Origin of the sequence: Paenibacillus pedocola, from assembly GCF_031599675.1 — a bacterium.
Lineage (GTDB): Bacteria > Bacillota > Bacilli > Paenibacillales > Paenibacillaceae > Paenibacillus_AQ > Paenibacillus_AQ pedocola.
Map to the genome: position 1 here is coordinate 1,959,892 of NZ_CP134223.1, position 115,343 is coordinate 2,075,234.

The window sequence follows — 115,343 nt, forward strand, 5'->3', positions numbered from 1 at the left end:
GCGGACGTTCTTTGGACGCAATGCGCTGATGATGGTCATTACGTTCACGATGATCTTCAGCGGCGGTCTCATTCCGACGTACATGGTGGTCAAGGAGATGCATCTGATCGACACCCGCTGGGCTTTGCTCATCCCGAATGCTATCTGGGTGTGGCAGGTGATCATCGCACGCTCGTTTTTTCAATCCTCGATTCCCGAGGAACTGCTGGAGGCCAGCGAGATTGACGGCTGCAGCGATATGCGGTTTATCCGCAGTGTGGTGCTGCCGCTTTCTAAGCCGATCATTGCGGTGCTTGTCCTAATGTACGCGGTAGGGCAGTGGAATTCCTATTTTGATGCTCTGATCTATTTGAAATCGGCCAATTTGTTCCCGCTACAGCTCGTGCTGCGCAGCATCATTATCATGAACAACAGCTCCGGCAACATGGACGCGATGGCGATGGTTGAAAGACAGCAGCTGTCCGAGCTTCTGAAGTATTCGCTGATCGTCGTGGCGACGCTTCCGGTGCTGATCATTTATCCGTTCGTGCAGCGGTATTTCGTGCAGGGGATGCTGGTCGGTTCCGTAAAAGGCTAAGTCCCTGCCCTTAAGCCTATGCGCTTAACCAAGTTAAGGGGGTGATCCGCCGGACTTTACGGCTGGACATTGTAGGCAACACTTGTCTAAACTAAAAAAGGGAGTGATGACATTTGAAAAAGAAACTGCTAAGTCTGCTATCGCTGGTTATGGTCTTCACCATTATCATCAGCGGCTGTTCGGGCAATAACAAAAATAATGTGAACAATGCCGCAAACGCCGAAAACGGTACGGAAGCTACGCAGGGAGTGGACGCCAAACCGGTTGAAGTCAGTGTCTTTGCCGTCCAGGAATCGGGCATCGATATCCCAACCAACAAGTTCACCCAATTCGCGGCTGACAAGTTCAACATTAAGTTCGACTGGGAGATCAACCCTTCAGACGGTGCCAAGGAAAAACGCCAAATCTCGCTGGCAAGCGGCGACTATCCGGATGCTTATCTGATCACCGCCTACATCGATGAATTCTCACAAGCCGACGTGTTGAAATACGGCAAGCAGGGCGTATTGATTCCGCTGAACGATCTGATTGACCAATATGCGCCGAACATTAAAAAGGCGATGGAAGAGTCACCTGAAATGAAAACGCTTTATACTGCTCCGGACGGTAATATCTACGGCCTGGGCGCATACACCGAATGCTTTCACTGCTCGTATCCGAATAAAATGTGGATCAACACCGAATGGCTGAAAAAGCTCAACATGGAAATGCCGAAGACGACCGAAGAATTCAAAGCCATGCTGACAGCGTTCAAAACCAAAGACCCGAACGGCAACGGCAAAGCCGACGAAGTGCCGCTCAGCGGTTCCACCGAAGATTTCGGCGTGCGCATCGTTCCGTATCTGATGAACTCATTCGTGTATGACGATGACCGTAACTACCTGAATCTGCAGGATGGTAAGGTTGTGTCCGCAGCCGTTACACCGGAATGGAAGGAAGGCCTGACTTATATCCGTTCGCTGTACACCGAAGGGCTGATCGATCCGGGCGCATTTACGCAAAATGCGGAAGCTTTCAAAAAAATCGGCGAAAACGCCGATGCGGAAATCCTCGGCGCCGGCGCCGGTATGCACCCTGCCATTTTCATCAATATCGATCCGGGCAACACCCGGTCGGCGCATTACAATCCGTTAGCGCCGCTCACCGGACCGTCGGGTATCTCCTATGCTACGCATGATGCTGGCGGAGTATCGCCAGGCGCCAAATTTGCCATCACCAACAAAGCCAGCAAAGAAGCGCAAATTGCCCTGATCCAATTGGTAGATTACATGTATACGCCGGAAGGCCAGACCAACGCGGCCAGCGGAATGAAAGGCATCGACTGGGAAGATCCGGCACCGGGAGACGTGGCGCTGGGTGAAGGCGTAACGCCTGTAGTCAAAACTATTCCGATGAAGGAAGGCGAAGCGCCGCGCAACGCCGGATGGAGCGGTATGGGCCACTTCTATATGCCGAAAGAATACCGCGACACCTGGGTACAAGGCACCGACATTTATGCATCGGACGGCTATGAGCGCAGATTGTATGATGCTTCTTTATTGTATCAAGGCCATGAACCGAAGGAACTGTTCCCTCTCTGGTCGATCTGGATCGATCCTAGCGAAATCGATGAAGCCAGCATGCTGCAAACGAACCTCAGAAACTACATTGAGCAGAATGAGCTGCAGTTCATCACCGGCAACAAGGATCTCAACAAAGACTGGGACGCTTACGTCAAAGGCCTGCAAGACCTCAAGCTGGACCGTTACCTGGAAATTCTGCAAAAGGCGTATGATTCGTCAGTCAAATAAAAACATGGACAGAAGGCCCCGGGCGCAGCGGGTAACCCGGCGCTGAAGGCTAGACTCGATGCCGGCTCGTATTTCAGGCCGGCATCGCTGTTTCCTGGCGGCAGCTTCGGACGCGGGCAGCTCAAATGACGAAAGGAATACAGAGGAGAAGATCATGCCTGAACCCAATAACAACAACGGTTTTTATATTGCAGAACGCGGAGGACTCCCCCGTTTCCGCGCCAAGCTGCGGCATAAAGGTAGCCTCAGGGTTGCATTTCTTGGCGGCTCGATCACCGAAGGCGCCGGTGCTTCGGAAGCGGAATCCGCCAGCTGGCGGGCGCTGACTGTACAGTATTTACAGCGGGCCTATCCGGGGCAAACTTTTGAATTCATTAATGCAGGCGTCGGCGGTACAAACTCTTCGCTCGGGGCGCACCGGTTTGAGGAGCATGTGCTGTACAGCGGCCCCGTTGACCTGCTGTTCGTCGAGTTCAGCGTGAACGATGGTGAGGAGCGGAGCGAATCGGTCCGCGGAATGGAGGGGATCGTCCGCAAATGCCGCCGGCTCTCGCCTGAAGCGGATATTTGCTTCGTCTATACAGCGGCACCTAAGAATCTGACTGGCCCGCTGCCTTTTAATATTGCCGTTCATGAAGAGGTGGCTGAGTATTACGGCATTCCGGCCGTTAATTTCGCCTTCCGCATCTATGAAGGGATGCAGGCGGGAGGGATCGACTGGAGTATCCTGGCACCGGACGGTTACCATCCGCATGATGCCGGATACGCGCTCTATGCCGGATATATGCAGGAATATCTGGTTTCTGCACTTAGCGGACCGGCGGGCGGGGCGCCAGAACCGAAGGCGTGGCCGGCGGTGCCGCTTGAAGCCGGCAATTATGAATACGGAATTATGCTGCCTTATAGCGCTGCTGCATATTCCGCAGAGTTCAGGACAGCCGTGCTGCTTCCGGATGACCCGCTGATGAACTGGCGGTTCTCCACGGAGCACAAGGCGGCGGAGCAGCCGGGGGCTGAATTATCCTTCACCGTCACAGGGCAAAGTGCGGGTGTCTTGCTTTTATACGGCCCGGACTCTGGAATCTTTGAATATTCTGTCAACGGCGAGCCCTTTACGCCGGTCAATTTGTTCGATGACTGGTGCCTGAACGCGTACCGTCCCATTCCTGTGCTGTTCCCGGTCCGGACAACGCGCGGACCGCTGTCTGTTGTGATTCGCAATACAGGGCAAAAGGATGTTAACAGCAAGGGAACCGGCCTGCGGGTCCTGAAGCTGCTTGGCAACTGACGGGAGAGAGTGCCATTTCTTTGGCGCATCAGGAGCAGCTTCCGCTGCCGGAAGAAGCTTTCCGGCTGACGGCGTATTGCGATACGGAGATCAAAGGAAACTGCTGGACCGTCTAGGGTTGGCCGGCAGTCATGAACAGCGTTAAGCGTCAGATAAGACTTACGTCATCGGAGGACAGAAACCTATGAAGCTTGTGTACGATAAACCGGCCGCGGTCTGGACGGAGGCGCTGCCGGTCGGCAACGGCCGTCTAGGCGGAATGATCTATGGCGGAGTGGAGCGCGAGGTCATCGGCCTGAACGAGGATACTTTATGGTCCGGTTATCCGCAGGACGGCAGCAACCCCGGCGCGAAGGAGGTTCTGCCGGAGATCCGTGAGGTGATATGGCAAGGGCGCTATATCGAGGCCGATGCACTGGGGCGGCGCATGCTGGGGCCGTATACCCAGTCCTATCTTCCCTTCGGGGAGCTGCTGCTCTGCTTCGAGCATGGAGATGTCAGCAGCGAATATCGGCGCACGCTCGATCTTGAAGATGCTGTGCACCGCGTATCGTATGCGGTCGGCAGCGTAACCTATACGCGCGAAATGTTCGCTTCCCACCCGGATCAGGTGCTGGTCCTGCGGCTGGCTTCTGGTGCTGCAGGCAGGCTGAATTTCCATGCCCGGCTGGACAGCCCGCTGCGCCATCATACGCTGGCGGATAGCGCATCCTTTGTCCTGCGGGGCCTTGCGCCGGAGCATGTGGATCCGGGTTATTTCAACACGGATGACCCCATCCGCTACGGCAATCCCGGGCAAAGCGAGGGCATGCGCTTTGAAGGCCGGATCGCCGTGAGGACGGAGGACGGCGAAGTGACCGTGGACGAAGGCGGCGTCCATGTCCATGGGGCAAGCGCCGCGGTGCTGATCTTCAGTGCGGCGACCAGCTTCAGCGGCTTTGACCGGCTGCCCGGCAGCCAGGGCCGCGAGGAGTCTGCGCTGGCGGCGGCGATGCTGGAGCAGGCGCTGGCCCGGCCATACGGCGAGCTGCTTGCACGGCATAGCGCCGACTATCGGCCTTTATACGGCCGGGTGGAGCTGAAGCTCGGCGCAATGCAGGCCGCCGAGGAGCTGACCACCGACCGGAGAATCGCAGAATGGGGGGCGCAAGACCCCGGAATGGCCGAGCTGCTGTTCCAGTATGGACGTTACCTTCTGATCGCAAGCTCCCGGCCGGGCACACAGGCGGCCAACCTGCAAGGCATCTGGAATGCTTCCACCCGGCCGCCGTGGAGCAGCAATTATACCCTGAACATCAATACCGAGATGAACTACTGGCCGGCGGAGGTCTGCAACCTGGCTGAATGCCATGAGCCGCTGCTGTCGCTGATTGGCCGGCTCGCGCAGAACGGCGCGCGGACAGCCGCCGTGAACTACGGCGCCCGCGGCTGGACGGCTCATCACAATGCCGACATCTGGGGGCATACGGCCCCGGCCGGCCATTTCGGGGACGGCGATCCGTCCTGGGCATTCTGGCCGATGGGCGGCATCTGGCTGACCCAGCATCTGTGGGAGCATTATGCCTTCGGCGGGGATGAAGACTATCTTCGCAGCTTCGCTTATCCAGTTATGAAGGAAGCGGCTTGCTTCGCCCTTGATTGGCTGCAAGACGACGGGCAGGGACGGTTGGTTACCTCGCCGTCCACCTCGCCGGAGCATAAATTCCGCACGCCGGAGGGGACGGCGGCGGTCAGCGCAGGAGCGACCATGGATATTTCGCTCATCTGGGAGCTGTTCACCAACTGCCTGGAAGCGGAGGCCGTCCTTGGCGGCGATCCCGGATTCCGGGCAGAAGTAGAGCAGGCCAGAGCGCGGCTCCTGCCGCTGCAGACCGGCCGCTACGGCCAGCTTCAGGAATGGGCGCATGACTGGGAGGACGAGGACCGCTGCCACCGGCATACCTCCCATCTGGTCGGCGTTTACCCGGGACGCCAGCTCTCGCAGGAGGAGACACCGGAGCTGTTCCGGGCAGCCCGGGTCTCGCTGGAACGGCGCGGCGACGAAAGCACCGGCTGGAGCCTCGGCTGGCGCGTCGCCCTGTGGAGCCGGTTCCGCGACGGCGAGCGCGCGCATGCGCTGCTCGCGAATATGCTGCGGCTCGTCCGGGACGACGGCCGCGAGGTGTACAGCCACGGCGGGGGCGTGTATGCCAATCTGCTCGGGGCACATCCCCCGTTTCAGATTGACAGCAACTTTGCCGCCTCGGCCGGGATTGCGGAGATGCTGCTGCAGTCGCATCTCCCGTGGCTTGAGCTGCTGCCGGCACTGCCGCAGCATTGGGCGGACGGCCATGCCGCGGGGCTATGCGCCCGCGGCGGCTTCGAGGTTAATCTCCGCTGGGCCGGCGGCAGGCTTGCCGAAGCGGAGATTACCTCGAAGCTGGGGGCGGAATGCCGTGTGCGGACCGGCGTTCCGCTGCTTGTGACCTGTGAAGGACAGCAGGTCTCCGCTGAGACAGGGCCGGATGGCGTGCTTCGTTTCGCTACCGAACGCGGCAAACGTTACACGCTTGTCCCGGTTCACGCTTAGTACCCATTAATGAGGATCAAAGTAAGGATTATTCATAAGACAGCGGAGGTGCAGGCGCATACCGGAATACCGGGCAAGGTCCGCTTAACGAACGGGTTGCTGGAGCCTTCCCATCTAGCGGGTACACTTGCTCCCGGCGAAACGATAAATTTACCGGTTGAACCGCAGACCGAAAGCTGAACCCCACTATCGTCAAACATCTGTACACGTATAGGAGGAAGCAGGATGAACGAATACAAATTGTGGTATGCCAAACCTGCAGAGGGCTGGTCTCAGGGCCTGCCGCTCGGAAACGGCAGAATCGGGGCGGTCGTGATATCCTCGCCGGGCCGCGAAGTATGGGAGATGAGCGAGGTAACCTTCTGGTCGGGCCAGGCGGAGGCTGTTCCTGGCAACGGCCGCGGCAAAGAGGCGCTGGAAGAGATGCGTGCAGCCTTTTTCGCCGGCGATTATGAAGGGGGGGGCCGGCTGGCCAAGCAGAGCCTGATGCCGGTCAAATCAAACTTCGGTACCCACTTAGGCCTATGCCGGATTACGCTTGATTTTGCCGATGCGAAGCCGAACCTTGCCGGTGAGAATTTCCGGCGGGAGCTGGATTTAAGCCAGGCGCTGGTGCGGAGCTTCAGCGATACGGAAGGCGGCTGGCTGAAACGTGAAGTATTCGCCTCTCATCCTGGCGATGTGCTCGCTGCCCGAATCTGGGGACAGTCGCCTGAACGCGTCTCGTTTACCTTGACACTACAAGGGATCACGGAGACGTTCGAGACGCGTGCTGCCGCGCCGGATACACTGGAATTCCGCGCACAGGCGACGGAGCGCGTTCACAGTAGCGGCAAATGCGGCGTCTGGAGCCAGGGACAGCTCAAAATTGTAACAGCCGGCGGCAGCGTAGAATGCGGCGCAGATACGCTGCGGGTTACCGGTGCGGATGAGGCATGGATCTATTTTACCGTTGCCACCGATTACCGTAAGGAGGATACAGGCTGGGCGGAGGCGGGCAGCCGGGCGCTTGCCGGCGCTGTCGCTGCAGGGTATGAACGGCTGCGCGGGGAGCATATTGCCGATTACCGCCGGGAATTTGGCACAGTGGAGCTCGAACTGGGCAATCTGCCGCAATCCGTGCTGCCGACGGATGAACGGATGCGGAGGCTGCGTCAGGGCGAAGGCGGGGACCCGCAGCTGTATGCTTTGTTCCTGCAATACGGCCGGTATCTGATGATCGCCGGTTCCCGCGCCGATTCTCCGCTGCCGCTGCACCTGCAGGGCATCTGGAATGACGGTGAAGCCTGCCGGATGGGCTGGAGCTGCGATTATCATCTCGATGTGAACACGCAGATGAATTATTACCCGGCTGAGGTCATCGGCCTCGGTGACAGCCATCTTCCGCTGATGGCTTACATTGAGGATCTGGCGCAGGCCGGCCGTGCGGCAGCGCGGTATTTTTACGGCGCAGCGGGCTGGGTGGCTCATGTGTTCTCCAATGCCTGGGGCTTTGCAGCCCCGGGCTGGGATACATCCTGGGGGCTCAACGTAACTGGCGGCCTGTGGCTGGCGGCGCATATGATGGAACATTTCCGCTACAGCCGCGACACAGCGTTCCTTAAGAATCAGGCCTACCCCGTGCTGAAAGAAGCAGCGGTCTTTTTCCTCGATTATATGACGATCCATCCGAAATACGGCTGGCTCGTCACCGGACCATCCAATTCGCCGGAAAATCATTTCTATCCGGATGGACCTGAATCGGGCGTCCAGCAGCTGTCGATGGGAACGACGGTAGACCAGGAGCTGGTACGGGAGCTGTTCGAGTTCTGCCGGGAGGCGGCCGGACTGCTCGGTGTGGATGAGGAATTTCGTGCGCAGCTGGCAGAAGCGATCCGCAAGCTCCCGCCGCTGCAAATCGGCAGCCGCGGTCAATTGCAGGAATGGCTGGAGGATTTTGATGAAGCCCAGCCGGAGCACCGTCATTTTTCGCATCTGTACGCGCTGTATCCCGGCAGCCAGATTACACCGGAAGACACACCGGAGCTTGCAGCCGCTATGCGGGTAACGCTGGAGAACCGGATGTTGCAGGATGAGCTGGAGGATGTGGAGTTTACGGCAGCGCTGTTTGCCCTCGGCTTTGCAAGGCTGCATGACGGTGACCAGGCGCTCCGGCATGTTTCTCATCTAATTGGCGAGCTATGCTTCGATAATCTGCTGTCGTATTCCAGATCGGGCATCGGCGGCGCAGAGACGAATATCTTCGTCATCGACGGCAATTTCGGCGGAACGGCAGCCATTGCAGAAATGCTGCTGCAAAGCCATGCGGGCTATATTCATCTGCTGCCGGCGCTTCCCGCAGCCTGGGGAACGGGCAAAGTAACGGGGCTCCGTGCCAAAGGCAATGCTGAGGTCGATATCACGTGGGAGAACGGGGAACTGACCAGAGCGGTGATCCGGACGCATCTTGCCGGGCGGGTGACTGTCCGCTGCGGCGGACGGAAGACAGAGCTGGAAGCGGCCGCGGGCGGCGTGTATAGGCTGGATGCCCAATTGCAGCGGGGAGCGTCATGAAGACACTATATTTACTGAGCAATGCTCATCTTGATCCGGTGTGGCAATGGGAGTGGGAGGAAGGCGCGGCGGCCGCCGTCTCCACCTTCCGTGCGGCTGCCGGGTTTTGCGAGGAATATGACGGGTACATTTTTAACCACAATGAAGCGATTTTGTATCAGTGGGTCGAGGAATACGAACCAGCATTGTTTACCCGCATCCAGCGGCTGGTACGGCAGGGAAGATGGCATATCATGGGCGGCTGGTATTTGCAGCCGGACTGCAACATGCCGTCGGGTGAATCGTTCGCACGCCAAATACTGGCGGGCCGGAGTTATTTCCGTGAAAAGTTCGGCGTACGGCCGACGACGGCAATCAATTTTGACTCCTTCGGCCACAGCCGGGGGCTGGTGCAGATTATGCAGCAGGCGGGCTACGACTCTTATATCTTTATGCGCCCTGATGAGCACGCCGGACTGCCGGGTCAGGATTTCATTTGGGAAGGTTTTGCCGGCAGCAGCGTGATGGCGCATAAAATCACAGACGCCTACCATTCGGCGCTCGGCAAAGCCGATCAGAAGATTGCTGACTGGCTCGCAACGCATGCGGATGAGCCGATCGGCCTGCTGCTATGGGGCGTCGGCAACCATGGCGGCGGCCCTTCCCGGCTCGATTTGGACGCCATGGCGGCGAGAATAGAGCAGTCCGGGGAGTTCCGGCTGGTTCATGCGACGCCGGAGCAGTATTTTGCCGCGCTGCCGGAGGTGAAGGAGCTGCCGCGGTACTCGGGGGATCTCAATCCCCGTTTTGTAGGCTGTTATACTTCCATGATCCGCATCAAGCAGAAACACCGGCAGCTCGAAAATGAACTGTATATGACGGAGAAAATGCTTGCCGCAGCAGGGCTGCACGGCTTGCTCCCATACCCGGCCCGTGATCTGGCGGAAGCTCAGCACGATCTGCTGACCGCCCAGTTCCATGACATTCTGCCTGGAACATCAATCCAGCCCGCCGAGGAAGCTTCGCTGCGGCAGCTGGATCACGGCCTGGAAATCACCGCGCGGCTAAAAGCGCGGGCATTCTTCGCATTGGCCGCCGGACAGCCGCAGGCGAAGCCCAAGGAATATCCGATCCTAATTTATAATCCGCATCCGTATCCGGTAAGCGGCATATTCGAATGCGAATTCATGCTGGAGGACCAGAACTGGCTGGAGCAGTTCTCGAATCCGGCCGTGTATCAAGGCAGCAAGCGGATTCCGTCACAGGCGGAGAAGGAGCACAGCAATCTGAATCTCGACTGGCGCAAACGTGTGGTGTTCCGGGCGGAGCTGGCGCCCGCCGCGATGAAACGTTTCGACTGCCGGATCGAGCCGCTGGAACGGAAACCGGCACCAGCGCTTGAAGTCCGGGATGGCGCCTTTTATTTCCGTACGGAGGAGCTGTATGTAACGGTCAATGCCGGTACTGGCCTGATCGACGAGTATTCGGCAGGCGGCGTGTCCTATCTGCTTCCGGGTGCTTTTGCCCCGCTGGTCGTCGCCGACAACGAAGACCCGTGGCGGATGGACACCGATGAATTCCGTGAAGTTATCGGCCAGTTTACGCTGATGGATGAGCGGGAGGGCAGCCTGTTTTGCGGCATCAAGGAAATGATTCCCCCGGTTCACGTCATCGAAGAAGGTAATGTGCGGACGGTCATTGAATCCGTGCTGCAGTACAACGACTCCCGCCTTGTCCTCACCTACAAGCTGCCGAAACAAGGTACGGAAATCGAAGTCCACGTCCGCGTCTATTGGAACGAAAAAGACCGCATGCTCAAGCTATCGGTTCCGACCGTTCTGGCGGATGCCTTGTATACCGGCCAGACAGCATTCGGCGTGCAGGAACTCGCTGCAGGTGGCCAGGAGGTTGCTGCGCAGAAATGGACCGCGCTGCAATCCGCGAAACGTGGGCAAATGCTGACTGTAATCAACGACGGCATTTACGGCTCCGATTGCTGCGCCGGCGAAATCCGCCTGTCCCTGCTGCGCGGCGCCGGCTACTGCGCCCACCCGATTGGCAACCGGCCGATCATGCCGCAGGACCGCTTTTTGCCGCGGATTGATCAGGGCGAACGCTGCTTTACCTTCTGGCTGAACGCCGGGGAACTGGAAGAGCGGGCCGGAAGGATCGACCGGGAAGCTCTGAGGCATGCCGAAAGGCCGTTTGCGCTGTCGTTTTTTCCTTCGGGTGAAGGATATTCTCACGGAACTGCAATCGCGTTGACGGATGAGACGGTTCAAATGAGCGCCTTCAAGAAGGAACAGGACGGAGAAGGGTATATCGTACGTCTGTTCGAGCCGACCGGGTATCCCCGTTGCACCGGATTGTCGGTTCCGGCGCTTGGCATCACGGAGAAGGTTGAGCTCAAAGGGTTTGAAATTGTCACTTTACGGATCGAACCGCAGAACGGGGCGTTTACCCGGGTCGGTATATGCGAAGAATCGCTAATAAGCGGAGGAATGCAATCCCATGGCTAACACCCAATCGAAAAAAACGTCCAATCGCCTTTTTGTCGTCGCAACCCTGGCGGTCAGTGTCATTGTGCTGGCGGTTTCTCTGGTCTTTCTGAGGAATTCGGAGGCTTCCCCGGACCTCGGCGGTCTGCCCAATTATACGGAAATCCGCGGCGATTACGATGCGGACGGGCTGAAATACGAGAAGCAACCCCATCTGGGCGATGCTTCGGCAAAGGTAAAGGTTATCGAATTCGCCGATTTCAAATGCCCGGCCTGCAAGAAGTGGAAGGAAACCTATTTTGAGCAATTCAGAAAGGATTATGTCGATACTGGCAAGGTAGAGCTCTTTTTCATCAATTTTGCGTTTATCGACCGAGATTCCATTCTGGCAGCAAGTGCCGGTGAAGCAATTGCCGCTCAGAATAACGACAAGTTCTGGGAGTTTATGAGCATGCTGTACGATCATCAAGGTGATGAGGCGAAGATTTGGGCTACACCGGAGTTCCTGCGGGTTTTTGTGAAAAAGAATATTGCCGGGATCGACTACGACCGCTTCGCCACAGATCTTAAGAACCACACGTACATGCTGGCGGTCAAAGAGGACTTCAAGACAGCGGGCAATTACGGGGTGAACGGCACACCGCAGTTTATGGTTGACGGCAAGCTTCTAAAGGGCGGCTACGGGGAGCTGACGGCGGCGATTGATGCGAAGCTTGCGGCCGGCGGGAATGAATAGTCTTTTTGCCATTCGCCTCAATAACTATTAAAAGGCGGCTCCGGACAGAACGATACGTTCTGCCGGAGCCGCCTTCTTGCACCTTTGTGCTGGCTGATGCTTAGGAATGAATATGAGATTAGAGCTGCAAATTACGGTCGACCAGCGCGATCCGCTGCTGAACGCAGGCATAGGAGCGGAGCGGATCTTCCGGCGTGTTCAGCACATAATCGAGCATCTGGTCGACGGTGGTAGTAGCTACATGAACACGGGTATCAGAGGATGCATAGTAGATATAGATGTCTCCGTTGTCACGGGCGATCACACCGTTACAGAATACGACGTTCGATACATCGCCGACGCGTTCCTCGCCGTCCGGTGCGATGAAATGTCCGCCGGGAGCGTGGGTAACCTTGTTCGGCTCATTCAGGTCCGACAGGAAGGCATAGAGCACGTAACGCAGGCCTGCAGCGGTATTGCGCACGCCGTGGGCGATATGCAGCCAGCCGCGCGGGGTTTTGATCGGAGCCGGTCCTTGGCCGTTCTTCACTTCTTTGATCGTATGGTAGTAGCGCTGATCCATGATTGACTCACTGGTAATCACAGCATTCTCGATAGTATCGGACAAGCCCCAGCCGATGCCGCCGCCGGAGCCGGCGTCGATGAAGCCATCCTGCGGACGGGTATAGAAGGCATATTTGCCGTCTACGAATTCAGGATGCAGCACGACATTGCGCTGCTGGGCGGAGCCGGTCTTAAGGTCAGCCAGGCGCTCCCACGTTTTCAGGTCTTTAGTGCGGGTGATGCCGCACTGTGCTACAGCACTGGACAGATCGCCGTGCGGGGCATCCGGGTCTTTGCGTTCGGTGCAGAACAGTCCGTAGATCCAGCCGTCGGCATGTTTGACCAGACGCATATCATAGACGTTGATGTCCGGGTCTTCTGTCTCAGGCAGCACAACCGGGTGATCCCAGAAGCGGAAGCCGTCCACACCGCTGTCGCTCTCGGCAACGGCGAAGAAGGATTTGCGGTCATTGCCCTCTACACGGGCCACAATATAGAATTTGCCATCCAGTTCGATTGCCCCCGGATTGAAGACTCCGTTCACGCCGATTCTTTCAGCGAAATAAGGGTTGGTCTCAGGATTGAAGTCATAACGCCAGATCAGCGGTGCATGCTCTGCGGTCAGCAGCGGATACTGGTAACGGTCATAAATACCGTTGCCGAAAGGCACCTTTTCATTTTTGCGTCCAATCAGTGCCTCATATCGTTCGGTTAACTGCGCTTTGCGTTCCTCAAATACTGAAGTCATTTAGATAGTCTCCTTTATAGATGATTTAAGCCGTGCGATCATTTCGAAGCAGGCTCTGCTGTTATGATAAGGGCATTTCCAGGCGCTGACCTTTGGCTCATGAGCCACCGGCTGCAGATTGTGGTCTACACCCCAATACCATTCGCCCAGCTTGTGGTCGACCATGTAGCTGTCAATAAAGTTCCATGACGCTGCGGCAGCTTCCTGGAAGCGGGCATCCTCTGTCAGCTGGTAGGCATTGTAGAAACCGACCATGGCTTCCGCCTGAGGCCACCAGTCTTTGTCCTTAGAGATTAAGCCATTACTGTCAGCTTCGTTCCATATTCCGCCGTCAGCGTCGATACCTTCGTTAAGTGTGGCTTCTGCCATTGAGATAGCAACCTTCTGAACGCGCTGCAGAAGCTCCTCGTCACCAAGTACCTCGGCGGCCTCCACCAGCAGCCAGCTGCCTTCGATATCATGACCGTAGGAGATGATATCGGATTTCACATTCCACTCTTCGTCCATGAACAGAAGGAAATGCTTGCCTTCATCATCCACGATATGTTTAAGCATGGTCTCAATCAGTTCGGCCAGCTTAACCCGCAGCTCCTCTGACTTCCACACCCGGTAGAGGCCGGTATAGCCCTCGAGAACATGCAGATGCGTGTTCATCGATTTTTTCTCGTTCATATCCTTGGCGCTGAGGGACAGGTCATTGGTCAGCTGCCAGTCGCGTGCGAGTGCTTCAATATAACCTTTATAAAGAGGATCATAACCGTGTTTCTCTAACAGACGGAACAGCTCTACAGCTTGCTCCAGGGCTTCTGCATGTCCAGTGGCATGATGATACTCGGCCAGGGCATAAATCGCGAAGGCTTGCCCGTACACCTGCTTCTTCAGCTGGGAAGGTGCACCCGCTGCATCCACCATCCAGTATAATCCGCCGTATTCCTTGTCTAGGAAATGCTCAAGCAGATAACCATAGGCGCGTTCGGCGATAGCCAGATACTCGGCTTTACGGTAAGTACGGTAAGCTGTCGCAAAGGTCCAGAGAATCCGCGCATTGAGTACAAGGCTCTTTCCGGCGCCTTCCACAATATTCAGCTGATTGTCAATCTCGCCGACAAAACCGCCGTGCTGCTCATCCAGGGTATGCTTCATCCAGAAGCCGAGGATATTGTCCTGAAGCTCCTGCTCCAGCGCGTTCAGCCATTGTTCAGGTGAATTCTTCATAGCAGATGATTCACTCCTAACCATTGATTTTGGAAGTATAGTAGTCTTTGATAACCGGTGCCGCTGCCTTGCCGTACATGCAGTAGTCATCATTAACTGGCGCTTCTTCGGGCGGATAGAGACGTGCCGGCCAATCCCACAGCATAAAGCCCTGTACCCAGTCCCGGCCTTCACAGCTGCTGAACATGGCATGGTAGAAACGGCTCTGCTCTTCTTCGCTCGGCTCACCTGCCAGCGTCCAGTCATTGGGGATGGCTGCGCTTCCCGTCCGGCTTGGACAGCCCGCTTCCATGAAGAAAAACGGTTTGTCCTGCTTCTTCACCACAGCTTCAATCCGGTCCAGCTGAGCTTCCCAGTCGTGTTCAGGATAGTAGCCGCTGGAGGAAATGACATCGAGCGCATCCCACCAGGTCACATTATCCTCCTGATACTTGTCGCAATTGTACGTAATAACGCCGCTATAGACCTTACGGACTTCGGCAATCAAAGCCCGCCACTCTGCTTCGCGTCTGTCCGCCTGAACCAGCTCACAGCCGATGCAGAACATTTCGCAGCCGCTTTCTTCAGCGATCGCAGCATAATGCAGAATAAAGGCAGTATAAGAGCGGAACCACTCCGACCATTTGGGCTCGCAGGGAACATCCTTGTCGAAAAAGTTGATATGAGCCCGCCAAGTGCCGTCTGCGCAATTGACGATCGGTTTCAGGCAGACCTTCATCTGTAGTAGCTTAGCCTTGCGGATAGCCCACAGCACCTCATCATCAGTCACTGTCGGCAGCTCCCAGTAAGGAATTTCCGTAGATTGCGGGGTAGCTTGGATAGCACTGAAGGCGATGGCTGTCCAATTCGCGCCGGTAACCGATTTCATAAGCTCCATTGAAGTTTCGGCTGATTCGAGCGCCCACGTTCCGCGCCTGCCCATAAAGCCCCAGGTAACGCCTCCGACGTATTCATTCAGCAGTGACATTTGGAAACCTCGCTTTTCTAAAATATATTGCTTTGACAGCATAACAAAAGTTGCGTTTTGTTATATTGTTATTATAAAAATGTTAGTTATTGATAACAACAATACAATTTAGTTATAACCCTTTTCAGGTATGATTTCAAGGGGGAAATGTGTAAAGTAAACAGAAGACTATAAAAGAGCAACACAGCACATTTTATATTGTAGGAAGGAAGCCTATAATGAAATGGTAGCGCAATCATTCCGCACGGATATTACAACTGGAGGCGATTTTCTAAGTGATCAGAGTCATGATAGCGGATGATGAGGAAGTTATTCGCCGTGGGCTTGAGAAGATTACTTCCAGAATGGATTTGGAAGTGAAGGTTATCGGCTCTCACGGCAACGGCCTGGAGGCGTGGAACCAGCTTTCTGGTTTATCGGAAGAGGACATCGACCTGCTGATTACGGATATCAAAATGCCGAGAATGGACGGCTTTAAGCTGATAGAAGAAGCCCGCGGCCATATGAAGAACCTGCCGATTGCAGTGCTGAGCGGCTTTAGTGAATTTGACTATGCCCGGCGGGCGATGCGATTCGGCGCACTGGATTATCTGCTCAAGCCCATTGAGAAATCACAATTATATGAGCTGCTGAAGAAGGTGGAGGAGAACAAGAAGCTTAAGGCTGCTGAACCGCAGCAGGAGGCGGTGCAGGCGTCCGAAGGCGGAGAGCATTATGTGGTCGAACAGACCAAGAGCATTCTGGAGAAGGAGTACAACCACAATTTTGAACTGGAGCGGCTGGCGGAGACCGTTGGAATGAATGCCAGCTATATCAGCCGCTTATTTAAATATAAGACCGGACAGACAATTACGGAGTATCTGATTGGAATACGGATTGCCAGGGCTAAGGAGCTGCTGACCGGGCGGCCTGATCTTAAAAATTATGAGATTGCGGAAATGGTCGGTTACAGTGACCCGGTGTATTTCAATAAGCTGTTTAAAAAGATATGCGGTATGACTCCGAAAGATTATAAAAGCGGTTGCAGAGTTCCGAAAAGCTAAACCCGGTTTACACATATTAATAGGAAAGGATTTATCCAAGGAGGGCTATCTGCCCTCCTTTTTGGCGTTGTTTTATATAAAACAATAAATTAATAAAACAAAAATAACAAATACAAGACCAGAAAAAACAATTGAAACCATCGTTTTGGGTGTGGGAACGATTTATAATAAGCTTGTAAGCGATACCAACACTCTTTTCAAGACGATTCAAGCGGAAGGTAAGTAATTAAAGAGTCTTGATCGTTTTTACCGGAAAAGTTTGTTAGTTTTTTGTTATTAATAACCGTGAATCGAAGAGAGGGGTCAAAAAAGCAATGAAGAAGACCAAAGCAGTTACAAGTTTGGCAGCACTCACGCTAATGGCGGGTTTATTCGCAGGCTGTTCATCGAACAACAACAACGCGGATAACGCAGCAGCAACAAATGCAGGAAATACAGGAACAGGCACGGAGGCTACTGCTGCCCCTGAAGGCGATGCAGCCAAGGATATCAAAGGTGATATCACAGTAATCACGCAGCGTACGGATATCGTTGATACCGTATTCAAGGATTATGCAGCTAAATTTAATGAGAAATATCCGGATGTCAAAGTAAACTTCGAAGCTCTGTCCAGCTACGAGGATCAGATCAAAATCCGTATGAGCACCAATGACTACGGTGACGTGCTGCTGCTTCCTACAAGCGTTGCCATTAAAGACCTGCCGGATTTCTTTGAGCCGCTGGGCAAAATGTCCGACCTGGAACAACAGTATACCGGTCTGGAAGAACGCAGTGTAGACGGCATTTCCTATGGTATTCCAATTACCGTTAACTTCTCCGGTGTGATTTACAACAAGCAGGTGTTCAAGGATGCGGGAATTACAGAAGTTCCAAGAACCTTTGAACAGTTCCAGACGGCTCTGCAGAACATCAAGGACAAAACCGATGCAGTTCCGCTGTACACCAACTATGCTGCAGGCTGGACGCTGACCCAATGGGAAGCTGATCTGGCTACCGTTGCCGGCGACCGTGATTATGTAAATATCGCTCAGGTTGCTTCTGACGACAACTTCGTGCAGGGACAACCGCACTACGACCTGTATAAAGTAATGTACGACGCAGCGAAGAATGGTCTGATTGAAGAAGACCCTACAACTACCGACTGGGAAACTTCCAAGGCTGACCTGGCTAACGGCAAAATCGGTACGATGATGCTCGGCTCCTGGGCAATCGGCCAAATCAAAGGACTGGCTACCAATCCTGATGATGTCGGCTTCATGCCTTTCCCTACCAATGCCAGCAAAATCCTGGTGCCTCTGTCCGATGACTACAACCTGGGTATCAGCCTCCACAGCAAAAACAAAGAAGCGGCAAGAGCATGGGTGGACTGGTTCATCAACGAATCCGGCTATCCGACCACTGAAGGCGGCGGTATGAGCCCGGTTAAAGGCGCTGAACTTCCGGAAATCCTTAAGCAATTTGAAGGCACGGACGTAACGTTCGACACTATTGCACCAGCTAAAGCAGGTGAAGAAGGCTGGGTGGATGCCATCGATAAAGAAGCAGAAATCGGCCTCTGGCAGCCTGACTTCAAGAAAGTCATTATCGAAGCTGCAATCGGCAACCGTAAGGATTCCTACGACGATATCATGAAAGACCTGAACGACAAATGGAAAGCGGCAAGAGCTAAGGTTACTGCTGCAAAGTAAATTTACAAAGCAATCAAATGCATCATCTTACATGGATTAACGCAGAGTGAAGACAGATTCAAGAGAACGGGGAGATGCCATAGCGCATTTTCCCCTTCACTTTTGCGGGACTTGGACAGGGTTTGGAGTTATTAGCATGTGTTCTTAGGAGGTGTGGAGAGATTGTCCAACTTGAGCTATAAAAATCAGCGGATTTTGATCATTTTTTTATTCTCGTTAGTACCGGTAGTGCTGCTGTTGACGTTCTCATATTTACCCGTATTCAAAATGTTCCAGTACAGCTTCACAAGCTGGGACGGCTTCAGCAAAAACATGGAGTATGTCGGGTTCGACAACTACAAGACGATCTTCACCAAACCGGAGTATTTTGCCGTATTTAAGGTCAGTCTGTATTATTTCTTTGCAACGTTTGTGCAAATGGGGCTGGCCCTGTATTTTGCGACGATCCTGAGCTTTAATGTTCGTCTGAAGAACTGGTTCAAAGGAATTCTGTTCTTCCCGACGCTGCTCAACGGGGTGGCTATCGGCTTCATCTTCCTGTTCTTTTTCAAACCGGAAGGTACGCTCAATACACTGCTTGACCTGTTCGGACTTGGAGCCTGGCAGCAGAAATGGCTGCTGAATCCGCATCTGATCAATATTTCCCTCGCCTTTGCTTCGGTGTGGAGATATATGGGGATGAACTTCATTATTTTCCTTGGAGCAATTTCTTCGATCGGGAGTGATATTTATGAGGCTTCGGAAATTGACGGCGCCAACCGCTGGCACCAGTTCAGACATATTATCATTCCAAGCATCAAAAAAATTCTGCAGCTCAATCTGATCCTCGCGGTAAGCGGAGCGATCGGTGTGTTCGAAATTCCGTACGTCATGACCGGCGGCTCTAATGGCAGCGGTACGTTTGTCATTCAGACCGTTGATGTGGCCTTCAAATACAGCAAGCTGGGTCTTGCTTCGGCGATGGCTGTGGTGCTGCTGGGTATCGTTGTCATTGTGACTATTCTGCAGCGTGTGCTGATTAAGGAGGAGAAGTAAGATATGCATACTTTTAAATACACCGCAGCTTCTTTCTTCAAATATCTAACCTTAGTCTTAGGCGCGCTCGCCGCACTGATTCCGATTCTGGTCGTCTTTTTCGCATCGCTCAAAACCAATGCGGAGTACGCCAGTACCGGCCCGTTAACCCTGCCGGAGAATTGGCTGAATTTCAGCAACTACACCAAGGCTTTTGTCGACGGCAATATGCTGCTCGGCTTCATGAACACCATTATCATCGTGCTTATTTCCATTGCCGGTGCTACGCTGACCGGATCAATGATGGCCTATATTTTGGCCCGCTTCAAATTCAAAGGCAGCAAGCTGCTGATGGGCGCTTTTCTGCTGGCAACCCTGATTCCGGGTGTAACCACCCAGGTCGCTACGTTCCAGATCATCAACTCGCTGGATTTGTTCAATACGCGCTGGGCGCCGATCCTGATGTACCTCGGTACCGACATTATCGCCGTTTATATTTTCATGCAGTTCCTGGATTCGATTTCCGAGTCGCTGGATGAATCGGCCATGCTGGACGGTGCATCGTACTGGACGATTTACTGGAGAATTATTTTGCCGCTGCTGAGTCCTGCGATTGTCACGGTCATTATCGTAAAGGGTGTCAACATCTACAATGACTTTTACACGCCCTTCCTGTATATGCCAAAAAGCAGCCTCCAGGTCGTTTCCACCGCACTGTTCAAATTTAAAGGGCCTTACGGCTCGCAGTGGGAGGTTATCTGTGCCGCGATTATGATTGCGATCATTCCGACGCTGATTGCCTTCATCGCCTTGCAAAAGTACATCTATAACGGCTTTGCACAAGGCTCGGTAAAATAAAGCTGCCAGCTCTATCCTGTATTAACGATGTTTGAAAGATAAAATCCACCGCAGCCCAGGCTGCACTATTTTGAGAGGAGCTTAACTATGAAAGAAGTACAGCTAATCGGCAATCATCTGCCGAACATTCCCTGGCAGGACAGACCGGCAGGAAATGATAATCCGGTATGGAGACATAATGACAACCCGGTCATCAAACGCAATCCGGCCAAAGGCGTTGCGCGGATTTTTAACAGTGCCGTTATTGCCTATGAAGGCAGCTTCCTCGGCGTGTTCCGTGTAGAGGATAATACTACCCGCCCTCACCTTCGGTTGGGCCATAGCGCTGACGGCCTGGAGTGGAAAATCGATGACGAGCCGATTCAGTTTACCGACGAAGAAGGCAAGCCGTACGCACCGCGTTATGCCTATGACCCCCGTCTTGTGAAAGTTGAAGATACCTATTACATCATCTGGTGTACAGATTTCTACGGTGCAGCCATCGGAGTAGCCAAAACCCAGGATTTCAAAACGTTCGTTAGCCTGGAAAATCCGTTCCTGCCGTTCAACCGTAATGGCGTATTGTTCCCTAAAAAGCTGAATGGCAACTTTGTGATGCTGTCCCGTCCGAGCGACAGCGGTCATACCCCGTTCGGTGACGTATTCCTGAGCGAAAGCCCTGATTTCGTCTATTGGGGCAAACACCGCCATGTCATGTCCAAAGGCGGTCAAGGCTGGTGGCAAAGTACGAAGATCGGCGGCGGCCCTGCACCGATTGAGACTACCGAAGGCTGGCTGATGTTCTATCACGGCGTAACCACAACCTGCAACGGCCTTGTATACAGTATGGGTGCGGTAATTCTCGATAAGGATGAGCCGTCCAGAGTTAAATACCGCTCCAGAAACTTCGTGCTAACACCGGAAGAATGGTATGAGGAAAGAGGCTTCGTGAACAACGTGCTGTTCCCTTGTGCAGCACTAACCGACGCCGAAACCGGCCGCATCGCCATCTACTACGGCGCTGCTGACACCTATGTAGGCGTGGCTTACACCACCGTGCAGGAAATTGTTAATTATGTCATCGAAACCCATGAAGAGGTTGGTGACGACGCGGGTCTCGGCAAGATCTAGGACGGAATAGCTAGTGCCCGCAGCAGAGTTGCTGTACACAACGAAAACCCATTTACAATGGGTTTTTCGTTCTGTTCCTCACCCCAAGCTTTATCTCCCATTTGCCAAATAAATAAAATTATAGAGATTGAACTTGAAAACTTGAGATAAGGAAAGGAGTGCCGGAGGGGGATTTTGGAACTGTAGGAGCGATAGCGACCGCCTGAAAGCTTTCCGTAGGAAAGCTCGCATCGGAAGCAAAACTAGTCTCCGGATTTCAACCGCTAACAGCGGAGTAAATCAAGAAATTCTTACGACAACAGCGGTCGGAAGTCCAAACATCCACCGTAGGTCCAAACATCCACCGTAGGTGCGACTGATCCATTACTCTAAACCTTTAAGTTTATTCTAAATAACCCTAAGGAGAATCATCATGAACGAACGATCCCTGCCCCAATTACAAGCCTATAAAGGCATCAGCCCGAAGCCGGCTGATTTTGACCAGTACTGGGAACGCGCGCTGTATGAGCTGGATGCCCAGCCGCTGGATTATGAACTGGTACCGGCGGAATTTACGAGCGAGCTGGCAGATTGTTTTCATCTGTATTTTACTGGCGTAGGAGGAGCCAGAGTGCATTGTAAATATGTAAGACCGAAGAAGGCGGCCGGTGAGAAAGGGCCCGGAGTCGTCATGTTCCACGGTTACTCCTGCGACAGCGGTGACTGGCTGGAGAAGGTTGCTTATGCAGCTCACGGATTCAGTGTGCTGGCAATGGATTGCCGCGGCCAGGGCGGACTGTCCGAAGATAATCTGACGGTTCAGGGGACAACCATCCGCGGACATATTATCCGGGGGATTGATGATCCTGATCCGGACAACCTTTATTACCGCAATGTATTTCTTGATACCGCACAGACGGCGCGTATTCTGATGGCGATGCCGGAGGTGGATCCTGCACGTGTCGGTGCATCCGGACTGTCACAAGGAGGCGGACTTACAGTAGCCTGCGCTTCCCTGGAGCCCCGTATTGCTGTCGCTGTGCCGGTCTATCCGTTCCTCTCCGATTACAAGCGGGCTTGGGAAGCAAATATTACAACCTCTGCTTATGAGGAAATTAACTACTATTTCCGCTTCTTTGATCCGCATCATCTGCGGGAGGAAGAGATTTTCAACCGCCTCGGGTATATTGATATTCAGAATCTGGCAGAGCGGATACAAGGCAAGGTGTTATGGGTGACCGGACTTGTGGATACGATCTGTCCGCCTTCGACACAATTCGCTGCGTACAACAAAATCACAGCACCGAAAGACCTAATGGTATATCATGAATACGGTCATGAGTATCTGCCTTATCTTGCAGACCGGATGCTTCAGATGCTCATGACCCTGTAACGGGATTAACCCTTACAGGAATAATGTGGATCTGGCGGTGAGTTTTTTGAGTAAATCAAGAACAAACAGTAAAGGGTTAACCTGGCTGCGCCCCTCCAAGTCGATAGGGATGCGGCTTTTTTTGGTGTTTTTTATTTCCACGATGGGAATCGTGCTGTCACTCGGCTACACTTCTTATTCCGTAGCCAAACAAACAATTGAGAACAATGCACTGTTAGCTAATGAGCAGACGGTGAAGCAGACAGCAGAGAAGCTGGATGTAATTTTGCTGCGTTTTGAAGACAGGCTGGGAGAGCTGTTCTATAACAAAACTATTCGGCAGGCTGTGGAGTCCGGTACTGCATCCGGTGCAGACCAAGAGGAACGCCAGGCCGAAGCCGTCCGGATCCAGGCTGAACTGGACAACTGGCTGGAAGCAGCGGGTAATATACAAGCGGTTTATCTCGTCCCCCGGAATGAGAGTTTTTCTGCCTCTGCGGCAGGGGCTGCGGATAGTGCTTTTATTAAGGGGATCCGGGAGAACAACTGGTTTAAGCAGCTGCAGGAGAAGCCCCAGAGTCTATGGATTACTCAGGGTTTGAAGCAGGGAGAGGCTGATGGTGTCGTCCGTTTCGCCCAATCGGTATCCGTTGATTCCGGCAAGGCGGACTATGTGGCGATTTGCGATATCCGGACGACAGAACTGGAAGGCCAGCTCAGCAAGGTCAGTCTCGGGATGGATTCCTATATTCAGCTGCTGACCAGCAAAGATGAGTTGATTGCTACTTCCCAGCATCAGGAGGCGGATTCTTATCTGCGTCTGGGCGGAACCCTGTTCAAAGGGGTAAGCCAAGCTACAGGCTCTTTGCCAACCAAGGATGAAGAAGGCAAATCAATTCTGGCGGTGTATGGTACACTGGCTAGTTCAGGCTGGAGAGTGCTGGGTGTGGTGCCTTCGGAGAATCTGACGAAGGATGCAGGACGTATCCTGAATACGACGTACATTGCCGTTGCTGCTGCAGCGCTTATTGCCGTTCTAATCGGTCTCTGGATGGTAAGGATGGTCTCAAGTCCTCTGATCCGGCTTAAGAATCTGATGTTTCATGGAGCCGAGGGAGATCTGCGGGTGCGGACCCAAGTGACTTCCCGGGACGAGATCGGCCAGTTGTCCGGTTCGTTCAATATTATGATGGAACGCATTAATGAGCTGGTTGTGCATACGAATGAGACAGCCCGTGAAGTGCTTGAGACTGCGGATGCCCTGGGAAGCGCATCACGCAAGACTGCCTCAGCGGCAAAGGATATTGCCTCGGCAACAGAGGAGATTGCCGGCGGCGCAGGCAGCTTAGCCCTGGAAGCAGACCGGGGAAATGAAATGACGGAGCAAATCTCCGGACGGATGAGTGGCGTCATTGCCGCTGCTCATGAGATGAGCAGTACTGCGCATAGTGTTGGACAATCCAGTGAAGAAGGCATGGTTAAGCTGCAGGGGCTGCTGGACCGAACGGAGAGTACAGGGGAGATGACAGGCCGCCTTGTTGTGAAAGTGAATGAGCTCAAGGAAACGACCTCCTCGGTAATTAAGGTTCTGGAGGTCATGCAGAACATTACGCAGCAGACCAATATATTATCACTCAACGCAACAATTGAAGCTGCGCGGGCAGGTGAAGCAGGCAGCGGCTTCATGGTCGTGGCGGACGAAATCCGCCAGCTTGCCGAGCAGTCCAAACGTTCCATCGCCATGGTTGCCGAAATAACCGATACCATTATGAAGGATATGAATGAGACCGTAGCTGCACTGTCGGAAGTGGCGCCGCTCTTCCGGGAGCAGAGGGCTTCTGTACAGGATACGAGTGAAATCTTCGTGTCTGTACAAGGACAGATGGACCGATTCATTAACAAGCTTGATTCTGTGTCGGATTCCATTGAGGGATTGAACCAGTCACAGAGGGTGCTGTCGGAGACGATAAGCAATGTCAGCTCCTTTGCAGAGGAATCCTCAGCAGCCTCCGAGGAGGTTGCTTCGCTCAGTGGTGAGCAGCAGAATGTAAGTGATCACCTGGTTGAGCTGTCCTCCAAGCTGGAGAATGCCTCACTGATCCTTAAAGAACGATTGTCTAAATTTAGAATGTAGCTCTGATTAACGAATATTGGCCGCTCTTTCCTTTGGGACAGGGCGGCTTTTTATATTCATGCATTGCATCCATGTAATTATTCTGTAAGGTGGGCATAATAAATGCCATGAGTCTTGACCCGCATAGGTACCCGCAAATTCAGGAGGAATGGCATTGCATAAGCTTATTCATAAACGCATATTCTGGGGCCTGGTGATTATGTCGGCTTTCATCGGGATACTGATTATCAGGCTTGCCTGGGTTCAATTGCTGCTGAAGGACCGGGAGGTTCCGGGAGCGGAGTACACGCTGGCCCAGATGGCCGAAATACAAAGTGAACGGGAAACCATACTCGACAGCGGCCGGGGACGCCTCTATGACCGCAGCGGAAAGCCGCTTGCCGGTGAGACGATATGGACCGCAGCTTTTTTTCCGCAGAAGGAGCGGGAGAGAGGGGCGAGCGGTAAGGATTTGCAGCGCCTGGCCACGGTGCTGGATGTTACTTATGGTGAGCTGCAGAGCCGGATCACCGGGCTCAAGGAACCGCTGCTATGGCCTGTCTCCGGCGGCAAAACGCCTAAGGCGCTGTCTCCCGCGCAGGCTGAAGAAGTGGAGAAGCTTGGCATCGACGGGGTCCGGGCACTGCCTTTTACCCGCAGATACGGGAATGCTGTTTCAGGCCGCCAGTGGCTGGGCTATTTGTCTGAGGTTTCAGCGGCGGCAGCAAAGGAATCACCCACCGGGCTTAGAGTCCCTTTGGCCGGAACAGACGGGCTGGAGAAGACACTTGAGCCGCTGCTGCAGGGTGTAGGCCATACGGAGGCATATGCGCAGGTGGATGCGCACGGAAACAAGCTTCCCGGCAGCGGAATCAAAGTCAGAGCTCCGGGCAATCCGTATTATCCGCTGTCTGTTTATACCACTATAGATAAAGGGCTTCAGGAGGGAATAGAGCGGCTGACCGCGCAATCTGGGGTAAAGGAAGGGGCGGTTGTGGTGCTGGACAGCCAAACCGGGGATATCGAGGCCATGGTGTCGCTACCTTTTTACGATCCGGCGAAGATATCGCCTGAAGGCGGGGAATGGAACAACCGGGCGCTGCAGGCGGCAGTGCCCGGCTCGATCTTTAAGATTGTCACCGCGGCTGCCGCCCTGGAGGCAGGGGTGACTTCGCCGGAGGAGAGGTTCTATTGCTCCGGGCAATTCGGCAAATACGGCCTGTCCTGTCCACATAGCAAAGGACACGGCTCCCTTACGCTGGCGCAAGGGTTCGCCGTGTCCTGTAATACGGTTTTTGCCACGCTAGCCGAGCGGCTTAGCGGGGCTCAGCTTCAGGCGGCGGCGCTGGCGCTCGGCCTGGGCAGGGATATCGGCTGGCAGGCGGAGAATACGCTGGGCCTGCCGCTGCTCCGGCCGCTGGCTGGTGAGCAGCCGGGTACGATCTTCAGCACGCTGCTCCCGGATGACAGCGGGGCCAGAGTGCAGACGGCGATAGGGCAGCGTGATGTAACCGTGACGCCGCTCCAGGCGGCGAACCTGGTCGTTACACTGCTCCATGGCGGCGAGGTTAGAGCGCCGCGGATTCTGCAGCGGGTAGCGTTCAAGAACGGCCAGACGCTGCAGAATCTGCCGGGACATCTGGCTCCGGCCAGTGCTGGAGCCGTCTCGGCAGACACGTCCAAACTGCTGCTCTCATGGATGCGCCTGGTAGTCACCGAAGGAACTGGGAAGCGGCTGCAGACTAGTGAATGGCCGTTAGCCGGCAAGTCAGGTACTGCTCAGACGCTGGTGAAGGGGGTGCCCCGCAATAACCAGTGGTTTATCGGATACGGCCCTGTGGACCATCCCCGCTATGCGGTCTCTGTTGCGGTAGAGAATGTAGCCCCCGGCAGCGCTCATGCCGCGACTAAACTATTCGGTCAGATCTTTGATTTGCTGTCCGAATCTTCCGGTGCCTGAGTCCCGGCGGGAGAATCACCAGGTACTGCCCCTCCGGCAGTCGAAGGTTCAGAGGCAGCGAACGGTGACACAATGAATTCTTCCTGAGGCAGGTAGATCCAGCGCTGCAAATACCCCTGCTGGATCAGCTCTTTGATCAGAATGAGCAGGATAGGCGATAGAATCAGCCCGGCAACGCCGAAGGCCGACATGGAGAAAATCACAAATGCAAGCATCAGAAAAGCAGAGGATACACCGATTGAATTACCGGTGATTTTCGGTTCCAGCAGCTGTCTGACAATAAGCACTACCGCGAGCAGTATTAACAGGCCGATGGCAAGCGAAGTGTTGCCGACGATGAACAGATAGACGATCCAGGGGATCAGGATCGTGGATACACCCAGCAGCGGCAGCACATCAAATACCGCGCAGACCAGCGCCATGGTGATTTCATTCCCGGTTCCAAGAATGAACAGGCCGACCAGGACGATGACGAAGGTGATGCTGATCAGGATCAGCTGGGCCTTCAAATAGGAGCCGATCGCTTTAAATACATTTCCCTGGACAAAAGCGTAAGCTGTCTTGAACGTCTTGGGCATTTTGTCATGGGCAATTTTACGCCAGTCCTTAATCTCCATGCTGAGGAAGAACGCCAATATGATTGCGATACCGAAATTCCCCATAAACGAAGAGAAGGAACCGAGCACTCCGATCATATATTTAAAGAAAACGATCAGCCACTTGGAAAGAATATTGGTGGCGTCGGTGAAATAGCCGTTTATTTTGTCGGTCAGGTCAGCCGGCAGGGCATCAATCTGCTGCTGGAGATAGGTGGTGGCTTCTGTGAAATGCTGCTGCATGATTGCTGTATAACGCGGCAGACTATCCTGAAAATGCAATGCCTGTGTGGCGATCAGCAGCCCGGCGCCGAACAGAATGCCAAGCAGAATGATCAGGAAGAGCAGAACGGAAATAGCTGAAGCGAAGGGTTTGGCCATTCCCTTCCGGTTCAGGAACCGGGCCAGCGGTTCGATCAGCAGGAAAACAAAAAAAGACAGGAATACCGGTGCAGCCAATTGGTACAGCTTGCTAAAAACTAGCATCACAAGATACACCGTCAGCACGACCAGCCCGATATCGAAGAATGTTCGCCAATATTTTTTGTACAGCGGCAGCATAGATGAACACGACTCCTTTTTCAAATAGCATAATTTAGCTGTTTTTACGTTGCTGCATATCAATGCGTTTCTTTTTAGAGAAAATGACAAAATTACCTTCCATTCATTGTACACGATTTTAATAAAAATGCGTCTTTTTCTTTGGCAGCTGTGTTAAAATAGGGGGTAACGTTTTTTGTGGGACTTCTGCCCGCTAAAAAACCGCGAGACTTCGTTCACACTACTTGGCCGTACCCTAATATCTGCTTGCAGACGTAAGACGAGCCAAAGTCAACTCTGGAAAAGCGGGGAATTTACATGCAGACTTTGCTGCTCTGGTTATTTTATATTTCTTCTTTCTATGCTTTCATTCCCGGAATGATCAGCAGGATTTTCGGCTATCGCGTATTTCGCAAAGGCATCAGGCGTACCGAATTTGCCCTCACCTTTGATGATGGTCCGGACCCGCGCTATACACCGCAATTGCTGGATCTTCTTAAACAGTATGATGCGAAGGCTACCTTCTTTGTCGTTGGGGCCCATGCGGAGCAGAATCCGGAGATAATAAAGCGTATGTATGATGAGGGACATCTCATCGGTATTCATAATTATGTGCACAAGACGAATTGGCTGATGCGGCCGGCAACCGTCAAGCAGCAAATTAAACGTACTGGTGACATAATTTACAGTATTACCGGCGAGCGGAGCACCTATTACCGTCCGCCTTGGGGGATCGTCAACCTGTTTGACTTCTCCAAGCGCAGTCAGGTGCAGATCGTCTTGTGGTCGGCCATGTTCGGCGACTGGAAAGAGAAGCTTGGCGCAGAACGGCTGACCGAAAAGCTGCTCACCAAGCTGGGCCCGGGTGAAGTCATGCTGCTCCATGATTGCGGCACAACCCTCGGGGCGGACCCCAAAGCTCCTGAGCATATGCTGATTGCACTGGAGCGGATGCTGGAAGAGGCTAAAAAACGGGGGCTGCGCAGCATCCGGGTAGATGAAATGATAGAGCAGGTGCAGAATTCACCGATTCAGCAGCTCTCCTTCAGCAAACGGCTGGTCGTCGGATTATGGCTGGTCTGGGAGCAATGTTTTCAGTTTATGTTCCGCATTAAGACCATTGCTCCGGCGGATCCGTTCCTGCATTACCGGCTGCGCAAGTATCAAGGGGATCCGGTACAGATGGATAACGGTGAACGTCTGGTAAAAGGCGACAAGATTATTGAGCTGCACATCGATAACAGGCAGCTCTTTGAACTGGGTGTGCATTCGCGGTCATCGGCACAGCTTGCGATCCGTATGATCCGCCGTATGGAAAAGGATCTGCCGGTTCTTGCTGAAAGAATTGCCGCAGATGTTGACCTGGCTGAAGCAAAGGCGCTGTACGGGGTAAGCATGCTTAACCGCGGTCCGGAGAAATTCGGATTCATGGTGCTTGACCTGCCGGACGGCTGGTTTGCCCGTTCGACCAAGTTCTATTTGAGCATCCTGCTGAGTGTTATTCATCCGGCAGGGGGAGCGCGGCTGAAAGTCCGCAGCGAGGTTCTCGTGCCGAAGATGATGCTGATGCCGGTATCGCAGCTGCTCGACCAGATGAACAAGCAGCGCCCTCAAAAACAGGTAAAGAGCCGTGAACGGATTCGCGAAGAGGAGCTTTCCCTGGAGGCTGAGCTGCCGGGAGTAACGGTTGTAAACTAGCTGCCTGAGTTTATGAAGTCTCCTCAAATAACGCTATTAATTCATCGCCATTAGGTTAGTTTCAATGAGTTAACTTCAATAAGTTAACTTCAATAAGTTAACTTCAATAAGTAAAGCTCTATGCTATTATTATTTAATAACTGCTTGAACCCCATATAGAGAAAGATGCAGGACAGAGGCTCCTTGAGCTTCTGTCTTTTTTATGCGCGGTGTTAGTGATCAAAAGGAGTTGATAGGGCTGTGCAGCTCATCTTAATATAGATGTATTATCTTATAGGTGAGGGTGATTCATTTGAACCAAGGGCTTATTGTGTTGTTGAACGGAACTTCAAGTTCGGGAAAGACTAGTATTTCTATGGAACTGAAAAATCAGAAAGAGATTCCTTTTCATCATTTATCCATAGATGATTTTTTTGTTAATTACAATGATTTTATTGATGCTAAATTTCCGGATATTGAACCTACAAGAGAAGTCGAAGATGTCGGGCCCATACTTTTTGATCCCATAAACTCAGTGTACTATGCAACCATTAAATTGTTTTCAGAGATGGGTTTGAATGTAATCGTCGATACCGTAAACGATAATGACAAGCGGTTTAATGATTTCCTTGATCTATTTTTCGATCATTCTATATTGTTTGTAGGTGTAGTATGCTCGAAAGAAGAACTCACAAGAAGAGAGCTTATCCGAGGTGACCGTATGATTGGACTAGCAAATTCCCAATACGACATAATATATTCTTTTAATGAGTATGACCTTGAAGTAAATACTGAAGTGTTGAGTCCAGCAGAAAGCGCCGAAAAAATATTAAGTTTTATTAAGTCCGATCAGGATTACTCTGCATTTAAGAAATTAAGTAAAAGAGAGATTAGTGCCAAAGAGTAAATGATAGTTCAATTAAAATTTAAGACGAAGCTACCTGCACAGTGGGTAGTTTCATTACGTTAACGAGCACGATCATAAAAAGTGGCCCTCGTTCCAATAACTCCGGTCGAAAATCACTGACTGTCATTGTAAGCAATTATTGTATACACTTGAATCAGGAGGCGATTCATGTGGTGAAAAAATCGAGTGACTTGCCGGTTATGTCCTTTGCCGATCCACTGTCTTTTGAGAGTTGGCTCGACGATAATTATACCTCACCCGGCATCCGATTACAGATTGCGAAAAAAAATTCCGGCGTCGTTACGATTTCATATAACGAAGCGCTCGAGGTTGCCTTATGTTACGGATGGGTTGACAGTCAGAAAGAAGCGTTAGATGACAAAACATGGCTGCAGCGGTTCACTCCGCGCGGGACCAAGAGCATCTGGTCGAAGGTCAATAAAGAAAAAGCGGAACAGCTGATTACAAACGGGCGAATGAAGACTTCTGGATATAAGGCAATTGAAGCGGCCCAAAAGAACGGGAACTGGGATAAAGCCTACGAATCTCAAAGTATCGCCTCGCTGCCTGAGGACTTCGCGATCGAGTTGGAGCGCAATGCCCAGGCTAAGGCGTTCTACGATACGCTTGACAGACAAAATAAATACGCAATCATATTTAGAATCCACAACGCTAAAAAAATAGAAACCCGAGAGAAGCGGATCCGGCAGTTCATCCAGATGCTTGAGAAAGGCGAAAAAATTTATCCTTCAACCTCTTAACATATTCAACTCATCTAAGGAAGGTATGGCGAAAGATGTCCAAAGCAGACCAGAGGGACGAGCCTTATCTATTCAACTAAAGAAAGGAGAACTGAAAATGAGAAAACTCGTACTATTTCTGCACGCATCGCTTGACGGTTTTGTAGAAGGGCCGAATGGTGAAATGGACATTGCCTGGGTTTCCTACGATGCTGATTTGGAGAAACACGCGAAAGAAATTCTGAGTACTGCCGACACTGTCATTTGGGGACGTGGGACTTATCAGATGATGTACAGTTATTGGCCATCTGTGCCTTCGGATCCATCATCTTCGCAGCATGAACGGGATCATGCCGAATGGATCGAAAAGACTGCTAAAATCGTTTTTTCCACGAAGTTGGAGAAAGTCGAATGGAACAATTCCAGGTTGGTGAAAGAAGATGTCGAGGAAGAGATCAAGAACCTCAAACAGCAGCCTGGCAAGGATATGGTTATCCTCGGCAGTCCTAGGTTCGCACACCACCTTATGCAGCTTGATTTAATTGATGAGTATAAAATTACGGTTTCTCCCGTCCTGATCGGTAAGGGATTGCCGTTATTCCAAGGTCTCAAGGAGAAGATCAATCTTAAGCTAATCGAAAACAAGACCTTTGAATCTGGGGCCATAGGCCTCGTTTACCAGACGGTAAGATGACCTTGTCACTAGTTTAGAACTTAATCTCTCGCTTGCTGCCGCTTTTGTAATTTCAGGTGGGCAAACTAAAAAGAGTCCCGGACGCATTACGCGTCCGGGACTCTTCATATGCGAAGTCAGAAAAATTAGATCTTCAGCACGCCGCCTTTACTTGCATTGGTTACGAGCGCGGAATAGCGTGCCAGGTAACCTTTTTTAACCTTCGGTTCGAAGCCTTTCCAGCCGGCGCGGCGGGTAGCCAGTGTTTCTTCGTCGACTAGCAGCTCAATCTTGCGGTTGTTAAGGTCCAGCTCGATGATGTCACCGTCTTCAACGAAAGCAATCGGGCCGCCTTCTGCTGCTTCCGGCGAGATGTGGCCGATGCTGATCCCGCGGGATGCGCCGGAGAAACGTCCGTCAGTGATCAGGCCGACTTTGGCGCCAAGACCCATACCGACGATCTGGGAAGTAGGAGCGAGCATTTCCGGCATGCCGGGTCCGCCCTTCGGACCTTCGTAACGGATAACTACGACATGGCCTTCTTTAACCTTGCCGTTCGCGATGCCTTCCAGTGCGGTTTCCTGCGAATCGAAGCAGATGGCAGGGCCTTTATGATAGCCGCCTACTGAGGCGTCAACTGCACCGACCTTGATGATAGAGCCTTCCGGAGCGAGATTACCGTACAGCACAGCCAAACCGCCAACCTCGGAGTACGGCTTGTCCAGCGGATGGATAACGGTCGTGTCCAGAATCTCGTGCCCGCGGACGTTCTCGGCCAGTGTCTTGCCGGTAACGGTCATGCAGTCGCCGAAGATGGCACCCGGTTTCTTGAGCAGCTCGTTCAGGACGGCGCTTACTCCGCCTGCACGGTCTACGTCTTCAATGAAGATATCGGAGGCAGGAGCGAGCTTGGCCAGATAAGGTACCCGGTTAGCTACTTCGTTGATACGTTCCAGCGGATAGTCGATTTCAGCTTCCTGAGCCAGTGCCAGTGTATGAAGCACGGTGTTTGTGGAGCCGCCCATTGCCATATCAAGGGCAAAAGCGTTGTCCAGCGATTCCTTGGTTACGATGTCACGCGGCTTCAGATCCAGCTTGATCAGCTCCATCAGCTGCGTCGCTGATTTGCGGACGAAGTCTCTGCGTTCTTCCGCTACGGCCAGGATCGTGCCGTTGCCTGGAAGGGCGAGGCCCATAGCTTCGGCCAGACAGTTCATGGAGTTCGCGGTAAACATACCGGAGCAGGAGCCGCAGGTAGGACAGCCGAATTGTTCCAATTCCAGGAGTTCAGCATCATTGATCTTGCCGACCTGATGCGCGCCTACGCCTTCGAATACAGAAGTAAGGGAAAGTTTTTTGCCTTTGCTGTCTACGCCGGCCTTCATAGGTCCGCCGCTGACGAAGATAGTCGGGATGTTGACGCGCAGGGCGCCCATCATCATGCCCGGGGTGATTTTATCACAGTTGGGAATGCAGACCATGCCGTCGAACCAGTGCGCGGAAACAACGGTTTCCAGGGCATCGGCGATGATCTCGCGGCTTGGCAGGGAGTAACGCATACCGATGTGGCCCATGGCGATTCCATCGTCTACACCGATCGTGTTAAATTCAAACGGCACACCGCCAGCTTCGCGGATGGCTTCCTTGACGATTTTGCCGAATTCCTGCAGATGCACATGACCCGGTACAATATCAATATAGGAGTTGCAGACCGCGATGAACGGTTTGCCGAAATCCTCCTCTTTTACTCCGGCTGCACGCAGCAGACTGCGGTGCGGAGCCCGGTCAAAGCCTTTTTTAATCATGTCTGAACGCATTTTCTTGGCTGCCATAATGAAAATTCCCTCCTGAATGTTTGGTAGTCTAAAAAATTGCAGAACGAATATAGTGTCGCATTAACGCATTGCAATCCCGAAATATGCGTATCTGCGGTTTATAGAAAGAACGGGGTCCAGCTTCGGATTGCAGAAGGAGGGCGGAGCCGTTTCTATAAAAAACAAGGCGTTGTAGTAAACAAAGCTGGATGATCCTGCTGGAGGAGGCAGCCAGCTTTGTTATAAGAGAGTCTATCACAAAAGGCCTATTTTTTCTACCGGACAATGTGAAGTTTGTCGCACCGGGGGAAACCGGACAGTGGAAGGCTGGAAGAAGAATTCCTCCGGTGAGTAAGGGAAGTGAATGACAGAACATTATTTAATAGCTCGAAGCTTCTTGTTGTTTGTTACAAAAATATTGTAATAAATAATTCTTCATTGCGATTCCAAAGTTCTGTATATATTCATGTAAAAATGAGCAATCATCTATGGTTCGTTAGTGAATTTTAAGAAAAAACATACACAAATATGATTTGAAAGCGTTAATAATATTGGTTATTATACTTAATGTACGAATTAATAAACAATAATATTGTAATAAAACGAAAATAACAAATAGGAGTGAAGTGCATCTTGATGACAGAAGCAGGAAATACATCCATTCCCCGTCCGGAATATCCAAGACCCGATTTTGTCCGTAAAGATTGGCTAAGCTTAAACGGAGCATGGGATTTCTGTTTTGATGACGAATGTGCCGGTGAAGAAGAACGCTGGTACCTGGCAGATGCGCCTGCATTGTCTGCACGGACCATTCAAGTGCCCTTTGCGTTTCAGAGCAGGCTGAGCGGCATCGGAGATCCATCTTTTCATGACGTGGTGTGGTATAGAAGGACTCTTGAAATTCCGGAGGCCTGGAACGGCAAGCGCATTGTCCTTCATTTCGGCGCCGTTGATTATCTGGCCAAGGTCTGGGTGAACGGACAGCTGGTTGTCATGCATGAAGGCGGACATACCCCTTTTCAGGCTGAGATCACTTCTTCGCTGGTTCCGGGAAGCAACACGATTGTGCTGCGTGCGGAGGATTTCAGCCGTGACGTAACGTTGCCCCGCGGCAAGCAATACTGGCTGGAACAGTCTGCCTCGATCTTTTATACCCGTACAACCGGGATCTGGCAGAGTGTCTGGATCGAACCGCTGTCTGCAGTGCATTTGGGCAAAACGATGATTACTCCTGATATTGACCGCAATGAAATCCGCATCCGTACAATCCTTGAGGGATTTCAGCCTGCAGACAAGCTGAAGCTTCGCATAAAGATCACCTATAACGGTGTGCGGGTAGCTGATGATCAATATACAATTATAAATGCAGAACAATTGCGGACGATCGGATTGGGTGATTTTACGGATCATGGTCTTGGACGTCTGTGGAGTCCTGAACATCCTAACCTTTATGATATTCAATTTCAGCTTGTCCGCGATGAAGAGGTAATCGATGTCGTGGATGCTTATTTCGGTATGCGCAAGGTATCGGTCGAGGACGGCAGGCTGTGCCTGAATAACCGCCCGTATTACCAGAGGCTGGTGCTGGATCAGGGGTATTTTCCTGACGGTATTTTAACCGCACCTTCCGACGGAGACCTGAAACGCGATATTGAACTGGCCAAGGAAATGGGCTTTAATGGAGTACGCAAACACCAGAAGACGGAAGACCCCCGGTTCCTGTACTGGTGTGACAAGCTCGGCCTGCTGGTATGGAGTGAGGCGGCCAATGCCTATGAGTTCTCTGAGACGTATGTCCGCCGGTTCACCAAAGAATGGCAGGAGATCCTCGAACGCGACTATAACCATCCGAGCATTGTGACCTGGGTTCCGTTAAATGAGAGCTGGGGGATTCCGAATGTTCAGGTTGATAAACGCCAGCAGCAGCACGGACTGGCCATGTATCATTTGACCAAATCACTCGATGAAATGAGACCTGTTGTGTATAACGACGGCTGGGAGCATATGACGACAGACCTCGTTACGATCCATGACTATGAGAGCCGCCGGGAGGTGCTGGAGCAGAGGTATGCCACGGCGGAGTCGGCTGTAACCGCCATGCCGGCGAACCGCAGAATTTTTGTCGGCGGAGCTTCCTATGAGGGACAGCCTATTCTTGTCTCGGAGTTCGGCGGTATTGCCTTCAAGAAAAGCGAGTGGGAGGGCTGGGGGTATTCCGGTGCGGAGAACGAGGAGGATTTCCTGAGCAGGCTCAAGGCGGTGGTGGACCCGATGTTCTCATCACCGGTCATCCAAGGTTATTGCTACACCCAGCTGACCGATGTGGAACAGGAAATCAACGGGCTGCTCACTTACGACAGAAGGCCCAAAGCGCCGCTGGAAACGATCCGCAAGATCATGTCCGGGGAATAAAAAATATATAAGCTGAACTAAAGAACTACCTAGAGGCAAAAGCGGCGGAGGGGATGTTTGGAGCTGGAGGAGCGAATGCGTCCGCCTGAAAGCTTTCCAAAGGAAAGCTGGCTACGTAAGCATAAGCTAGGTTTGGATTTCTACCGCGAAGAGCGGTTTAGATCAGGAAATCCAAACCTAACAGCGGCCGGAAGTCCAAACATTCCCCGCAGCCTGCGTACGCTGCCGGTTGGGTAAATCTCATGTTCAGCTAAAAAAATCAGGATAGAAGGAGAGCTGAACCTGTGCTGGAACTTAGCTTTGACGACCCAGAAAGGCTGGTAACGGTAGCCCACGCCCTTTCGACACGCTCACGGGTTGATATACTCCGGCTCTTAAATACAAAGAACTTCAATATCATCGAAATCGCTGACAAGCTGAAGCTTCCGGTCTCTACCGTGGCAAGTAATGTCAAAATACTGGAAGCCGCCGGACTGATTCAAACCGAGCTCCTTCCCGCATCCCGCGGGGCAATGAAGGTGTGCAGCCGAAACTATGATGACATCCACATAGCCCTAAATCTGAAAAAAACGATGCCAAAAGGCGAAACGTTTGTCTATGAAGTGGATATGCCTGTCGGCCATTACAGTGACTGTGAAGTAGCGCCGACCTGCGGAATGGCTAATGCTGAAGGCCTGATCATTAAGGAAGACGAACCGGCAAGCTTCTATCATCCCAAGCATATCAATGCACAGATTATTTGGCTGCGCAAAGGCTTCCTGGAATATCTCCTGCCGGTGGATATCCCTGTGCGGGCTCGGATTGAATCCCTTGAGCTGTCTATGGAGATGTGTTCCGAAGCACCGAAATATGACCAGAACTGGCCTTCCAATATTTCAGTATGGGTAAATGGCGTAGAGATTGGCATGTGGACCAGCCCCGGCGATTTCGGCGACCGGCGAGGCAAGCTGAATCCAAACTGGTGGGTTGACAGCTCTACCCAATACGGGTTCCTCAAAACTTGGCGTGTGGACCATGAGAAGACGACGCTGGATATGGAGAGCGTCTCTAATGTCGTCTTGGATGATCTTCTGATTAATCAGAGCCCCAAATTACGGCTGCGCATCGGCATTAAACCCGATGCAGTTCATCAGGGCGGATTGAATCTGTTCGGCCGCCAGTTTGGCGATTATGAACAGAATATAATGATGCGGATTAAATATACAGTGGATCAGGACGGAGAATCTCCGGCCTGAAATTACAATAACGCCCTGCCTCGAGAGCGGATACTCACTCCTGAAGCAGGGCGTTCGTTTATTTAATGGGGAAGGTATAGCCCGGTATTGTCAGGGTGTACGGCGCAGGGCGGCGCGCTGCAGCGTGATCATCCAGTTCACAGACGGTTCGACCAGCGGGTGAAGCAGCCGTTTGACCGCCGGCTGAGCCAGCAGCACGGTGAAGAGTACGGCAGTAAGCAGTACAATAGCGGCCCCTGCAGCATTGCCGACATAGTCATAGATCCCGGAAGCGGCGGCAAGACGGACAACAAGGCCGTGAAGCAGGAAGACGTACAGCGTACGGCGGCCCCAGTCGGTCATCTGGCTCAGCCCGTAAGGGACGAGTCCCAGAAAGGCAAGTGAAGCAGTGATCTGCACAGCATACAGCGCCAGGCGGTACATACCTGCGTACCATTCCTCCGCTCCAAGCTGCATATAAGTCATGTTGCCATACAGCCAGCCGAGCGGAATGTCCGGACCCGAAACAGCCAGAACAGCAAGGATTAGAAGGGAGGCTGCGGCTGCTGCGGCCTTAATATATTTCTGGTACAGCCTGGCGAAGGCGGAGAAGGAAAAATGATAGCCGATTACGAAATACGGCAGATATACGAAGGTGCGGCTGATGCTGAACCATACCCCGTCAACCTGTAAATATCCGACAGTAACTCCCGCAGCTACGGCGAAGGCGATTTGAGCGGTTTTGGACCATTTGCCCATACCGAGCATCAGCAGTCGCCAGCAGGCATGACTGGCCAGGAACCATAAGAGCAGATAAGGTGCAAATATAGAATGATGTATGCCGTTTACGTGAAAGAGGGAAACATCCAGCGCAGAATACAGGCTCTGAAAAATCAGGTATTGCATGCCGATCTGAAGCAGCACTTTACGGCCTGCAGCCCCGTTCAGGCTCTGCTTCGCGAAATATCCGGTAACAAGCACGAACAGCGGCATATGAAAACTGAAGATCCACATATACAGCCCGTGCATGCCATTCATTCTGGTGATTAGAGGTTCGATAGCATTGCCGGCAAATACAGTGATGATAAGCATGAAACGCAGGTTGAGAAAAAAAGTTTCCCCGCGCGCCTCCAGCGGATTTTCCCTTACCATAACCTAACCCCCAAAAGTTGATCTATAAAAATAAATTAATTTAATTTTAAAATACATGATTTTAGGTTTAGATATTGTGAATTCAATCACAATGGAAAGCGCTATCAGGCGGATTAATTGTGGCGATCTGTTGAAGGTTGTTTGATTTCTTTGATTACTCTATAATTTTCTGTATGCAGTACACGGGAGTGAAACTATTGAAGAAATTAATATCCAGACGAAGAGTCCTCCTTTCACTTGCAGTGCTTCTGGTTATAGCAGGACTGCTGCTGTGGAGATATTTGACCCCGTATACCCCGGCTGAGAATGCCGAGTCTGCGCTGATCTCCGCAGGAGGAGTTACAGTAGAACAGAATGATAACTGGATTTCGTTTGAACCATCGGTAATATCGGGTACGGCAGTGATTTTCTATCCCGGCGCACTGGTTGAGGCCGAGGCTTATGCGCCACTGGCCCACAAAATCGCTGCCGCAGGGCATCCGTTTTACATAGCCAAAATGCCGCTCAATCTGGCGGTCATTAAGGGAGATGCCGCGGATGAAATGATCCGTGTGCATCCGCAGCAGTCCTTTGTGCTGGGCGGCCATTCTCTGGGCGGCGTAATGGCGTCGCGTTATGCTGCCGAGCATGCGGACCAGCTGGAAGGTGTGTTTTTCCTGGCCTCCTATCCGGATGAGAAGGGCAGCCTGAAAGATACTACACTGTCGGTCCTATCCGTGCTTGGAACGGAGGATAAGGTAGTCGACAGAGACAATTACAGTGAGGGCCGCGCTTATTTGCCGGGCAATACGGTATATTACTCCGTCACCGGCGGCAACCACGCCCAGTTCGGAAGCTACGGTCCCCAGAAGGGTGACGGGGAAGCGACGATTACCGAAGAAGAGCAGCAGAACCGCACAGCGCGGGCGATGCTGGACTGGCTGGGCAATCTTCGTTAGCCCGTATCCTGAGAGAGGAGGCGGAGTATGCCGCTGCTGCATGTGAATGATTTATCGGTACCCTGCCAAGCCATTTTGTTCGACAAGGACGGCACGCTGCTGGATTTGCTTGCAACCTGGGGAACCTGGGCGGAGCTGGTTCTGCAAGGGCTGGGCAATCAGCTGGCGCTGATGGGAGACGGCTTCAGCGGCGATCTGTCCGGGGTGCTCGGCACCCGGCATGATGCTTCCGGCCGGGTGATTGGCTACGATCCGGCCGGGCCGCTCTCCATGGCTACCGCCGAGGAGACATACGGTATTCTGGCCTGGCATCTGTACAGCGCCGGGGTTCCCTGGAACGAAGCGCTGGCCCGGGTGACAGCCATTGCCAAAGAGGCGATGAACGAGCTACGGACCCGCCGCATGGCAGTCCCTTTGCCGGAACTGCTGCCGTTCCTGCAGCAATGTGCCGCCGCCTCCTTAAAGCTTGGAGTCGTCACTTCGGACGGCTCCAGGACGACTGGCGAGCAGCTGGAGTGGATGGGGATTACCGGATACTTTCAGACTATAGTAACAAGGGACCGGGTTAGCCGCGGCAAGCCGGCTCCTGAAATGGCTGAAACGGCTTGCCGTGAGCTTGGAATTCCGCCGGAGTATACAGTCATCATCGGCGACAGCAATGCAGATATGCAGCTCGGCAAAGGTGCCGGCCTGCGGCTCTCCATCGGGATTTCTCCGGAGGGATCCTCCGGTCATTTACTGGATGCTGACGCTGTAATTGCCGGTTATCATCAGCTTCGCCTTACATGTTGAACTCTTGCTTAGAAAGGATGCGTGTAGACCATGGATCAATTGCAGACACTGGTTTCCTGGATCAAGGACAGCGGCAACATTGTATTTTTCGGAGGGGCAGGCACCTCTACCGAAAGCGGGATTCCGGATTTCCGCTCCGCAGCGGGCTTATATCAGACTGAGCATAACTCCCCGTATCCGCCTGAAGTGATGCTAAGCCGCAGATTTTTTATGTCCTCACCGGACGTTTTTTTTGATTTCTACCGCAGCAAAATGATCCACCCGGAGGCACCCCCGAACGGTGCCCACCTGCTGCTGGCAGAGCTGGAGCGCCAAGGCAGGCTGAAGGCAGTGATCACCCAGAATATTGACGGTCTGCATCAGCTTGCAGGCAGCCGCACCGTGTTCGAGCTGCACGGTTCGATACACCGCAATCATTGCATGAGCTGCAGCCGGTTTTACGATCTGGATCGGATCATAGAGTCGGCTGAGCGTGTGCCCCGCTGCACCGAATGCGGCGGCATCATTAAGCCCGATGTGGTGCTGTATGAGGAAGAGCTGGATCATGATGTGCTGTTGGGCTCCATCGCGGCAATAGCCGCTGCTGATCTGCTGATCATCGGCGGAACCTCGCTTACCGTGCAGCCGGCAGCCAGTCTCGTCACGTATTTCCACGGACGGCATACGGTCCTGCTGAACGGCGAGCCGACTCCCTACGACCATCATGCTGATCTGATCATAACAGACCGGATTGGTGAGGTTATGGGGAGAATTCAAGAGCAGCTTTGAACGGTTTTTTAGGATGTGAGATTACAATGAAGTCGTACGGTTTAAAATAGGGTAATGCAGCAACAGAGGAAACGAGAGGCAGGGATCAGCAATGGTATATGTGGCTAGCGATGAACGGTATGAAATTATGCGTTACAACCGCTCGGGCAGATCGGGCCTCAAGCTTCCGGCCATATCACTGGGACTGTGGCATAACTTCGGCGGGATCGATGCCTATGAGAACGGCCGGGAAATGATTACACGCTCGTTTGATCTCGGCATTACCCATTTTGATCTGGCCAATAATTATGGTCCGCCTGCCGGTTCGGCAGAGGATTTATTCGGCAAAGTGCTTGCCCGTGATCTTTCCGCCTACCGTGATGAAATGGTGATCTCTACAAAGGCGGGATATTATATGTGGCCGGGGCCTTACGGTGACTGGGGATCACGAAAATATATGCTGTCCAGCCTGGATCAGAGCCTGAAGCGGCTGGGGCTGGACTATGTTGATATTTTTTATTCGCACCGTCCGGATCCGCACACCCCGCTAGAAGAGACAATGGGAGCGCTTGATCATGCCGTGCGTACCGGGAAAGCGCTCTACGTTGGAATATCCAACTACACGGCGGAGCAGACCCTGGAGGCCATCCGGATCCTGAACGGGCTGGGCACGCCGCTGCTGATTCATCAGCCGAGGTATTCCATGCTCGACCGCTGGATTGAAGGCGGCCTGCAGCAGGTGCTGGAGGAGAACGGGGTCGGCAGTATCGCCTTTACTCCGCTGGCCCAGGGGCTGTTGACCAATAAATATATGAACGGGATTCCCGAGGACTCCAGAGCTGCCGGCCCGTCCACCGCGCTGAGTGAAAGCCGGATCACACCGGAGGTGCAGCGCAAAATCCGTGCCCTCAATCAGCTGGCCGTCTCACGCGGCCAGAGCCTGGCGCAGCTTGCGCTTCAGTGGACGCTCCGCGGCGGTAAGGTGACTTCGGCGCTGATCGGCGCCAGCCGGGTATCCCAGATTGAAGAGAATATCGCCGCCTTGTCCCACGTCGAATTTTCGCAGGAAGAACTGGACCGGATCGAAACGATTCTCAAAACTGAGAGTGAAGCCTGACGGCTGATGCAGCAACAGCCCGTTTCCTGGGATGGAAACGGGCTGTTTGCCTTTATCAGTACCGACTCTATTTCTCTCCATGCCTGGCAGTGGTCAGTCGGTAGGACGTCGGGGATTGGCTGCAGAAACGCTTGAACTGGCGCGAGAAGTACAGCGCATCGGTCAGGCCGACAGAAGCGGCAACCTGTTCGACTGACAGCTCCGGACGCTCGCGCAGCAGCTGGCGTGACTTCTCAATGCGCAGCTTGAGCAGGTAGGTGACAGGCGACAGGCCGGTCTCCTGCTTGAAAATCCGCGACAGGTAGGCGCGGTTATAGCCCAGGCTGCCGCACATTTGCTCAATGGACACCGGATGGGCATACTGGGAGGCCATATAGTGGATCATTTGCTTTACTGTACGTTTGACCTGCGATTCCGCCCCCGCCAGCCGCGAGGAGGAGAGGTGGCGTTCAGCGGCTTCTCCGATAATCAGATACAGATAGCCGAGTGAAGTGAGATGGGCGCTCTCCTTATTGGCATAGAAGGATTGCATCATCCCGGCTACAGCGCCGGGGATCACCGTGCCTTCTGCGGTGGTGAGCACCGGCTGCTGCGGCGAAAAGCCGGCCTGCAGCACAAGCTCATCCGCATCTGCTCCGGTAAATGCCGCCCAGCGGTAACGCCAGGGCTGCTGCTGATCCGAGATGTAGCTGACGAGCTGGCCCGGGTGGATCAGGAAACAGTCTCCCGGACCCAGCGCGTATTTGCGGTGCTCGGTGGTAAAGTGGCCGAAGCCGGATTCGATGAAATGGAGCAGATAATAATCGTAGATCTTCGGACCGGCCTGATGCACCGGCAGGGTCTGGCTTTCGCCGGCAAACAGCACATGCAGATTCTGCTTATCATAGTAAACGGGGTTTGAGCCTACGGAATAGGTATGTTCCACGCTGACAGATCCTTTCCTTAAGTTAACGCTATCAATGCCCTGTATGCAGGCAAAGGGGGGGAATGCTGCTTATCCGGCCTTTACAAAGTATAACGTGCGAAGTCACATTTATCCATACATTACACACATGATTGCATTATCAGGGCAAGTCTGATTTTATTATAATGTAAGCATAAAGAACGCATTAATATTCCCGCAAGCCAAGTGAAAACAGCGAAAGGATGGAGTGGCATTAATGAGCATACAGGAACTTAACAGCAAATTTATCGAGAAGTACGGCGAAAGCACCGAGGAGGCGCGGGTATTTTATGCTCCGGGCCGTGTGAATCTTATCGGAGAGCATCTGGATTACAACGGAGGTTACGTGTTCCCGGCAGCACTGGACTTCGGCACTACCCTGATCGTGCGTCCGCGCAGCGACGGTAAGGTTCGGTTCGCTTCCACGAACTTCCCTTATGAAGCTACTATCGACTACAGTGAAATCGGCAAAGCCAAAACCGGGGAATGGGTGGATTATCCAGTCGGTGTCCTGGTGGAGCTGGCGAAGAAAGATCTTCCGCTCTCCGGCGGCTACGATCTGCTGTTCCACGGTGATATTCCGAACGGCTCCGGCCTTTCCTCCTCGGCTTCCATCGAAGTCGTGACCGGCTTTGCCTTCCTGTCGCTGCTGGGCGGAGATACGGATACTGTAGAGATTGCCCTGTTGTCCCAGCGCGCAGAGAATCAGTACGTGGGTGTCAACTCGGGGATTATGGATCAGTTCGCAGTAGCCAACGGCAAACGCGACCACGCTATTCTCCTGATGTGCGACACGCTGGAATACAGCCTGGTGCCATTTGCAACCGGCGCCTATAAGCTGGTAATTGGCAATACGAACAAGAAGAGAGGACTTGTGGATTCCAAGTACAACGAGCGCCGCAGCCAATGCGACGAAGCGCTGGCTATTCTCAAGCAGGAAGTGCCTTCCCTGTCCTATCTGGCAGAGCTTAAGCCTGAACAATTCGAGCTCCATCAGGATAAAATTGCTGACGAGACCGTCAGACGCCGCGCCCGCCATGTTGTGGAAGAGAACCAGCGTGTGCTTGACTCTGTGGAGGTGCTGAAGAACAACGACCTGAAGCAGTTCGGCCTGTTCATGAACGACTCCCACACTTCGCTCCGCGATCTGTATGAAGTGAGCTGCGAGGAGCTGGATGTTATGGTTGAAGAAGCACAGCGGATTCCTGGTACGCTCGGTTCCCGAATGACCGGAGCAGGGTTCGGCGGATGTACAGTATCGCTGGTGCACGAAGATGATGTGGAACGGTTTATCCGTGAAGTAGGCGAAGCTTATACAGCAAGAACCGGTCTTACCGGCGAATTCTATGTATGCGGCATCGGCAACGGTGTAGAAGAACTAGAAGGAGTGAAATAAGATGGCGATTCTAGTAACAGGCGGAGCAGGGTATATCGGATCTCATACAGTGGCGGAGCTACTGGACCGGGGTGAGGAAGTTGTAGTAATCGACAATCTGCTGACAGGGCACCGCGAGGCGCTGCTGGGCGGCAAGCTGTATGAAGGCGATCTGCGCGATAAGGCGCTGCTGGCGAAGCTGTTCTCCGAGAACAAGATTGAAGCGGTAATTCATTTTGCCGCCAGCTCGCTGGTTGGTGAGAGCATGAAGGACCCGGTTAAATACTACGATAACAATGTGTACGGCACCCAATGTCTGCTGGAAGCCATGCAACATGCCGGTGTGGACAAAATCGTCTTCTCCTCCACGGCGGCAACCTACGGCGAACCGGAAAAGGTGCCGATTGAAGAAAGCGACCGCACAGAGCCGGCAAATGTATACGGTGAAACCAAGCTGACCATGGAACGCATGATGGCCTGGTTCGACAAAGTACTCGGCATCAAATATGTGGCACTCCGCTACTTTAACGCTGCGGGCGCCCATAACAGCGGTAAAATCGGCGAAGACCACCGTCCGGAGAGCCATCTGGTTCCGCTGGTGCTGCAAACAGCACTGGGCCAGCGCGAGAGTATTGCCGTCTTCGGAGATGACTACCCGACGGAGGACGGAACCTGCGTACGCGACTATATCCATGTCAGCGATCTGGCCGATGCTCATATCCGCGCGGTAACCTATCTGCGCAGCGGCAGCGCAAGCAATATTTTCAACCTTGGTAACGGTCTAGGCTTCTCGGTAAAGCAAGTGATTGAAGCTGCTAAGAAAGTGACAGGCCGGGATATCCCGGTTGTTGTCCAGGAACGCCGCGCCGGTGATCCGGCGGTGCTGGTGGCTTCCTCCGCCAAAGCGCGTTCGGTTCTCGGCTGGAATCCGCAGCGTGCAGACATCGAAGATATCATTCAGAGCGCCTGGAACTGGCATTCTGCGAATCCGCAGGGTTACGGAGAATAATACACAGATTACGCTAGACCACATGAAGGAGAATTAACATGCCTAACGATAACCATACCGCTCCCGCTGGGCAGCAGGCGCTGTATGCGATCGAACAGCTTGTCCTGTTCGCTTCGCACCACCAGCTGATCCAGCCGGCGGATGTCGATTACAGCCGCAATGAACTGCTCGACCAGTTCGGATTCAGCGAGCCTTATGCTCAGGAGTTCAACGAAGCTCCGCTGACCAGTCCGCAGGCACCGCTTGATGTGCTGATTGATTACGGCTTCGAAACCGGGCTGATTCCGGAGAACACCGATACGTACCGCGATCTGCTGGATGCCAAAATCATGGGGCTGCTGATGGCCCGGCCATCGGAGGTTAACGCCGAGTTCTACAGCCTTACTGCCGAGCAGGGCATAACTGCGGCTACAGACCGCTTCTACAAGCTGAGCATCGATTCCAACTATATCCGGATGGACCGTGTCGCGAAGAATGTCTACTGGCTGCAGGATTCGCCGTACGGTGACATTGAGATGACGATCAATCTGTCCAAGCCGGAGAAAAGTCCGAAGGAAATCGCCATGGCCCGGCTGCTGCCTCCGCCGGTCTATCCGAAATGCCAGCTCTGCCGCGAGAATGTCGGTTATGCCGGCCGGGTGAATCATCCGCCGCGTCAGAACCTGCGCATTATTCCGATGGAGCTGAACAACGAGAAATGGTTCTTCCAGTATTCACCGTATGTGTACTATAACGAGCATTGCATCGTCTTCCATCATGATCATGTGCCGATGAAGCTGACCAAGGATACGCTGAAGCGGCTGCTCTCCTTTGTAGAGTCATTCCCGCATTATTTCATCGGCTCCAATGCGGATCTGCCAATTGTTGGCGGGTCAATCCTGACCCACGATCATTTCCAGGGCGGACGGCATACCTTCCCGATCCAGAAAGCGCCGAAGGAGGACAGCTTCACTCACGCCTCTTATCCTGGTGTAAGCCTGAGCATCGTCAAATGGCCGATGTCGGTGCTGCGTCTGCACGGGGAAGACCCGGCAGTGCTTCTGGAATGCGGAAATGCGCTGTATGAAGCCTGGCAAGCCTATAGTGACCCGGAAGCCGATGTACTGGCGTTCAGTGACGTAGATGGAGTGCAGACTCCGCATAATACGGTTACTCCTATTGTGCGCCGTGCAGAGGACGGCGGTTTCGAGATGGATCTGGTGCTGCGCAACAACCGGACCAGCGAGGAGTATCCTGAAGGGATTTTCCACCCGCACCGGGAGATGCACCATATCAAGAAGGAGAACATCGGCCTGATTGAGGTAATGGGGCTGGCGATCTTGCCGGGACGCCTGAAAGAAGAGCTTGATGCGGTTGCCGGCATTCTTGCCGGAGATCAGGCGCTGCAGCAGGCAGTGAAGAATGAAGACGGCCACGCGCTGGCACTGCATGCCTCCTGGATCGACGAGCTTGTCGAACGCTTCGGTACGGGACTTGACCGTGAGGAAGCTGTTAAGGTTGTACAGAATGAGGTGGGCATCAAGTTCACTCATATTCTGGAGCATGCCGGAGTATACAAACGGACACCGGAAGGACAGGCAGCCTTCCGCCGGTTCGTCCAAAGCTTCGGTGCAGTATAAATAAGAAGTACAAACTCCTGATGGAATGTCCCGGCCCTTGCGGCCCGGGGCATTTCTTATGTGCCGGAGGAAGATGGCTGCGCCGATTTGTATGCGGCCCGCCGGAGGTCTATAATATACTATTGCATCCTATTTTCTAAACTACGGAGGTACACATATGCGTAAATTTGAATTTCATAACCCTACCAAGCTGATATTTGGACAAGGAACCTTGCAGGCGCTGCAAACGGAAGTGCCGAAATACGGTAAAAATGTACTGCTGATGTACGGGGGCGGCAGCATCAAACGCAGCGGTCTCTATGATAATGTGCTTGCAGAGCTGAAGGCAATCGGAGCGGTCGTTACAGAATTGGCCGGAGTTGAACCGAATCCGCGCTTGTCCACTGTACATAAAGGCGTGGAACTGTGCCGTGAGCACAATATTGAGCTGATTCTTGCTGTCGGAGGCGGAAGTGTGCTGGACTGTGCCAAAGCTGTAGCAGTAGGAGCGAAATATGAAGGCGACATGTGGGACTTTGTAGAACGTAAGGCCGCTCCGCAGGGCGCACTGCCGCTGGGCACGGTGCTGACAATGGCAGCGACGGGTTCGGAAATGAACAACGGTTCAGTAATCACGAATGAAGTTACCAAGGAAAAAATGGGCTGGGGCAGTGTACATGCCTTCCCGGCATTCTCTATTCTTGATCCCGAAAATACCTTCTCTCTGCCGCGTGACCAGACCGTCTACGGCATGGTGGACATCATGTCCCATACGCTGGAGCATTATTTCCACACCGACGGCAACACCCCTGTGCAGGACGGCTTCTGTGAGACGCTGCTGCGCACCGTCATTGAAACGGCTCCGAAGCTGATCGAGGACCTGAACAATTATGAGCTGCGTGAAACGATCATGTACTGCGGAACAATGGCGCTGAACGGGATGGTGAGCATGGGCTTCGCCGGTGACTGGGCTACCCACAACATTGAGCATGCTGTCTCCGCGGTTTATGATATTCCGCATGGCGGAGGATTGGCGATTCTTTTCCCGCAGTGGATGAAGTACAATCTCAGCACGAATCCTGCCCGCTTCCGCCAGCTTGCGGTGAACGTATTCGGAATTGATCCTACCGGTAAAACGGATGAAGAAGCAGGACTGGAAGGAATTGAAGCCCTGCGCAGCTTCTGGGATTCCATTGGCGCTCCGAAGACGCTCGGTGATTATGACATCGATGACAGCGAAATCGGCAGCATGGCCGATAAAGCAGTGCGGTTCGGGCCTTTCGGCAACTTCCGCAAGCTGCAGCGCGAGGATGTTGTGGAAATCTACAAAATGGCGCTTTAAGATCCAGAAGCCTCTTTCTGGGCCCAATAGTGGCTGCATTAGTATCAAGACAAGCCGTTCCGTAATAGGAGCGGCTTGTCTTTTTTGGCATGAAATGTTGTTGAATTCCATGGGGCTTAAAATCCAATAATGAGATAATCATCCAAGTTTGTGAAACCAAGGACATGGTTTGTGCGTTTAACCTAGTATGACAGTCCGGAACTACGAGACGGGAGGAGTAAATTATGCAAACGCTGTATTTGGGCTGTTTGGCACTCGGCGTAATTTTTGCGGTGGTCAGTGTACTGGTGGGGGATCTGATCGGGAGTGCTCTGCACGGGATTTTTGATTTTATCTCGTTCGATTTCCTGAATCCTGCAGTGCTGGCAGGAGCAGTTACGGTATTCGGAGGGGCAGGAATACTGCTTACGCGCTACAGCGGGCTGGAAGATGGTGCTGTTCTTGCCTTGTCACTGCTGATAGCGGCGTTTATGGCGGTGGTCCTGTATCTCGCAGTGATCAAGCCGATGGATAAAAGCGAGATGTCGACAGGCTTCTCTATGAATGACCTGCCGGGTAAGATCGGGGAAATTACGGTCCCGGTTCCGGCGGCAGGCTATGGGGAGATCATGGTGAAGTTTGGCGCGGGAAACAGCCTGCATACGGCGGCGAGCTTTGAGCACCAGCCCCTCCCTGCCGGGATCAAGGTGGTTGTAGTAGATGTGCGTGATGGTGTCGCGCTGGTATCGGAATTTGAAGAGAGAAAAGGAGCGGATATGTGATGGTTGATATTCCTGATTATTTATTAATTCCTGCAGTAGTTGTTGCTGTACTGTTTGTGCTGGGGATCGCATTCTGGGCCCGCTACAAGACAGTAGGACCTGATGAAGGGATGATTGTTACCGGTTCGTTTCTTGGCAGGAATCATATCTCCGATGATGGCTCCGGCCGCAAAATCAAGATTGTCCGCGGGGGAGGCGCCTTTATCCTTCCGGTGTTCCAGAAGGCAGAATTTATGTCGCTGCTCTCCCATAAGCTTGATGTGACAACCCCGGAAGTATACACCGAGCAAGGGGTTCCCGTTATTGCCGACGGCGTAGCGATCATTAAGGTGGGCAGCTCCACTGAGGATGTGGCAACAGCTGCTGAGCAGTTTATGGGCAAACCGATCGATGCGCTGAAAAGTGAAGCCCAGGAGGTACTGGAGGGCCATCTGCGGGCCATTCTCGGTTCAATGACCGTAGAAGAGGTATACCGAAACCGGGACCGTTTTGCCCAGGAGGTGCAGGGAGTCGCAGCGCGTGATCTGAAGAAGATGGGGCTGCAGATCGTCTCGTTCACGATTAAAGATGTGCGTGATAAGCATGGCTACCTTGAAGCACTCGGGAAGCCGCGGATTGCCGCTGTGAAGCGGGATGCGGAAATCGCTGAAGCGGAAGCGCTGCGGGATGCGCGGATCCAGAAGGCGAATGCGGAGGAGCAGGGGCAAAAAGCAGAGCTGCTGCGTGATACGAACATCGCCGAAGCGTCGAAGGACAATCAGCTCAAGGTCGCTGCGTTTAAGCGTGATCAGGATACAGCCAAGGCGGAAGCCGACCAGGCGTACCATATCCAGGAGGCGCGTGCCAAGCAGACAGTGGTAGAGGAGCAAATGAAGGTTGAGCTGGTCCGCAAGGAGCGCGAAATCGATCTGCAGGCTAAGGAAATCCAGGTCCGCGAGAAGCAGTATGATGCGGAAGTGAAGAAAAAAGCGGAAGCCGACCGCTATGCGGTAGAGCAGGCAGCGGAAGCTGACAAGGCCAAACGGATGCGCGAGGCGGATGCCCTGCAGTATAGCATCGAGACCCAGGCTAGAGCGACATCCGAGCAGAAGCGGCTGGAGGGCCAGGCGGTGGCTGATGCGGAGCTGGCCAAAGGTAAAGCGGAGTCCGAGGTTATCCGGCTGCGCGGTCTTGCCGAAGCGGAGGCCAAGGAGAAGCTGGCTGAAGCCTTCCAGAAGTTCGGTGAAGCTGCGGTCCTCGACATCATCGTCAAGATGCTGCCAGACCTGGCCGGCCGGATTGCGGAGCCGCTGGCTTCCATCGATAAGCTTACAGTGGTGGATACCGGTAACGGCGAAGGTGCAGCCCGGGTCAGCAATTATGTGACCCAGCTGATGTCCACCGCTCCGGAAATGCTGAAGAGCGTCTCCGGCATTGATGTGGAGGCGCTGATCAAAGGACTCACCAAGAAGTCCGTGCCAGCACCAGCAGGCAATATCATTCAAGCTGTGCCGCAGCCGCAAAGTCCGGCTGAGAGCAAGGAGTTAAACGAATAGCTGATACCATGAAGTGCTTATAAAGGCGGTGCCACACTTCTCCCACTGAGGCTCCTTTATGAATCAGCACGTTTCCTGCAACAGCAGACGTGCTGATTCTTTTGTATTCAGGCACGGACTGCAAGCTTTGCGAAAGAATCAGATCGATCGGAGGGGAACAGAGCAGCAGCCTATATGGTGATTGCCCTTTTCCTGGTCTACAAATATTCCGGAAGAACCTTCCGTGTAAAATGACTGCTCTCCCGGTACTCTTCTAATAACCGATTCTTGATGTTATGATGGTAGCTCAAGTATAATCTACACATGCTGCTATGATAGACAGGCTGCTCGAAGAAACAGGTATTCAGAAGTAAAAGAGGTGTCAGAAGTGGGCAGCATAACAGTGGCCAAGGTACTCAATAACAATGTAATTATTGCCCAGCACCCCCAATATGCCGAAGTCGTCGTGATTGGCAAGGGAATCGGGTTTAACCGTAAAAGCCGTGACAAAATCAATCTGTCCTCCGTGGAGAAGATGTTTATTCTCCGCAACCAGGAGGAGCAGGAACAGTATAAGCAGCTGGTTCCCCAGGTAGACGAGAAGCTCATTGAGGTTGTGCAGGAAATCGTGCTGCATATTATTCAGAGCAGCAGTCAGCCGCTCAATGAACACATCCATATTGCACTTACAGATCATATTTCATTTGCCATTCGCCGTAATGAGCAGAATATCGCGATTCACAATCCTTTTCTGTATGAGACCAAAGAAATTTATCCGGAAGAATACAGACTGGCAGAGTATGCGATAGGAAGGATTAACGAGATAATGGCGGTAACTTTGCCGGTCGATGAGATTGGTTTCGTTGCCCTGCATATTGTCAGTGCGCTCAGTAACCGCGATATCTCGGAGGTGAAGCAGCATTCGCTGCTGATCGGAGATTTAGTGAGCCTGGTGGAAGATAATTTGAATTACCGTGTTCCGCGTGATTCGCTGGATTATTCAAGGCTGGTCACCCATCTGCGTTTCGTGCTGGAAAGGCTGCGCCGCGGTGAAACGGTGCGGGAAACCTCCTCCCTGGATGGTCTGATGAAGCGTGAGTATCCGGAAATGTACATGCTGGCCTGGAAGCTGACCAAAGTCATTGAACAACGGGTCCGTATTCCGGTATATCCGGCAGAAGTAAGCTATCTGACGATTCATTTGCAGCGCCTGGCCCAGAAGAAAGAGGATGAGGCGGATATGGAGCAAGAGCGGTAAGCGCTGATGCCACAAAGGTTTTTTTTGGGGGTTAATGTATAAAAATTATTTTATTCAAAATCATGCTTGCAACTTTAAATTATCGATGCTACAATGATCCCTGTTATCCATGAACAGAATACCAACGTGTAACTGATACGATCAGGCATGAGTGATTTACAGTATTTATGGTTGTAATCCCCTAACTCGGGGTAATCTAACTTTAGTGTTAGAAGGCAACCTGTATGCTGTATTGCTCATGCCTTTTTTGGCGTTTTGTTTGGGAAGAAATTTAGATTAAGGAAGTGACCTCAATGTTCAAAAAGTTGTTTGGCGTTTTGCAGAGAGTCGGTAAGGCTCTGATGCTTCCTGTAGCAATTCTGCCTGCGGCAGGTCTGCTGCTCGGAATCGGCAACATGCTGGTTAACCCTGACTTCCTTCAATATGTTCCGGCATTGGAAAACGATGTGGTTCAAGCCATTGCCAATGTATTGATGAACTCAGGACAAATTGTCTTTAGTAACCTGTCACTCCTGTTTGCAGTCGGGGTAGCCATTGGGCTTGCCGGCGGTGAAGGGGTAGCCGGACTCGCAGCAATCATCGGTTTCCTGGTCATGAACGTGACCATGGGTACCGTGCTTGGAATCAATGAATGGGTGCTGAGCAAGCAGGACTTTGCTTATGCCAGCGTCCTGGGGATTCCAACCCTGCAGACCGGTGTGTTCGGCGGTATCCTTGTCGGGATACTCGCAGCGTCTATGTACAAACGCTTCTTCCGCATTGAGCTGCCGTCGTACTTAGGCTTCTTTGCCGGAAAACGCTTTGTGCCGATAATGACGGCTGTAACCTCACTGATCCTCGGTCTTGCACTGACGATCATCTGGCCGCCAATCCAGCATGGCCTGAACTATGTGTCGCAGAGTATGATCAACACGAATCTGACGCTTTCGGCCTTCATTTTCGGGGTCATTGAGCGTTCATTGATTCCTTTCGGTCTGCATCACATTTTCTACTCGCCATTCTGGTATGAATTCGGAAGCTACATCGATAAAGCCGGCAACCTGGTCCGCGGGGACCAACGGATCTTCATGCAGCAGCTGCGTGACGGTGTAGAATTCACAGCGGGTACCTTCACTACCGGTAAATATCCGTTCATGATGTTCGGTCTGCCGGCAGCGGCACTGGCGATTTACCATGAAGCCAGACCCGAGCACAAAAAGGTTGTCGGAAGCTTGATGGTATCTGCAGCGCTCACTTCCTTCCTGACAGGGATTACAGAGCCGCTGGAATTCTCATTCCTGTTTGTTGCACCGCTGTTGTTTGCAGTACATGCGATTTTTGCCGGACTGTCCTTTATGACCATGCACATTCTGAATGTGAAGATCGGGATGACCTTCTCCGGCGGTTTCATCGACTATGTATTGTTCGGTATTATCCCGAACCGTACAGCTTGGTGGCTGGTTATTCCGGTAGGTCTGGTGATTGCTGTAATTTACTACTTCGGATTCCGCTTCGTTATCCGCAAGTTCAACCTCAAAACTCCGGGCCGCGAAGATCCGTCTGATGATGCGGACGAAACGGATGGAGCAACCGTCTCCACTAGCGGTGACGACCTGCCGCGCAACATTCTATCTGCGCTAGGCGGCAAAGAGAACATCACGCATCTGGATGCCTGCATCACCCGTCTCCGGGTTGAGGTTAAGGATAAAGCGGGTGTCGATAAGAACCGTCTGAAGAAACTGGGCGCTTCCGGGGTGCTTGAAGTCGGAAACAACGTTCAGGCGATTTTCGGAACTCGTTCCGATACCATTAAATCGCAGATTCAAGATGTTATGAACGGCAGAACACCTTCGCCTGCCCCGGCTGCCCCGCAGCCTGAGCTTGAAAAAGCAGCAGGCGAACAAGGAACAGCGATCATTCCAGAGGACATTGTTTCTCCGGTTAACGGCGAGCTGCTTGATATCACGCAGGTTCCTGACGCTGTCTTCTCGCAAAAAATGACAGGCGACGGCTTTGCCTTCCTGTCCAATGACGGCAAAATTGCTTCGCCGGTATATGGCAAAGTATTCAATGTATTCCCAAGCAAACATGCAATCGGCATTATGTCCGACGGCGGCAAGGAAGTACTTGTACACATTGGCGTAAATACAGTGAAGCTGAAGGGTCAAGGATTTACAGTTCTTGTCGAAGAAGGCGATCTGGTAGCAGCCGGACAGCCGATTATGGAAGTGGATCTGGAGTATGTGAAAGCCAATGCGCCTTCCGTTATTTCACCGGTCATCTTCTCCAATCTGCCGGAAGGTTCTACAGTTACTTTGAAAAAGCCGGGCAAGGTTGTTATCGGCGACAAGGATATCATCACGATTCAGTAAAATGTGCAATGGCGCAGCGCATCCATTATAATCTAGTGGAGGCGCTGCCCTCACTTATAAATATATGCGATTAACAACAATACCAAAATGAACAGAAAGCGAGTTGGATTATTATGCAAAAAACTTTCAAAATTATTGACGAAGATGGAATTCATGCACGTCCAGCAACTGCCCTGGTAAATACAGCTACTAAATTTAAAGGTACAGAAGCTTTTGCAGAAGCAAAAGGTAAAAAAGTAACTCTGAAATCCATTCTCGGTGTATTGTCCCTGGGTCTTGAAGCAGGTGACACCCTCAGCCTGATCACTGAAGGCAGCGAGGAAGCCGAAGCACTCAGCGCATTGCAAGAAGTGATGATCAAAGAAGGGCTGGGAGAGATTCATGAGTAAAATTTCAGGAATCGCGGCTTCAGCAGGTATTGCAGTAGCCCGTGCATTTATCCTGGAACATCCGGATTATACGATTACGAAGACTGCGGTAAGCGATGTGGAAGCCGAACTGGCCAAACTGCAGGACGCCCTGGAGAAATCGAAGGGCGAGCTGCAGGCCATTAAGGAACGTACACTTGCTGAGCTTGGCGAGAAGAAAGCGGAGATTTTTGAATCTCACCTGCTGATTCTTGAAGACCCTGAGCTGATCAGCCCCGTAATGGATAAAATCCGTGAAGAAGCGGTTAATGCAGACTACGCTTTGAATGAAGTAGCTACACAATTCGTAGAAATGTTTGAGAATATGAAAAGCGCGTACCTGCAGGAACGCGCCGCCGACATGCGCGATGTAACCAAGCGTGTGTTGAACCATCTGCTCGGTATTCATTACGTGAGCCCTGCAGAGATTAATGAAGAAGTTATCGTTATTGCGCTGGATCTGACTCCATCTGATACAGCACAGCTGAACCGCAAATTCGTTAAAGGTTTCACAACGAATATCGGCGGACGTACTTCCCACTCGGCGATTATGGCCCGTTCTTTGGAAATTCCGGCAGTTGTCGGCACCAAAAATGTACTGTCCTTGGTTAAAGCAGGCGATCTGGTTATTGTCGACGGTTTGAGCGGCGATGTCTTGATTAACCCTAGCGATGCTGAAGTGGCAGAGTATAAAGCGAAGCAGGAAGCATACGATCTGCAGATTGCAGAGTGGAAGAAGCTCCGCGATGAAGCAACCGTATCTGCTGACGGCAAGCATGTAGAGCTGGCTGCCAATATTGGTACTCCTAATGATGTGACAGGTGTAATTGAGAATGGCGGCGAGGGCGTAGGCCTGTATCGTACGGAATTCCTTTACATGGGCCGCGATAAGCTGCCTTCTGAAGAAGTTCAATACAACGCTTACCGTACTGTACTCGAGAACATGAACGGCAAACCGGTTGTTGTGCGCACACTGGATATCGGCGGCGACAAGGAGCTGCCTTATCTGGAGCTTCCGAAGGAAATGAACCCGTTCCTCGGCTTCCGCGCTATCCGCCTGTGTCTGGACCGTCAGGATATTTTCCGCACCCAGCTGCGCGCTTTGCTGAGAGCAAGTGCCCACGGCGATCTGCGGATTATGTTCCCGATGATTGCCACACTGGGTGAATTCCGTGCAGCCCGCGATCTCCTGCTTGAGGAAAAAGCGAAGCTGCGTGAAGAAGGCAAGGAAGTCTCCGACAGCATCCAGCTCGGCATCATGGTAGAGATTCCTTCTACCGCTGTGCTGGCTGACCAATTCGCCAAGGAAGTTGATTTCTTCAGTATCGGAACAAATGACCTTATTCAATATACAATGGCTGCCGACCGTATGAATGAACAGGTATCGTACCTGTACCAGCCATACAACCCGGCGATCCTGCGTCTGGTCAAAATCGTGATCGACGCGGCGCATGCTGAGGGCAAATGGACCGGCATGTGCGGTGAAATGGCCGGTGACTCCACCGCGATTCCACTGCTGCTTGGACTGGGTCTTGATGAATTCAGCATGAGCGCTACTTCCATCCTGCCGGCACGCAGCCAGATTTCCAAGCTGTCCGCTGCGGACATGAAGGAAATGGCGGCTAAGGCGCTGCAGCTCGGCACTGCCGAGGAAGTTGCTGCACTTGTGCAGAGCAGCGTACAGTAATTCGTTTCAAGCTTGAAGCAAGATCCGTTTTGGCAAGTTCACTTTTCCAACTACTCTATGCCGGTCTCCTAACAGGAGGCCGGCTTTTTTTTATGGCCGCTGAAATCAGAAATACATCAATTTACAGTGGCTGTTTGACGAAGAGCAGGTTATACTTTCGTTAGAATAGCAACTTTCCCTTTATTAGCTTAAGTGTGAACTCGTAACTGCCGATATATGAAGTGTAGGATACAGAATAGGCTGTTGGACCCAAACCTGTGAACATAGTGTTACATATACTATTTTGAGCCAAGTTATTTGGTTGAATCCAGAGTAAAGATACTCGATGCAACTCACTTGCAAAAAGGTGCAAGTATTATTTTTGAATGATGTGGAAATAGTTGGAATTAAGTTAGCAGATCCGTTTTCCGGCGTTTTTCACGGTGAACAGTAGGATGGTGATAATGTATGAGCAGCAATTATATAAATGCAGAGACCGAATTAGAAACCTATGAAGGCAATGACCTTGGATTGACCTATACCGCAGCATACAGCCAGTTCAAAGTATGGGTACCGTCGGCCTTTACCGTATCGCTTGTGTTGTATGAAACCGGAGGGAACGGCAGTGCCAACTCATTCCTTAATAGCAGGGATAGCGGAAGGATCATTCCTATGCAGCGTGAGGCTGGCGGTGTTTGGCAGGCACGGCTTTCCGGTAATCTGAAGGGCAAATATTATATGTACCGCGCCGTATTTGAAGATGGAACGATGCGCGAAGCCGCCGATCCTTATGCAACCGCTGTTTCTGCGAATGGCGTACGTTCAGCGATTGTAGATCTGCGGGATACCGACCCGGCGGCTTGGGACGGGGATAAGTCTCCGCAGCTGCAGCACCCTGCCGATGCTGTAATCTATGAGCTGCATGTGCGGGATTTCTCGGCCCATGAGAGCTCCGGCATGCTGTACAAAGGCAAATTTAAGGCGTTTACCGAAACTGGTCTTACGGACAAGGACGGAAATGCGCTGGGAATAGACCATTTAGCTGAACTCGGAATTACTCATGTGCATTTGCTGCCGGTATTTGATTTTCAGACTGTGGATGAACTGAAGGCTGCCGGTGAGGCCTCCCGTGCGGAGTATCACACGGAGTATAACTGGGGTTATGACCCGCAGCATTATAACGTTCCGGAGGGCTCTTACAGCACGAATCCGAATGATCCGGGGACCCGCATCCGCGAGTTTAAGGAAATGGTGCAGGCGCTGCACAGCAAAGGGATCGCTGTGATTATGGATGTCGTGTATAACCATACCTATTCGGTGGAAAAGGGGCCATTTGAGCCGCTGATCCCTGATTATTTCTACCGGCATGATTATTTAGGCAGATTGTCCAACGGTTCCGGCGTAGGCAATGAAATTGCCACGGAGCGGCCGATGGTCCGCAAATATATCAAGGATTCCCTGGCTTACTGGGCCTCTGAGTATCATATTGACGGGTTCCGCTTCGATCTGATGGGTCTGATAGACAGTGTAACGATCCGCGAGATCACAGAGGAATTACGGCTTAATATCAATCCGAACCTGCTGATTTACGGGGAACCCTGGACAGGCGGAGATTCGCCGCTGGCTGCCAAGACCCTCAAAGGTGTGCAGCGCGGCAAAGGTTATGCTGTATTTAACGATAATTTCCGTTCGGCGATCAAAGGTGACAGTGACGGATGGGGCAAAGGATTTGTAACCGGTGAATACGGCAAGGAAGGTGCGGTGGCATCTGGAATTAAAGGCGCCATCCATGAATTCACCGACTCGCCGGTGGAGACGGTCAATTATGTGACCGCTCATGATAATTTAAATCTCTGGGATAAGGTGCTTGCGTCGCAGGGCTTACGGCAGGCGGCTAATCTGCCGGAGCTGGACAACGGAAGGCTGAGAGGCGGCGGAGACGTTGAAGCGGCAGTCCATGCAGCTAACCCGTATTTCGGTATCGATCAGCACAATATTTTAGGCAATGAGACCGTCCGCCGTTCCTTGCTGGCCAATGGTCTGATTCTGACCTCGCAGGGCATTCCTTTTCTGCATGCCGGTGATGAAATTCTGCGCAGTAAATACGGTGATCATAACAGCTACCGCAGCCCTGATGCCATCAATGCCATACGCTGGGAGAATAAACAGACATTTATGCCTGTCTTCCAGTATTACAAGGGTCTGATTGAGCTGCGCCGCACGCACCCTGCCTTCCGCCTGCATGGACGCCAGGAAATCGAACGCTCGGTGGAATTCCTCCGCTGTGATAGCGGTGTAGTTGCATATCTGCTGAAGGATAATGCGGGCGGTGACGTGTGGAACAACATTGTAGTTATATTTAATGCCAATCCGGAGCCGGTAACGCAGAGTCTTCCTGACGCAGCGGACTGCTGGAACGTAGTAGTAGACCATACCTACGCAGGAACAGAGGCGTTCCGCATCGTTACAGGTCATGAAGTGCAGCTGGAAGGGCTGTCCATGATGGTGCTGTATGATGGATACGGTGAGCCCGCACCAAGAGCCAAGATCATTGAGGTACATTATGACCGTCCGGACGGCGATTACAGAGGCTGGAATCTTTGGGTTTGGGGGACAGGTATCCAGGATGGTCAATGTGATTTCCGGCAAATGGAGAATGGACGCGCAGTAGCAAGGATTGAGGTGGTTCCGGGTACGGAATCAGTCGGCTATATTTTGCGGCTTAATGATTGGGAAGAGAAGGAAGCTGGCGGTGACCGGTTCATTGATTGCTCCGGCAGCGAAGAGCTGATTAAGGTTCTGGTGAAGGACCGGGAGCAGCTGGATGGCGGCGATGCGGATGGACCGCTGCAGCTGACCAGTTAAGGTTGAAGTTGAAGCAACAAAAGTAAGAGGCTGTGCTCTCCCTTAAAGGGTGACACAGCCTCTTTTCATATATAGGGTTGGTATTTTTTGTATTTTATTTTTTGGATTGATCCGAAAATTCCTCATCTACCTGCTCATTGTACATATTGGCCTCGTTACCGCCGTGATTCTTGGAGCGGTACATCGCCAGGTCGGCTGCCCGCAGCAGTTCATTGATGCTGTTTCCATGCTGGGGATAAAGGGCTACTCCGATGCTGGCCGAGGTGTGGAAGCTGGAGCCTTTGTTGACGGACCAGGTCTTGTTGAACAACTGCAGCAGCCGTTCCAGTATCTCATTCAGCATCTCCGTACTTGTGAACCGGTGAAGCACCACTGCAAATTCGTCGCCGCCTATACGGAAGGCCTGACCGGAGCCCTTAACGGTCTGCTGAAGTTCACGGGAGAGCAGCTGCAGGAATTCATCGCCGGCCAAGTGGCCAAGAGTGTCGTTCAGCTGCTTGAACCGGTCGCAATCGAGCAGCGCCAGTGCAATATCCTGTCTGCGTTCCTCCGGCTGATTAATGAGATTCTCCATATACATTTTAAAGTGAGCCCGGTTCGGAATAGCTGTTAGATGGTCATAGAAGGCCAGCTTGTGCAGCCGCTCTTCATATTGCTTACGCTGTGTAATCTCGCGGGAAATGAGCATGAACTGGGCCGGGAACACTTTGTTGCCGCTGATGGGTGAGACTTTGGTCTCCAGCCATACCCAGTTTCCTTCCGAGGAACGCATACGCAGTTCTGAAATACGTGATGTCCCTTGTACGGCGCTCTTCAGCTTCGCCCAGGTAATCTCCGCTTCACGGATATAATTGGAGAGCGGTGCACCCTTCTCCGGAATATAGCCAAGTACACTTGCATGTGAAGGTGAAGCATACAGGATCAGACCGTTGGGATCGGTCAAAATAATGAAGTCCGACATGGTCTCCCCGATGATCTGGTAGAGCGATTTCTCCTCCAGCATTTCCTTCTGCATCGAAATCAGCCTGCGGCTGAGATATATGATGACCATGATTAGCAGGAACAATAAAAGCGAGTATACGGCGAATAGAGTGCTCTTCTTCTCGCTAAATTCCACGGTGATCTGCTGGGCATACTTATCGATCAGATCCTCCGCCTGGTCCAGATTACTGCGCGTTTCATTCAGCCGGGCATTGATAAGCTCTGCTGAGAATGCCTCCGGGTTCCAATCGCTTTGCACCCGCCGGGAAATAAGCTCCCTGCCGGTTTCTTTCCACTGCTTGAAGGAGCTCTCGAAGTTTACCAGCTTATCGTTTAATTCACTGAGCAGCAGCTCGCTCTGCTTCATTCCCTTATGAGGGTGCTGCAAAGCGTTGATATTGTTGTTCGCCATGTTTAGACGCTGCTTGATTTGTGTGTTATTGTCTTCAAAATCCTGCGCGAACAGACTAAGCTGCTCACCCGAAACATCGGGATTCATCGCCCCATGGAGTGCGACTGCCCCCTGGTAGAGATCCCGGTCAGCATTTAGAATCAGCTCCGAGTTCTGATAAACATCGCTGTATAAAGAATCTGAGAGTCTATTAATCGTTGAATTCAGATACAGTAAGGAGGCGATGCTGATCACTACCAGAAGAATTGAGATAGCAGCAAAGACAAGAATTAATCTGCGTGTGCTTTTAATATCGGATAAACCTGCCACTGTCATCCTCTCCCCGCATCAAACTTTGAGAAACGTCATTGCTGTGTGCAAGAAACATGCGGTACGGATCCACTGCGGAGCTTGGCCCTTCAGGGCTAGAGGAGGGATCATTCAAAAGTTACAGGAAAGCAAAGCTTCCGTTACTATTTACGATTCTGCCCATCTGTCTAGGATTTCCCGCTTGTACTGCTTAGGGTGGAATGGTTATGTCTATGAACAGCCACGTCAACGTTCGAAGGCCGGGATGCTGCGATTTCCGGATATTCCGGGTCAGCATACGCGGCAGAAGGAGGATGTAGACATATCTTACAACATACCTGAAAATTATGTATAAAACCCTGCAAATTATTTATATTCCAGCCCTTAAGTCCTATTACCCAACTTTTCTGTGAACGATACCCCAGACGGCATATAAAAAAATCCGCAAATCTCCAGATTGGAGAATTGCGGATTTCCATTACATTGATCGGATTCGTTATTCGTTCCTAAGCGCGTAAATGGGGCGCATTCTAGCCGCTTTGTTTGCAGGAATCATCCCAAACACTACCCCGATGATCAAAGAGAACGAAAAAGAGATCAGGACCATATTCCAGGATGTCGCCACATTCATTGTGGTGTAATTTCCGACGGCCCAGCTGGCTCCGAGGCCTAAGCCGACGCCGATCAACCCGCCTACACCGCTTAGAACGACAGACTCGATCATAAACTGCATCAGAATGTTCATTTTCTTAGCCCCGATCGCTTTGCGGATCCCGATTTCTCTTGTCCGCTCATTCACGGAGACAATCATAATGTTCATAATGCCTATGCCGCCGACGAACAGGGAGATACCGGCGATTCCACCCAGTGCCAGTGAAAGCGTATTGCTGGTCTCATTCACCGTCTCAAGCATTTCCTGGGAATCAAAAACGGAATACGAATTTTCTGCACCGCTGAACTTGGCATCCAGGGCCGACTCCAGCTTCGTTTTGACATCCTCAACATTGTCATTGGAGGTCGTAGTGATCGTAATAGAGCGGACTCCCTTACTCTGCAGGAAACGTTCAGCAGTAGAGATCGGAATCAGGATTTTCTCATCACTGGAGCCGCCGCTGGTGCTGCCTTTGCTCTCCAGCAAGCCAACAATTTTGAAGCTGGTTCCGTTAAGCTGAACTTTTTCACCGACAGGGCTATCTGTACCAAACAGATCCTCAGCGGTATCCGTACCAATCAGGGCGACCTTCTGACGGTACTCCGTATCAATATCCAGCAGGAAACGTCCGGACTGTACATGGAAATCCTGAACATCCTCATATGCAGGAATGATTCCTTCGACGGATACAGAAACATTCTCAGTCCCATGCTTGGCAGTGACATTGCCGCTGATTACAGGGGAGACGTTCTCAACGCCTTCGATATCTCCAAGCGCCAACGCTTCTTCAAACGTCAGAGAGGTTGTCGCTCCGCGCCCCATAATGTTAACGGTCAATTGGTTAGTACCCAGTGAACTTAACGATTCCGTAATTTGTGAAGTGGTTCCTTGGCCCACAGAGACAAGTGCAATGACAGAAGAAACACCGATAATAATCCCGAGCATGGTCAGGAAAGCTCTTATTTTACTGCTGAGTATGCTCTTAAAGGCCATTTTCATGCTTTGATATAGCATCATGATCTGGCAATCCTCCGATCCTCGACGAGACTACCATCCTGAATGCGGATAATCCGTTTCGCTTGTTCAGCAATTTCAAGATCATGCGTGATCAGAATAATGGTATGTCCCTGTTCGTTCAGTTCCTTGATCATCTGCAGGACTTCTTTCCCGGTTTTGGAGTCAAGGGCGCCGGTAGGTTCATCGGCCAGCAGGATCGGAGGTGTGCCGGCAAGGGCCCGGGCTATGGCTACACGCTGCTGCTGGCCCCCCGACAGCTCCGCTGGACGGTGATCTATTCTTTCTTCGAGGCCGACTCTGATCAGTGCATTGCGGGCAATTTCTCTTCGTTCCCGGTGGGAAATCCCCCGGTAGATCAGGGGGAGCTCCACATTCTCTACCGCAGAAAGCTTTGGCAGCAGGTTGAAGTTCTGAAAGATGAATCCGATTTTTTCATTGCGGATCTGTGCCAGCTTGTTGTCGGACAATTTCCGGATTTCCTGACCGTCCAGATAATAGTCCCCTTCATTAGCAACATCAAGACATCCGAGCATGTTCATCAAGGTGGATTTACCGGAGCCGGAGGGACCGATAATGGCCACGAACTCCCCATACTCAATCGTAAAGCTAAGGCCTTTGAGAATGGTCATTGTCTCTCCGGCCATTACATAGCTGTGAATCATATTCTCAACTTGTATCAGCGGCTGAGGCTTGCTGCTCATTGGCGCCCACCGCCTGCGCCGCCACCGGAAGGCGGTCCGCCGGTAAAGCCGCCGCCGGTGCTGAAGCCGCCGGTGCTGAAGCCGCCCATACCGCCCATACCGCCCATTTGGTTCATCTGAGTCTGAGCGGAAGAGGAGGAGCCTGTGCTGATCACAGTCGGAATGACAACTTCATCACCTTCGGAAAGTCCGCTGACAATTTCGATATTGCTCTCATCATGAATACCGACAGTAACTTCTACTCTCTTCTGGCCGGATGCCGTGCTGGTGCCGCTACGGCCGCCGCTCTGGCCCCCTCCCGGGAACCCGCCGCCAGGCGCACCGCTCGGGAAGGAGCCGCCTCTGGCCTGGCCGCTGCGGCCTTGCCAGCCGCCGGTAGAACCGTCACCCGCAGCCTGTCCGGCTGCGGCATCACCGCTGGTGGCTTTACTGCCCGGAGCCTGCCCACTTGCGGCATCGCCGCTAGGGGCATCACCGCCCGGAGCCTGCCTGCCTGCGGCATCGCCGCTAGGGGCTTCACCGCCCGGAGCTTGCCCGCCTGCAGGAGCCTGAGCTGCTGCGTTATCTGTGCCAGTTGCACTGGTGTCTTCTGCGGTTGAAGGCACGTTAACGTAGTATTTTCCATTGATTTCAGAAACAGCTTCAATAGGTACGGTCAACACATCGTTTTTCTTTTCAATCGTGATGGCCACCTCTGCTGACATTCCGACCAGTACGCCTGTCGAATCATTCAGACCTACAGTAACATCAAAAAGGGAGACACCGTTGGAGGAGGTTCCTTCTTTGGCGATATCGATAACCTTACCTTCAAATTCCTGATCTTCAAGGGCGTCCAGCGTAATTGCAGCCGTCTGCTCAAGCTTGATATTCGGGATATCCAGCTCATCTACTTGGACAGTTACGCTCAGGTTCACATAATCGGTCATTGTAAACAGTTCAGAGCCATTTTGCGCCTGTTCGCCGTCAGTGATATTTACGGCTGTAATTGTACCGTCGATCGGGGCGGTTAACGGATCGGGAGGAAGCATATCCTCTTCAATCGCAGCAATGGAATCCTGTTGGTCAACTATATCGCTTTCCGCTTTTTCAATCGCTGTTTTTGCCGATGCCAGCTCATCTTCTGTAGCATTGTTCATAGCCAGGGTTTTGTAATTCTCCTGTTTATCTTCCAGGGTGGTCTTCAGATTAGCCAATGTTTTTTCGGCTTCTTTCATCTTGTCGCTTAAATCATTTGCCACAAAGGTAATCAGCACATCGCCTTTTTTGACGACATCTCCTTTGGCGACCATAACCTGATCGACTTCTCCGGCCTCTTTGGTACGGATACTTTCAGAATTAATAGCTGAGACGGAGCCTGAGCCCGAAACACTATTTAGAATATTGCCCTTTGCAACAATCGCTGTGTTCAGCGGAGCCGCACTAGCCTCCTTGCTGCTGTCCGGCCACAGCACATAAGTCAAGATACCTGCAACTGCCAAGACAACGATACTTGAAGCGATAATTACTGTTTTCTTCTTTTTCATTCCGATCCTCCATCTTGCTCAATATTAAATTGATATAACCTCAAAAGTTAAGATGCGCTGTCTGTTGCGGTATCGCTGCTGTCTGATTCTGTATCGGTATCTTTGTCATCTGTTGAGGCGGCCGGCTTAGTGACGGTAATGTAATAGATCTGACTGCCCAGCTCAATCCGCTGGCCCTGGAATTCATCGTAGAGCGTCAGGCTGTAACTTCCGCCGCCCAGGGTTTGGAACAGGGAGCTTGCGATCGTGGTTGAGTACTGGCCGTTACTTCCGACAACCAGGTCACTGCCAAGCGTCAGTGTTTTTTCATAGAATTGGCCAAAAGGATCAACGAAGCGCAGAACCAGCTTATGACCGTAAGTGCCGGTCTGATAAGTAGAATCCTGAGTCAGGCTATAATTAAAGGACAGTGTAAGATTGCTGCTGCCTGCGACCATGCTGCCCGCTGAGCTGTTAACCGCAAGGAAGTAAGGGAACATGGAAACCCCGCTTGCCAGATTGGTCTGAGCGGTTACCGTCTTGACATTCAGGGACAGGGCGTTCGTATTCACATATCCGGTTGCTGCCGTTCCGGCCGTAGTCAGCTTGCCGCCTGCCACTCCCTGTCCGATGTACAGCTGAAGAGCGGAGGTATCCACCGTGGATGGAATATTCGCCCAGAAGGTGACCAGTGTTTTGCCCGATGCGCCGGTCGGCAGTTCCGACTGGTTGACGGTGGCTTCAAAAGACTGTCCGTCCGCTGTTCTGAATGTTGCATACAGCCTGGTCAGATTCGTCTGGCGGGTTTCTGTGCTGTTCATTTCCACTTCACTGTATACGGTCTTGGAGCTGCTGCCGGTATACATGGTGGTTAGACGTTCCTGGATGCTTGCTTTTTTGCCGGTTGTCGTGATATTGATGGCTGAGCCTGCCGCAAGCGGGGGAAGGCTCGTTACAGCTCCGTCAGTTGTAGTTAAGGAAAGGAATTGTCCTGATGGTTCCTGCAGAATAATTTTCGTCTGGCTGTAATTCAGAGTGTACGGTACATGGGCCAGCACAGTGACCTGTGCACTTTCCCCCGGAGCAAGGATGGAGACGTCATTGTCGACTACTGCCTGTGAAGAGGAAGTAAGGTCGTTCAGATCCGCCTTCAAAATACCGGTCAGCTTAGGCAGGGTGATCGTTTTGGACGTGCTGTTTCGGATGCTGAGTTTAGCCTGAACCAAGTCCTCATCGCCCCAGGGCAGACGTTGCAGAGACTGCAGGGAGACGGCGAAAGTGCCGTAATTATTAGTTACGCTGCTCTCAGAAGCCACATGAGTATTACCCTCCAGCTTGTAAGGGATTTTGAAATAGGCTACCGGGAGAACGATTTTGCTGGAATCTTCATTGGCGGCTGGAGGAATGACCTGAAGCTGCAGGTTATCCTGGGCTAGCTCAAGCGGTATGCTGGTGCTGAGTTCAATCAGCTTCTCTTCGAGCGGCTTTAGTGTAAGGCTGTTAAAAGCTGTTGTAGTAATCGGGAAGGAATAACCCTCGGCAGATTTGACAGAAAGCTCGTAGGCCGGCAAGGTCACTGCCTTGCTGCCCGTGTTTTTTACCCGGAACTGATATGTCCAGATTCCATTCTCATTCTCGGCGTAGACTGCCGACGATTTCAGCTGCATGTCTACAATATTGCTGTCGATGGAGACCTTCTTGATAGCACCAGCGGCAACGGTAAAGTCAGCATTAACGGCTGCAGGAAGCGAATAGGAGGCTACCGGAAGCGAGAGCTTGAGGCCTTCGTCCAGTTTGGCAGTCTGCAAGGTCATCTTGGTAACGTTCATATAGGCAGGGATTTCAGTCATGAAATACAGCGTCTTTTTCTCCTGCGGCTGAATCTTATATTCTGAGCTGCTCTCATCCAGTGTCAGCGTAAATACCGAACCTCCGGAGGATTTGAGATACATGCTGTAGCCCGGATCGGTAAGCACCTTGGTACCCAGATTCGTCAGGCTGAGTCCTACTTTGGCATAGACCTTGCCGTTATATTTGTAAATTTGCAACGAATTTGCCTGGCTGGTCACGGGAACGCTGTTCAGTTCGATCTTTTTGCTCTCGCCCTGAAGCGCAGACAGTGAATAATTAGCTGGAACTGTGAAGGTCCCGATGCGTTGTTCATAGTTGGCGCTGCTAAAATTCCAGCCGTACATGCTGATTTTTAGCCCTTTTACCGTAGCGGCTTTTCCGATATTAGCGTAGTATGTAATACTCTTTGTTTCTTTACCGGCGATTTTTTTGACCGCGCTGTCTACGGAGACGGGGGTCCCCTTGATTACGCTCCCTCCGGATGTAACCACTTTGGAGAAATAATCGACCAGATTGGCACTGGTGCTTGAGGTATTGGTGTAAGTAAGGGTATAGGTTAGAATGTTTCCGCTGTCCTGGGCGAATACCCCGATATCGCTGAGCTTCACGCTGAGTGATGCCCCGAGATTCATGGAGCTGAGCTTGGCAAGCGTTGAGGTTTCCGTGGCGTAGGCCGCGGCTTTGGCAGCAGTTCCCCCCGATGCAGCCGCATAAGCCGCAGTTCCGGCATATCCCGGGATCTGACTTACGGCAAATGTGCTGAGAAGTAACAGAACATAAGCCTTACTTCGTTTGTGCATGAATTTCCCTCCCTGTTTAAAAACCTCTGCGATCCTAAATCCATCCGGAAAATAAGATAGCCAGGCCTTCCTAATAAGGAAAAATATCAAGCGCTGCTGAACGTTCGCTGAAAAAAAATCCATAAAACCAGGCTGAAACTTAAAGGAAGATTAAAAACAGATAAAATTAGCCTAAATTCTGATCCGCTTGTCAAACTGGCGTTTTTTGCTTATAATATTAAGACATATCTTCTGACACTAATGATGTAAGATATTGAGTTCCCATGATCCGAAATGCATTGATGGAGACGAGTACGCAGTGCCTGGCTTACAGGGAGGAGACGCCGGAGATTGAGAGCGTTTCTAAGAGAGCAGAGCTGCCGAAGTTCACTCCGGAGCAGTTCCCTGAATGTTACACTTAAGTAGGGGAAACCGGCCGCAGACCGTTATTTCTGTTAAAGTGAGACATGTCTTTACCGTACCGTAAGAGGGAATACCACTCTTAAGGGATCCGGTGCAGCCTGTCTAACAAGGGTGGTACCACGGTCTTTTCGTCCCTTACCGGGAGGAAAGGCCTTTTTTTGTTGTACACTACGAAGATTGAAGGGGGCAGTGCATGCCATGAAAGAAAAGCTGGAAGCATTGAAGGTTGAGGCCTTGGCTAAGCTGCAGGAGGTTACCGATCCGCAGGTTCTGAATGATTTACGCGTGAAATACCTGGGCAAAAAAGGCGAGCTGACTGAGGTTCTGCGTGGAATGGGAGGACTCAGCGCAGAGGAGCGCCCGGTGATCGGCCAGGTAGCGAATCTGGTGCGCAGCGCCATTGAAGAGATTATCAGCACGAAGCAGGAGGCCTTCCAGCAGCAGGAGACACTGGGCCGTCTGCAGGCGGAGAAAGTAGACGTTACTCTGCCGGGGCGCGGTTTGCCCCAGGGCGGAATTCATCCCTTAAACCGGGTTGTCCAGGAGATCGAAGATATCTTCATCGGTATGGGCTACAAGGTTGCTGAGGGACCTGAGGTTGAGACGGATTATTATAACTTTGAAGCACTCAATCTGCCGAAGGATCATCCGGCGCGCGACATGCAGGATTCCTTCTACTTAACAGATGATCTGCTAATGCGCACCCAAACCTCACCGGTGCAGGTCCGTACGATGCAGGCGATGAACGGGGAAGTTCCGGTCAAAATCATCTGTCCGGGCAAAGTGTACCGCCGCGATGATGACGATGCGACCCACTCTTTCCAGTTCCATCAGATTGAAGGCCTGGTCATCGGCAGCAATATCCGCATGAGTGACCTCAAAGGCACGCTGAACCAGTTCGTCAAAGAAATGTTCGGACCAAGCACGGGCATCCGTCTTCGTCCCAGCTTCTTCCCGTTCACAGAGCCGAGCGTTGAGGTGGATGTCAGCTGCTTCAAATGCGGCGGCGACGGCTGCCGTCTGTGCAAGCAGAGCGGCTGGCTGGAGATTCTCGGCGCAGGCATGGTGCATCCGAATGTACTGAGAATGGGCGGTTATGATCCGGAGAAATACAGCGGCTTTGCCTTCGGTATGGGCGTGGAGCGGATCGCGATGCTGAAGTACGGAATCGATGATATCCGTTATTTCTACACCAACGATATGGGCTTTGTGAAGCAGTTCAAGGGGATTTAGATTTTTGGCGGGTTAGCGGGCTGGTGTTGAAGGATTTCGGAAGGCACACGGAGTGCCAATTTAACTTTTATGATTTTTACTGTATAGGAATGACCGGAGGGGAATTTTGGAACTGTAGGAGCGCCAGCGTCCGCCTTTGTCTTCGGATTTCGATTGCTATATAGATTGAACTAGAAAATATACGATTAGGAAAAAGTGGCGGAGGAGAATTTTGGAACTGGAGGAGCGTTAGCGTCCGCCTTTGTCTTTCGGATTTCTACCGCTAATAGCGGTTCAAATCAAGAAATCTGAAGACAACAGCGGCCGGAAGTCCAAACATTCTCTGGAGTCACGGCTAATCCTAAAATAGAAAAGCTACTAGTTCAATCTATATAAGCGGTTCAAATCAGGAAATCTGAGGATAACAGCGATCGGAAGTCCAAACATTCCCTGCAGGGAAGGCTGATAGACAGAATTTAAAAGTGAAATTTGCACTGCAGAATTCCACATCCTTCGGGCAGCAAGCTAACCCGGCAGGTAGATAAATACATCTGAAACAAAAGGAAGTGAGCGGACATGAAAGTATCAACCGGATGGCTGACCGATTATATATCTCTAGAGGGAGTAACCGCTGAAGAGCTGGCGGACAAAATCACCACCGCAGGCATCGAGATCGATGGTGTCGAGCGCCGCAACAAAGGACTGTCCGGGATTGTAACCGGATATGTGAAATCGAAAGAAAAACACCCGGATGCCGACAAGCTGAACGTGTGTATCGTAGATGCCGGACAAGGCGAAGACCTGCAGATCGTCTGCGGAGCGAAGAACGTGGCTGCGGGCCAGAAGGTTCCCGTTGCCCTGGTTGGTGCGAAGCTGCCGGGTCTGGAGATCAAGAAAGCTAAGCTGCGCGGCGTCTTATCGCAGGGCATGATCTGTTCGGCCAAAGAGCTGGGTCTAAACGACAAGCTGCTGCCGAAAGAACTCCAGGAAGGTATTCTCGTATTGCCTGAGAACACAGAGGTAGGCCAGGATATCACGAAGGTGCTGGGACTGAATGATGAGATCCTGGAGTTTGACCTGACACCTAACCGTTCCGACTGTCTCAGCATGATCGGTGCGGCTTATGAAGTCAGTGCGATTCTGGGACGCGACCTCAATCTGCCTGACCCGGCTGCGGAACTGGTAGAGGCCGGCGGTACCGCTGCAGACTCGATTTCGGTAAAGATTGAAGATGAAGCCTTCTGCAGCCATTATGCAGTGCGCTATATCTCGGGAGTCAAGCCTGCTCCGTCACCGCTCTGGATTCAGAACCGTCTGATGGCCGCAGGTGTGCGTCCGATCAACAATATCGTGGATATCACAAATTATGTAATGCTTGAATACGGCCAGCCGCTGCATGCGTTTGACGGTGATCAAGTGGAAGGCGGCGTGCTGGGTGTGCGCTTTGCCCGTGAAGGCGAAGTGCTGACTACACTTGACGGCCAGGAGCGCAAGCTGGAGCCGCAAATGCTTGTCATTGCTGACGGCGGGAAGGCTGTGGCCTTGGCGGGAGTTATGGGCGGACTCGCCACAGAAGTAACGGGAGAAACCGTCAATATCGTACTCGAATCGGCCAAATTTGATGGCGGCACCGTCCGCAAGACATCACGCCAGCTGGGTCTGCGTTCTGAAGCTTCGCTGCGGTTCGAGAAGCAGGTGGATCCGAAGGCAGTGATTCCGGCACTCAACCGTGCCGCTGCCCTGATTGCCCGCTATGCCGGCGGTTCCGTACATGAAGGTATTGTGCAGGCAGGCAGCGATGCTGTTCCGGATAAGATTCTGACTTTGTCGCTTGAGAAGCTGAATAATTACCTCGGTACGGAGCTGTCGCTTCTGGAGGTGAAAACCTTGTTCGGACGCCTCCGCTTCAAATGCGGGGATGTGGCTCAAGGCGTTGTAGAGGTGCAGGTACCATCCCGTCGCGGAGATATCAGCTACGATGTGGACCTGATTGAAGAGATCGCCCGCCTGTACGGGTACGACAACATTCCGACAACATTGATTGAAGGAGTTACGACACCGGGTGCACTGACCAGAAAACAATCCGTGCGCCGTGAACTGCGCCGGATGCTCGCACTTGGCGGCTATCAGGAAGTGATGGGCTATTCCTTCATTCAGCCGGAGCAGAGCAAGCTGTTCCCTGCGTTCTCGGAAGGCAGCCTGCCTGTGAAGCTGGCTATGCCGATGAGCGAAGAACGCAGTGTGCTGCGCACCAGCCTGCTGCCGCAGCTGCTGGATATTGCCCTGTATAATACGAACCGCCGGCAGAGTGATCTGGCCCTGTTCGAGATCGGTAATGTATTCTTCACCGATGAAGAGCAGCTTACCCGCCAGCCCCGGGAGCTTCCGGTACTCGGACTGCTGCTGAGCGGAAGCCGGACCGCCAAGCAGTGGAACATGACTGCGGAGCCTGTGGATTTCTTCGACCTCAAAGGCGCACTGGAAAGTGTATTTGCCTACCTGGGACTAACCGGACGTGTGGTCTATGAAGGTGATGCGCCGCAAGACTATCACCCGGGCCGTTCCGCTTCCATCTATCTGCTGGAAGAAGATGGCCGTACACGAATCGGGACGATGGGCCAGCTTCATCCGGAGCTTCAGCGCAAGCTAGATCTGGAGGATACTTACGTAGCTGAGCTGCTGCTGCAGCCGCTGTATGACAGTGCCCGGATCAGCCTGCAGTACAGTGAACTGCAGCGCTTCCCTGGAATGGAACGGGACATCGCTGTTGTCGTAGATTCTGCGGTTCCTGCGGGGAATCTGTTGACTTCGATCCGTGAAAACGGGGGAACGCTGCTGCAGAATGTGCAGGTATTCGACGTCTATACCGGCGGTAAGATGGAAAGCGGGAAGAAAAGCGTGGCCATCTCGCTGCTGTACCGCCATACGGAACATACACTGACCGATGAAGAAGTTTCAGAAGTGCATGAAAAGGTAGTTGCTGCACTTCAGCAAACTTTTGGTGCAGAATTAAGAAAGTAGCAGGAATTGTGCAAAGCCGCAGCGAATCCATTTAGAAACCGAGATTCGCTGCGGCTTTCCTTTTGGGGAAAAGTGCGGGGTTTCCGGTTGAATCGATGGAATGATGTCGTTTGTTTTGCCAAATGTTCAGGAATCACGCTACAATAGAAGCAGAGCAAACAGCTTAGAATCCGCACACATACAAAGGAGGGCACAACTGTGGCTATGGACCGGACCCGTGTCGCCGTGGAGATATATGGAACTTCCTATAAATTAGTCGGAAGCAGCACTGAATATATGAAGCAAGTTGCCCGTTATGTGGACGAGCATATGCATGCCATTTCAAAATCTCATTCCAGACTGGATACACCGCGGATTGCGGTGCTTGCAGCCGTACATATGGCGGAGCAGGCGATTCAGGTTCAGGATTTTAAGAACGAGTTAAATATGCTGACCGGCGAGCGCACAGAATTGCGCGTGGAGGTATCACGCCTGCTTGAAGTGCAGCGTGAGCGGCAGGAAGAATATGAACGGCTAAGCGAATCAGCCAAAGCAGAAGCTGCACGGCTGCTGGCTCAGGCCGAAGAGGAACGCAAGCGTCATTTGGACATCCAGGAGCAGGAGCGCAAAGCTCACGCCGCCCAGCTGCAGGAATCGGAGCAGGCAGCTGCTGCTGCGCGGGAGAAGCTCGCTGAAGAGCTGCAGGCCCGCGAGGCAGAACTGCAGGCACTCCGGGCTGCCTATGAGCAGGAGCAGGCTTCAGGCCGTGAAAGCCACAGGCAGGAGCTGGCAGCGCTTGAAGCTGCCCGTCTGCAGCAGCTGGAGGAACTGAAGGCTGCGCATGCGCAGGAGGTGGAGAATCTCCGCGAATCGCTGCTCCGGGAGAAAACGGAAACGTTATCTCAGCTTGAGCAGGAACTGGCGCAGACCCGGGAAGCTCTCGGAAACGAAGTGGTGGAGGTTCGGACCTCCCTCAGCCAGGAGCTTGCAGAGACGAAGGCTGCGCTTGATAAAGAGTTAAGCGCAGAACGGGAAGCGCTGCAGAAGGAGCAGGCTAAGACCAAGGAGCTCCGGCAGTCCCAGGGCACGCAGGAGCACCGGCATAAGCAGCAGCTCCAGGATCTGGAGAAGCAGCTTGCCGAGCTGCGCGGCGGTACAGGGCAGCTGCAGTCGCGGCTGCGTGCGGCCGAAGCTGGCCTTAAGGGTGAGCGCGATGCCCGGCTGACGCTTCTGTCGCAGTATGAAGCGGTGCTGGGCCGTGAGGAGCAGCTTACAGAGGAACTGCGTGCTGCTGGCGAGCAGGGGACGCTTTTGAATGAGCAGCTGGAAGAACTCCGCCAGCGTTACGATGAGGCACAGAGCGATGCCGCCGGCCTTAGAGATGCACTGCAGGAATCATCTGAACGGCTGAGCCTCACCGGGGAAGAGCTGAACGCTGCTAATGAGCTGAGTGAGCTGCTGAGCGGCGAGCTGGAAGAGCTGCGTCAGCGCTACGAGATTACCCTGAGCGAGACAGCCGAACTCCGCAGGCTGGTGCAGGACAAGGAAGCGCTGATCAGCCAGCTACAAGGCGAGCTGCAGACGGCTACCGAACTGGGAACGCTGCTCCAGGAAGAGCTGGAGGAGCTGCGTCAACGTCTGGAGCAGTCCCAGGCGGAAGCTTCCGCGCTGCGCGGAGGACTTGAAGAAGCGAGATCCGGTTTGAGCCGGGTGCAAGATGAGCTTACCCGCAAGGAAGATGAAGCCCGGAACTGGCAGGAGCTTGCGGACAAGCATATGGAAGATATCAGCGAACTGGAAATGAATCTGCTGGAAGCAGAAGAGAAATCTTCTTCGCTGCAGCGCGAGATCGAAGCCCTGCGCGGGCAGGCAGATGGCATGGTGCAGCAGCTGGACCGCGAAGCTTCCTTGCGTGCAGAAGCTGAGCTGGAATGCACTGCGCAGCGTGAAGAGTCGGCGGAGGCCCGGAAGGAGCTGGCTGCCCTGCGCGGCCGGTACGAGGACTTGATCGCACAATACGATGAGCTTCTGCAGGAGAGTGAACAGCTGCAGGAACGATACGGACTGCTGGAGGCTGAAGGCGAGGAGGCGGCGCGGCGTCTTGAAGAGCTGTACGAAGCTGCCCGTGAAGCCGCGGCTACAGCGGAAGAGCAACGGGAAGCGATCCGGGAAGCACGCGAGGTCGAGGCATCCTGGAAGCACCGGTACGACGAGCTGCAGCGGCGAGAGGCCCAGTGGAACGAGACGGAGGCTGCTCTGCGCGAGGAGATTGAGATCTGGCAGCAGGAAGCCGGAGAAGCAGAGGCGCAGGCTGAGTCTGCAAACCGGGCGCATAGTGAAGTGCAGCAGCAGCTTGGCGAGATCGGAGAAAACTACGAGCTGGCTCAAGGCCAGCTGCGTCTGATACAAGCCCAATTCGAGCTGCGCCAGGGTGAGCTGGATAAGCTTGCTCATGAACATCGTAATCTTCAGGCGGAATATGCCAAGCTGCAGAGTGAATATAATGAATGGATTCAACTGATCGAACAGGATAGTTGAATGGCGGATGCTGTACAGAAACGGGTGCTTCCCTCTAGGGGGGCATCCGTTTTTGATGCAAGGACAAATTGTTATTGCAACCGTTTTCAACCCTTGTTAGGATGTTGAATGAGGTGAATAACAATGGATAAGAAATGGCTTGGTGTTGTCATTGCCCTATTCCTGCTGCTGGCGTATTTTTTTATCGGTTTCGCAGGCCATTCCTCCCGCATGGGGAGTATTGTCAGGGAGCTTAGCGGGCAACCCGGTGATGTGAATCCCGGCTACCATATCGTACTGATTGAACAGGAACGGTATCATCCCTATTGGGAAATGGTCGAGAAGGGTGCTAAAGAAGCCGCTGAGGCATACGGGATAGACATTGAGTTCACCGGCCCGGTCCGCAATAACATGGAGGAGCAGATCAGCCTGCTGGAAAAAGCAATTGCCGCACAGGTGGATGCGATTATTGTACAAGGACTGAATGATGAGAAATTCACGCCAGTGATCGATAAAGCCGTAGACCGCGGTATCCCGGTGATCACAATAGATACCGATGCTCCTGCCAGCAAGCGCCTGGCCTATGTGGGAACCGACAATGCGGCAGCAGGTGAGATTCTGGGACGCATGGTTGTGAAGGCAAGCGGAGGCAAAGGGAAGATCGGGGTGATCATTGGCAGCGATCTGGCCAAAAATCAGCTGCAGCGTCTGAACGGCTTAAGCCATGTTGTGAAGCAATACAGCGGTCTGGAGATTGTGGATGTCCGGAGCTCTAATATATCCCATATGGAGGCGATTCAGCAGGCGGCAGAGATGCTGCAGCTGCATCCGGAAATCGATGTGATGGTCGGCACTAGTTCAACGGATGCGCTGGGAATTCTTCAAGTCTCCAAAAGACTAAAGCGGGAGCCTATGACCATCATAGGCTTTGACAATCAGGCGGATACACTCGCCGCGATCAGTAGAGGAGACATCAAGGCTACCGTGGCGCAGCAGCCTTTTTTGATGGGACAAATGGCTGTAAAGCTGCTGAATGAGCATTTCCAGGGGCGCACGCTGCAGTCGGAATATTTTACCGAGGTTAAGGTGCTGGACAAAAGTAATGTTCAGGAGGGGGAGAGCCTGTGAGTATCCGGCGAAAGCTGCTGATTTGCATTCCCCTGCTTGTACTGCTGATGAGCTCTGTTTCTTTTGTCTTGTTTGAGAGCGGGAAAAATGTGCAGGAGAGCTATCACCTGATGATAAACCGGATTTTATTGTATAAGGAAGTGTCCTCCGAGGTCGGGGAGAATATGCGTTCCTTGAACCGCTTCATCATGCAGGTGGATGCTGACAGCTATCCCGAGGTAGACAAGCATTTGAGCGCTGTGCAGGAGCTGCGGAAGAAGCTTGATGGGATAGAGACGATCGGCGGGAGCGAACTCCCGCTGATGAATTACCGCCACATCATTGACACCTTTCTGGAACAGGCCGGGCAGATGATTGACGAGATAGACGATCAGGACTCCAAAACGCTGGCCGGTGCTTATATTGAGGCGGAGCAGACAGAAGGGTTCATCCGCGAGGAAGCGCAGGAACTGGTTGACCTGGAACTGGAACAGTATAAGCCGATTTATGAGGAGATCATGTCCACGACGGGTAAGCTGAACCAGCTGGGGATTCTGCTGGTGATTACGGCAGCGGTGCTTAGCATATCTATGGCCATCTGGCTGTCCAGCAGCATCACGGGACCGATCCGCCGCCTGGTGGCGACGGCCAAGCAGATCTCGAAGGGCCGGATGGACACTAAAGCGCCCGAGAGTATCAACAACGATGAGATCAGCATTCTATGCCGGGCTTTTAATGGAATGATCGATAATATCCAGCAGCTGATGGAGGAGAATATCAAGAGCGTGGAGAAGGACCGCCTGGTTAAGGAGCTGGAACTGAAAATGCTGCAGAGCCAGATCAATCCTCATTTTCTGTTCAATACGCTGAACTCCATCGCCAAGCTCGCCTATCTGGAAGGAGCGGCTAAAACAAGCGATCTAACCGTATCCGTATCACGTCTGCTCCGTTATAACCTTCAGAAGCTGGACCAGGCGGTACCTCTGCGTGAGGAAGTGGAGCATGTAACGGAATATATCAATATTCAGAAGGCGCGTTTCCGTGACCGGATTACCTTTGTGATGGATATTGACGAACAGGCATTAGGCGGAATGATTCCCTGTCTGACCCTCCAGCCCATTTTCGAGAATGCCTTTGTGCACGGACTGGAGGAAATGGAGGAAGGGGCTGTGCTGTCATTGTCGATCCGGTATGACAGCGGAATTATGGAAATAGGAATCAGCGACAATGGTGCAGGCATGAACCCTGAGACCGTGGCAAGGCTGATGGGTTCGATCCGGGAGGAGGCTCCGCGTTTCAGCGGAAAGGGCCAGTCGACCGGACTTGGTACACATAATGTGTTTAAACGGCTTCATTTATTTTTTGACGGGGAACAGCAGATTGAGATCGACAGCAGCGAAGGCGTAGGGACAGCTGTACTGTTCAGGCTACCTTGCCGGCCATCGGCTTAAGACTTAGGAAGGACGAAAGGAGACTAACCATGTACACTTTGCTGATTGCCGATGATGAGGCGCTGGAACGGGAAGGGCTGGAGCTGATGATTAGGCATCTTTTTCCGGATACCTTTGAGTTTCTGCATGCAGAGAACGGGCGGAGAGCGATACAGCTCGCGGAGGAGCATCGGCCGGATATTGTCTTCATGGATATTAAAATGCCGGGCATACAGGGATTAGAGGCGGTGCGGCAAATACTCCACAAGCTCCCTTCAGCCAAAATTGTGATGATTACCGCCCATGATTATTTCTCCTATGCCAAGGAAGGGCTGCTGCTGGGAGTGAAGGATTATTTGCTGAAACCTGCCAGACGCGAGGAGGTGGCAGATGTGCTGAAGCAGCTGATTGCCGAGATTCAGGAGGAGAAGCGCCGCAGGCATGAGCAGCTTGAGCAGCAGGAAAGGCTTGCCCATCTGCTGCCGTTGGCTGAAAATGAGCTGACACTTATGCTAATGCTGGAATATGTGCAGGAGATTGAGCTTGAACAGCTGGCCGGACTCCTGAACCTGCAATGGAGCAAGGGCTATGCTATGGTACTGTCGTTTCCCCGGCAGGCGAGTGGAGAATGGACGGATTTCCAGCTGGTAAAGCGTGAAATCTATGAGGCGGTCAAACAGCTGGTGAAGTCTGGTCTGGGCTGTCTGGCCGGTCCTTTAATCGGATATCAGATGGCTTTGTTTATCCCCTTGCCGCCGGGCCGCACAGGATACTCCCAGCGGGTTCTTTCCCTCGATTGGGGCGAACGGCTCCGAAGCCTCGCTGAACAGCGTTTTGGACTGCCGTTAAATGTCGGCATCGGCTCTATCAGGGAAGGCTGGGACGGACTGAGCCGTTCCTACCGGGAGGCGGTACGTGTCTGTGCCGACAACAATGACCTTTTCAGCGTGCGCCATTATGATGATATCACCCAAAGCTCGGGTCAGACCGCCATATCTTTGGACGAGGAGAATAAGTTGATTGAGGCTCTGCTGCGGCGGGACAAGCAGGAGGCTATTGAGCGCTTTGTCAAGCTGTATAAAACCTTCGGAGAGGCGGTGGAACGGCCTTTTTCAACTTTACGGGGGGAGGTTATCGGTCTGCTGCTGTTCCTGGCCAGGGCAGTTCAATCCAAGGCTGGAGCTGGGATCATAGCTGATTTGAACGCTGTGGAGGAGCCTCAGTCCCTGAAGCAAGGGGCAGAGCATTGGCTGGAAATGCTGATCGACAGCTTGAATGAAGAACGGGAGTCTAGCCGTTCCCATGTGCACCAGCGGGCCCTGCTCTATATCAACCAGAATTATAAAGAGGACATTTCGATGGAGCAGGCGGCCGAGTATGTGAATCTGAGCCCGCATTATTTCAGTAAATTGTTCAGGCAGCAAGCCGGTGAAACCTTTATCGACTATCTGACACGGCTTAGGATTAATGAGGCGAAGCGGCTGATAGCCGGAGAGGAACTGAGCCTCAAGGGAATCTGCTATGAGGTAGGGTACAAGGATCCGAATTATTTCAGCCGTGTGTTTAAAAAAGCAGTCGGTATTACACCAAGCGAGTTTAGGCAGCAGTATGGGAAGCAAAGTCCTTGCTAATACGGCAAGGATTTTTTTGTGCTGTATCCCCGCTTTTTCCTATGAAAAGAGGCCGGAAGAAACTCATTACAGCTAAGGATAACGGAATGCAGGCGGAAGGTAAAAAAGTGCTGGGAATAGGTGCATCCCCTCCGGAAAATCCATGCTACTATTTTATTTGTAAGCGCAAACAAAAAAGTTGAGTCAGGAAGAGGGGCGAAGAACAAGTGGGAAAATACGGAAGAGTCATTTCAGCAGGATTGACTGCTATAGTGCTGGCAGCTTCCCTGTCAGGCTGCGGATTGGTCTCAAACGGAGATAATCAGCAAGCGGAGAAAACAGCCGGGGCGAAGGACGGGGATAAGATTGTCATCGGCATGTCGATGGATACGCTGAAAGAAGAGCGCTGGCAGAAGGACCGGGATATTTTCACGAAGAAAGTAGAGGAGCTCGGCGGAGAAGTGAAGGTGCTGGCTGCCAACGGAGATGATGCAACCCAATTAAGCCAAGCTGAACAGCTGATTTCTCAAGGCGTGGATGTGCTTGTAGTCATAGCCCACAACGCCGAAGCTACGGCTCCCATTGTGGAAAAAGCCCATAAAGAGGGCATTAAGGTGATCGCTTATGACCGCTTGATCAATAATTCCGAAGTTGATTACTATATTTCTTTTGATAATGTGCGTGTCGGAGAATTTCAGGCTCAAGCTGTGATCGATCAGGCGCCAAAAGGAAATATAGTTTATATCGGGGGGGCGGATACCGACAATAATGCCCACATGTTCAAAGAAGGTGCTATGAACATTCTGAAGCCGCTGGAAGAAAAGGGCGATATTAAAATCGTTTATGACCAGTTCTCCAAGGACTGGAAGCCGGAAGAGGCCCTCAAAAATATGGAAAATGCACTGACTGCGAACAATAACGACATTCAAGGCGTAGTTGCCGCCAACGACGGGACGGCCGGGGGTTCGATCCAGGCGCTGACCGCACAGGGAATGGCCGGAAAAATCCCTGTCTCCGGGCAGGACGCCGACCTTGCCGCTGTACAGCGTATTGCCGAAGGCACACAGCTGATGACCGTGTACAAGCCAATCAACGCCATCGCGACTAAGGCTGCTGAAATGGCGGTTGCAGCTGCCAAAGGCGAGAGCATTTCGACAGAAAAATCAGTTAACAACGGTAAAATTGATGTTCCCTCCATACTGCTGGATCCGATTGCAGTCAACAAGGACAATTTGGATGTGCTGATTAAGGACGGCTTCCATACGCTTGAGGAAGTATACAAAAATGTGCCTAAGGATCAGTGGCCTAAACAATAAGACAGCCTTTGCGGCACAGCGATGCGGAGCCCTTACATGCTCCGCATCGCTGCTGCTTAAGGACCGGAAGGAGGAACGGCACTCATGTATGTACTCGAAATGGCTGAGATCAGCAAGGAATTTCCCGGAGTGAAAGCACTGGACCATGTGAACTTCAAGGTGAAGCAGGGAGAAATCCATGCACTTTGCGGTGAGAATGGCGCCGGTAAATCTACGCTGATGAAGGTCCTGAGCGGATTGTATCCGGCGGGGTCTTACGGCGGAGAAATCATTATAAGCGGCGAGAAGAAGGAATTTCATAAAATCACGGATGCTGAGAAGGCCGGCATTGCTATCATTCATCAGGAACTGGCGCTCGTCAAGGAGATGACTATAGGGGAGAATATTTTCCTGGGGGCTGAACCGACAAGACGGGGAGCGATCCAGTGGGATGAGCTGTACCATCAGGCTTCGCTTTGGCTGAAGAGAGTGGGACTCCATCATTCGCCGGATACGAAGATCGGGAATTTAGGAATTGGCCAGCAGCAGCTGGTGGAAATTGCGAAGGCGCTCTCCAAGCACACCAAGATTCTGATTCTGGATGAGCCTACGGCAGCCTTGACGGAAAGCGAGGTGTCCATCCTGATGGGTATTCTCAACCAACTGCGGAGTGAGGGGGTAACATGCGTCTATATCTCCCACAAGATGCCAGAGGTGTTTGCTTTGGCGGACTCAATCACCGTGCTGCGCGATGGCCGGACCGTAGCTACGCTTGATCGAAATGAAACGGATGACGACAAGGTTGTCTCCCTGATGGTTGGACGGGAACTGACAGAACGTTATCCGCGGGTAGAGCATACACCCGGAGAAGCAGTGCTTGAGGTTCGGAATTATAATGTATGGCATCCTGAAAAAAAACATCACAGGGTACTTCGCGACATTGAATTTACACTCCGTAAAGGGGAAATCCTCGGGATAGCCGGACTGATGGGGGCCGGACGCACAGAATTAGTCAGCAGCCTGTTCGGGGCTTACGGAGGCAGGGCTGAGGGAACCGTGCAGATTGAAGGGAAGGCAGTACGAATCCGCTCGATTGCAGAAGCCATTAAGGCGGGCATTGCCCTGGTCAGCGAAGACCGTAAGCGCCAGGGACTCGTAATGGGGATGGATGTGAAAAGAAACACTACACTGGCTACATTGCACAAGGTCTCTAGACTCGGAGTCGTTAATGAGAATGAAGAAATCAGATGGGCGAGCCGGTATGTGCAGGAACTGAAGACGAAAACAGCTTCACTGGAAACGCCAGTGGGGACACTTTCCGGCGGGAATCAGCAAAAGGTCGTTATTGGCAAATGGCTGATGTCCAGTCCGAAAATATTGATTATGGACGAACCTACCCGGGGAATTGATGTTGGAGCAAAATATGAAATATATAATTTGATGAATCAACTGGTAGAGCAGGGAGTGGCTATTATTATGATCTCATCGGAGCTGCCGGAGGTACTGGGAATGAGCGACAGAATTCTGGTGATGAGTGAAGGGCAGTTCGTAAGAGAATATGATTGGCGCGAAGCAACGCAAGAGAAGATCATGCTGGCCGCTACAGGAGGTAAATAGTTATGCAACTGCAAAAAGAGCTTCAGGAACATGGTACGGTCCCTGCTGCGTCACAATCCCGCTTCAGTGTTTTATTCGGGAAAATGGATGTACGCGCATATACGATGGTAGGAGCGCTCATTCTGATTTGGGTGCTGTTCGGGATTTTAAATCCCACATTTCTAACTTCACGGAATTTATCGAATCTGTTTACACAAATGTCAGTCACCTCCATCCTGGCAATCGGCATGGTGCTGGTCATTGTAGCGGGGCATATTGATCTCTCAGTCGGTTCAATCGTCGGTTTGACCGGCGGCATGGCCGCTATCCTCAGTAACTGGCTGGAGCTTCCGGCCATTGTAGTAATCTTAGGCACACTTGCAGCCGGTGCCGTACTCGGATTGCTTCAGGGCTGGCTGGTGGCCTATAAAATGATTCCCGCCTTCATCGTTACGCTGGGGGAATGATGGTTTTCCGTGGTGTGCTTATGGGTGTGACGGAATCCATGACCATCCCTGTATCCGATCCAGTGCTGGCACTGCTCGGGAATGCTTATTTTGCCCGGGGGTTTGGCATCATTCTTGGAATTGTGGCAGTCGGCTTCCTGATGTGGAGTACATTCAATAAACGGCGTTCCCGCAAGAAATATGATTTTGCCATCGCTCCTCTGAGTATTGATATCTTTAAGGTGGCTGGGTTGTCCCTGCTTGTAGCGGTATTTGTAGCGGTGATGAACAATTACAAAGGCATTCCGTTTCCTATTATATTTGTAATTGTACTGGCGGCGATTTTCTATTTTATCTCGACCAAAACAACGTTCGGCCGCCATATTTATGCGATAGGCGGCAATATTGAGGCCGCACGCCTCTCCGGCATCAACATCAAGCGCAAGACCATGCTGATTTTTGTGCTGAGCGGGCTGCTCGGTTCCATTGCGGCCATCGTGCTTACCTCACGTCTGGCTTCGGCAACCATCACTGCCGGCAACATGGCGGAGATGGATGCCATTGCCGCTTGCGTCATTGGAGGAACTTCATTGATGGGCGGAGCCGGGACAGTAATCGGAGCAATTATAGGGGCACTCGTGATGACTTCGCTTGATAACGGAATGTCGCTGATGGGCCTGGAATCGTTCTGGCAGTATGTGGTCAAAGGCTCGATTCTGGTGATTGCAGTATGGCTGGATATTTCCAACCGCAGCAAGGGTGTAAAGTAGCAGCTGCGGCTGCATAACGACGAATTAAAGAGCCGGTATAGGGATCCCCCTTCGCCGGCTCTTTGCTGTATTTTGGAACGGATACTCGTTATTCCACAATCACCTTAGCGCTCATGGAGCTGTGCCCGGAGCCGCACATAATTGCGCAGGTCATTTCAAAGGTCCCGGCTTCCTCGGGGATAATCACCTGGGAGGAGGTTTTGGCATCTAATCTCAGCTCCAGCTCAGGAATCAGCATGCCGTGATTGCCTTCCTCATTCTTAAACACGATTTTGACGGGCACACCCTTTTTCAGATGATATTCCTTCTGGTCAAAGCTGTAATTTGTAGCCGAAATGATGAGTTCATCCTCAGCAGCGACAGTATTCTCAGCTGCTACGTCAGGAGCTGTCGATGTTTCATTGCCCCCGCTGCAGGCAGACAGGATGAGCAGACATAAGATGGACATTAATAAGGCAGGTCTTTTGAACATGATGATCCTCCTCCGGATTTTGATAGACAGGCTAGAGTTATGACCCTAGCATAGCTTACTTTTTAAGTGAAGTCTTGAATAAACTTTATTAAAAGAGTTAATCGGCTGAGGAAAGTCGTTGTTTGTCGAAATTCGCAAAAAAATGGTGCAAAGATAATTTAAATTCATTATAATTAAAGCTACTATATATCGGTAAGAAGTAGGGGATTCACATTAATCTAGCAATGGATACACAAAATGCGGAGGTTTGGCACCGCAGAATATTAAGCGGCTATTGGATGTTGGTGTTGTTAATGCTGGCCGTACAGTTCATCTTTATGCTGTCCGCCCGTATTCCTGAGGTGAAGTCGGTGCTTCTCCCGGGCCAAGGCCACTTATTTATTGCCTGCAACTTAATGATCGTCATTGCAATGAGCCTCGCGGAAATGTGGCTGCGCACAACCGACCAATACCACAAGCAGGCTGTGGTCGGATGCGGTTTTGTTGTATCGTATTTAATGTATTTTGTACTGGAGCCTTTTGTGGACGGGGCTCAGATGACCCTCATGATGCCGATAATGATTTCGCTTATCTATTTCGACCAGAAGCTGCTCAAATGCCTGGGAGTTTTCAGCCTCTTGTTTTATGCTGCCCTTTATTTCGGTTTGGAACGGACTGTGCTGGACAAGCCGCTGCTGGAATTTCTTCTGGTTGAATGTGTGTTTATAGTATTCGTAGTGATGGCTCAGGCGGTCATTGTCCGTGCCTGGGAGGTTCGTGAACATCTGGAGCAGTTGACTAAATCGGAGCAAGGACTCATGGTGGAACGGGCGATTTCGGACAAGCTGCTCAAAATAGAAGCCCTCACCGGCCTCTACAATCATAAAACCTTCCATGAATACCTGGATTCGCTGCTGGAGCAATGTGAGAGCAACGGGCTGCGCCTGCAGCTGGCGCTTTTTGATATCGATAATTTCAAGCGTGTGAATGATACTTACGGACACTGGGTGGGCGATCTTGTGCTCAAAGAGGTTGCAGCCAAGGTTGCGGGGCAAATCGGCCTGAATGATTTTGCTGCCAGGTATGGCGGGGAGGAGTTCGCGGTCATCTTCACCGACAAAAGCTTTCAGGAAGCATACGCAGCCGCAGAAGACATGAGGCTCGCCATCAGCCAGATGGAACATCCGTACGCCGGAGGTAAGCCGATTACCGTCAGCATCGGACTCTGTGATTATCAGCTGGGCGACGGCAAAGAGCTGCTGTTCCGCAAAACGGATGATGCCCTGTATACTGCCAAACGCAGCGGCAAAAATAAGGTCGTTACCGCTTCCCAGGTGCACGGCAAGGTTACAGTTGCGACTTACGCATAAAATCATACAACAAACCCCCTATATCCGATATAATCCGGAGATAGGGGGTTTCATTGTCTGAACACTGCTGAAGCGGGTTCAGGTTATTTGCCGGCTTCAAACGGGGTAGATACCGGCAGGAACAGGTCGATAATTCCGATGACCAGAGCAGCCAGTAAGGCTCCCAGTATCGATACGCTGACACCGCTCACGACGAACTGCGCGATCCAGATGACCAGGGCGCTGACCAGGAAACCAACGATACCACGGCCGAAGGGAGTCGCTTTTTTGCCGAAGATCCCTTCAATCACCCAGCCAAGCAGTGCAATGATCAGGGCCAGGATCAGTGCGCTCCAGAACCCGCCAATCGTGAATTGCGGAACAATCCAGCCGACAACGAGCAGGACAATCGCTGCTACCACGAAACGGACCACATGACCTAAAAATCTCATTGAATGAGCCTCCTTTGGCCTTCACATAAGGATATGTGCAGTTGTTATTATGGTCTCGCCCCCCGGTTTCTATGCCCAAATAGCGAAAATGGGCCGAATTAGGTATAATGTAAACATCTATGAAGGGAGCTGTGACGGTAATTGGACGACAAAATTTTGCATACGCTTGAATATCGCAAGATTTTAAATAAATTGATGCAATATACGCAGACCCCGATGGGAAAACTTGCGGCGGAAGAATTGAAGCCCTCCGGAGATTTTGAAGGCGTGAAGCGGCTGCTGCAGGCTACAGATGAGGCGGCAAATGTTGACCGGCTCAAGGGTATTCCTTCGTTTGGCGGGGTCAGCGATATTCGTCCTGCACTGAAACGTGCATCGATCGGCGGCATGCTGGGAACGCCGGAGCTGCTCTCCGTGGGCAATACGATCGGCGGAGCACGCAGAGTGAAGCGGTTCCTGGCCGCCATGCATGAGGATGAGAAGATTCATTCCCTGTTTGCCTTGAGCGACCTGCTCTCGGAACAGAAGCATGTGGAGGATGCCATCCGTTCATGCATTGATGAGGACGCGAATGTGCTTGATTCGGCCAGTCCGGAGCTGGCCTCAATCCGCCGGGAGCTGCGCGGCGGAGAGACCCGGATCCGCGAGAAGCTGGATTCGATGATCCGGTCATCTTCCGTAGCCAAGATGCTGCAGGATCAGCTTGTGACGATCCGGGGTGACCGCTTCGTGATTCCGGTCAAAGCGGAGTACCGTGCTCACTTTGGCGGAATTGTGCATGACCAGTCCGGCTCTGGGGCCACGCTGTTCATTGAACCGGAATCGATTGTGGCGATGAACAACAAGCTGCGCGAGACGCGGCTGCGCGAGGAACGGGAAATTGAGATTATTCTCCACAGGCTGACCGCTATGGTTGGCGATATTGCCGAAGAAATGGCTTACGACGTGGATATACTCGGACAGCTCGACTTCATCTTCTCCAAGGCGCGTCTGGCCCGTGAGATGAAGGCAACCCAGCCGCGGATGAACGACCGCGGTTACCTTAAGCTGCGTAAAGGCCGTCATCCGCTGATCCCTGCGGAGCAGGTGGTGCCGCTGGATGTGGAGCTGGGCAATCAGTACAGCTCGATTATTGTTACCGGTCCGAATACCGGCGGTAAGACAGTTACGCTGAAAACGATCGGGCTGCTGAGTCTGATGTCGATGTCCGGTTTGTTTATCCCCGCTGAGGAAGGCAGCCAGATGTGTGTATTTGATGCCATTTATGCCGATATTGGGGATGAGCAGAGTATCGAACAGAGTCTGAGTACCTTCTCCAGCCACATGACCAATATTATCTCTATCCTGAAGCGGATGACTCCGAAAAGTCTTATCCTGCTGGATGAGGTAGGCGCAGGAACTGACCCTGCTGAAGGCTCGGCGCTGGCTATTGCCATCCTGGAGCATATTCACCGGATTGAATGCCGGATGGTCGCCACGACACATTATAGTGAACTGAAGGCATATGCGTATGAACGTAAAGGCGTCATTAATGCCAGTATGGAATTTGATGTGCAGAGCTTAAGTCCCACCTACCGCCTGCTGATCGGCGTGCCGGGACGAAGCAATGCCTTTGCCATCGCTGAACGGCTTGGACTGCCCAACGCGATTCTGGATCACGCGCGCGGTGAAGTGAAGGAAGAGGACTTGCGCGTCGAGCATATGATTGCTTCACTCGAAGAGAACCGGCTCACCGCAGAGAACGAACGTGAGCGGGCAGAGGTTATCCGCCGGGAAGCGGAGGAATTCCGCAAGCGGCAGCAGCTGGAGCTGGAGAAGCTGGAAAGCCAGCGTGATAAGCGGCTGGAGAAAGCGGAGAAGGATGCCACCGCCATTCTCGACAAGGCGCGCAAGGAAGCGGAGGAAATCATCAGCGGTCTGCGCCGTCTGGCATTGGAGGAAGGAGCTTCCGTCAAGGAGCACAAGCTGATTGAAGCCCGCCGCCGCCTGGATGAAGCAGAACCGGCACCGCGTAAGAAAACCGTGTCCCGGAGCAGCAGCAAGGCCCCGCGGCAGATTCAGCCCGGCGATGAGGTGAAGCTGCCCAGCGTGAACCAGAAAGGCTATGTGGTTGAGCTGAGCGGGACTAAGGAAGCGCTTGTGCAGTTTGGCATAATGAAGATGAAGGTCAATCTAAGCGATCTGGAATTTTTGGCCTCTGCACCGGATAATCCGGCACCTGCACTCCGCCGTGCAACGACCGTCAAACGTACACGGGATGAGAATGTCCGCAGTGAGCTGGACCTGCGCGGTGCGAACCTGGAAGAAGCGATTATGGAAACGGACCGTTTCATCGACGAAGCATTCCTCGGCAATCTTGGACAAATATCGATTATCCATGGCAAAGGAACCGGCGTACTGCGGACCGGCATTCAGGAATATCTGCGTAAACATAAGCATGTCAAAAGCTACCGGCTAGGAAATTATAACGAGGGCGGCGCGGGTGTAACCGTGGCTGAACTGGAATAGCGGCGGAGCCCGGCAGAAAGAGGGGAACAATGCAAGGAAATATTGATCTTTTGCTGGATCATCCGCTGGGTGCACTGCTGGGCTACTTCACTGTGGCCATTCTCGGCCTGGTGATATTCCTGTCCTTCTTCGAAATGGTGACCAAGTACAACTGCTGGGAAGAGATTCGTAAGGGGAATGTAGCGGTAGCGATGGCAACCGGCGGCAAAATATTCGGCATCTGTAATATTCTGCGCTTCAGCATTCAGGCTGGAGCCTCCATATACGAGACAATGAAATGGTCGCTTGTCGGTTTTTTACTGCTGCTGCTGGCGTATTTCCTGTTCGAATTTCTGACTCCCGTCTTTTCGATTGATGATGAAATTGCAGCAGATAACCGGGCGGTGGGACTAACAGCTATGCTGATCTCGGTTTCACTGTCCTATGTGATCGGCGCCGCTATATACTGACTTAGGAGTAGGAACTGATGAAAATTCTGATCCGGGTGCTATTTATCTCCGCCGTCGCTTTTATAGCGGCAGGAATTATTTATTTAGTGTTGAACTGATTTTTAAATGTGAGGTAAGAAGGAGAACGTGAAGATGGAAACAACTGTATGCCCTTGGTGCCATACCGAAATTGTGTGGGACGAGGAATTTGGGCCTGAGGATACCTGCCCCCACTGCAACAATGAGCTTAGCGGATACCGTACTATCACGGTAGGCGTAGATGATCTTGAGGATGAAGAGCTGGAAGAAGAAACAGCCGATGTCTCCGAAGAAGATGAAATCAGTGATGATAACCTGTGGGACGACGATGACAAAGAAAGCGTAGTGCCGATCTTCAACACCCTTGACCAGTTCGGGGACGACTATGATCTGAAGCAGTATGAACAAAGCGTAGCAGCGATTCTGGCAGCGCAGCTTGAGGCGCCGGAATGTCCGCAGTGCCATGAACTCCTGGTATTGTCCGGTACACAAAAGGTAACCAGCTTTGAACCGTCGTCTCCGGAGGCACTGGGCGGACCTGTGCTGAAGGCGCCATTTTCGCTGAATCTGTATGTATGCCCTTCTTGCTTCCATGTTCAGCAGAGTCTGGCCCAGGAAGACCGGGCGGGGTTTGTGCGTAACCTGAGCAACGGGAATAAATAGGCACTGTTCATAATTCGCCCTCCTTCCGGGAACGATAAGCAGGATTGTTCAGAAGGCAAGGAGGGCGCCCTAATTGAAGAGAGCACCACAAAGTCAGGCGGTATTGCTGCTGGCGGTTAACGGATTGTATTTGCTGGCCAGTGCTCTGGCAGGTACTTTTTTAAATGTATACTTGTGGAAAAGCCGTCAAGACTACGTCATGATCGGCTGGTTTGCGCTCAGCCAGCAGGTGGCGGTGGGCCTTAGCTTCTGGCTGGCCGGCAAGTGGGTGAAGGAACATAATAAAATGAATGCCCTGCGGCTGGGAATCGCCGTTTCGGGCTTTTTTTATTTGCTGGTGTTATGGCTCGGAGGGAGAGCCTCCAGTTATATTTGGCCGTTAGGCCTGACCCTCGGATTATCCATCGGCGTATTTTGGCTCGCTTATAACATTATCTATTTTGAAATTACGGAGGCGGATAACCGGGATTTTTTTAATGGCTGGATCGGCCTGCTGGGTTCACTCGCCGGGATCATCGGCCCGTTTCTCTCCGGGTGGATGATCTCCAGAATGCAGGGGGAGCGCGGGTACAGAGTCGTGTTTATGCTATCCCTGGGCATTTATGCAGTGGCGGCCGTCCTGAGCTTTTTTCTGAAGAAACGCAAAAGTGAAGGCGAATATCTGTGGCTGGAGCCGTGGCGGGAGCTGCGGCGTTCCGGCAGCCGCTGGCGGCCTGTCGCGGCGGCACTGTTCTTTCAAGGCTTAAGAGGGGGAGTCTTCGCTTTTCTGATCGATCTTCTGGTCTACATCGCGGCGCAGACAGAGAGTAAGCTGGGACAATTTGCACTGATTACATCAGCAGTGTCGCTCATCAGTTATTTCGCGGCAGGCAAATGGTTCAAGCCCCGCTATCGCTCTGCGGGTATGCTGGCCGGGGGGATATTGCTGCTGGCTGTTATCGTGCCGCTTGTCTGGAAGGTAAGCTATGGGACATTGCTGGTGATGGGAATCGGAACCGCTCTGTTCATGCCGCTATATATGCTGCCGATGACTTCTATCAGCTTCGACCTGATGGGTGAATCAGCAGAAAGTGTGAGTAAGCGGGTCGAATTAGTAGTGCTGCGCGAGCTCAGCCTGATGAGCGGGCGAATGCTGGGGATGTTTGCATTTATTGGGGTCTTGTCCGTTAACAGCTCCCAGCTGGCGATTATTGTACTCCTGCTTGTATTGGGGGCAGCGCCTTTAGGAAGCTGGGTCGTCCTCCGCCGCAAGCTTCATCGCAGCCGTGCCGGTAATATGCAATAATTGATGCAAGACAAGCTGGAGAGGATTTTTGTATTCATGGCTAAAAAAAGATTGACCGGTTTAAGAACTCAGGTAGCATTTATGGGTTCAGCTGTAGTGCTGCTGGTCCTGCTGGTGCTTTATTTTATTTTTAGTAATCAGATTATTCCGCAGACCCGCCACGCGCTGGAGGATAAAGCGAATGCGATTGCCCGCACAATTGCCCTTATGCCGCTGGTATCAGAGGGCTTAAGTGAAAGGCGCAGCAGGGAGATCCAGGCCTATACCTCCAAAATTACCCGCCGCAATGATATTATGTTTGTAGTTGTAATTGATATGAACAGCATCCGCTATTCCCATCCTGATCCCTCCATGATCGGTAAGTCTTTTGTCGGGGGAGGGCAGCAGGCTGCACTCCGCGGAGAAGAGAGCATCTCCGAAGGCGAAGGCATGCTGGGTAAATCTCTGCGTGCCTTTGTTCCCGTGTATACGGGCAAGGGATACCAGGTGGGAGTAGTTGTGGTAGGCCTTTCCATGGAGAAGGTACAACGTCTGGTGAGGCAGAATGAATGGACGCTTATCGCAATTCTGCTGTCCGGTGCACTGCTTGGAGCCGGTGGGGCAATCGTTCTCGGACTGAGGATAAAGCGGATGATCTTCGGCATGGAGCCTGCAGACATATCCAAGCTCCTGCAGGAGCGCAGTGCTATGCTGCAATCGACACGTGAGGGGATTATAGCAGTGGATCATGAAGCTACGGTCACAATGGTCAACTTGGAAGCAGAGCGGCTTCTAAACACGGCTGGCATTAAGGGTAATGGCATGACCCGCAATATAGCTGACTATTGGCCGGAGCTGGGTCTGGAGCAGGTACTTGCTACCGGTGAACCGAAACAGGACCAGGAGCTTGAGCTGAACGGCATCACCCTCCTCGTAAGCAATGTGCCGATCCGGGTTAACGGGGTGATTGCCGGGGCGATTGCCACGTTCCGTGACAAAACCGAGCTGGCTGTCCTGGCGGAGCGGCTGTCCGGCATCTCGGTCTATGCAGATGCGCTGCGGGCAGGTGCTCATGAGTTCATGAACAAGCTGCACGTCATTATGGGAATGACGCATATGGGGCTGTATGATGAGCTGCAGCAGTACATATCGGGGACAGTCAGCAACTATCAGAACGAAATCGGGTCCATCACCCGCATGATCAAGGACCCTGTGATGGCCGGATTTCTGCTGGGGAAGCTCAGCCGGGCACGGGAAGCGGGGATTGATCTGCTGCTGGCGGAGGACAGCTATCTGCCGGAAGCTGCTGAGCCGCAAACGATCCATGAGCTGATCACTATCGCCGGCAACCTGCTTGACAACGCAATGGAAGCGTTGGAAGGGCAGGAGGTAAAGGAAATTGAGCTTGCTTTTCATTATGAGCACGGGAGATTGTGCTGCACGGTGGAGGACAGCGGTCCGGGAATTCCCGAGCTGCTGCAGAAGCAGATCTTTGAACAAGGGTTTTCGACCAAGGGAGAACAGCGGGGGATTGGTCTGTACCTGGTGCGTAAAAGTGTGGAGAAACTGGAGGGACGCCTTCAGCTCATTTGCGGTAAGGAACCGGGGACTACTTTCATCGCGATCGTGCCATATGCTGTTAAGGGTGAGGAGAATGTATGAACATTAAGGTATTGATTGTCGAGGATGATCCGATGGTCGCCAAATTCAACCGCCACTATCTCGAGCAGGTGGAGGGCTTTGAATTCGCAGGCTGGGCCTCTACGGGTGAGACGGCGGTGGAGATGCTTGCAGCACAGGTAATTGACCTTGTCCTGCTGGATATATATATGCCCCGAACCAGCGGACTGCAGCTGCTGTCCACTCTCCGCGAGAAGGGGAGTACGGTCGATATTATCGTCATCTCCGCTGCCAGCGACAAGGCCAGCATCCGCAAGGCGTTGCAGCTCGGAGCCGTGGATTATTTAATTAAGCCATTCGAGTTCGCCCGGTTTCAGGCTGCGCTGTCTGCCTACCGGGAGGATTATACTTTGATGAAGCAGCAGGAGCCGCTTAGCCAGCAGCAGCTCGATAAGCTGCTGCGGCATCCGCTGGGAACAGAAGAGGACAAAACGGCAGCGCTGCCTAAGGGGCTGTCCGAAGGGACACTGGAAAGTATCTGGAACACTATACAGCAACTGGAGAGGCCTATATTCTCTACGGAGGATATCACGGAGGATGCCCCGATTTCGCGGATTTCTGTACGCAAGTATCTGGCGTTTCTTAAAGACGCTGGAGTACTCGACATGGAGATCAGCTATGGCGCGGTGGGGAGACCGGTGTACATGTACACGGTTACTCCTGTCGGTCATGACATCATTACGAAATACATCAGCGGCAACAGCCGTTAACCCAAGGGCCCGCCGGGTCCTTTTTGCTGTCTTTCCATAAAATAAGAAAAACGTTACCTCCCTAATAGGAAGTAACGTATCTGGGATTGATCTGCTAGACTGAGAACTTTGAAATGCTTTCCTGAAGCTCTTGCGCAAGCTCGGACAGCATTCTTGAAGCCGCCGCTATTTCCTCTACGCTGGCCAGCTGCTCCTGCGCCGAAGCGGATACATCGTAGGTTCCCTCGGAGGAAGCTAAGGTAATTCTATTAATCTGCTCAAAGGCAACGACCAGTTCATGGGTTTCATGCGACATTTGCTGGGAAGCATCAGATACGCCGCTAATCTGTTCATTGATATTTTGAATAGAACCTTCAATTTCGGCAAAGGACTGACCGGCGGTCTGGACGGCATGAATGCCGACTTCGACTTCCTTCTCCCCTTGACTGACCATTGCGATGGTACGGCTTGTTTCCGATTGAATCGAGTGAATCACCTCGGAAACGCGTTTACCGGATTCTGCCGTCTTCTCCGCCAGCTTGCGCACCTCACTCGCTACAACCGCGAAGCCCCGGCCATGCTCGCCTGCTCTTGCTGCTTCAATCGCCGCGTTCAGTGACAGCAGGTTTGTCTGATTCGCTATATCCGTAATAATCGCAATAATCTCACCGATTTCTCTGGAGCTTTCGGCCAGAGCACTGACCACCGCTGAAACCTCACCTACATTTTTGGAAACCGCAGACATTTGGTGAATAGCAGATTCAACCGCCTGAATCCCTTTGGAGGCCAGCTCGGATGCTTCATCCACAGATTCCTTTACATGAATGGAAAGATCAGCAATTTGCGCAGCTTCTCCATCCATCTTATGAACAAGCGTAACGCTGGCTTCAATGCTGTTCACCTGCGTCTGCGCTCCTTCTGCTAATTTTTCCGTAATGGATGCAACATGCTCCGTAGCCTGCCCGGTTTGTTCAGCGCTGGCTGTCAGCTCTTCCGAGGAGGCGGCAACCTGCTCCGCATTAGTCCCTACTTCCCGGATTAGCACCCGCAGATGGTTGCCCATGTTGTTAAAAGCCTCAGCCAACTGACCAATCTCATCCTTATTCTTAATCTCCACCAGGGTATTCCGTAGATCCCCTCCGGCAATTTGTATGGCCATCTTTTGGAGCTTCCGGATTGGATTCGAAATAGCGCTGCTGATAAAATAGGAAGCTAGAGCTCCCAGAATCAGAGCAGTAGCAGTCAATGCCAGGACCAGCTTCTTAATATCCGAGACGTCAGCGAAGGTGGACGTGGATTCCACGGCCAATTCATCCTCCTGGAGCTTCACGAAACGTTCTGCCGTACTGCTGAACTTGTTCAGCACTGGACCTTGGGTTTGGATAATCTCCAGATAATCGCTGTTATTTCGCTTCTTGCTGTCGATAATCTGCAGGGCTGTACTGCTGTATTGCTCTTGCAAGAGATCAAGGCCGGCGAGAATTTGTTTATCACTCCGGTCGGCCAGAACTGACTTTAATTGTTCATGAGAGGTATGGAAATGCTCCTTCGCTAACTCAAAGGCTTCCACATTGGCTTCATCTCCATCAACCAGGAAGCTGTTGAGACTTGCTCTTTCCTGTTCCACTGCGATCCGCAAATCCTTGATCAGTTGGACAGAGAAGGCTTTATTCTTTATCAATTGGGTATAAGATTCATTGACCCTGGAAAGATACGAGTAGCTGGTAAAAGCTACAACAAGCAGGAGGATCAGGATCAATCCGAACCCGCCGTATAATTTCTTCCGGATCGTTATGCTGCCTAGTCTATTCATTTCGGTTCCTTCCCCTCTGTAACCTGCAGGATTGAGACAGCCTCTGCCCGGTATCGCTGCGCACCTTGCTCCGGTGTGATACTGCCGGCGATCACTTGATCCAAAATGATTTGATACGCATTGTTGACAATGATCGAATTGCCGGGGGCAGGAGGGTCGATCGGTGATGAATGAGTTTTGAGATAGTCCAGCAGTTCATATTGCTGTTTCCCTGCTTCTCCAAGCTTATCGGAGAGATGATCAGCAATCACATTGGATACAGGAACTCCCCGTTCACCTGTAAGGATGTCATTGGCCGCTTCATTATTGATGAAGAAATCAATAAACTTGGCTGCTTCTTCGGGATATTTTGAATAGGAAGAGACTGCCAGGAACATAGATGGTTTAATGAACCGCCCCTCTTGTTCGCCCGTTTTCGGAAGCGGCAGCAGCTTGATGGTACGCCCCGCCTTGCTGCTTAAGATAGTGGCTGCGTTACTGAAAACAGGGAAGAAGGCAGCCTTATTCGTTATTACCGGGTGATTTTCATCATTGTTGACGCCCTCAAAGGAGCCTAACAAGCCTTCATCTGTCCATTTTTTATACAGAGCGAAATAATCTGCAAGATCCTTGTCATCTTCATAACCAAGAGCCGTTCCTTCGGCATTGTACATGGATACGCCTCTGGTTCTCAGGAAATAGCTCGCATTAAACATAGCCCCCATCGGATAGAAATCGGGATCATCTATAGATTCTTTTAGTTCTACAAGGGTCTTGTATAGCTCATCTATCGTATATTCCGGAGAAGGGGCTTCAATGCCTGCTTCCTGAAAAAATGCCGGATCATAGGCTAGAGCTTCGGAATTAACGCCGATATTGACCGCATATAGCTCATCGTTCTTCTTGCCTGGAGCCAAATACTCCGGGGAAACATTTGAAACGGAAAGACTCTTATCTGCAATATAGGGATTAAGGGGCTCAATGAGATCCCGGTTAATATAATTGAATATAAAGGCATAATCCCCCTGGATAATATCTGCGGTATTCTGATCCGCGGTCTCCATAGCCAACTGGGTTGCTACTGCATCCGCATTGGGGAAATCCTCCGTCACAATTTTGACGCCCGGATGCTCCTTCATGTACAGATCAATGACCTTCAGCGTAGCCTCTTTCCGCTGTTCTTTCCCCCACCAAATAAACTTAAGAGTAACCTCCTGATCTTTTGCCGCTTCCTTGACTTCCCCACCTGAGCTGCTGCAGCCCATAATTCCTGTTAGGATTAAAAGTCCCGCGAATACCTTCAATAACCCCCATACTTTGCTGTTCGTCATAAAAAAAGCCCACCGCCTAATTTGTCTAATGCTGTCGAATGAATGAAAATAATGTTGTATTTTGTATATCCGACAACTATTTTCTTTATCGGACGATGACACAGCTTTGTGAACACGAACTGGATATTAAATTACATAAAATGTTATAATATAAATTTTTATTAATTTTCAATCATCAAAATAGGGGAGGTTGGTTACTTTAGTTACTAAACGTTTTCTTTAGTTACGTAAGCTTCCAGGGAGAGTGGCAATGCCGTTATGATAATTGTGAAAATATGCACAAGGGGGCAGGGTTTACACATGAAAAAGAAAACAGCAGCCGCTCTTCTTCTCGTTCTCTCCGTTATACTTGTTATCGCGGGATGCGGTAACAACAGCAGCAATACCAGCAATAGCGCAAATGAGAGCAAGAGCAAGAACAGCGCGGCAACAGCAACTAACGCGCCAAAAGAAACAGAAGCCGTTTCGGGGGCATCCGAAGCCAGCTATACACCGCTTGATCAATTGAAAGAGAACTATGACATTATCATTGTCGGAGCGGGCGGAGCAGGGATGTCTGCAGCGCTTGAAGCGAAGGCAAAGGGCATGAATCCGGTTATTTTTGAAAAAATGCCGGTTGCCGGCGGGAATACAACGAAATCCTCTTCGGGAATGAACGCTTCCCAAACGAAGTTCCAAAAAGAGCAGGGGATTGAAGACAGCAATGATCTTTTCTATGAAGAGACGCTAAAAGGCGGTCATGATACCAACGATAAAGAAATGCTCCGTTTCTTCGTTGATAATTCCGCGAGTGCGATTGACTGGCTGGATTCGATCGGAATCCGTTTGAATAATATTACGATTACCGGCGGTATGAACGAAAAACGCACACACCGTCCTGAGGACGGTTCTGCGGTAGGCCAGTACCTGGTTAAAGGTCTGGTGCAAAATGTTCAGGAGAAAGGCATTCCGCTGTTTGTAAATGCCGATGTGAAAGAAATTACTCAGCAGGACGGCAAGGTAAACGGTGTCAAGGTCCTGTTTAACCAGGCTGACGAGAAAACGATTACCGCAGCAGCAGTCGTTGTGACCACCGGCGGTTTCGGTGCCAATATGGATATGATTACAGAAGTCAGACCGGATCTGGAAGGGTACGTAACTACCAACCAGATTGGCAGTACCGGTGACGGTATTAAAATGATCCTAGCGATGGGCGGCACGACAGTAGATATGGACCAAATCCAGGTTCATCCGACCGTGCAGCAGGAGAAATCCTATCTCATTGGGGAAGCGGTACGCGGCGAAGGAGCTATTCTCGTTTCGAGTGAAGGCACCCGGTTCACGAATGAATTGAACACACGTGATAAAGTCACTGCGGCAATCAATACACTTGCTGAAAAATCGGCTTATCTTGTATTTGATTCCGGTGTTAAATCCCGCGTTAAAGCGATCGGGCAATATGAGAAAATGGGCTTTGTAATCCAGGGGGATACACCTCAGGCTTTAGCAGAGGCCATGAAGGTTCCGGCAGACAAGCTGCAAGCTACAGTAGACACATGGAACAGCGCTGTGAAAAATAAACAGGATGCCGAGTTCGGCAGAACAACAGGCATGGACAACGATCTGTCCGCAGGTCCGTACTACGCCATTAAGATCGGTCCCGGAATTCACTACACTATGGGCGGCGTGAAGATTAACACCAATACCGAAGTTCTGGACAAAGACGGAAATCCGATTACCGGCCTGTTTGCAGCAGGTGAAGTAACGGGCGGGCTGCATGGTCAGAACCGGATCGGCGGCAACTCTGTTGCCGAGATCATTATCTTTGGCCGTCAGGCAGGAATTAAATCCGCTGAGTTTGTAAAAGCACAGTAAGATCCGGCATCTGCCGCGTATTAACCGGCAAACACCAAGCGCCTGGGCTCTATGAGTCCGGGCGCTTGGTGTTTTTTAGGTCTGAACGGATGGAGCCGGGGACGGCTTGGTGGTCCGTGTCAGCGAGAACAGCTCAAGCTCGGGCCGGTATTTGCCGGCAAGGGTATCGGCGAGCAGTTCAGCGGCAATCATGCTGTAGACGGTTCCGTTGCCGCCATATCCTTCGATGAAGTAACAATGGGGATAGTCGGGGTGAGGACCAATAAAAGGCAGCCCGTCCCGGGAGGTTCCGAATACTCCGCCCCATGAGAACTCTGCCTCCACTCCTTTAATCTCCGGAAAAAGCGCTCCAAGCTCCTCAAGCAGCCTCTGGCTCTGGGACAATACTCTGGCTTCCCTTTGCTGGGGACCCGTGAGCTGTTCGTCCTTGCCTCCTGCAATGATCCGCCCGTCATGGGTTGTTCGGAAATACAAATAAGGCCGGGCAGTTTCCCAGATTAAGCTTTGTTCATGCCACTTTGGGAGGTTCTTCAGAGGCCGGGTCATGATTGCATAAGTATTGATCAGCTCGGCCCCCCGGTCTTTTTTCATCTCCTGAGTTTCATATCCCATGGCAAAAATCACATATTTAGCAAAAATCCGTCCATTGTCTGTATAGCAGGTAACACCTTCCGCGCTGAACTCATAATGCCGTGCTTTAGTGTGTTCAAATATGTTAACTCCGCCGGAATGTGCCTTGCTGATCAGGCTGTGGACAGTACGGAAAGGGTTGGTTTCTGCATCACCTCTGGAATACAAAGCCGCAGGCTTGGAAAAAGCGTAATGGGCACGCACCTTGTCCGTATCCCAGAATTCCGCATCAAAGCCGTGTGCCGTCAGAGTTTCGTATTCCTGCCGCAGTGCCGGAACATCCTCCGGGGTGCTCGCATACAGCAGGGTGCTGCGGGGAATAATCAGCGGATCCATGTCCATCTGGTCCGGCAGCTCCAGAATCTTGCCCAAGGCCCGCTGGCATAGCTTATAGAACAGCACCCCTTGTTCTTCACCGAACGTATTGATGCAAGAGGTCAGCGACTTGTCATTGGCGATTTGCAGCAGGCCGGTGTTAGCGTGGGAGCTGCCGCTGCCGATGGCTCTTTTATCAATCAGGACAGTATCTGCCCCGCTGAGGGATAAACGGTAAGCAGTCATAGCACCGCCCATGCCTCCGCCGACGATCAGACAATCGCAGGCTATATCTCCTCCCAGTGAAGGATAAGCCGGCGGATTAGGTAATGTCGATTCCCAGGGCAGCTGCCCGCTGATAAGGTTCATCTGTTGATCTCTCCTTAATGAGATTCCGGTAGGGTAGTATTGGCGGAGTTGCCTGTTCTCATACACTAGGCATCCTCCAGTTCATGAAGAGGCCGGGCTGTTCCAAAAAGCACATAAAGCATAGGCTTCCGCGGCATAATAAAGACTGCTTGTACAACTAGAAGGAGGGAAATTAGAACATGCAATCAACCCAAATGCAGGCACTCAGCGGCAAAGAGCTGGAATACATCGCAGACTCCATTTCCAACGAGGATTTGCTCATTAAGCAGCTGGCTGCTACCGCAGGCACGACCCAGAACTCTACGGTTCACCAGATTTGCGTTCAGCAAATCCAGAGCCATTCTCATCACATGAGCACGCTCATCCAGCTGCTGCAGCAGCATCAGCAATATGCGCCGACTCAGCCTCAATAATCAGCTTTGATTTGAAGCAAAGTCCAATAAAAATAGGAGGTAATGCTAGTGTACGCACAAAACGGATCGGCATTTATGGCAGATGAGGATTTACTTAACACGGTATTGGCGGATTTGAAGCGCACGGTACGTGAATACACGACCGCTGCCACAGAATCCAATTGTCAGGCGGTACGGCGGGTATTTAATGACCTGACCATGGATACGCTTCGTCTGCAAGGGGAGCTCTATACCCAGATGTCACAGCTGAACATGTATACCCCGCCGGGAAAAGCGCTGCGCCAGGATTTGGACAAGCAGATCCAAACCGCACAGCAAACCCAGCAAAAATGCCAGCAATTCGTGCAGCAGAAGACAGGCGGGGCCGGAAATTATACTCAGGCGGCGAATGTACCGCTGCACCAGGCAAACGTGCATAACCAAAACCCTTATTATATGTAACCCTTCTCCTCTTGAGGTGAAGCACAGCAAGGAAATCTTCGCCTGGTAATAGAACAGGGATCAATCCGTCCGCCGAATTTTTCGGCGGACGGTGTTTTATGTTTATTGTGCAGAATTTAGCTTGTTAAGGATTTTGTCATATAATAATACATACTAATATCAATTTATTATACTGTTATCATTAGCTTGAAGTCGGGAGGGACGGGAATGTGAAGGTATTGCCCGATTTTTCAGATTGGATAGTGCTTCCTGATGTTGCGGTTTCAGGAGTAACAAGGAAGTTATGGCTTACAAAAGATACTAAAAAAGCATTATTTAAGTTTGGGGACGAATGGACAGAAGAAATTGCTTCTAATTTAGCGGAAATTATAAAAATTCCTTGTATGGACGCTACATTTGGAATGTAGAATAAGGAAGTAGGCGTTTTATGCTCAGATATAGGAAATATTACTGAGTTTGGGTTTTTAATAGAATATGGTTTAGATAAAGGTTGGGGCTCTATCTATCTTTTGCAAGATATTGAAAATGAAGTTTCAATAAACACATTTACAAATATATTAAGAATGTTTATTTTCGATTATATTATTGGAAATCGAGACAGACATTTAGGTAACTTCTCATTGACGGAGGACTTTACTCTGGCTCCGCTTTATGATAATGCAGCTTCTATGTGTTACGGTCTTTCAGAAAGACATGCACAAAGTTTATTGGAAGAGGGGAATTATAAGGAGCTACATGCATACTCATTCGATATAAAAGCACATGCATGTATTCCTCATAGATGTTCGAATGTGGAATTAATGTTCTACATAAAGGAGCATTATACCGATATATGGGGCGAACTTATCCAACCGTTCCTTGCACTTCAACCAATTCAATTCCAAAATGTTCTGAATTAATTCAGGGAGATTATTCCTGAACCAATCTTAAAATGCATGTTATTTGGTCTTGTAGAAAGGTTAGATTTTCTAAAAATGATTGAGGGGGAATAGTGAAATGGAAACATTTTATATTGTGCGGATGTCTGAAGATGAACATAATAAGCCGGTCTTACTAGGCACACTTTCCTCAGGAAAAAGAAGACGTCGTTATCTGTATAAACCTTTCAATCTAGACAAATATAAATATCCGAGAGCGTCTAAGCCCTTCGTAAAGAAATCTCCTCCACACTTATTAACATCCAGAACTTATGATTCTGGAAGACCCGACATATCAGAAATATTAAAATCTATGGATCTTAAAAGCTATGACCCTTGGAAGATGGTTGAAATAAAAGAAGGTCGAGTCATGACGGATTCACTGTATTATCTAACGGAGTCAGGATTGAAAAAATATGGGCTGGAAGCATTGAAGATTGAGACTGAGAAATTGATGGTTAAAAGACAGAAATCGTTTGGGTAGCCTATGAATTTAAAAGATGACCCCGCCCCGGCGGGGTTATTTTGTTTGCAGAGCGGACCGTTTCATGTCATATTAGTATTAAACTCTTTTCGCTATTGCCGCGCTGATTCAGAAAGGCGGTTAACGCGAACTATCCGGGGGGAAGGCATGAAGGAAATGGACGAATTAAAGCGGAAAGTGCTGGAACTGCTCAAGGAGGACGCTCGAAGCTCTACGGCGCTGATGGCGACCCTGCTTGGAGCGGAAGAAGAAGATATTAAGACCGTTATTGCGCAAATGGAAAAGGACCACGTTATTGTAAAATATGCTACTGTTGTGAACTGGGATAAGGTGGACGACGAGCGGGTAACCGCACTGATCGAGGTGCAGATTACACCGGAGCGCGGCCGCGGCTTTGAAGGCATTGCCGAACGGATCTACCTGTACCCGCAGGTGAAATCGGTCTATTTAATGTCAGGGGCATATGATCTGCTGGTGGAAGTGGAAGGACGCAATCTCCGTGAGGTCGCTAATTTTGTCTCTGAGAAGCTCTCCCCGATTGATTCTGTACTCTCGACCAAAACCAACTTTACGCTCAAAAAATACAAACAGGACGGTATCATCTTTGAAGAGCATGAAGAGGACAATCGTCTGCTGATATCTCCGTAAAGGAAGTAATCATATGATCACGAATAACCAGAAGCAAACCGGAGAATCAGGCAAATCCATGAATTCGTATCTGGCACCGCTGGTTCAGCAGATCCAGCCGTCGGGTATCCGCAAGTTTTTTGATCTTGCAGCAGGGAGTAAAGACATCATCTCACTGGGTGTCGGCGAACCGGATTTCAAGACGCCATGGCATGTCAGGGAAGCTTGTGTCTATTCGCTGGAAAGAGGCTTTACCGGCTATACCTCGAATGCGGGTATGCCGGAGCTGCGCGAAGGAATTGCGAATTATCTGCATTCACGGTTTGCAGTAGAGTATAACCCCGCCAATCAGATTATTGCGACAGTTGGCGGCAGTGAAGCGATCGATCTGGCGCTCCGTGCCTTAATCTCGCCGGGTGATGAAATTCTGATTCCTGAGCCTTGTTATATTTCTTATTCTCCGATTACCGCCATTGGCGGCGGGATACCGGTCGGGATTGAAACCTTTGGCGAGAATAACTTCAAATTGACGGCTGAAGCGCTTGAAGCGAAGATTACGCCGCGTTCCAAGATTCTGATACTCTGCTATCCAAGCAATCCGACAGGAGCGATCATGAGCCGGGAGGATTGGGAGCCGATTGCCAAGGTCGTGGAGAAGCATGATCTTATCGTGATTTCTGATGAAATCTACGCCGAGCTGACCTATGGAAGCAACCATGTAAGCTTCCCTTCGCTGCCGGGCATGATGGACCGGACGATTCTGGTCAGCGGCTTCTCCAAGGCCTTTGCCATGACCGGATGGCGGATGGGATATGCCTGCGGCCATCCCGACCTGATCTCCGCCATGCTTAAGATCCACCAGTACACCGTCATGTGCGCCCCTTCCATGGGCCAGGTTGCCGCCTTGGAGGCTCTGACCAACGGCATGGAGGAAAAGGACCGGATGACCGATTCGTACAACCAGCGGCGACGTCTAATCGTCAAAGGCCTGCGTGATGCCGGATTGGACTGTCATGAACCTCAGGGCGCGTTTTACGCTTTTCCGAGCGTTCAGCGGACCGGGCTTACCTCCGATCAATTTGCCCAGCGGCTGCTGCTGGAGTACAAAGTTGCCGCTGTGCCGGGCAGCGTATTCGGCTTAGGAGGAGAAGGCTATCTGCGCTGTTCCTACGCAACCTCAGTATCCCAGTTGAATGAAGCCATCGAGCGGATAGGTGCCTTTGTCTCACAGCTGGAACGGGAACGGACGGAATAAAACGGTTAGGAGCAAGTAAATCGGGCTATAGCGGATATCCCTGCTTTATGGTATTATTTTACTTTAAGAACAAGAAACACCTGTATTTATTTACATGGAACTCTTATTCTGGTAACCAGGCGATTGCGCAAAATGGGAGACTCCTTATGCTCCTGAGCAATTAGCAATAATCCATTAGGAGGGATGACCAGTGCTCATCGGCGATTATTACTTGCCTTCCTACAGCGGGGATTGTTATCCGGGAAGCGGCCAACGCTCCTCGGACACTGATGCTGCTGCGCGCAAGCTTTCTCTGGAACATGAGATTCTGATCCTACGCAGCAGGATGGAGCAGCTCTTCATGCAGGAGCAATCCTTCACTTCGCAGCATGTGATCGAAATCAGCTGTCTGCTGGATCTCAAAATCAATGAATATATGAAGAAATCATACCGCAGCGTCTAGCTGTGATTATTTTTTGACCAAGGGCCCCAGGGCCCTTTTTTTTGTGCTGAAATATAGAGCCGGAACGCGTTAAACGGGCGATTGTCAGATTTCTTAAGGAGTAGAGGGGATAACAATGCTGGAGGCATAGCGGGAGGTAATGGTCCGAATGAGGGGGACGCTGCTCCGAAGAGCCTTATTTTTAGGCTTCAGCTTGTGTGAGTGATGTCTGCCCGTAGGATCACTTTCCGCCTCCTCGTGCGGCTCGGCGTCTGCCTGTGTACCAGGCCACACCGTAACCCGCTCCGGTAACCATAAAGAACAGTAAATGATAGATAAATTCCCGTTCGGGAGCATTTAGGTAGCTAACAATATTGACGCCGATGAACAGCAGCACGAGAGTCGCATCCCTAAGCAGCTGCTTGCGCTGGCTAGTACCGGAGATATTGCCGGTAAAGCTTTTGAAACCTATAAAATCCTCATGCGGAGTCCCATTTTCTCTGGAGGTATTATCCACACTGTGCTTGTACAGAAGCGAATGCAGGAGGGTGGAATCTATATAATAACTTCCGATGGACTTTCTGGAATGCTGCGGACTGTAGAGAAAAAACGCATCGTCCATGAGCTCAACATGAATCTGGTTCAGATCAAATGTGAAAATTTTGCGGTATTCACGATAGCGCATCGTATCCTTACCGAGTTCAACAAAAGCATTCTTAACCAAAAGGATATACATCACGCTGAGTCCCAGAAAAAGCCCGCCAATCGTAATCAGCAGCAGGGCGGCTGCGATTTCGGCTTCATAGCAACCTATCCAGATGAAAAAAAGCGACGTGGCAACAGTAAAAGCAGCGACGACATAATTCCATCTCGACATGCGGAATACCAGCGGGTGGTGCTGGCCCTCAGGTTCAGCAGATTCTATCTTCGGATTGATTCTTCCATGCATACCCTTCAGCCTCCTTTGACAGGATTGGTAAAGGTTTATTAACCATATTATCCCTGTCCGAAAGAATTGATTGCCTGGGGGCAGCAGAAGGCTGGTGCAGCTGCGTCCAGGGACGGAGAACGCTGGGGTTCCCCGGCCCGATGGCGGTGCGCTGGCGGAGTATTATAATGGAAGCATCTATGGATAAGCGTCCTGAAGTGCGCTGCAAAGAGAAAGAGGATGATAGGGTATGATGAATGCTGAAATACTGCGTGACCCGCAGACAATGGAGCAGCTGTTACTGGAGCCTGCCGGAGCTGTAAATGCCGTAAGCCGAAAAATCTATCCGAAGGACGGCGGATATTATTCGTTTCTTGAAGAAGCGGCGGCAGAGGGGAGCAATAAAAAGTACATGGAGCTGTACAACCGGATTGCCCGCTTTTACCGGCTGTCCAATAAAGCATACTTTGCCCTGAAGTTTGGCGGGGAGCGGAGCTACAGGCAGCAATTTCTCTCCGAGCTTGAACTGCTGGATGGCCAGCATGTGCTGGAAACCTCAGTCGGCAGCGGTGATAATTTCCTGTATCTGAATGCTAAGGTTCAGCTGTACGGTCTGGATATTTCCAGCGGTATGCTTAAGCAGGCTATGCGCAATCTGCGGCGCTGGGGAATGACAGCGGAGCTGTTTCAGGGGGAAGCCGAGGCGCTGCCTTTTCGGGATAATTCCTTTGACTGTGTATATCATGTTGGCGGGATCAATTATTTCAGTGATCCGCTCCGGGCGGTGCTGGAGATGATCCGGGTGGCGAAACCAGGCACGAAGCTGATGATTGCCGATGAGACAGAGAAACTGGTGACAGGAACGTATCAAAAGGTCCCTGTCGTCAAGGAATATTTCGGCCAGCAGAAGGATCTGCCGCAGATTATGAACTGCATTCCGGATGCAATGATGGAGCTTACCTATAAAGAGGTCTGTAAAGGCCTGATGTATTGCATCACCTTCCGCAAACCTTGAAAATACATAGAAGAAGTCCGGTATTTCACGTGTTCAGGCAGTTATTGACATGGCAGAAATGCCGGGCTTCATTTGCCTAATTTGTATAGTTGCGATTAAACTGTAATTATGTGATTAGAGTGTGAGGGGGAGGAAGAGCACCATGGCGATTTATACGCGTACGGGAGATAAAGGAGAGACATCGGTGATCGGCGGCCGGGTAGGCAAGGATGATGTCCGCGTCGAGGCTTACGGCACGATCGATGAGCTGAACAGCTTTGTAGGGCAGGCCCGCAGCCTGATGGAGGATGACAGATTCACCGATGTGCGTGAGCAGCTGCTGGAGATTCAGCATGAGCTGTTTGACTGCGGCTCGGATCTGGCTTTTGTGAAGCTGAGCGAGAATAAATTCAAGGTCAAAAGCGAAATGGCAGAGCGGCTGGAAGGCTGGATTGATCAGCTCCAGGCGGAGAATCCGGTACTGGAACGTTTCATCCTGCCGGGCGGAAGCCATTTATCTTCTGTGCTCCATGTCTGCCGTACAGTCTGCCGGCGTGCGGAACGGCGTGCGGTTACCCTCGGGCGGAGTGCGGATATCAATCCGGAGGCGGTCATCTACCTGAACCGGCTGTCGGACTATTTCTTTGCGCTCGCACGGACGGCAAATACACGGCTGGGGATTGCTGACGTAGAATATGTGCGCAGTAAAAAGGTGTTCCGCAACTAACATGAGCAGCTATTATTCACCGATTACGTATATAGTGCCGCCGCAGGAAGACGGCTGGCTGCTTAAAACCATCCTGCAGAAGCGGATGGATGTCTCCCGCAAGCTGCTGTCCCGGCTCAAGATGACCGAGCAGGGCATCATGCTGAACGGGGAACGTGTCTACATCAGTGTCCGGGTAAGCAGCGGAGACCGGGTGGAAATCCGCATGGAACAGGAAACGTCAGAGGATATTTTGCCGCAGGATATTCCCTTTGACATTCTGTATGAGGATGAGCATCTGCTGGTGGTGAATAAAGCCGCAGGCATCATTGTGCACCCGACTCACGGACATTATACGGATACGCTGGCGAACGGAGTGGTTCATTACTGGGCGGCAAAAGGGGAGCAATACCGCTTCCGTCCGGTCCACCGCCTGGATCAGGAAACCTCCGGAGTGCTGGTGATTGCCAAGAACCCTTACAGCCACCAGCATATTTCCGAGCAGATGATTGCCGGCACGGTAGACAAGCGATACGCCGCCTTCGTGCACGGCGTGCCTGCGCTTCCTGCGGGTGATATCGACGGCCCGATTGACCGGGACCCGGCAGAGCCGCACCGGCGGATCGTGACGCCGGACGGATATCCTTCCTTGACCCGGTACGAGGTCAAGGAGTTTTTCCCGGGCCGCGCAGCCCGGGTCGAGCTGAAGCTGGAGAGCGGACGCACCCATCAGATCCGGGTGCATATGAGCTCGATCGGCTGCCCGCTGATCGGCGACGGCATGTACCGCCACCAGCTGTACGGCCGGGGGCCGGTTGAGGCGGAGCTGGAGGCAGAACTGTTGCCTCCAGCAGAGGACGGGCTGACGCCGGAGGAAGCGGCGCAGCTTGCCCGGATCGCTGAGCTGGATGCGGCAATCCCGCGCCAGGCGCTGCACGCGGTGCGGCTCTCGTTCAAGCACCCGGTAGGGCTTGCCGAGCTGGTCTTCGAAGCGCCGCTGCCGCCTGATATGGCGCTGCTGCAGCAGAAGCTGCGGCAGGAAGCAGGGGCGGAAGCGGAGTGAGCCTCAGGGGTAACGGTAGGCCGACTCGGAATCCATCAAGCAGGGTTGACTAAGTGGAATTTCTGCCACTAATCAGAGTCTATTAAGCGTCTGGAGAGCATTAGGCGGAAAAAGGCCATCTATTTTTAACTATCTGCCTGATACAGAGGGAATTCACCTGAATTAGTTGGAGGATTTCCCGCTAGATCTCCCTATGGAGCGAATCTAAGCGAATTTGGTGGACAATTTCCACCTAGTTACCAAATCTATCGCGGCGCGAATCTTACTTGGAGCCAAAGGCCATTCAACCGGGTTAGTTTCAGTCTTAACTTAATACCGAAGGAGTCAGTTATGAGTCACTTAAAAGTCTATCAATACCCGAAATGCAGCACATGCCGGAGTGCAGTGAAATGGCTGAAGGATCAGGGCCATGAGCTGGAACTGCAGCATATTGCCGAGCAGCCGCCTACAGTAGAGGAGCTGCGTGTGCTGGTGGCGAACAGCGGACTTCCGCTGAAGAAGTTTTTTAATACAAGCGGGGAAGTTTATAAGGAACTTGGGCTGAAGGACAAGCTGGCGGGTCTCAGTGAAGATGAACAGCTTGAGTTGCTGTCCAGCCACGGAATGCTGATCAAACGTCCGGTAGTGACAGACGGCAAGAAAGTCACCGTCGGCTTTAAAGAAGAACAATACGGCGAAGCCTGGAGCAACGCCTAATCTGATTGAATATAAGGAGAGGTTACACATGAGTTCAGCAACAACGGGCCGGGTAATGATCGTCGATGGAATGGCTCTGCTGTTCCGGGCCTTTTATGCAACCTCGTATGGAGGATATATCCGCAAGACAAAGGCCGGTCTGCCGACCAATGCGGTGTACGGGTTTTTGCAGTATTTTTTCGACGCGGTGAGCACGTTCGAGCCTTCCCATGTTGTCTGCTGCTGGGATATGGGCAAAGGCACCTTCCGCACCGAGAAGTATGACGGTTATAAGTCGTCTCTACCTATAACTGAAGTAATGAAGTGAAAACAAGTCGTAAGGTTGGATTGAAGAGTGATAGAGAGAGCTTCTGAAGCTGTTTTTATAATAAATTACTTTATATTTATAAAGAGAGGAATTTGACAGAGAGCGAAAAAAGAATTAAAATCCTTAATTAGGCGGAAGTTATATATCATAATTAATGAACTACTGCTTGTAATAGAATTGAGGAATAGATCTTTCTATTAGTATATTGTTCCCGTCATGCGATAGGAACTCTGTTGACGCAGGTTTAACCAGTGCGCTGGTTAAACTTGCCCCAATAGGGTTCCTTTTTATTTTGCATAAAAGGTGGTGTGGGATTAAATGAGAAGTGTTATAGAGATGAGAGTTAGTCCTGAAATAGAGTTTGGCTATGAGTGCCAATTCATAAAAGAAGAAAAAAAGATTTATGGATTAATAGTGCTTCGGTCCAAGTTGAATAAGAAAGAGTATGTGGTGAGTAGTGTTACACAATTCTTAGCTGAAGAATATATCTGTGTTCATACAGATACCGAAAGAAAGAGGGCCTATCAGCTGATACGGTTTCTAAATTTTTTATTACAAGAAAAGGAGATAAGGTCATTTGCAGAATTAGAAAAATATCATGGAACGGAGTTCTTAAATAGTTTAGGAAGGGATCCAAATAAAATTGGGAAAACCGCAATAGAATCCTACGAGTTTGTTTTATTCAGATTCTATATGTTTCTGATTAACAAAGGGGTATTAAGGGAAGAAATGACTAGAATATTTCTAAAGGATTCAATAACCGGTACAAGAAAAATAAATCCCTTTGGAGTTAGTTATCCCGAAGAGAGGAGGCGAGCGTTACTTCATGATATTCCTGAAGTGTATCTGCCATTATTCCTTAAAATTGCAGAGAAGATAGCAAAGCCAATAGCATTGGGGGTTTACTTGCAAATATATGGTGGAATACGAGTCTCCGAGACGGTTTCCTTGTGTTTAGAGGATACCCGTCTAATGGGCATAGGTGGTGAATATGGTTTTCAAATAGATATTAAAAACGGCTCTATCGAACGCACTGATATAAAAAACCATGCGATTAGTACTGTGAAAAAGGTGCGTACACAACATGTAGACCCTATTGATCCATTTTCGAACCACAACACAGGTCTACGATTATATTATGAGCATATCGAGCTTTATTACTGTAAAGATGCTTTGTTTGTTAATCCCTCTAATTCAAAATATGTAGGAAAAGCAATGACTAGGAAAAATTATGCACGTTATTTTAATAAAGTGAGGGATGAGTTTTGTAAGCAGTTAATGAACTCCAACAGTGCGAGAGAGAGAGAATATGGGGCATATTTGTCAAGGATGAATTGGTCAACACATATTTGTCGTGGAATATTTACTAATATGAAAGCACGAACACTAAAGAATGCTTTTCAAGTTCAATATGCTAGAGGAGATGGGACCCTTGAAGCTGCGATATCATATTATGAGAAAGCTCAATTGATAAAACATCAACGTGAGGCTAGCTTCAATCAGACTGAATTCGTTAGAGATCTAGCTGAACGAAGCAGGTTTAACAAGGAGGAATTAAAGTATGCAATTTCTGAAGCGAAGCAAGTTGTTTTGATGGAGAGTGGCCATGAAGACTTTGGGGATGATAATGCAGGAGAGATGATTTATGAAGACTCCGTTTATGATGAAATATTTTAAATGATTGAGGTGTTAGTGTGAACGAGCATAACAAAAAATATTATACTCCTTATTTAGCGGCAAAACGTATTGGAATACCAGAGAAAGCATTGATGCAATGGATATGGTTGGGGAAAATACCGGAAAGTTATTATTATCAGAGTAAAAATGGATCCGTTTTTTTAAAAAAGTCATATATTGATCAATTGGACGCCTCTATATTTTCATATGATATAAGGATATGCGAAAAAATCAACGATAAGTTTTATTTAACAAGAAAAGAAGTATATGAATTCTATCAATTAAGTCAAAATGAACTTAAAACATTGAGAGATAAAAATATTTTTAAGTCGGATGAGTGCATCCTTTATTGTAGTAACTATTACTATTTTAGAGGTGCAATTGAAAGGATAATAAATAAAGATGCTGAAGTTACAGCAGATTATTACACAACAAAGGAAGTATCGAGTATTTTAAGAATCCCTGAACCAACATTATTTAACTGGAGGAAAATTGGTAAGATTCCGGAAGAGGATTGTTTTATCCATCGGAATCGTTGCTATTATAAAAAAGAAACTGTCCATAGGATGAAAAAAGAAAGAGATATGTTACATGAGGGAACTGAAAACTTCATATTTGCGCAAGATGTATGTGAGGTGTTTAATATTGCACCAACGACACTTATTTATTGGCGTGAAGTTGGTAGATTGTCTTCTAATGACTATGAAATTAGAAATGGTAAGTATTTTTACAAGGCGAGTAAAATAAAAGAGATAGCTGGAGAATTGGAGAGAATAAATTGTAATTATTATAAGGCTACAGAAGCATCAGAAATCTTGCAATTAAATATCAAGACTTTACGAAACTGGTGTAATCGCAGTGGTATTTTTACTAGTTCTGACTATATCGTTTTTTTTGGTGATTACTATTATAAAAAAGATACAATCAACAAATTCTATGAGAAACAAGCAAATGAGTTAGTAGATTATTTCACTGCAAGGGAATTATCGGAACTTTATGGATTTGATGAAAATGCACTTTTCCATTGGATTAATAAGGGATTAATAACAGAGCATGATTGGAAAATTACAACACTTAATTCAACTAAAAAATATTTCTATCGCCCTAAAATTCATAAGATTTTCTGTAGTCAATATAAAGTGAAAAAGTGTACATTTGATATTCGCTCAAAAACAGATTTACCGACCGAATTTAGGTTTTTATTATGCAAAAGTGAGATGTTGGAAATACTGCCCTTCAATATGAATGATTTTCTGAATATCTATGCTAAGGCTGGGTTAATCCAATTATATGAAGTTCGCATCGAGGAAGATGATGAGTATCTTGTAGATTTAATTTATTCATATTCAAATCTGCAACAAATTATTGAATTCATTGATAAAGGTATTTCTCACTTTGAAGCATCGGATGTAATGCGACTAACTCACTCAGCAACGCGACATATATTTGCAAAATCTAATAAATTTGAATCAGCAATGTTTACACATAAAGGTTGGGTCGTAGATAGAAAAAAATTTGAATCTTTCTTGAGTGAATATAAATGGGAGAATGTTGAAAATTTTGTCGATAACTTTTCTAAACTTACATTTGATGAGCAACTACGTTTAAGAATTTCAATGGTACCCTACGATAATCAAAATGAGCAAACTGTTTATTGGTTCACCCAATTTTCATTAATAAAATTAGGAAATGTAAAAGGTGCAACTAGACAAAAACATAGTTTTTGTCTTCAAAGTACTTTGATATTAAGAAAGATACTTAGGTATCTTTCAAAAAAAGAGATTATGGATCTAACTGATGAAGAACTTAGAGAAATCGCATCAAAAGAGGAGATAACTGATCGAGAATATGCTAGCATTCGCTTATTTTGCGAATGGCTTCGTGAAGAAACCTTATGTAGATATCAAAATCCCCTTCCAAAGCTAAAAATCCAAAAAAATAAATCAGAGATTAAAGAATTATATGACCCTAATGAGTACTTGGTTTATTTTGAGTTCATGATGGATGTTGAAAGACATCTATTATATGCCTTAAACTCAAGGGATTATACTTCAGTTTGGGTATTTGTAGGAATGCACATGAATTCTGAATTTAGAGGCGGTGATATTGTCCGTCTACCAAAGGTGCCCCTTGAAACAATTGAAGTTTACTCGTTAGACTTTTTTCTCGACAACCGTTTATCTGCTGTACAAGCGTCAAGCATAATTAAGCAAATGTCTGATTTTCTTAATGACATGGATTTTAATTCAAACAAAACAAACAGTCCCTATATATTTCATGTTCACCCTGAGCATGTATATTGTATGGCCACAGCCTTTGTTATTGCAGAACTACATAGACGACAAACAATTGATAAAGATGACCTTCTAATAAGGACTGGTAATAATAAAAGATTTAGAGAAATTTTAGCATTTGAAGTCAATAAAGAATTATTGAAATCATACAGAAAACAAATCAAGAACGATCCGGATACTTTACCAAGTTTTGAATCTGTGAAGATGAATAGAAGTTTTATTACGTACATGTATCATGGAAATACCTTGAAAAATGTTCATCCGGAACTAGCTACAATGTTCGTAAAAAGAATGAGGGGCCATAAAAAATCAAACACTACTGTCAACTATGTTTTGATGAATCATAAGGACGGTACACTTGACCAAGCTATTATGACCTTATTCAGGCGTGATGGTTTTGGTTGGATTTTCGATACCTTATGTCAGTTGTTAACCAATGATGAATTGCAAACCCCAGCATTACGCACAGCAGAGATTTCACAATTACAAAATAATCTAAGTCTATTTGACCTTGAGACAACAGCTGGTCTCCTTCTTTTGCAGCAAAAGAACGAAGTGATTATAAATTTATTAACAAAAAACAAAGTGCAGATACGTGAATTTGCTTTGAAACTGTTTATGGGCCAACTACCTTCTAGAAAACCTGATTGCTATTGCTACAATGGGAAAGATGTTTGTTCTACACCAACTAAGGATTGTTACACATGCAAGTGGATAATCCCAAAGAAAAATGTTCTTACTACTTTAAGCTTGGAAATTAATCTATCTATCAGTCGAATATTAAACGAGAGTTTAGAACTGATAATAATAAAAGAAGTGAATAAAATTATTAAACTATTAATTCTTATCTCCGAAGCAATTCAATCCTTGGGGAAAGAAGTAGTGAACATCTATCTAGACTTGAATGAATTACGCGCAAAACTTGACTCTATAGATTTTTCTAAGTGGGAGAAGCGAGTTAATTCTATAACCAATGAACACCTTAAGATAATGAATTCAAATAAAAATCTATACCTAGGTGGAGAATTGTAATGAGTATTAATATGGTCAAACAACTGGAGAATGGTAGAGAAGTCGTCTACCCCGTTCAATCTCATGATTTAGACGAGATTGAATACTTACAGATCTTTAATGAATTTGTAGAACAAAATATTATTTTAAGTAGATATGAAGAACAGGTATGGGAAATTAGAACATATATATATTCAAAAAACGTGATTTTCATCAACTTTAAACTCTCTTTACAATGTCGAAGATGGGAGCATCACATCAAGTACTTGGTTCTATTGTATTTACGTCAGAAGTTGAATCCAAGAAGTTTTAAGTTAGGCATAGATATTCTAGTTAAAGTTATCAATACAACGTGGGGACTAGAAGATCCTGAAGCTGCGCGTGGAATAATAGCAAGTGTACCCGAAAACTCCTTTTCATCCGTGCAAGCAAGATTACTTGATTTTCTTGATTTCGTGACAATTGAGGAATCCACAAAACGCATTATATTGCAAATTATTGATTCAAAAGGAAAAATTCTAATTAAACAAAGAGTCTTACCCTTTCTTAATGATATAGTTCAATTTAATCACTGTATTGAACAATTTATTGATGAATGGGATGATGCTGAAAGGATGAAATTTTATCCAGTAGTGCTTTGGTGGAAACTATCAATTATTTTACCAATGAGAGTGACTGAGTTTTGTATAATACCTCTAGATTGCATAAGAAGAAAAGATAGTGAAGCGCTTTTTCTGAAGCCCCAAATTAAAATAAAGTACGCACATATGCAGGGTGTGAAAATTCGTGAAGTTCCTTTTAATAGTGATGAACTATTGAGCTTAGTAGAAGATTATCAGTTATTAACTCAATCGAATTCAGATAGAGAATTTTTGCTTTGCTATAACACCTATGTTGCTTTTAAAGGGGAAAGAAAAAGTGGGGCAAATTCAAAAAATAATGTGATAACTTCTCATATCTTTCGATGTTTGTTAGATGATTTCTATAATGAGATTTATTATAAAAAATATCGATATTCAAATGTACCACTAGATAGAGGTGACCCACAAAGGATGCGACCAGGTGATACTCGTCATTTAGCAATATGCAACATGATGTTTATGGGATTCTCACCAATTTCGATTCGAAACATTGCTGGCCATGAAAGCATCGATGCACAGAATCCTTATGCTGCCCGGATGGATTTGTATGCTCAATCTCGAGTTGTTCAATTAACCGAAGTATATCGCAAGTCAGTGAGACAACTGTGGAGTGGAAATACCCAGAATTTGAACCTGGTGCCTGAGGAATTAAGAGATAGAAGAATATTCAGTAAAGAATTTTTTAAATACTTGTGGGAAAACAAGCATGGAAGCTACTGTTTCTATACTCCTATGGACTGTCCAACCGATGATTGTCGTTACTGCAAATATTTATATATTCCGAAGGAAAGTTGGAAAGAAGCACTACCATGGTTGGCGGAAGAGTCAGATCAGTTAGAAAAAAGCATCCTTTCCATTGTTGAAGCAATGAAGCCTTTAAGAAAATTAATTTCTCAAGAGGATGAGCTTAAGAATAGGGCGGGCGAACTGGATGCACTTGTAAATAAAAAAGCCCAAGTAGATGCTTACCAGTTGGAAATTGAACGTAATATCTGGGAACGTGAATATAGGAACCGTATTGACGAACTAGTGTTTGAAGATGAGGAGGCCTAGGGATGGGAGTGAAGCCAAAATACCCAAAGGAACAATTAAAGTTGTTACTTTATCGGACTAAAAGAGAACACCCTGGAAGGGAATTGAACCCGTATAATCTAGCTAAATTGACAAACGTACCACTCAGTATTTGGCGTGATCGTATGAAACCGGAGATTGAGCTTATAAACGATGCTCAATATATTGATGATTTCGGAATGCTTAAGCCTCCAGAAGAGTTACCGTTTCCAATAGTTAATTATTTTGCAGAATTCTCCTTCCTTCTTAAGAAAGGGGACAATGAAGGGGCTTTAACTCTCGCAAGAGAATTAAGTATTCTGCATTTAAAGATGCTAAATGAAATATACGATTTAAACCAACGAAATAAGACGAATTTAGAATTGGATATTCAAAAAGAAAAGTTAGAGCTACTGACAAAGCAGTTTAAAGCTTCAACAGAATCCTATCAGAAGAATTTGGAATCCCTAAATAAGAAATCGTTGGAGTGGGAGCAGAAATATAAAGATTTGGCTGTGAGGGCTACCCGAAATATTCGAAAGTCTAAAAATGATAATGTGATAGAACTAGCACCATTTACGAAAGATCCTTTAACTGCGGCAAAAATCAAATCTACCATTCTTGATGGGACAATAACTTGAAAGAGAATATAGAGATTCAAATAAACGGTGATATTTCTTAAAAAATTGGAATTGCAACATAATTAAATTCATTGAAATTATAGAATTTATTAGATATGAACATTAATATATATTTGAAATGAATGAGATATAAACATACCATACTGATATCATAGAGCTTAGAATAAGAGGGATACCTTATCTGCATCAAAGACTAATTAAGTAAATTTAAATGGGGCGGTGATAATCTTATGGTAAATTCGAAAGTCAGTCACATGTTGAATAAGCCCTATATTAGAGAGGTTATCAGTGAACTTAGACTAAGAGGGCATGATGATGATCATGCTAAAGAAATTTTAATTAAATACTATAGACCTTTAAAGAGAA

At 50.7% G+C, this 115,343-nt stretch carries 87 protein-coding genes, 2 pseudogenes and 1 other annotated feature (2 of these 90 only partly in view); of the genes and pseudogenes, 71 read left to right on the forward strand and 18 right to left on the reverse strand.

The genetic code is table 11. The annotated features are described in order from the left end of the window. The 7 genes from QU597_RS08410 to QU597_RS08440 form a co-directional block, all read left to right on the forward strand. Positions 1-577, forward strand: the 3' portion of a protein-coding gene (locus QU597_RS08410) for a carbohydrate ABC transporter permease (protein ID WP_310832226.1). 341 nt of this gene lie to the left of the window's left edge; only the last 577 of its 918 coding nucleotides appear in the window; its start codon lies beyond the left edge, outside the window; its stop codon occupies positions 575-577. A gap of 113 nt (positions 578-690) precedes the next feature. Then, entirely contained in the window at positions 691-2,367 is a 1,677-nt protein-coding gene (locus tag QU597_RS08415; protein ID WP_310832227.1) for an extracellular solute-binding protein, read from the forward strand. 154 nt (positions 2,368-2,521) lie between these two features. Beyond that, complete coding sequence (locus QU597_RS08420) at positions 2,522-3,655, forward strand: SGNH/GDSL hydrolase family protein (protein WP_310832228.1); 1,134 nt, start codon at positions 2,522-2,524, stop codon at positions 3,653-3,655. Positions 3,656-3,839: 184 nt separating this feature from the next. Then, positions 3,840-6,224 carry a glycoside hydrolase family 95 protein gene (locus tag QU597_RS08425; RefSeq protein WP_310832229.1) on the forward strand — a complete coding sequence of 795 codons (2,385 nt, stop codon included), beginning with the start codon at positions 3,840-3,842 and terminating at the stop codon, positions 6,222-6,224. A gap of 225 nt (positions 6,225-6,449) precedes the next feature. Further along, positions 6,450-8,777, forward strand: coding sequence for a glycoside hydrolase family 95 protein (locus QU597_RS08430; RefSeq protein ID WP_310832230.1), 2,328 nt, complete (start codon positions 6,450-6,452; stop codon positions 8,775-8,777). Then, positions 8,774-11,275, forward strand: coding sequence for a glycoside hydrolase family 38 N-terminal domain-containing protein (locus tag QU597_RS08435; RefSeq protein WP_310832231.1), 2,502 nt, complete (start codon positions 8,774-8,776; stop codon positions 11,273-11,275). Before QU597_RS08430 ends, QU597_RS08435 begins: the two co-directional genes overlap by 4 nt. After that, positions 11,268-11,990, forward strand: a complete 723-nt coding sequence (locus QU597_RS08440; RefSeq protein ID WP_310832232.1) for a DsbA family protein — start codon at positions 11,268-11,270, stop codon at positions 11,988-11,990. The genes QU597_RS08435 and QU597_RS08440 overlap by 8 nt, the downstream gene beginning before the upstream one ends. Before the next feature lie 118 nt (positions 11,991-12,108). Here QU597_RS08440 and QU597_RS08445 read toward each other — a convergent pair whose 3' ends face one another. From QU597_RS08445 to QU597_RS08455, 3 genes are read right to left on the reverse strand one after another with little or no spacing between them, the layout of a single operon-like run. After that, positions 12,109-13,281: a glycoside hydrolase family 130 protein gene (locus QU597_RS08445; protein ID WP_310832233.1), complete on the reverse strand. Its 1,173-nt coding sequence runs from the start codon at positions 13,279-13,281 to the stop codon at positions 12,109-12,111. Continuing rightward, on the reverse strand, positions 13,282-14,496 hold the full coding sequence (locus QU597_RS08450; RefSeq protein ID WP_310832234.1) for an AGE family epimerase/isomerase: 1,215 nt from the start codon (positions 14,494-14,496) through the stop codon (positions 13,282-13,284). Between the two features lie 16 nt (positions 14,497-14,512). Continuing rightward, the gene (locus QU597_RS08455) at positions 14,513-15,463 is read right to left on the reverse strand and encodes a glycoside hydrolase family 113 (protein ID WP_310832235.1); all 951 of its coding nucleotides are present in this window, start codon (positions 15,461-15,463) and stop codon (positions 14,513-14,515) included. A gap of 275 nt (positions 15,464-15,738) precedes the next feature. On the opposite strand from QU597_RS08455, the gene QU597_RS08460 reads away from it, so the two are divergent. From QU597_RS08460 to QU597_RS08495, 8 genes are all read left to right on the forward strand, one after another. Next, entirely contained in the window at positions 15,739-16,506 is a 768-nt protein-coding gene (locus QU597_RS08460) for a response regulator transcription factor (RefSeq protein ID WP_310832236.1), read from the forward strand. Between the two features lie 314 nt (positions 16,507-16,820). After that, positions 16,821-18,194 (forward strand): ABC transporter substrate-binding protein, encoded by a 1,374-nt coding sequence (locus QU597_RS08465; protein ID WP_310832237.1) that lies wholly within the window; start codon positions 16,821-16,823, stop codon positions 18,192-18,194. 153 nt (positions 18,195-18,347) lie between these two features. Next, the gene (locus QU597_RS08470) at positions 18,348-19,229 is read left to right on the forward strand and encodes a carbohydrate ABC transporter permease (protein WP_310832239.1); all 882 of its coding nucleotides are present in this window, start codon (positions 18,348-18,350) and stop codon (positions 19,227-19,229) included. A 3-nt stretch (positions 19,230-19,232) separates the two neighbouring features. Next, positions 19,233-20,066, forward strand: coding sequence for a carbohydrate ABC transporter permease (locus tag QU597_RS08475; RefSeq protein ID WP_236333884.1), 834 nt, complete (start codon positions 19,233-19,235; stop codon positions 20,064-20,066). An 87-nt stretch (positions 20,067-20,153) separates the two neighbouring features. Further along, positions 20,154-21,176 carry a glycoside hydrolase family 130 protein gene (locus QU597_RS08480; protein WP_310832240.1) on the forward strand — a complete coding sequence of 341 codons (1,023 nt, stop codon included), beginning with the start codon at positions 20,154-20,156 and terminating at the stop codon, positions 21,174-21,176. A 412-nt stretch (positions 21,177-21,588) separates the two neighbouring features. Next, positions 21,589-22,548 (forward strand): acetylxylan esterase, encoded by a 960-nt coding sequence (locus QU597_RS08485; RefSeq protein ID WP_370656240.1) that lies wholly within the window; start codon positions 21,589-21,591, stop codon positions 22,546-22,548. Between the two features lie 46 nt (positions 22,549-22,594). Then, on the forward strand, positions 22,595-24,661 hold the full coding sequence (locus QU597_RS08490) for a methyl-accepting chemotaxis protein (RefSeq protein WP_310832241.1): 2,067 nt from the start codon (positions 22,595-22,597) through the stop codon (positions 24,659-24,661). A gap of 154 nt (positions 24,662-24,815) precedes the next feature. Then, positions 24,816-26,600 carry a peptidoglycan D,D-transpeptidase FtsI family protein gene (locus tag QU597_RS08495; protein WP_310832242.1) on the forward strand — a complete coding sequence of 595 codons (1,785 nt, stop codon included), beginning with the start codon at positions 24,816-24,818 and terminating at the stop codon, positions 26,598-26,600. Here QU597_RS08495 and QU597_RS08500 read toward each other — a convergent pair. Continuing rightward, the gene (locus QU597_RS08500) at positions 26,561-27,757 is read right to left on the reverse strand and encodes an AI-2E family transporter (protein ID WP_310832243.1); all 1,197 of its coding nucleotides are present in this window, start codon (positions 27,755-27,757) and stop codon (positions 26,561-26,563) included. The genes QU597_RS08495 and QU597_RS08500 overlap by 40 nt on opposite strands. 297 nt (positions 27,758-28,054) lie before the next feature. Between QU597_RS08500 and QU597_RS08505 the strand changes: the two genes are divergently transcribed. The 4 genes from QU597_RS08505 to QU597_RS08520 all read left to right on the forward strand — a co-directional run bounded on the left by QU597_RS08505 (position 28,055) and on the right by QU597_RS08520 (position 31,754). Then, on the forward strand, positions 28,055-29,434 hold the full coding sequence (locus QU597_RS08505) for a polysaccharide deacetylase family protein (protein ID WP_310832244.1): 1,380 nt from the start codon (positions 28,055-28,057) through the stop codon (positions 29,432-29,434). A gap of 292 nt (positions 29,435-29,726) precedes the next feature. Continuing rightward, entirely contained in the window at positions 29,727-30,320 is a 594-nt protein-coding gene (locus QU597_RS08510) for a chloramphenicol phosphotransferase CPT family protein (RefSeq protein WP_310832245.1), read from the forward strand. A 170-nt stretch (positions 30,321-30,490) separates the two neighbouring features. Then, positions 30,491-31,081, forward strand: coding sequence for a YdeI/OmpD-associated family protein (locus tag QU597_RS08515; protein WP_310832246.1), 591 nt, complete (start codon positions 30,491-30,493; stop codon positions 31,079-31,081). 97 nt (positions 31,082-31,178) lie between these two features. Then, a complete protein-coding gene (locus tag QU597_RS08520; protein ID WP_310832247.1) occupies positions 31,179-31,754 on the forward strand; it encodes a dihydrofolate reductase family protein in 576 nt (191 codons plus the stop codon). A gap of 125 nt (positions 31,755-31,879) precedes the next feature. Here the strand turns inward: QU597_RS08520 and ilvD are convergent, their stop codons facing one another. Beyond that, positions 31,880-33,565: a dihydroxy-acid dehydratase gene (gene ilvD / locus QU597_RS08525; protein WP_310832248.1), complete on the reverse strand. Its 1,686-nt coding sequence runs from the start codon at positions 33,563-33,565 to the stop codon at positions 31,880-31,882. A gap of 618 nt (positions 33,566-34,183) precedes the next feature. Here ilvD and QU597_RS08530 point away from each other — a divergent pair. After that, positions 34,184-35,959: a glycoside hydrolase family 2 protein gene (locus QU597_RS08530; RefSeq protein ID WP_310833264.1), complete on the forward strand. Its 1,776-nt coding sequence runs from the start codon at positions 34,184-34,186 to the stop codon at positions 35,957-35,959. Positions 35,960-36,243: 284 nt separating this feature from the next. Then, the gene (locus QU597_RS08535; RefSeq protein ID WP_310832249.1) at positions 36,244-37,194 is read left to right on the forward strand and encodes an ArsR/SmtB family transcription factor; all 951 of its coding nucleotides are present in this window, start codon (positions 36,244-36,246) and stop codon (positions 37,192-37,194) included. A 90-nt stretch (positions 37,195-37,284) separates the two neighbouring features. On the opposite strand, the gene QU597_RS08540 is transcribed toward QU597_RS08535, so the two are convergent. Continuing rightward, entirely contained in the window at positions 37,285-38,325 is a 1,041-nt protein-coding gene (locus QU597_RS08540; protein ID WP_310832250.1) for an acyltransferase family protein, read from the reverse strand. 188 nt (positions 38,326-38,513) lie between these two features. Here QU597_RS08540 and QU597_RS08545 point away from each other — a divergent pair, with 188 nt between their 5' ends. The 4 genes from QU597_RS08545 (at position 38,514) to mgrA (ending at position 41,919) form a co-directional block, all read left to right on the forward strand. Next, the gene (locus tag QU597_RS08545; protein WP_310832251.1) at positions 38,514-39,263 is read left to right on the forward strand and encodes an alpha/beta hydrolase; all 750 of its coding nucleotides are present in this window, start codon (positions 38,514-38,516) and stop codon (positions 39,261-39,263) included. Positions 39,264-39,290: 27 nt separating this feature from the next. Further along, on the forward strand, positions 39,291-40,055 hold the full coding sequence (locus QU597_RS08550; RefSeq protein WP_310832252.1) for an HAD family hydrolase: 765 nt from the start codon (positions 39,291-39,293) through the stop codon (positions 40,053-40,055). A gap of 30 nt (positions 40,056-40,085) precedes the next feature. Continuing rightward, complete coding sequence (locus QU597_RS08555) at positions 40,086-40,823, forward strand: NAD-dependent protein deacylase (RefSeq protein ID WP_310832253.1); 738 nt, start codon at positions 40,086-40,088, stop codon at positions 40,821-40,823. Positions 40,824-40,914: 91 nt separating this feature from the next. Next, a complete protein-coding gene (gene mgrA, locus QU597_RS08560) occupies positions 40,915-41,919 on the forward strand; it encodes an L-glyceraldehyde 3-phosphate reductase (protein ID WP_310832254.1) in 1,005 nt (334 codons plus the stop codon). A 67-nt stretch (positions 41,920-41,986) separates the two neighbouring features. Here the strand turns inward: mgrA and QU597_RS08565 are convergent, their stop codons facing one another. Then, complete coding sequence (locus tag QU597_RS08565; protein ID WP_310832255.1) at positions 41,987-42,844, reverse strand: AraC family transcriptional regulator; 858 nt, start codon at positions 42,842-42,844, stop codon at positions 41,987-41,989. A 235-nt stretch (positions 42,845-43,079) separates the two neighbouring features. Between QU597_RS08565 and QU597_RS08570 the strand changes: the two genes are divergently transcribed. The 11 genes from QU597_RS08570 (at position 43,080) to pulA (ending at position 59,008) form a co-directional block, all read left to right on the forward strand. Beyond that, complete coding sequence (locus tag QU597_RS08570; protein ID WP_310832256.1) at positions 43,080-44,258, forward strand: galactokinase; 1,179 nt, start codon at positions 43,080-43,082, stop codon at positions 44,256-44,258. Position 44,259: 1 nt separating this feature from the next. Next, entirely contained in the window at positions 44,260-45,246 is a 987-nt protein-coding gene (gene galE, locus QU597_RS08575) for a UDP-glucose 4-epimerase GalE (RefSeq protein WP_054939635.1), read from the forward strand. Between the two features lie 38 nt (positions 45,247-45,284). Next, positions 45,285-46,865, forward strand: a complete 1,581-nt coding sequence (locus tag QU597_RS08580; RefSeq protein WP_310832258.1) for a UDP-glucose--hexose-1-phosphate uridylyltransferase — start codon at positions 45,285-45,287, stop codon at positions 46,863-46,865. A gap of 157 nt (positions 46,866-47,022) precedes the next feature. After that, a complete protein-coding gene (locus QU597_RS08585; protein WP_310832259.1) occupies positions 47,023-48,186 on the forward strand; it encodes an iron-containing alcohol dehydrogenase in 1,164 nt (387 codons plus the stop codon). 224 nt (positions 48,187-48,410) lie between these two features. Then, positions 48,411-48,947 (forward strand): NfeD family membrane protein, encoded by a 537-nt coding sequence (locus QU597_RS08590; protein ID WP_310832260.1) that lies wholly within the window; start codon positions 48,411-48,413, stop codon positions 48,945-48,947. Then, entirely contained in the window at positions 48,947-50,482 is a 1,536-nt protein-coding gene (floT, locus tag QU597_RS08595) for a flotillin lipid rafts scaffold protein FloT (RefSeq protein WP_310833265.1), read from the forward strand. The genes QU597_RS08590 and floT overlap by 1 nt, the downstream gene beginning before the upstream one ends. A 367-nt stretch (positions 50,483-50,849) precedes the next feature. Continuing rightward, the gene (gene glcT / locus QU597_RS08600; RefSeq protein WP_310832261.1) at positions 50,850-51,719 is read left to right on the forward strand and encodes a glucose PTS transporter transcription antiterminator GlcT; all 870 of its coding nucleotides are present in this window, start codon (positions 50,850-50,852) and stop codon (positions 51,717-51,719) included. A 293-nt stretch (positions 51,720-52,012) separates the two neighbouring features. Next, positions 52,013-54,070 (forward strand): glucose-specific PTS transporter subunit IIBC, encoded by a 2,058-nt coding sequence (gene ptsG / locus QU597_RS08605; RefSeq protein ID WP_236333838.1) that lies wholly within the window; start codon positions 52,013-52,015, stop codon positions 54,068-54,070. Positions 54,071-54,183: 113 nt separating this feature from the next. Then, positions 54,184-54,459: an HPr family phosphocarrier protein gene (locus tag QU597_RS08610; protein ID WP_310832262.1), complete on the forward strand. Its 276-nt coding sequence runs from the start codon at positions 54,184-54,186 to the stop codon at positions 54,457-54,459. Next, positions 54,452-56,164 carry a phosphoenolpyruvate--protein phosphotransferase gene (gene ptsP / locus QU597_RS08615; RefSeq protein WP_310832263.1) on the forward strand — a complete coding sequence of 571 codons (1,713 nt, stop codon included), beginning with the start codon at positions 54,452-54,454 and terminating at the stop codon, positions 56,162-56,164. The genes QU597_RS08610 and ptsP overlap by 8 nt, the downstream gene beginning before the upstream one ends. A 447-nt stretch (positions 56,165-56,611) precedes the next feature. Then, the gene (pulA, locus tag QU597_RS08620; RefSeq protein WP_310832264.1) at positions 56,612-59,008 is read left to right on the forward strand and encodes a type I pullulanase; all 2,397 of its coding nucleotides are present in this window, start codon (positions 56,612-56,614) and stop codon (positions 59,006-59,008) included. A gap of 94 nt (positions 59,009-59,102) precedes the next feature. Here the strand turns inward: pulA and QU597_RS08625 are convergent, their stop codons facing one another. From QU597_RS08625 to QU597_RS08645, 5 genes are all read right to left on the reverse strand, one after another. Next, on the reverse strand, positions 59,103-60,710 hold the full coding sequence (locus QU597_RS08625; RefSeq protein WP_310832265.1) for a diguanylate cyclase domain-containing protein: 1,608 nt from the start codon (positions 60,708-60,710) through the stop codon (positions 59,103-59,105). A gap of 475 nt (positions 60,711-61,185) precedes the next feature. Beyond that, entirely contained in the window at positions 61,186-62,358 is a 1,173-nt protein-coding gene (locus QU597_RS08630) for an ABC transporter permease (protein WP_310832266.1), read from the reverse strand. Then, the gene (locus tag QU597_RS08635) at positions 62,355-63,059 is read right to left on the reverse strand and encodes an ABC transporter ATP-binding protein (protein WP_310832268.1); all 705 of its coding nucleotides are present in this window, start codon (positions 63,057-63,059) and stop codon (positions 62,355-62,357) included. Before QU597_RS08635 ends, QU597_RS08630 begins: the two co-directional genes overlap by 4 nt. Continuing rightward, entirely contained in the window at positions 63,056-64,582 is a 1,527-nt protein-coding gene (locus QU597_RS08640) for an efflux RND transporter periplasmic adaptor subunit (RefSeq protein ID WP_310832269.1), read from the reverse strand. Before QU597_RS08640 ends, QU597_RS08635 begins: the two co-directional genes overlap by 4 nt. 47 nt (positions 64,583-64,629) lie before the next feature. Then, positions 64,630-67,212: a hypothetical protein gene (locus QU597_RS08645; RefSeq protein ID WP_310832270.1), complete on the reverse strand. Its 2,583-nt coding sequence runs from the start codon at positions 67,210-67,212 to the stop codon at positions 64,630-64,632. Positions 67,213-67,481: 269 nt separating this feature from the next. Beyond that, positions 67,482-67,753: a binding site (T-box leader), on the forward strand. Positions 67,754-67,812: 59 nt separating this feature from the next. Between QU597_RS08645 and pheS the strand changes: the two genes are divergently transcribed. The 9 genes and pseudogenes from pheS to QU597_RS08690 all read left to right on the forward strand — a co-directional run bounded on the left by pheS (position 67,813) and on the right by QU597_RS08690 (position 82,597). Then, complete coding sequence (gene pheS, locus QU597_RS08650) at positions 67,813-68,847, forward strand: phenylalanine--tRNA ligase subunit alpha (protein ID WP_310832271.1); 1,035 nt, start codon at positions 67,813-67,815, stop codon at positions 68,845-68,847. 555 nt (positions 68,848-69,402) lie between these two features. Continuing rightward, positions 69,403-71,847 carry a phenylalanine--tRNA ligase subunit beta gene (gene pheT / locus QU597_RS08655; RefSeq protein WP_310832272.1) on the forward strand — a complete coding sequence of 815 codons (2,445 nt, stop codon included), beginning with the start codon at positions 69,403-69,405 and terminating at the stop codon, positions 71,845-71,847. A 204-nt stretch (positions 71,848-72,051) separates the two neighbouring features. Then, positions 72,052-74,364 (forward strand): hypothetical protein, encoded by a 2,313-nt coding sequence (locus tag QU597_RS08660; RefSeq protein WP_441295345.1) that lies wholly within the window; start codon positions 72,052-72,054, stop codon positions 74,362-74,364. 123 nt (positions 74,365-74,487) lie between these two features. Beyond that, positions 74,488-75,471: a sugar-binding protein gene (locus QU597_RS08665; protein ID WP_310832274.1), complete on the forward strand. Its 984-nt coding sequence runs from the start codon at positions 74,488-74,490 to the stop codon at positions 75,469-75,471. Further along, complete coding sequence (locus QU597_RS08670) at positions 75,468-76,901, forward strand: sensor histidine kinase (protein ID WP_310832275.1); 1,434 nt, start codon at positions 75,468-75,470, stop codon at positions 76,899-76,901. Before QU597_RS08665 ends, QU597_RS08670 begins: the two co-directional genes overlap by 4 nt. A gap of 29 nt (positions 76,902-76,930) precedes the next feature. Further along, positions 76,931-78,511 (forward strand): helix-turn-helix domain-containing protein, encoded by a 1,581-nt coding sequence (locus QU597_RS08675; RefSeq protein WP_310832276.1) that lies wholly within the window; start codon positions 76,931-76,933, stop codon positions 78,509-78,511. Between the two features lie 206 nt (positions 78,512-78,717). After that, positions 78,718-79,806 (forward strand): D-xylose ABC transporter substrate-binding protein, encoded by a 1,089-nt coding sequence (gene xylF, locus QU597_RS08680; protein WP_310832277.1) that lies wholly within the window; start codon positions 78,718-78,720, stop codon positions 79,804-79,806. A gap of 84 nt (positions 79,807-79,890) precedes the next feature. Beyond that, positions 79,891-81,402, forward strand: coding sequence for a xylose ABC transporter ATP-binding protein (locus tag QU597_RS08685; protein WP_310832278.1), 1,512 nt, complete (start codon positions 79,891-79,893; stop codon positions 81,400-81,402). Positions 81,403-81,404: 2 nt separating this feature from the next. Then, a pseudogene (locus tag QU597_RS08690) lies at positions 81,405-82,597 on the forward strand (sugar ABC transporter permease). An 88-nt stretch (positions 82,598-82,685) separates the two neighbouring features. Here the strand turns inward: QU597_RS08690 and QU597_RS08695 are convergent. Beyond that, entirely contained in the window at positions 82,686-83,069 is a 384-nt protein-coding gene (locus QU597_RS08695; protein WP_310832279.1) for a cupredoxin domain-containing protein, read from the reverse strand. Positions 83,070-83,347: 278 nt separating this feature from the next. On the opposite strand from QU597_RS08695, the gene QU597_RS08700 reads away from it, so the two are divergent. After that, a complete protein-coding gene (locus QU597_RS08700) occupies positions 83,348-84,418 on the forward strand; it encodes a GGDEF domain-containing protein (protein WP_310832280.1) in 1,071 nt (356 codons plus the stop codon). Between the two features lie 83 nt (positions 84,419-84,501). Here the strand turns inward: QU597_RS08700 and QU597_RS08705 are convergent, their stop codons facing one another. Further along, on the reverse strand, positions 84,502-84,849 hold the full coding sequence (locus QU597_RS08705; protein WP_054939658.1) for a phage holin family protein: 348 nt from the start codon (positions 84,847-84,849) through the stop codon (positions 84,502-84,504). A gap of 141 nt (positions 84,850-84,990) precedes the next feature. On the opposite strand from QU597_RS08705, the gene QU597_RS08710 reads away from it, so the two are divergent. The 6 genes from QU597_RS08710 (at position 84,991) to QU597_RS08735 (ending at position 92,141) form a co-directional block, all read left to right on the forward strand. Beyond that, the gene (locus QU597_RS08710; RefSeq protein ID WP_310832281.1) at positions 84,991-87,357 is read left to right on the forward strand and encodes an endonuclease MutS2; all 2,367 of its coding nucleotides are present in this window, start codon (positions 84,991-84,993) and stop codon (positions 87,355-87,357) included. A 29-nt stretch (positions 87,358-87,386) separates the two neighbouring features. Next, positions 87,387-87,806 carry a DUF350 domain-containing protein gene (locus tag QU597_RS08715; RefSeq protein ID WP_310832282.1) on the forward strand — a complete coding sequence of 140 codons (420 nt, stop codon included), beginning with the start codon at positions 87,387-87,389 and terminating at the stop codon, positions 87,804-87,806. Between the two features lie 132 nt (positions 87,807-87,938). Beyond that, complete coding sequence (locus tag QU597_RS08720; RefSeq protein ID WP_310832283.1) at positions 87,939-88,487, forward strand: hypothetical protein; 549 nt, start codon at positions 87,939-87,941, stop codon at positions 88,485-88,487. Positions 88,488-88,560: 73 nt separating this feature from the next. Further along, the gene (locus QU597_RS08725; RefSeq protein ID WP_310832284.1) at positions 88,561-89,772 is read left to right on the forward strand and encodes an MFS transporter; all 1,212 of its coding nucleotides are present in this window, start codon (positions 88,561-88,563) and stop codon (positions 89,770-89,772) included. 36 nt (positions 89,773-89,808) lie between these two features. Then, positions 89,809-91,413 (forward strand): DcuS/MalK family sensor histidine kinase, encoded by a 1,605-nt coding sequence (dcuS, locus tag QU597_RS08730; protein WP_310832285.1) that lies wholly within the window; start codon positions 89,809-89,811, stop codon positions 91,411-91,413. Beyond that, a complete protein-coding gene (locus tag QU597_RS08735) occupies positions 91,410-92,141 on the forward strand; it encodes a response regulator (protein ID WP_310832286.1) in 732 nt (243 codons plus the stop codon). Before dcuS ends, QU597_RS08735 begins: the two co-directional genes overlap by 4 nt. 94 nt (positions 92,142-92,235) lie before the next feature. On the opposite strand, the gene QU597_RS08740 is transcribed toward QU597_RS08735, so the two are convergent. Together QU597_RS08740 and QU597_RS08745 are read right to left on the reverse strand one after the other, a co-directional pair. Next, positions 92,236-93,933 (reverse strand): methyl-accepting chemotaxis protein, encoded by a 1,698-nt coding sequence (locus QU597_RS08740; protein ID WP_310832287.1) that lies wholly within the window; start codon positions 93,931-93,933, stop codon positions 92,236-92,238. Continuing rightward, on the reverse strand, positions 93,930-95,243 hold the full coding sequence (locus tag QU597_RS08745; RefSeq protein WP_310832288.1) for an ABC transporter substrate-binding protein: 1,314 nt from the start codon (positions 95,241-95,243) through the stop codon (positions 93,930-93,932). Before QU597_RS08745 ends, QU597_RS08740 begins: the two co-directional genes overlap by 4 nt. Before the next feature lie 300 nt (positions 95,244-95,543). Here QU597_RS08745 and QU597_RS08750 point away from each other — a divergent pair, with 300 nt between their 5' ends. Then, positions 95,544-97,097 (forward strand): flavocytochrome c, encoded by a 1,554-nt coding sequence (locus tag QU597_RS08750; protein ID WP_310832289.1) that lies wholly within the window; start codon positions 95,544-95,546, stop codon positions 97,095-97,097. 75 nt (positions 97,098-97,172) lie between these two features. Here QU597_RS08750 and QU597_RS08755 read toward each other — a convergent pair whose 3' ends face one another. Next, complete coding sequence (locus QU597_RS08755) at positions 97,173-98,411, reverse strand: NAD(P)/FAD-dependent oxidoreductase (protein WP_310832290.1); 1,239 nt, start codon at positions 98,409-98,411, stop codon at positions 97,173-97,175. A gap of 179 nt (positions 98,412-98,590) precedes the next feature. Here QU597_RS08755 and QU597_RS08760 point away from each other — a divergent pair, with 179 nt between their 5' ends. The 8 genes from QU597_RS08760 to QU597_RS08795 all read left to right on the forward strand — a co-directional run bounded on the left by QU597_RS08760 (position 98,591) and on the right by QU597_RS08795 (position 102,990). Further along, a complete protein-coding gene (locus QU597_RS08760; RefSeq protein ID WP_236333782.1) occupies positions 98,591-98,824 on the forward strand; it encodes a hypothetical protein in 234 nt (77 codons plus the stop codon). Between the two features lie 48 nt (positions 98,825-98,872). Further along, the gene (locus tag QU597_RS08765) at positions 98,873-99,265 is read left to right on the forward strand and encodes a spore coat protein (RefSeq protein ID WP_310832291.1); all 393 of its coding nucleotides are present in this window, start codon (positions 98,873-98,875) and stop codon (positions 99,263-99,265) included. 209 nt (positions 99,266-99,474) lie between these two features. Next, positions 99,475-99,672, forward strand: a complete 198-nt coding sequence (locus QU597_RS08770) for a hypothetical protein (RefSeq protein ID WP_310832292.1) — start codon at positions 99,475-99,477, stop codon at positions 99,670-99,672. A 102-nt stretch (positions 99,673-99,774) separates the two neighbouring features. Continuing rightward, positions 99,775-100,164, forward strand: a complete 390-nt coding sequence (locus tag QU597_RS08775; protein ID WP_310832293.1) for a HipA domain-containing protein — start codon at positions 99,775-99,777, stop codon at positions 100,162-100,164. 97 nt (positions 100,165-100,261) lie between these two features. Then, positions 100,262-100,666 (forward strand): hypothetical protein, encoded by a 405-nt coding sequence (locus tag QU597_RS08780; RefSeq protein ID WP_310832294.1) that lies wholly within the window; start codon positions 100,262-100,264, stop codon positions 100,664-100,666. Between the two features lie 147 nt (positions 100,667-100,813). Then, positions 100,814-101,314, forward strand: coding sequence for an Lrp/AsnC family transcriptional regulator (locus tag QU597_RS08785; RefSeq protein WP_054941998.1), 501 nt, complete (start codon positions 100,814-100,816; stop codon positions 101,312-101,314). Positions 101,315-101,327: 13 nt separating this feature from the next. Next, positions 101,328-102,548 carry an aminotransferase class I/II-fold pyridoxal phosphate-dependent enzyme gene (locus tag QU597_RS08790; RefSeq protein WP_310832295.1) on the forward strand — a complete coding sequence of 407 codons (1,221 nt, stop codon included), beginning with the start codon at positions 101,328-101,330 and terminating at the stop codon, positions 102,546-102,548. A gap of 190 nt (positions 102,549-102,738) precedes the next feature. After that, a complete protein-coding gene (locus QU597_RS08795) occupies positions 102,739-102,990 on the forward strand; it encodes an aspartyl-phosphate phosphatase Spo0E family protein (protein WP_310832296.1) in 252 nt (83 codons plus the stop codon). A 220-nt stretch (positions 102,991-103,210) separates the two neighbouring features. Here QU597_RS08795 and QU597_RS08800 read toward each other — a convergent pair whose 3' ends face one another. Beyond that, positions 103,211-103,918: a hypothetical protein gene (locus QU597_RS08800; RefSeq protein WP_310832297.1), complete on the reverse strand. Its 708-nt coding sequence runs from the start codon at positions 103,916-103,918 to the stop codon at positions 103,211-103,213. Positions 103,919-104,147: 229 nt separating this feature from the next. Between QU597_RS08800 and QU597_RS08805 the strand changes: the two genes are divergently transcribed. From QU597_RS08805 to QU597_RS08850, 10 genes and pseudogenes are all read left to right on the forward strand, one after another. After that, positions 104,148-104,912, forward strand: a complete 765-nt coding sequence (locus QU597_RS08805; protein WP_310832298.1) for a class I SAM-dependent methyltransferase — start codon at positions 104,148-104,150, stop codon at positions 104,910-104,912. 142 nt (positions 104,913-105,054) lie between these two features. Continuing rightward, positions 105,055-105,618, forward strand: coding sequence for a cob(I)yrinic acid a,c-diamide adenosyltransferase (locus QU597_RS08810; RefSeq protein WP_310832299.1), 564 nt, complete (start codon positions 105,055-105,057; stop codon positions 105,616-105,618). Between the two features lies 1 nt (position 105,619). Next, positions 105,620-106,660 carry an RluA family pseudouridine synthase gene (locus QU597_RS08815; RefSeq protein ID WP_310832300.1) on the forward strand — a complete coding sequence of 347 codons (1,041 nt, stop codon included), beginning with the start codon at positions 105,620-105,622 and terminating at the stop codon, positions 106,658-106,660. Positions 106,661-106,990: 330 nt separating this feature from the next. After that, entirely contained in the window at positions 106,991-107,356 is a 366-nt protein-coding gene (locus tag QU597_RS08820) for an arsenate reductase family protein (protein ID WP_206103951.1), read from the forward strand. Positions 107,357-107,384: 28 nt separating this feature from the next. Further along, positions 107,385-107,636, forward strand: a pseudogene (locus QU597_RS08825) (PIN domain-containing protein); the annotation flags it as partial. A gap of 345 nt (positions 107,637-107,981) precedes the next feature. Beyond that, positions 107,982-109,340 carry a site-specific integrase gene (locus QU597_RS08830; protein ID WP_310832301.1) on the forward strand — a complete coding sequence of 453 codons (1,359 nt, stop codon included), beginning with the start codon at positions 107,982-107,984 and terminating at the stop codon, positions 109,338-109,340. 17 nt (positions 109,341-109,357) lie between these two features. Then, positions 109,358-112,666, forward strand: coding sequence for a MerR family transcriptional regulator (locus QU597_RS08835; RefSeq protein ID WP_310832302.1), 3,309 nt, complete (start codon positions 109,358-109,360; stop codon positions 112,664-112,666). Further along, a complete protein-coding gene (locus QU597_RS08840; protein WP_310832303.1) occupies positions 112,666-114,339 on the forward strand; it encodes a hypothetical protein in 1,674 nt (557 codons plus the stop codon). The genes QU597_RS08835 and QU597_RS08840 overlap by 1 nt, the downstream gene beginning before the upstream one ends. Positions 114,340-114,341: 2 nt before the next feature. Beyond that, a complete protein-coding gene (locus QU597_RS08845; protein ID WP_310832304.1) occupies positions 114,342-114,977 on the forward strand; it encodes a hypothetical protein in 636 nt (211 codons plus the stop codon). Between the two features lie 230 nt (positions 114,978-115,207). Continuing rightward, a protein-coding gene (locus tag QU597_RS08850; RefSeq protein WP_310832305.1) for a hypothetical protein crosses the window boundary here: on the forward strand, positions 115,208-115,343 show its 5' end (the start). It continues 149 nt past the right edge of the window; 136 of the gene's 285 nt are visible here — the first part of the coding sequence; the start codon lies at positions 115,208-115,210; the stop codon falls past the right edge of the window.

Excerpts from the sequence above, each read along its gene's own strand:
- QU597_RS08735 (WP_310832286.1), top strand. The coding sequence starts at position 91,410 with ATGAACATTAAGGTATTGATTGTCGAGGATGATCCGATGGTCGCCAAA.
- QU597_RS08830 (WP_310832301.1), top strand. The coding sequence starts at position 107,982 with ATGAGAAGTGTTATAGAGATGAGAGTTAGTCCTGAAATAGAGTTTGGC.
- QU597_RS08505 (WP_310832244.1), top strand. The coding sequence starts at position 28,055 with ATGCAGACTTTGCTGCTCTGGTTATTTTATATTTCTTCTTTCTATGCT.
- QU597_RS08580 (WP_310832258.1), top strand. The coding sequence starts at position 45,285 with ATGCCTAACGATAACCATACCGCTCCCGCTGGGCAGCAGGCGCTGTAT.
- QU597_RS08610 (WP_310832262.1), top strand. The coding sequence starts at position 54,184 with ATGCAAAAAACTTTCAAAATTATTGACGAAGATGGAATTCATGCACGT.
- QU597_RS08520 (WP_310832247.1), top strand. The coding sequence starts at position 31,179 with ATGAGAAAACTCGTACTATTTCTGCACGCATCGCTTGACGGTTTTGTA.
- QU597_RS08480 (WP_310832240.1), top strand. The coding sequence starts at position 20,154 with ATGAAAGAAGTACAGCTAATCGGCAATCATCTGCCGAACATTCCCTGG.
- QU597_RS08445 (WP_310832233.1), bottom strand. The coding sequence starts at position 13,281 with ATGACTTCAGTATTTGAGGAACGCAAAGCGCAGTTAACCGAACGATAT.
- QU597_RS08800 (WP_310832297.1), bottom strand. The coding sequence starts at position 103,918 with ATGCATGGAAGAATCAATCCGAAGATAGAATCTGCTGAACCTGAGGGC.
- pheS (WP_310832271.1), top strand. The coding sequence starts at position 67,813 with ATGAAAGAAAAGCTGGAAGCATTGAAGGTTGAGGCCTTGGCTAAGCTG.
- QU597_RS08530 (WP_310833264.1), top strand. The coding sequence starts at position 34,184 with ATGACAGAAGCAGGAAATACATCCATTCCCCGTCCGGAATATCCAAGA.
- QU597_RS08760 (WP_236333782.1), top strand. The coding sequence starts at position 98,591 with ATGCAATCAACCCAAATGCAGGCACTCAGCGGCAAAGAGCTGGAATAC.
- QU597_RS08845 (WP_310832304.1), top strand. The coding sequence starts at position 114,342 with ATGGGAGTGAAGCCAAAATACCCAAAGGAACAATTAAAGTTGTTACTT.
- pulA (WP_310832264.1), top strand. The coding sequence starts at position 56,612 with ATGAGCAGCAATTATATAAATGCAGAGACCGAATTAGAAACCTATGAA.
- QU597_RS08720 (WP_310832283.1), top strand. The coding sequence starts at position 87,939 with ATGGAAACAACTGTATGCCCTTGGTGCCATACCGAAATTGTGTGGGAC.
- QU597_RS08435 (WP_310832231.1), top strand. The coding sequence starts at position 8,774 with ATGAAGACACTATATTTACTGAGCAATGCTCATCTTGATCCGGTGTGG.
- QU597_RS08475 (WP_236333884.1), top strand. The coding sequence starts at position 19,233 with ATGCATACTTTTAAATACACCGCAGCTTCTTTCTTCAAATATCTAACC.
- floT (WP_310833265.1), top strand. The coding sequence starts at position 48,947 with ATGGTTGATATTCCTGATTATTTATTAATTCCTGCAGTAGTTGTTGCT.
- QU597_RS08745 (WP_310832288.1), bottom strand. The coding sequence starts at position 95,243 with ATGACGAACAGCAAAGTATGGGGGTTATTGAAGGTATTCGCGGGACTT.
- QU597_RS08440 (WP_310832232.1), top strand. The coding sequence starts at position 11,268 with ATGGCTAACACCCAATCGAAAAAAACGTCCAATCGCCTTTTTGTCGTC.
- QU597_RS08840 (WP_310832303.1), top strand. The coding sequence starts at position 112,666 with ATGAGTATTAATATGGTCAAACAACTGGAGAATGGTAGAGAAGTCGTC.
- QU597_RS08540 (WP_310832250.1), bottom strand. The coding sequence starts at position 38,325 with ATGGTAAGGGAAAATCCGCTGGAGGCGCGCGGGGAAACTTTTTTTCTC.
- QU597_RS08630 (WP_310832266.1), bottom strand. The coding sequence starts at position 62,358 with ATGATGCTATATCAAAGCATGAAAATGGCCTTTAAGAGCATACTCAGC.
- QU597_RS08790 (WP_310832295.1), top strand. The coding sequence starts at position 101,328 with ATGATCACGAATAACCAGAAGCAAACCGGAGAATCAGGCAAATCCATG.
- QU597_RS08675 (WP_310832276.1), top strand. The coding sequence starts at position 76,931 with ATGTACACTTTGCTGATTGCCGATGATGAGGCGCTGGAACGGGAAGGG.
- QU597_RS08820 (WP_206103951.1), top strand. The coding sequence starts at position 106,991 with ATGAGTCACTTAAAAGTCTATCAATACCCGAAATGCAGCACATGCCGG.
- QU597_RS08755 (WP_310832290.1), bottom strand. The coding sequence starts at position 98,411 with ATGAACCTTATCAGCGGGCAGCTGCCCTGGGAATCGACATTACCTAAT.
- QU597_RS08425 (WP_310832229.1), top strand. The coding sequence starts at position 3,840 with ATGAAGCTTGTGTACGATAAACCGGCCGCGGTCTGGACGGAGGCGCTG.
- QU597_RS08815 (WP_310832300.1), top strand. The coding sequence starts at position 105,620 with ATGAGCAGCTATTATTCACCGATTACGTATATAGTGCCGCCGCAGGAA.
- QU597_RS08685 (WP_310832278.1), top strand. The coding sequence starts at position 79,891 with ATGTATGTACTCGAAATGGCTGAGATCAGCAAGGAATTTCCCGGAGTG.
- QU597_RS08640 (WP_310832269.1), bottom strand. The coding sequence starts at position 64,582 with ATGAAAAAGAAGAAAACAGTAATTATCGCTTCAAGTATCGTTGTCTTG.
- QU597_RS08550 (WP_310832252.1), top strand. The coding sequence starts at position 39,291 with ATGCCGCTGCTGCATGTGAATGATTTATCGGTACCCTGCCAAGCCATT.
- QU597_RS08805 (WP_310832298.1), top strand. The coding sequence starts at position 104,148 with ATGATGAATGCTGAAATACTGCGTGACCCGCAGACAATGGAGCAGCTG.
- QU597_RS08635 (WP_310832268.1), bottom strand. The coding sequence starts at position 63,059 with ATGAGCAGCAAGCCTCAGCCGCTGATACAAGTTGAGAATATGATTCAC.
- QU597_RS08455 (WP_310832235.1), bottom strand. The coding sequence starts at position 15,463 with ATGTCACTGCTGAATGAATACGTCGGAGGCGTTACCTGGGGCTTTATG.
- QU597_RS08555 (WP_310832253.1), top strand. The coding sequence starts at position 40,086 with ATGGATCAATTGCAGACACTGGTTTCCTGGATCAAGGACAGCGGCAAC.
- QU597_RS08500 (WP_310832243.1), bottom strand. The coding sequence starts at position 27,757 with ATGCTGCCGCTGTACAAAAAATATTGGCGAACATTCTTCGATATCGGG.
- QU597_RS08715 (WP_310832282.1), top strand. The coding sequence starts at position 87,387 with ATGCAAGGAAATATTGATCTTTTGCTGGATCATCCGCTGGGTGCACTG.
- ilvD (WP_310832248.1), bottom strand. The coding sequence starts at position 33,565 with ATGGCAGCCAAGAAAATGCGTTCAGACATGATTAAAAAAGGCTTTGAC.
- QU597_RS08780 (WP_310832294.1), top strand. The coding sequence starts at position 100,262 with ATGGAAACATTTTATATTGTGCGGATGTCTGAAGATGAACATAATAAG.
- QU597_RS08430 (WP_310832230.1), top strand. The coding sequence starts at position 6,450 with ATGAACGAATACAAATTGTGGTATGCCAAACCTGCAGAGGGCTGGTCT.
- mgrA (WP_310832254.1), top strand. The coding sequence starts at position 40,915 with ATGGTATATGTGGCTAGCGATGAACGGTATGAAATTATGCGTTACAAC.
- QU597_RS08810 (WP_310832299.1), top strand. The coding sequence starts at position 105,055 with ATGGCGATTTATACGCGTACGGGAGATAAAGGAGAGACATCGGTGATC.
- QU597_RS08660 (WP_441295345.1), top strand. The coding sequence starts at position 72,052 with ATGGACCGGACCCGTGTCGCCGTGGAGATATATGGAACTTCCTATAAA.
- pheT (WP_310832272.1), top strand. The coding sequence starts at position 69,403 with ATGAAAGTATCAACCGGATGGCTGACCGATTATATATCTCTAGAGGGA.
- QU597_RS08465 (WP_310832237.1), top strand. The coding sequence starts at position 16,821 with ATGAAGAAGACCAAAGCAGTTACAAGTTTGGCAGCACTCACGCTAATG.
- galE (WP_054939635.1), top strand. The coding sequence starts at position 44,260 with ATGGCGATTCTAGTAACAGGCGGAGCAGGGTATATCGGATCTCATACA.
- QU597_RS08485 (WP_370656240.1), top strand. The coding sequence starts at position 21,589 with ATGAACGAACGATCCCTGCCCCAATTACAAGCCTATAAAGGCATCAGC.
- QU597_RS08665 (WP_310832274.1), top strand. The coding sequence starts at position 74,488 with ATGGATAAGAAATGGCTTGGTGTTGTCATTGCCCTATTCCTGCTGCTG.
- ptsP (WP_310832263.1), top strand. The coding sequence starts at position 54,452 with ATGAGTAAAATTTCAGGAATCGCGGCTTCAGCAGGTATTGCAGTAGCC.
- QU597_RS08750 (WP_310832289.1), top strand. The coding sequence starts at position 95,544 with ATGAAAAAGAAAACAGCAGCCGCTCTTCTTCTCGTTCTCTCCGTTATA.
- QU597_RS08785 (WP_054941998.1), top strand. The coding sequence starts at position 100,814 with ATGAAGGAAATGGACGAATTAAAGCGGAAAGTGCTGGAACTGCTCAAG.
- QU597_RS08570 (WP_310832256.1), top strand. The coding sequence starts at position 43,080 with ATGAGCATACAGGAACTTAACAGCAAATTTATCGAGAAGTACGGCGAA.
- QU597_RS08700 (WP_310832280.1), top strand. The coding sequence starts at position 83,348 with ATGTTGGTGTTGTTAATGCTGGCCGTACAGTTCATCTTTATGCTGTCC.
- QU597_RS08645 (WP_310832270.1), bottom strand. The coding sequence starts at position 67,212 with ATGCACAAACGAAGTAAGGCTTATGTTCTGTTACTTCTCAGCACATTT.
- QU597_RS08450 (WP_310832234.1), bottom strand. The coding sequence starts at position 14,496 with ATGAAGAATTCACCTGAACAATGGCTGAACGCGCTGGAGCAGGAGCTT.
- QU597_RS08705 (WP_054939658.1), bottom strand. The coding sequence starts at position 84,849 with ATGAGATTTTTAGGTCATGTGGTCCGTTTCGTGGTAGCAGCGATTGTC.
- QU597_RS08695 (WP_310832279.1), bottom strand. The coding sequence starts at position 83,069 with ATGTTCAAAAGACCTGCCTTATTAATGTCCATCTTATGTCTGCTCATC.
- QU597_RS08740 (WP_310832287.1), bottom strand. The coding sequence starts at position 93,933 with ATGAATAGACTAGGCAGCATAACGATCCGGAAGAAATTATACGGCGGG.
- dcuS (WP_310832285.1), top strand. The coding sequence starts at position 89,809 with ATGGCTAAAAAAAGATTGACCGGTTTAAGAACTCAGGTAGCATTTATG.
- ptsG (WP_236333838.1), top strand. The coding sequence starts at position 52,013 with ATGTTCAAAAAGTTGTTTGGCGTTTTGCAGAGAGTCGGTAAGGCTCTG.
- QU597_RS08420 (WP_310832228.1), top strand. The coding sequence starts at position 2,522 with ATGCCTGAACCCAATAACAACAACGGTTTTTATATTGCAGAACGCGGA.
- QU597_RS08585 (WP_310832259.1), top strand. The coding sequence starts at position 47,023 with ATGCGTAAATTTGAATTTCATAACCCTACCAAGCTGATATTTGGACAA.
- QU597_RS08590 (WP_310832260.1), top strand. The coding sequence starts at position 48,411 with ATGCAAACGCTGTATTTGGGCTGTTTGGCACTCGGCGTAATTTTTGCG.